Annotated in this window: 103 protein-coding genes and 2 pseudogenes (1 of these 105 cut by a window edge); 38 read left to right on the forward strand and 67 right to left on the reverse strand. The window is 74.0% G+C overall.

Translation table 11 applies throughout. The features are described 5' to 3' along the window. Positions 1 to 169: 169 nt before the first annotated feature. The 4 genes from ACZ6S5_RS03775 (at position 170) to ACZ6S5_RS03790 (ending at position 3,434) form a co-directional block, all read left to right on the forward strand. Positions 170 to 715, forward strand: coding sequence for an RNA polymerase sigma factor (locus tag ACZ6S5_RS03775; protein ID WP_465997423.1), 546 nt, complete (start codon positions 170 to 172; stop codon positions 713 to 715). 1 nt (position 716) lies between these two features. Further along, positions 717 to 1,586, forward strand: coding sequence for a hypothetical protein (locus tag ACZ6S5_RS03780; RefSeq protein ID WP_465997425.1), 870 nt, complete (start codon positions 717 to 719; stop codon positions 1,584 to 1,586). 116 nt (positions 1,587 to 1,702) lie between these two features. Next, the gene (locus ACZ6S5_RS03785) at positions 1,703 to 2,242 is read left to right on the forward strand and encodes a SigE family RNA polymerase sigma factor (RefSeq protein ID WP_465997427.1); all 540 of its coding nucleotides are present in this window, start codon (positions 1,703 to 1,705) and stop codon (positions 2,240 to 2,242) included. Beyond that, entirely contained in the window at positions 2,235 to 3,434 is a 1,200-nt protein-coding gene (locus ACZ6S5_RS03790) for a hypothetical protein (RefSeq protein WP_465997429.1), read from the forward strand. The genes ACZ6S5_RS03785 and ACZ6S5_RS03790 overlap by 8 nt, the downstream gene beginning before the upstream one ends. A gap of 32 nt (positions 3,435 to 3,466) precedes the next feature. On the opposite strand, the gene ACZ6S5_RS03795 is transcribed toward ACZ6S5_RS03790, so the two are convergent. From ACZ6S5_RS03795 to ACZ6S5_RS03805, 3 genes are all read right to left on the reverse strand, one after another. Then, the gene (locus ACZ6S5_RS03795; RefSeq protein ID WP_465997431.1) at positions 3,467 to 4,942 is read right to left on the reverse strand and encodes a pyridoxal phosphate-dependent decarboxylase family protein; all 1,476 of its coding nucleotides are present in this window, start codon (positions 4,940 to 4,942) and stop codon (positions 3,467 to 3,469) included. Positions 4,943 to 5,009: 67 nt separating this feature from the next. After that, entirely contained in the window at positions 5,010 to 6,377 is a 1,368-nt protein-coding gene (locus ACZ6S5_RS03800) for an MFS transporter (protein ID WP_465997433.1), read from the reverse strand. A 32-nt stretch (positions 6,378 to 6,409) separates the two neighbouring features. Beyond that, a complete protein-coding gene (locus ACZ6S5_RS03805) occupies positions 6,410 to 6,721 on the reverse strand; it encodes an MGMT family protein (RefSeq protein ID WP_465997435.1) in 312 nt (103 codons plus the stop codon). Between the two features lie 13 nt (positions 6,722 to 6,734). On the opposite strand from ACZ6S5_RS03805, the gene proB reads away from it, so the two are divergent. After that, complete coding sequence (gene proB / locus ACZ6S5_RS03810; RefSeq protein WP_465997833.1) at positions 6,735 to 7,892, forward strand: glutamate 5-kinase; 1,158 nt, start codon at positions 6,735 to 6,737, stop codon at positions 7,890 to 7,892. 10 nt (positions 7,893 to 7,902) lie between these two features. Continuing rightward, positions 7,903 to 9,144, forward strand: coding sequence for a glutamate-5-semialdehyde dehydrogenase (locus ACZ6S5_RS03815; RefSeq protein WP_465997437.1), 1,242 nt, complete (start codon positions 7,903 to 7,905; stop codon positions 9,142 to 9,144). A gap of 462 nt (positions 9,145 to 9,606) precedes the next feature. Here the strand turns inward: ACZ6S5_RS03815 and ACZ6S5_RS03820 are convergent. The 6 genes and pseudogenes from ACZ6S5_RS03820 to ACZ6S5_RS03845 form a co-directional block, all read right to left on the reverse strand. Beyond that, a pseudogene (locus ACZ6S5_RS03820) lies at positions 9,607 to 10,509 on the reverse strand (hypothetical protein); the annotation flags it as partial. Between the two features lie 125 nt (positions 10,510 to 10,634). Then, the gene (moeZ, locus tag ACZ6S5_RS03825; RefSeq protein WP_465997439.1) at positions 10,635 to 11,882 is read right to left on the reverse strand and encodes an adenylyltransferase/sulfurtransferase MoeZ; all 1,248 of its coding nucleotides are present in this window, start codon (positions 11,880 to 11,882) and stop codon (positions 10,635 to 10,637) included. Between the two features lie 41 nt (positions 11,883 to 11,923). Beyond that, entirely contained in the window at positions 11,924 to 12,685 is a 762-nt protein-coding gene (locus ACZ6S5_RS03830) for a DUF3152 domain-containing protein (protein ID WP_465997441.1), read from the reverse strand. A 218-nt stretch (positions 12,686 to 12,903) separates the two neighbouring features. After that, entirely contained in the window at positions 12,904 to 13,776 is an 873-nt protein-coding gene (locus tag ACZ6S5_RS03835) for a DUF3152 domain-containing protein (protein WP_465997443.1), read from the reverse strand. A gap of 5 nt (positions 13,777 to 13,781) precedes the next feature. Further along, on the reverse strand, positions 13,782 to 14,810 hold the full coding sequence (locus ACZ6S5_RS03840) for an alpha/beta fold hydrolase (protein WP_465997445.1): 1,029 nt from the start codon (positions 14,808 to 14,810) through the stop codon (positions 13,782 to 13,784). 46 nt (positions 14,811 to 14,856) lie between these two features. Continuing rightward, positions 14,857 to 17,841 carry a hypothetical protein gene (locus tag ACZ6S5_RS03845; RefSeq protein WP_465997447.1) on the reverse strand — a complete coding sequence of 995 codons (2,985 nt, stop codon included), beginning with the start codon at positions 17,839 to 17,841 and terminating at the stop codon, positions 14,857 to 14,859. A gap of 149 nt (positions 17,842 to 17,990) precedes the next feature. Between ACZ6S5_RS03845 and ACZ6S5_RS03850 the strand changes: the two genes are divergently transcribed. Beyond that, positions 17,991 to 18,629: a TetR/AcrR family transcriptional regulator gene (locus ACZ6S5_RS03850; protein ID WP_043965396.1), complete on the forward strand. Its 639-nt coding sequence runs from the start codon at positions 17,991 to 17,993 to the stop codon at positions 18,627 to 18,629. A 65-nt stretch (positions 18,630 to 18,694) separates the two neighbouring features. Continuing rightward, positions 18,695 to 18,922: a DUF3107 domain-containing protein gene (locus tag ACZ6S5_RS03855; protein WP_117665019.1), complete on the forward strand. Its 228-nt coding sequence runs from the start codon at positions 18,695 to 18,697 to the stop codon at positions 18,920 to 18,922. A gap of 49 nt (positions 18,923 to 18,971) precedes the next feature. Here the strand turns inward: ACZ6S5_RS03855 and ACZ6S5_RS03860 are convergent, their stop codons facing one another. Next, entirely contained in the window at positions 18,972 to 19,616 is a 645-nt protein-coding gene (locus ACZ6S5_RS03860; protein WP_465997449.1) for a ferritin-like fold-containing protein, read from the reverse strand. Positions 19,617 to 19,898: 282 nt separating this feature from the next. Between ACZ6S5_RS03860 and ACZ6S5_RS03865 the strand changes: the two genes are divergently transcribed. The 3 genes from ACZ6S5_RS03865 to ACZ6S5_RS03875 all read left to right on the forward strand — a co-directional run bounded on the left by ACZ6S5_RS03865 (position 19,899) and on the right by ACZ6S5_RS03875 (position 23,600). Further along, positions 19,899 to 21,563, forward strand: a complete 1,665-nt coding sequence (locus tag ACZ6S5_RS03865; RefSeq protein ID WP_465997451.1) for a DEAD/DEAH box helicase — start codon at positions 19,899 to 19,901, stop codon at positions 21,561 to 21,563. A 323-nt stretch (positions 21,564 to 21,886) separates the two neighbouring features. After that, positions 21,887 to 23,047 (forward strand): class I SAM-dependent methyltransferase, encoded by a 1,161-nt coding sequence (locus tag ACZ6S5_RS03870; RefSeq protein WP_465997453.1) that lies wholly within the window; start codon positions 21,887 to 21,889, stop codon positions 23,045 to 23,047. A 133-nt stretch (positions 23,048 to 23,180) separates the two neighbouring features. Then, entirely contained in the window at positions 23,181 to 23,600 is a 420-nt protein-coding gene (locus ACZ6S5_RS03875) for a helix-turn-helix domain-containing protein (protein ID WP_123243735.1), read from the forward strand. 4 nt (positions 23,601 to 23,604) lie between these two features. Here the strand turns inward: ACZ6S5_RS03875 and ACZ6S5_RS03880 are convergent, their stop codons facing one another. From ACZ6S5_RS03880 to ACZ6S5_RS03895, 4 genes are all read right to left on the reverse strand, one after another. Next, positions 23,605 to 24,582: a hypothetical protein gene (locus ACZ6S5_RS03880; RefSeq protein ID WP_465997455.1), complete on the reverse strand. Its 978-nt coding sequence runs from the start codon at positions 24,580 to 24,582 to the stop codon at positions 23,605 to 23,607. Between the two features lie 19 nt (positions 24,583 to 24,601). After that, a complete protein-coding gene (locus ACZ6S5_RS03885; protein WP_465997457.1) occupies positions 24,602 to 24,832 on the reverse strand; it encodes a heavy-metal-associated domain-containing protein in 231 nt (76 codons plus the stop codon). A gap of 107 nt (positions 24,833 to 24,939) precedes the next feature. Continuing rightward, positions 24,940 to 27,060, reverse strand: coding sequence for a RecQ family ATP-dependent DNA helicase (locus tag ACZ6S5_RS03890; RefSeq protein WP_465997459.1), 2,121 nt, complete (start codon positions 27,058 to 27,060; stop codon positions 24,940 to 24,942). Positions 27,061 to 27,097: 37 nt separating this feature from the next. Beyond that, complete coding sequence (locus tag ACZ6S5_RS03895) at positions 27,098 to 28,789, reverse strand: BTAD domain-containing putative transcriptional regulator (protein WP_465997461.1); 1,692 nt, start codon at positions 28,787 to 28,789, stop codon at positions 27,098 to 27,100. Between the two features lie 143 nt (positions 28,790 to 28,932). On the opposite strand from ACZ6S5_RS03895, the gene ACZ6S5_RS03900 reads away from it, so the two are divergent. Next, the gene (locus ACZ6S5_RS03900; protein WP_465997463.1) at positions 28,933 to 29,754 is read left to right on the forward strand and encodes a hypothetical protein; all 822 of its coding nucleotides are present in this window, start codon (positions 28,933 to 28,935) and stop codon (positions 29,752 to 29,754) included. Positions 29,755 to 29,823: 69 nt separating this feature from the next. On the opposite strand, the gene ACZ6S5_RS03905 is transcribed toward ACZ6S5_RS03900, so the two are convergent. From ACZ6S5_RS03905 to ACZ6S5_RS03940, 8 genes are all read right to left on the reverse strand, one after another. Beyond that, positions 29,824 to 30,573, reverse strand: a complete 750-nt coding sequence (locus tag ACZ6S5_RS03905; protein ID WP_465997465.1) for an SDR family NAD(P)-dependent oxidoreductase — start codon at positions 30,571 to 30,573, stop codon at positions 29,824 to 29,826. Positions 30,574 to 30,679: 106 nt separating this feature from the next. Then, on the reverse strand, positions 30,680 to 31,816 hold the full coding sequence (locus tag ACZ6S5_RS03910; RefSeq protein WP_465997466.1) for a branched-chain amino acid ABC transporter permease: 1,137 nt from the start codon (positions 31,814 to 31,816) through the stop codon (positions 30,680 to 30,682). Beyond that, positions 31,813 to 32,703, reverse strand: a complete 891-nt coding sequence (locus ACZ6S5_RS03915) for a branched-chain amino acid ABC transporter permease (RefSeq protein WP_465997468.1) — start codon at positions 32,701 to 32,703, stop codon at positions 31,813 to 31,815. Before ACZ6S5_RS03915 ends, ACZ6S5_RS03910 begins: the two co-directional genes overlap by 4 nt. Then, positions 32,700 to 33,428 carry an ABC transporter ATP-binding protein gene (locus ACZ6S5_RS03920; protein WP_465997470.1) on the reverse strand — a complete coding sequence of 243 codons (729 nt, stop codon included), beginning with the start codon at positions 33,426 to 33,428 and terminating at the stop codon, positions 32,700 to 32,702. The genes ACZ6S5_RS03915 and ACZ6S5_RS03920 overlap by 4 nt, the downstream gene beginning before the upstream one ends. Next, complete coding sequence (locus ACZ6S5_RS03925) at positions 33,425 to 34,168, reverse strand: ABC transporter ATP-binding protein (RefSeq protein ID WP_465997472.1); 744 nt, start codon at positions 34,166 to 34,168, stop codon at positions 33,425 to 33,427. The genes ACZ6S5_RS03920 and ACZ6S5_RS03925 overlap by 4 nt, the downstream gene beginning before the upstream one ends. Before the next feature lie 3 nt (positions 34,169 to 34,171). Continuing rightward, positions 34,172 to 35,374, reverse strand: a complete 1,203-nt coding sequence (locus ACZ6S5_RS03930) for a substrate-binding domain-containing protein (RefSeq protein WP_465997474.1) — start codon at positions 35,372 to 35,374, stop codon at positions 34,172 to 34,174. A gap of 247 nt (positions 35,375 to 35,621) precedes the next feature. Next, the gene (locus tag ACZ6S5_RS03935) at positions 35,622 to 35,789 is read right to left on the reverse strand and encodes a hypothetical protein (protein WP_465997476.1); all 168 of its coding nucleotides are present in this window, start codon (positions 35,787 to 35,789) and stop codon (positions 35,622 to 35,624) included. A 338-nt stretch (positions 35,790 to 36,127) separates the two neighbouring features. Continuing rightward, entirely contained in the window at positions 36,128 to 37,243 is a 1,116-nt protein-coding gene (locus ACZ6S5_RS03940; protein WP_465997478.1) for a glycerophosphodiester phosphodiesterase, read from the reverse strand. A 106-nt stretch (positions 37,244 to 37,349) separates the two neighbouring features. Between ACZ6S5_RS03940 and ACZ6S5_RS03945 the strand changes: the two genes are divergently transcribed. After that, positions 37,350 to 38,684, forward strand: coding sequence for a TrkH family potassium uptake protein (locus ACZ6S5_RS03945; RefSeq protein ID WP_465997480.1), 1,335 nt, complete (start codon positions 37,350 to 37,352; stop codon positions 38,682 to 38,684). Then, positions 38,674 to 39,342, forward strand: a complete 669-nt coding sequence (locus tag ACZ6S5_RS03950; RefSeq protein ID WP_465997482.1) for a potassium channel family protein — start codon at positions 38,674 to 38,676, stop codon at positions 39,340 to 39,342. The genes ACZ6S5_RS03945 and ACZ6S5_RS03950 overlap by 11 nt, the downstream gene beginning before the upstream one ends. 3 nt (positions 39,343 to 39,345) lie before the next feature. On the opposite strand, the gene ACZ6S5_RS03955 is transcribed toward ACZ6S5_RS03950, so the two are convergent. From ACZ6S5_RS03955 to ACZ6S5_RS03985, 7 genes are all read right to left on the reverse strand, one after another. Continuing rightward, a complete protein-coding gene (locus tag ACZ6S5_RS03955) occupies positions 39,346 to 40,935 on the reverse strand; it encodes a protein kinase domain-containing protein (protein ID WP_465997484.1) in 1,590 nt (529 codons plus the stop codon). Positions 40,936 to 41,006: 71 nt separating this feature from the next. Further along, positions 41,007 to 42,560, reverse strand: a complete 1,554-nt coding sequence (locus ACZ6S5_RS03960; RefSeq protein ID WP_465997486.1) for a fused MFS/spermidine synthase — start codon at positions 42,558 to 42,560, stop codon at positions 41,007 to 41,009. Between the two features lie 36 nt (positions 42,561 to 42,596). Further along, entirely contained in the window at positions 42,597 to 43,634 is a 1,038-nt protein-coding gene (locus tag ACZ6S5_RS03965) for a coiled-coil domain-containing protein (RefSeq protein ID WP_465997487.1), read from the reverse strand. A 248-nt stretch (positions 43,635 to 43,882) separates the two neighbouring features. Next, positions 43,883 to 44,692 (reverse strand): inositol monophosphatase family protein, encoded by an 810-nt coding sequence (locus tag ACZ6S5_RS03970; protein WP_465997489.1) that lies wholly within the window; start codon positions 44,690 to 44,692, stop codon positions 43,883 to 43,885. Then, the gene (locus tag ACZ6S5_RS03975) at positions 44,685 to 45,137 is read right to left on the reverse strand and encodes a response regulator (RefSeq protein WP_465997491.1); all 453 of its coding nucleotides are present in this window, start codon (positions 45,135 to 45,137) and stop codon (positions 44,685 to 44,687) included. The genes ACZ6S5_RS03970 and ACZ6S5_RS03975 overlap by 8 nt, the downstream gene beginning before the upstream one ends. After that, positions 45,134 to 46,882, reverse strand: a complete 1,749-nt coding sequence (locus ACZ6S5_RS03980; RefSeq protein WP_465997493.1) for a sensor histidine kinase — start codon at positions 46,880 to 46,882, stop codon at positions 45,134 to 45,136. The genes ACZ6S5_RS03975 and ACZ6S5_RS03980 overlap by 4 nt, the downstream gene beginning before the upstream one ends. Next, on the reverse strand, positions 46,879 to 48,072 hold the full coding sequence (locus ACZ6S5_RS03985; protein ID WP_465997495.1) for a PP2C family protein-serine/threonine phosphatase: 1,194 nt from the start codon (positions 48,070 to 48,072) through the stop codon (positions 46,879 to 46,881). Before ACZ6S5_RS03985 ends, ACZ6S5_RS03980 begins: the two co-directional genes overlap by 4 nt. Before the next feature lie 312 nt (positions 48,073 to 48,384). Between ACZ6S5_RS03985 and ACZ6S5_RS03990 the strand changes: the two genes are divergently transcribed. The 3 genes and pseudogenes from ACZ6S5_RS03990 to ACZ6S5_RS04000 all read left to right on the forward strand — a co-directional run bounded on the left by ACZ6S5_RS03990 (position 48,385) and on the right by ACZ6S5_RS04000 (position 51,921). Beyond that, positions 48,385 to 50,763 carry a M28 family peptidase gene (locus tag ACZ6S5_RS03990; protein WP_465997497.1) on the forward strand — a complete coding sequence of 793 codons (2,379 nt, stop codon included), beginning with the start codon at positions 48,385 to 48,387 and terminating at the stop codon, positions 50,761 to 50,763. Between the two features lie 217 nt (positions 50,764 to 50,980). Beyond that, positions 50,981 to 51,190 (forward strand): annotated as a pseudogene (locus ACZ6S5_RS03995) (dihydrofolate reductase family protein); the annotation flags it as partial. Positions 51,191 to 51,510: 320 nt separating this feature from the next. After that, entirely contained in the window at positions 51,511 to 51,921 is a 411-nt protein-coding gene (locus ACZ6S5_RS04000; RefSeq protein ID WP_465997499.1) for an FxLYD domain-containing protein, read from the forward strand. 68 nt (positions 51,922 to 51,989) lie between these two features. Here the strand turns inward: ACZ6S5_RS04000 and ACZ6S5_RS04005 are convergent, their stop codons facing one another. After that, complete coding sequence (locus ACZ6S5_RS04005) at positions 51,990 to 53,141, reverse strand: CapA family protein (RefSeq protein WP_465997500.1); 1,152 nt, start codon at positions 53,139 to 53,141, stop codon at positions 51,990 to 51,992. A gap of 192 nt (positions 53,142 to 53,333) precedes the next feature. Here ACZ6S5_RS04005 and ACZ6S5_RS04010 point away from each other — a divergent pair, with 192 nt between their 5' ends. Then, positions 53,334 to 53,870: a GNAT family N-acetyltransferase gene (locus ACZ6S5_RS04010; RefSeq protein ID WP_465997502.1), complete on the forward strand. Its 537-nt coding sequence runs from the start codon at positions 53,334 to 53,336 to the stop codon at positions 53,868 to 53,870. Between the two features lie 179 nt (positions 53,871 to 54,049). On the opposite strand, the gene ACZ6S5_RS04015 is transcribed toward ACZ6S5_RS04010, so the two are convergent. The 5 genes from ACZ6S5_RS04015 to ACZ6S5_RS04035 form a co-directional block, all read right to left on the reverse strand. Next, entirely contained in the window at positions 54,050 to 54,595 is a 546-nt protein-coding gene (locus tag ACZ6S5_RS04015; RefSeq protein ID WP_465997504.1) for a hypothetical protein, read from the reverse strand. Positions 54,596 to 54,721: 126 nt separating this feature from the next. Beyond that, the gene (locus tag ACZ6S5_RS04020; RefSeq protein ID WP_465997506.1) at positions 54,722 to 56,884 is read right to left on the reverse strand and encodes a multicopper oxidase family protein; all 2,163 of its coding nucleotides are present in this window, start codon (positions 56,882 to 56,884) and stop codon (positions 54,722 to 54,724) included. A 246-nt stretch (positions 56,885 to 57,130) separates the two neighbouring features. Further along, positions 57,131 to 57,385, reverse strand: a complete 255-nt coding sequence (locus ACZ6S5_RS04025; protein WP_123240206.1) for a Smr/MutS family protein — start codon at positions 57,383 to 57,385, stop codon at positions 57,131 to 57,133. Positions 57,386 to 57,443: 58 nt separating this feature from the next. Continuing rightward, positions 57,444 to 57,812 carry a tetratricopeptide repeat protein gene (locus ACZ6S5_RS04030; protein WP_465997508.1) on the reverse strand — a complete coding sequence of 123 codons (369 nt, stop codon included), beginning with the start codon at positions 57,810 to 57,812 and terminating at the stop codon, positions 57,444 to 57,446. A 90-nt stretch (positions 57,813 to 57,902) separates the two neighbouring features. Next, positions 57,903 to 58,673, reverse strand: coding sequence for an ROK family protein (locus tag ACZ6S5_RS04035; protein ID WP_465997510.1), 771 nt, complete (start codon positions 58,671 to 58,673; stop codon positions 57,903 to 57,905). 79 nt (positions 58,674 to 58,752) lie between these two features. Between ACZ6S5_RS04035 and ACZ6S5_RS04040 the strand changes: the two genes are divergently transcribed. From ACZ6S5_RS04040 to ACZ6S5_RS04050, 3 genes are all read left to right on the forward strand, one after another. Continuing rightward, positions 58,753 to 60,390: an ABC-F family ATP-binding cassette domain-containing protein gene (locus tag ACZ6S5_RS04040; protein ID WP_465997512.1), complete on the forward strand. Its 1,638-nt coding sequence runs from the start codon at positions 58,753 to 58,755 to the stop codon at positions 60,388 to 60,390. Between the two features lie 38 nt (positions 60,391 to 60,428). Next, positions 60,429 to 60,749: a hypothetical protein gene (locus ACZ6S5_RS04045; protein WP_465997514.1), complete on the forward strand. Its 321-nt coding sequence runs from the start codon at positions 60,429 to 60,431 to the stop codon at positions 60,747 to 60,749. Between the two features lie 97 nt (positions 60,750 to 60,846). Then, positions 60,847 to 61,572, forward strand: coding sequence for a methyltransferase domain-containing protein (locus ACZ6S5_RS04050; RefSeq protein ID WP_465997515.1), 726 nt, complete (start codon positions 60,847 to 60,849; stop codon positions 61,570 to 61,572). On the opposite strand, the gene ACZ6S5_RS04055 is transcribed toward ACZ6S5_RS04050, so the two are convergent. After that, on the reverse strand, positions 61,516 to 62,580 hold the full coding sequence (locus ACZ6S5_RS04055) for a LacI family DNA-binding transcriptional regulator (protein ID WP_465997517.1): 1,065 nt from the start codon (positions 62,578 to 62,580) through the stop codon (positions 61,516 to 61,518). The genes ACZ6S5_RS04050 and ACZ6S5_RS04055 overlap by 57 nt on opposite strands. Before the next feature lie 100 nt (positions 62,581 to 62,680). Next, entirely contained in the window at positions 62,681 to 64,186 is a 1,506-nt protein-coding gene (locus ACZ6S5_RS04060) for an amino acid permease (RefSeq protein WP_465997519.1), read from the reverse strand. 305 nt (positions 64,187 to 64,491) lie between these two features. Here ACZ6S5_RS04060 and ACZ6S5_RS04065 point away from each other — a divergent pair, with 305 nt between their 5' ends. After that, the gene (locus ACZ6S5_RS04065; protein WP_465997521.1) at positions 64,492 to 66,153 is read left to right on the forward strand and encodes a glycoside hydrolase family 10-like protein; all 1,662 of its coding nucleotides are present in this window, start codon (positions 64,492 to 64,494) and stop codon (positions 66,151 to 66,153) included. A gap of 171 nt (positions 66,154 to 66,324) precedes the next feature. Next, positions 66,325 to 66,864: a phospholipase gene (locus ACZ6S5_RS04070; protein WP_465997523.1), complete on the forward strand. Its 540-nt coding sequence runs from the start codon at positions 66,325 to 66,327 to the stop codon at positions 66,862 to 66,864. A gap of 86 nt (positions 66,865 to 66,950) precedes the next feature. On the opposite strand, the gene ACZ6S5_RS04075 is transcribed toward ACZ6S5_RS04070, so the two are convergent. Beyond that, on the reverse strand, positions 66,951 to 69,770 hold the full coding sequence (locus tag ACZ6S5_RS04075) for an ATP-binding protein (protein ID WP_465997525.1): 2,820 nt from the start codon (positions 69,768 to 69,770) through the stop codon (positions 66,951 to 66,953). 158 nt (positions 69,771 to 69,928) lie between these two features. Then, on the reverse strand, positions 69,929 to 70,150 hold the full coding sequence (locus ACZ6S5_RS04080) for an FmdB family zinc ribbon protein (RefSeq protein WP_465997526.1): 222 nt from the start codon (positions 70,148 to 70,150) through the stop codon (positions 69,929 to 69,931). Between the two features lie 56 nt (positions 70,151 to 70,206). On the opposite strand from ACZ6S5_RS04080, the gene ACZ6S5_RS04085 reads away from it, so the two are divergent. The 3 genes from ACZ6S5_RS04085 to ACZ6S5_RS04095 all read left to right on the forward strand — a co-directional run bounded on the left by ACZ6S5_RS04085 (position 70,207) and on the right by ACZ6S5_RS04095 (position 75,851). After that, entirely contained in the window at positions 70,207 to 71,391 is a 1,185-nt protein-coding gene (locus ACZ6S5_RS04085) for a lytic transglycosylase domain-containing protein (RefSeq protein WP_465997835.1), read from the forward strand. Positions 71,392 to 71,463: 72 nt separating this feature from the next. After that, complete coding sequence (locus ACZ6S5_RS04090) at positions 71,464 to 72,480, forward strand: GNAT family N-acetyltransferase (RefSeq protein WP_465997837.1); 1,017 nt, start codon at positions 71,464 to 71,466, stop codon at positions 72,478 to 72,480. A 95-nt stretch (positions 72,481 to 72,575) separates the two neighbouring features. Further along, entirely contained in the window at positions 72,576 to 75,851 is a 3,276-nt protein-coding gene (locus ACZ6S5_RS04095; protein ID WP_465997528.1) for a lamin tail domain-containing protein, read from the forward strand. A gap of 56 nt (positions 75,852 to 75,907) precedes the next feature. On the opposite strand, the gene ACZ6S5_RS04100 is transcribed toward ACZ6S5_RS04095, so the two are convergent. After that, positions 75,908 to 76,411: a helix-turn-helix domain-containing protein gene (locus tag ACZ6S5_RS04100; RefSeq protein WP_465997530.1), complete on the reverse strand. Its 504-nt coding sequence runs from the start codon at positions 76,409 to 76,411 to the stop codon at positions 75,908 to 75,910. 387 nt (positions 76,412 to 76,798) lie between these two features. Between ACZ6S5_RS04100 and ACZ6S5_RS04105 the strand changes: the two genes are divergently transcribed. Next, positions 76,799 to 77,272 carry an RNA polymerase sigma factor gene (locus ACZ6S5_RS04105; RefSeq protein WP_465997532.1) on the forward strand — a complete coding sequence of 158 codons (474 nt, stop codon included), beginning with the start codon at positions 76,799 to 76,801 and terminating at the stop codon, positions 77,270 to 77,272. A 2-nt stretch (positions 77,273 to 77,274) separates the two neighbouring features. Further along, on the forward strand, positions 77,275 to 78,411 hold the full coding sequence (locus tag ACZ6S5_RS04110; protein WP_465997534.1) for a hypothetical protein: 1,137 nt from the start codon (positions 77,275 to 77,277) through the stop codon (positions 78,409 to 78,411). Here ACZ6S5_RS04110 and hemB read toward each other — a convergent pair. The 5 genes from hemB to ACZ6S5_RS04135 are packed head-to-tail and all read right to left on the reverse strand — an operon-like array spanning position 78,405 to position 84,098. Beyond that, a complete protein-coding gene (hemB, locus tag ACZ6S5_RS04115) occupies positions 78,405 to 79,388 on the reverse strand; it encodes a porphobilinogen synthase (protein ID WP_465997536.1) in 984 nt (327 codons plus the stop codon). The genes ACZ6S5_RS04110 and hemB overlap by 7 nt on opposite strands. Positions 79,389 to 79,406: 18 nt before the next feature. Next, positions 79,407 to 80,987 (reverse strand): bifunctional uroporphyrinogen-III C-methyltransferase/uroporphyrinogen-III synthase, encoded by a 1,581-nt coding sequence (locus ACZ6S5_RS04120; RefSeq protein WP_465997538.1) that lies wholly within the window; start codon positions 80,985 to 80,987, stop codon positions 79,407 to 79,409. Further along, positions 80,984 to 81,952 carry a hydroxymethylbilane synthase gene (gene hemC / locus ACZ6S5_RS04125; RefSeq protein ID WP_465997540.1) on the reverse strand — a complete coding sequence of 323 codons (969 nt, stop codon included), beginning with the start codon at positions 81,950 to 81,952 and terminating at the stop codon, positions 80,984 to 80,986. Before hemC ends, ACZ6S5_RS04120 begins: the two co-directional genes overlap by 4 nt. Then, entirely contained in the window at positions 81,949 to 83,331 is a 1,383-nt protein-coding gene (locus tag ACZ6S5_RS04130) for a glutamyl-tRNA reductase (RefSeq protein WP_465997542.1), read from the reverse strand. Before ACZ6S5_RS04130 ends, hemC begins: the two co-directional genes overlap by 4 nt. After that, positions 83,328 to 84,098, reverse strand: a complete 771-nt coding sequence (locus ACZ6S5_RS04135) for a redox-sensing transcriptional repressor Rex (protein ID WP_465997544.1) — start codon at positions 84,096 to 84,098, stop codon at positions 83,328 to 83,330. Before ACZ6S5_RS04135 ends, ACZ6S5_RS04130 begins: the two co-directional genes overlap by 4 nt. Before the next feature lie 390 nt (positions 84,099 to 84,488). Between ACZ6S5_RS04135 and ACZ6S5_RS04140 the strand changes: the two genes are divergently transcribed. Continuing rightward, complete coding sequence (locus ACZ6S5_RS04140; RefSeq protein WP_465997546.1) at positions 84,489 to 85,793, forward strand: sensor histidine kinase; 1,305 nt, start codon at positions 84,489 to 84,491, stop codon at positions 85,791 to 85,793. Between the two features lie 77 nt (positions 85,794 to 85,870). Beyond that, positions 85,871 to 86,536 (forward strand): response regulator transcription factor, encoded by a 666-nt coding sequence (locus ACZ6S5_RS04145; protein ID WP_465997548.1) that lies wholly within the window; start codon positions 85,871 to 85,873, stop codon positions 86,534 to 86,536. A 106-nt stretch (positions 86,537 to 86,642) separates the two neighbouring features. On the opposite strand, the gene ACZ6S5_RS04150 is transcribed toward ACZ6S5_RS04145, so the two are convergent. From ACZ6S5_RS04150 to ACZ6S5_RS04165, 4 genes are read right to left on the reverse strand one after another with little or no spacing between them, the layout of a single operon-like run. Then, positions 86,643 to 87,293, reverse strand: coding sequence for an HAD family hydrolase (locus ACZ6S5_RS04150; RefSeq protein WP_465997550.1), 651 nt, complete (start codon positions 87,291 to 87,293; stop codon positions 86,643 to 86,645). 21 nt (positions 87,294 to 87,314) lie between these two features. After that, complete coding sequence (locus tag ACZ6S5_RS04155) at positions 87,315 to 87,572, reverse strand: glutaredoxin family protein (protein WP_452309856.1); 258 nt, start codon at positions 87,570 to 87,572, stop codon at positions 87,315 to 87,317. Continuing rightward, positions 87,559 to 87,972, reverse strand: a complete 414-nt coding sequence (locus tag ACZ6S5_RS04160) for a class I adenylate-forming enzyme family protein (RefSeq protein ID WP_465997552.1) — start codon at positions 87,970 to 87,972, stop codon at positions 87,559 to 87,561. Before ACZ6S5_RS04160 ends, ACZ6S5_RS04155 begins: the two co-directional genes overlap by 14 nt. Continuing rightward, positions 87,915 to 89,192, reverse strand: coding sequence for an AMP-binding protein (locus ACZ6S5_RS04165; RefSeq protein WP_465997554.1), 1,278 nt, complete (start codon positions 89,190 to 89,192; stop codon positions 87,915 to 87,917). Before ACZ6S5_RS04165 ends, ACZ6S5_RS04160 begins: the two co-directional genes overlap by 58 nt. 607 nt (positions 89,193 to 89,799) lie before the next feature. Here ACZ6S5_RS04165 and ACZ6S5_RS04170 point away from each other — a divergent pair. The 3 genes from ACZ6S5_RS04170 to ACZ6S5_RS04180 all read left to right on the forward strand — a co-directional run bounded on the left by ACZ6S5_RS04170 (position 89,800) and on the right by ACZ6S5_RS04180 (position 92,930). Then, complete coding sequence (locus ACZ6S5_RS04170; protein WP_465997556.1) at positions 89,800 to 90,777, forward strand: ECF subfamily RNA polymerase sigma factor, BldN family; 978 nt, start codon at positions 89,800 to 89,802, stop codon at positions 90,775 to 90,777. A 289-nt stretch (positions 90,778 to 91,066) separates the two neighbouring features. Continuing rightward, positions 91,067 to 91,936 (forward strand): DUF5667 domain-containing protein, encoded by an 870-nt coding sequence (locus ACZ6S5_RS04175; RefSeq protein ID WP_465997558.1) that lies wholly within the window; start codon positions 91,067 to 91,069, stop codon positions 91,934 to 91,936. 112 nt (positions 91,937 to 92,048) lie between these two features. Continuing rightward, entirely contained in the window at positions 92,049 to 92,930 is an 882-nt protein-coding gene (locus ACZ6S5_RS04180) for an HAD family hydrolase (RefSeq protein WP_465997560.1), read from the forward strand. Positions 92,931 to 92,969: 39 nt separating this feature from the next. Here ACZ6S5_RS04180 and ACZ6S5_RS04185 read toward each other — a convergent pair whose 3' ends face one another. The 11 genes from ACZ6S5_RS04185 to ACZ6S5_RS04235 form a co-directional block, all read right to left on the reverse strand. After that, the gene (locus tag ACZ6S5_RS04185) at positions 92,970 to 93,827 is read right to left on the reverse strand and encodes a lysophospholipid acyltransferase family protein (RefSeq protein WP_465997839.1); all 858 of its coding nucleotides are present in this window, start codon (positions 93,825 to 93,827) and stop codon (positions 92,970 to 92,972) included. Between the two features lie 451 nt (positions 93,828 to 94,278). Then, positions 94,279 to 95,352 carry an NAD-dependent epimerase/dehydratase family protein gene (locus tag ACZ6S5_RS04190; protein ID WP_465997562.1) on the reverse strand — a complete coding sequence of 358 codons (1,074 nt, stop codon included), beginning with the start codon at positions 95,350 to 95,352 and terminating at the stop codon, positions 94,279 to 94,281. A 120-nt stretch (positions 95,353 to 95,472) separates the two neighbouring features. After that, the gene (locus tag ACZ6S5_RS04195; RefSeq protein WP_007465623.1) at positions 95,473 to 95,574 is read right to left on the reverse strand and encodes a 30S ribosomal protein bS22; all 102 of its coding nucleotides are present in this window, start codon (positions 95,572 to 95,574) and stop codon (positions 95,473 to 95,475) included. Between the two features lie 221 nt (positions 95,575 to 95,795). Further along, on the reverse strand, positions 95,796 to 96,005 hold the full coding sequence (locus tag ACZ6S5_RS04200; protein WP_046564428.1) for a helix-turn-helix domain-containing protein: 210 nt from the start codon (positions 96,003 to 96,005) through the stop codon (positions 95,796 to 95,798). Between the two features lie 213 nt (positions 96,006 to 96,218). After that, positions 96,219 to 97,403, reverse strand: coding sequence for an ABC transporter permease (locus ACZ6S5_RS04205; RefSeq protein WP_465997564.1), 1,185 nt, complete (start codon positions 97,401 to 97,403; stop codon positions 96,219 to 96,221). Next, entirely contained in the window at positions 97,400 to 98,326 is a 927-nt protein-coding gene (locus ACZ6S5_RS04210) for an ABC transporter ATP-binding protein (RefSeq protein WP_465997840.1), read from the reverse strand. Before ACZ6S5_RS04210 ends, ACZ6S5_RS04205 begins: the two co-directional genes overlap by 4 nt. A gap of 14 nt (positions 98,327 to 98,340) precedes the next feature. Beyond that, on the reverse strand, positions 98,341 to 99,735 hold the full coding sequence (locus tag ACZ6S5_RS04215; RefSeq protein WP_465997842.1) for an efflux RND transporter periplasmic adaptor subunit: 1,395 nt from the start codon (positions 99,733 to 99,735) through the stop codon (positions 98,341 to 98,343). 51 nt (positions 99,736 to 99,786) lie between these two features. Continuing rightward, entirely contained in the window at positions 99,787 to 101,124 is a 1,338-nt protein-coding gene (locus ACZ6S5_RS04220; RefSeq protein WP_465997566.1) for a hypothetical protein, read from the reverse strand. A gap of 150 nt (positions 101,125 to 101,274) precedes the next feature. After that, on the reverse strand, positions 101,275 to 101,610 hold the full coding sequence (locus ACZ6S5_RS04225) for a YrdB family protein (protein ID WP_465997568.1): 336 nt from the start codon (positions 101,608 to 101,610) through the stop codon (positions 101,275 to 101,277). Then, complete coding sequence (locus tag ACZ6S5_RS04230; protein ID WP_465997570.1) at positions 101,610 to 102,176, reverse strand: TetR/AcrR family transcriptional regulator; 567 nt, start codon at positions 102,174 to 102,176, stop codon at positions 101,610 to 101,612. The genes ACZ6S5_RS04225 and ACZ6S5_RS04230 overlap by 1 nt, the downstream gene beginning before the upstream one ends. Beyond that, positions 102,169 to 102,963 (reverse strand): alpha/beta fold hydrolase, encoded by a 795-nt coding sequence (locus ACZ6S5_RS04235; RefSeq protein WP_465997572.1) that lies wholly within the window; start codon positions 102,961 to 102,963, stop codon positions 102,169 to 102,171. The genes ACZ6S5_RS04230 and ACZ6S5_RS04235 overlap by 8 nt, the downstream gene beginning before the upstream one ends. Positions 102,964 to 103,040: 77 nt before the next feature. On the opposite strand from ACZ6S5_RS04235, the gene ACZ6S5_RS04240 reads away from it, so the two are divergent. Beyond that, complete coding sequence (locus ACZ6S5_RS04240) at positions 103,041 to 103,445, forward strand: VOC family protein (protein ID WP_465997574.1); 405 nt, start codon at positions 103,041 to 103,043, stop codon at positions 103,443 to 103,445. 1 nt (position 103,446) lies between these two features. Here the strand turns inward: ACZ6S5_RS04240 and ACZ6S5_RS04245 are convergent, their stop codons facing one another. After that, positions 103,447 to 104,367, reverse strand: a complete 921-nt coding sequence (locus ACZ6S5_RS04245; protein ID WP_465997576.1) for a proline dehydrogenase family protein — start codon at positions 104,365 to 104,367, stop codon at positions 103,447 to 103,449. A gap of 107 nt (positions 104,368 to 104,474) precedes the next feature. Between ACZ6S5_RS04245 and ACZ6S5_RS04250 the strand changes: the two genes are divergently transcribed. From ACZ6S5_RS04250 to ACZ6S5_RS04260, 3 genes are read left to right on the forward strand one after another with little or no spacing between them, the layout of a single operon-like run. Next, entirely contained in the window at positions 104,475 to 104,747 is a 273-nt protein-coding gene (locus ACZ6S5_RS04250) for a hypothetical protein (RefSeq protein WP_465997578.1), read from the forward strand. 1 nt (position 104,748) lies between these two features. Then, complete coding sequence (locus ACZ6S5_RS04255) at positions 104,749 to 105,915, forward strand: glutathionylspermidine synthase family protein (protein ID WP_465997580.1); 1,167 nt, start codon at positions 104,749 to 104,751, stop codon at positions 105,913 to 105,915. 19 nt (positions 105,916 to 105,934) lie between these two features. Then, positions 105,935 to 106,510 carry a CGNR zinc finger domain-containing protein gene (locus ACZ6S5_RS04260; protein ID WP_465997582.1) on the forward strand — a complete coding sequence of 192 codons (576 nt, stop codon included), beginning with the start codon at positions 105,935 to 105,937 and terminating at the stop codon, positions 106,508 to 106,510. A 24-nt stretch (positions 106,511 to 106,534) separates the two neighbouring features. On the opposite strand, the gene ACZ6S5_RS04265 is transcribed toward ACZ6S5_RS04260, so the two are convergent. Then, on the reverse strand, positions 106,535 to 107,341 hold the full coding sequence (locus ACZ6S5_RS04265; protein ID WP_465997584.1) for a sugar phosphate isomerase/epimerase family protein: 807 nt from the start codon (positions 107,339 to 107,341) through the stop codon (positions 106,535 to 106,537). Positions 107,342 to 107,417: 76 nt separating this feature from the next. Then, positions 107,418 to 108,362: a Ppx/GppA phosphatase family protein gene (locus ACZ6S5_RS04270; RefSeq protein WP_465997586.1), complete on the reverse strand. Its 945-nt coding sequence runs from the start codon at positions 108,360 to 108,362 to the stop codon at positions 107,418 to 107,420. Between the two features lie 74 nt (positions 108,363 to 108,436). On the opposite strand from ACZ6S5_RS04270, the gene ACZ6S5_RS04275 reads away from it, so the two are divergent. Beyond that, positions 108,437 to 109,246, forward strand: a complete 810-nt coding sequence (locus ACZ6S5_RS04275) for a DUF3109 family protein (RefSeq protein ID WP_465997588.1) — start codon at positions 108,437 to 108,439, stop codon at positions 109,244 to 109,246. Here the strand turns inward: ACZ6S5_RS04275 and rraA are convergent. The 4 genes in view from rraA to ACZ6S5_RS04295 are tightly spaced (at most 17 nt apart) and all read right to left on the reverse strand, a layout consistent with a single transcriptional unit that may run on beyond the window. After that, the gene (gene rraA / locus ACZ6S5_RS04280) at positions 109,243 to 109,728 is read right to left on the reverse strand and encodes a ribonuclease E activity regulator RraA (protein WP_465997589.1); all 486 of its coding nucleotides are present in this window, start codon (positions 109,726 to 109,728) and stop codon (positions 109,243 to 109,245) included. The genes ACZ6S5_RS04275 and rraA overlap by 4 nt on opposite strands. Before the next feature lie 17 nt (positions 109,729 to 109,745). After that, on the reverse strand, positions 109,746 to 110,945 hold the full coding sequence (locus ACZ6S5_RS04285) for an MFS transporter (RefSeq protein WP_465997591.1): 1,200 nt from the start codon (positions 110,943 to 110,945) through the stop codon (positions 109,746 to 109,748). Continuing rightward, complete coding sequence (locus ACZ6S5_RS04290; protein WP_452310039.1) at positions 110,946 to 111,338, reverse strand: universal stress protein; 393 nt, start codon at positions 111,336 to 111,338, stop codon at positions 110,946 to 110,948. Continuing rightward, positions 111,335 to 111,859, reverse strand: the 3' end of a protein-coding gene (locus tag ACZ6S5_RS04295) for a tripartite tricarboxylate transporter permease (RefSeq protein WP_465997593.1). The gene runs 978 nt beyond the window's last position; only the last 525 of its 1,503 coding nucleotides appear in the window; its start codon lies off the right edge, out of view; its stop codon occupies positions 111,335 to 111,337. Before ACZ6S5_RS04295 ends, ACZ6S5_RS04290 begins: the two co-directional genes overlap by 4 nt.

Here is a 111,859-nt window from a genome sequence, read left to right on the forward strand (position 1 = left end):
CCCTCCCCCCACCCCCCCCCCCCCCCCCCCCCCCCCCCCCCCCCCCTCCCCCCCGACCCCCCCCACCCGCCCCCCCCCCCCCCCCCCCCCCCCCCCCCCCCCCCCCACGCCCACCGCTTCCGGCGCGGGGAGGCCGCCGGCCCGGCCGACGATCGAGGTGAGCGCCGCGGTGAAGGAGGACGTCGGGCCCGGCTTCGACGAGGTCTACCGCCACCACTTCCAGCCGCTGGTGGTGCAGCTCCACGCGTTCGTCGGTGACCTGGGCGAGGCGCAGGACCTGGTGCAGGAGGCGTTCAGCCGGGCCTGGCCCCGCTGGCACCGGATCGCCCGGTACGACGACCCGGTGTCCTGGGTCCGCCGGGTGGCCTGGAACGTCGCCGCCAGCCGCTGGCGCCGGCTGCGTACCGCTCGGCGCTTCGGCCAGCGGCAGCGACCGGAGGTGGTGGACGGGCCGGGCCCGGAGCGGGTGGCGCTGACCGCCGCCCTCGGGACGCTGCCGGCCAACCAGCGGCGCGCGGTGGTGCTCCACTACCTGGCCGAACTCACCGTCGCGGAGATCGCCGAGGACTGCGGGGTGGCCCCCGGCACGGTCAAGTCGTGGCTGCACCGGGCCCGGACGGCGCTGGCCACCCGCCTCACCGAACACGATCCCGAGCAGCCCACCGACGGCCGAACCTCGGCGGCCGGCGGCCCGACCCGAAGGGCGGCGGACTGAGATGGACCAGCGGAACCAGCACGCGGATCGGCTGGCGAGCGCCTTCGCCGAGCTGCGCGCCGCGAGCCTCCGGCAGGTCGCCGAGCCCGATCCGGACGAGCCGCGCCGCCGGGCGTACCGCCGGTTGCGCAACCGCGCCGTGGTGCCGGGCGTCGCCGCAGCGGTGATCGTGGCGGCCGGGGCGGCCGGTCTCGTCCGGCCGGTGGCCGCCCCACCCCCGGCGGTCGTCACCGGCACCTCCCCGGCCACCGACCTCCCCTCGGCCTGGCCGGACACCGGGTCGGCCACGCCGCCGTCCACCGGCTCGGTCACCCCGACGCCCGGCCGGTCGGCCACGCCGAGCGCCACCCCCGACACGTCGCCGAGCACCGCGCCGGCGACCGCCTCGCCCAGCCGGTCGAGCACCGGCCCGGGCAGATCACCGTCACCGTCCTCGACCCGGTACGTCGACCTGTCGATCAGCATGCCGCGCTCGGTCACCCTGGAACCCGCGGGCGGCGGCTACACCGGCTGGCTCGACGTCCGGATGGGCAACGCCGGCACCCGGGCGTACGACAGCGGCGACCTGATCGTGGTGCTGCCCGTCGAGGCGACGATCGACCTCGACGGCACCAACATCGGTGGCTGCTTCAACCAGGGCCAGACCGACGACACGAAGACGATGTTCTGCACCGGTGACGGGCCCGTCCCGGCCGGTGGCACGCGGTCGTACCGGATCGGGGTGCGGGTGAACATCGCGCCGGGCGGGCGGGCGCGCACCCTGACCGGCCTCGCGCTGACCCTCCGGGCGAACGTGGACGGCGCCTTCCCCACCGACCGCACCCCGGCCGACAACACCGCGCGCACCGATCTCGAACTGCCGGCCGGCTGAGTCGCCCGCGCTGTCGGGTCCCCGGCAGCGCGGGCTGCAACCCGATCCGGCGGAACGGAGTGTTACCGGCGCCGGACCACCCGGCGGCCGTACGGGGAGGGACAGTGACAGTGAGGATGAGGGCCCGCGCGAACGAACCGCCACCGGCCGAAGTCGTCCGGCCCGCGCCCAGCTTCGACGACTTCTACCACGCGCACTTCCGTAGCGTGACCACGCAGCTCTGCGCGTACACCGGGGACCTGGGCCAGGCGCAGGACCTCGCGCAGGAGGCGTTCACCCGGGCGCTCGCCCGGTGGGACCGGCTGGTCCGCTACGACGACCCGGTGGCCTGGGTACGCCAGGTCGCCTGGAACCTGGCCCGCAGCCGGTGGCGCCGGCTGCGCACCGCCCGCAGCCACCTGCTGCGCGAGCGGCGGGTGGAGCCGGAGGTGCCCGGTCCGACGCCGGACCGGGTCGCGATCGACCGGGCGCTGGCGGCGCTGCCGCCCAATCAGCGGCGGGTCGTCGTGCTGCACTACCTGGCCGACCTGCCCGTCGCGCAGATCGCCCTTCAGGAGGGAGTGCCGGAGGGAACCGTCAAGTCCTGGCTGCACCGGGGCCGGGCCGCTCTGGCCACGCTGCTCAACGAGAACACCGAGGGGGTCGGCAATGTCTGACCGGGACCCGCTGCGGGAGCGTTTCGCCGCGTACCGCGGGGAGCTGACCACGACCATCGACGGGCCTGGACCGGCGGCCGCCCGGCGCACCCTGCGGCGGCGTCGCCGGACCGCCGTCGCCGCCGGCGCGGCCCTGGCGGTCGCGCTGGTGGTGGCCCCGATCGCCGCCGGGGCGGCGCTGCGGCACGATCCGCCGCAGCCGCCGGCCGTCACCCCGACCCCCGAACCCACCCCGACGCCGTCGGCCAGCCCGTCCGCGAGCCCGACCCCGACGCCCTCGGCCAGTCGTACGGGGGACCCACCGGACGGCCGGATCAGCGAGAAGCAACTGCTCGCCGCCCGGGTCGACCTGCCCGCCTGGTGGCCCGGCAGGGTTTGCGCGGACACCACCGGGGTGCGGCTGCTACCCGGCACCACCATGGACCTCAACCGGCCGTACCTGATCGGGTTGGCCTACGGCGACGTGGACGCCGACGGCGCGCAGGAGACCGTGGCGACGCTCGGCTGCCGGGTGGGTGAGGCGTCGGCGAAGCAGGTGGTGGCGTTCGACCGGGACGGTCAAGGCCGGATCGTCACCGTGGGCCAGGTGGTCGGCACCGACGGGGAGGGTCCGGAGGCCGTCGAGGACCTGCTCGCCGTCGCGGTGCAGGAAGCGGCGATCCGGGTGCAGGTCGCCGACCTGCAACCCTGCTGCGCCACCCCGGCCTACTGGGCTCGCCAGCAGTGGCGGACGTACGGCTGGGACGGCACGCGGTTCACGCAGACCGGCGGGCCGACCGTGTGGGGCCCGGACCGGCGGCTGACCGATCTCCGGGTGACCGCCGGGGCGCTCACCCTCGGACCGCCGGACGGCACCGGCGCGCGGGAGGGCACCGTCAAGGTGACGGTGAGCAACCGTGGCCGGGTGGACGTGCCCCGGCTCGCCCTGTTCGAGCTGAACCTCGTCGGAAAACCGGACGGCGGCGACTGGGCCCGGTGCGAGCCGGCGCGCGGACGGTCCGACTGGCCGCCGTGCATGCTGCCCGGCCTGGCGGCCGGGAAGCAGGTCAGCTACACCTTCCGGTTCCGCTTCGGCCCGACCGTGTCGCCCGACGGCATGTCGGTCCGGGCGGTCCACTACAGCAGCGACCTCCGGTACTGGAAGGACCTGACGCCGGACGACACCTTCGCCCTGATCCGGCTCGCCAGGTGAGGCCAGCGGCGGGGGCCGCGCCCCCGCCGCTGTCACCAGGTCGGGCGTTGCAGCAGGCCGACGAACTTGGCCAGCAGCCGCTCCCGCAGCGCCGGCGGGGCGGCGTCGAGCAGGGTGTTCACCACCGCCATCCGCTCGGGTGCCGCCGCCGGGTCGAGCCCGAGGCCGGCGGCGAGCCCGCCCACCACCTCCGGGGTGAGCGCCTCCGGCGTCAGACTCCCGGCGAGCGCCCGCAGCTCGTTCGGCAGCTCGATCGGCCCCGCCGCGCGGGCGGCCGCGACCGCCTCGGCCAGCGCCGGGCCGAACTCGGCCACCCGGGGCGCGACCGCCGCGGTCACCGTGAGGTGCACGCTGGCCGGCAGGCCGGCGTACGAGAGCTGCGGCTGGGTGTGCCAACCCCGGGCGGTCAGCTCGTCGACCAGCACGAACAGGTCGAGCCCCGGGTCGTCGCTGGTGAAGCAGACCACGGTCGCCTCCGGTTCGGCCAGCAGCCGCAGCCCGTCGACCGCGCGGACCGCGTCGGCCAGCCCGGCGACCGCGTCCCGGGTCAGCGCCGCCAGCCGCAGGTAGCCGTCCTCGCCGAGGTGCCGGAGGGTGGCGTAGGCGGCGGCGATCGGCCCGCCGGAGCGGGTCGAGGCGATCACCGGGTTGATCATCGTGTACCCGGGCCAGTCGGCGTACGCGAAATACTGCGGGGCGCGCAGCGCCGGGTCCCGGTGCAGCAGCACCGACACCCCCTTCGGCGCGTACGCGTACTTGTGCAGGTCGACGGAGATCGAGGTGACCCCGTCGACGGCGAAGTCGAACGGCGGCACCGGCGCGCCGAGCCGGCGCAACCAGGGCAGCGTCCAGCCGCCGAAGCAGGCGTCCACGTGGCAGCGCACCCCGGCCGCCGCCGCGACCGCCGCGATCTCCGCCACCGGGTCCACCACGCCGTGCGCGTACGACGGGGCGGAGGCGGCGACCAGCACGGTCTCCGGCCGGATCGCGGCGGCCACGTCGGCGGGCGACGGGCGCAGGGTCACCGGGTCCACGGGCACCGAATCGAGGGTCACCCGCAGGTAGTGGGCGGCCTTGGCGAACGCGGCGTGCCCGCTGGCCGGTACCACGATCCGGGGCGCGGCGAGGTCGGGACGGGCGTCCCGGGCCGCCTTCACCGCCAGGATCAGCGACTCGGTGCCGCCGCTGGTGACGCTGCCCACCACGTCCGGGGCGGCCGTGTCCGGACCCCCGCCGAGCAGCCGGGCCGCCGCGGCGACGAGGGCGTTCTCCATCGCCAGCAGGGACGGGAAGGCGGTCGGGTCGAGCCCGTTGACGTGCGCGCTCTCGGCGTACGCGGCCTGCGCCAGCTCGTCCAGCCCGGCCACCCCCGGGTCGTACACGTACGCGAACAGCCGCCCGCCGTGGGTCGGCCGGTCGGCCGCCCGCAGGGCCCGGATCTCGTCGAGCACCCGTGGCGCGGGCACCCCCTCGACGGGCAGCGCGCCCGCCCCTGCCGTGTCGGTCATCAGCCTCGGGTTTCCCTCTCGTGACGCTCGGCCGCCCCGGCCGTTCAAGCGGGTGGGGGCGGGTGACTCATGCCCCCACCGTCGGCGCGACCGGGCCGGGGGCGGGCGCGGCCAGCTGGGCCGGGGTCAGGGTGTAGCCGCGCAGCAGGGCCACCGGCACCGCGACCAGCAGGGCCGGCAGCACGGTGAAGCCGAGCAGGACGCCGAGGCGGGCGGTCGCGGGCTGGTCGGCGGCGACGCCGGTGGACGACGACACGTAGCCGGAGAGCTGGAGGACCAGGCCGTAGAGACCGGGGCCGAGGGCGAGGCCGAGGGTCTCCCCGGCGGTCCAGAGCCCGGTGAACACCCCGGCCTGCCGCCGCCCGGTGCGCGCGGTGTCGTACGCGATGCAGTCCGGCAGCATGGCGAGGGCGAAGACCTGCTGGCCGGCGTACCCGACGCCGATCAGCGCGACCACGGCGTAGGTCGCGGCGGCCGGCAGGACCGGGGACGCGACCAGGGCCAGCGCGCCGGCGGCGAAGAGCAGCGACGCGACGACCAGCGCGGCCCGTTTGCCGGCCCGGGCGCCGACCCGGGTCCACAGCGGCATGACCAGCAGCGCCGGCCCGACGAAGCAGGCGAAGAGCAGCGTCGGGCCGGTCTCCGGGTCGCGCAGCACCTGGCCGGCGAAGTACTTCACCCCGGCCAGCACGGTGGCCACGCCGGCGGACTGCACCACGAAGCAGACCAGCAGCACCCGGAACGGTCGGTTGCGGCCGGCGACGGCGAGCTGGGCGCGCAGGCTGGGCTCGCTCTCCCCCACCGTGCCGCCGGGCGCCGCGCGGGTGCCGAGGAACGCGCCGATCGTGCCGGCCACGATCAGCGCGGCGACGAAGAGCCCCATCCAGCGGTGCCCCGGCAGACCCTCGCCGCCGGCGGTCACCACCGCCGGGGCCACCGCGCCGGAGACCAGGATGGCCAGTGCCAGCACCGCGATCCGCCAGCTCATCAGCCGGGTACGCTCCGCCGGGTCGTCGGTCAGCTCGGCCGGCATCGCCACGTAGGGCACCTGGAAGAAGGCGAACGCGGTGGCGGTGGCCAGGAAGGCGACCGCCACGTACGCCCCGGCGGCCGGGCCGGCGCCGAACGGTGCGGCGAAGATCGAGGCGAAGAGCACGGCCAGCGCGAGCCCGCCGCCGAGCAGGTACGGCCGGCGCGCGCCCCAGCGGGACCGGGTCCGGTCGGAGATCCGTCCGGCGACCGGGTTGACCAGCACATCCCAGGCCTTCGGCAGGAGCACCAGCAGGGCGGCGACGCCGGCCGCCACGCCCAGCGTGTCGGTGAGGTACGGCAGCAGAAGCAGCCCGGGCACGGTCCCGAACGCCCCGGTGACCAGGGAGCCCGTCGCATAGCCAACGTGCACCCGGCGGGGCAGGCCGCCGCCCGTTCCTGTCATGGAGCCGAATGCTACTCACGTTATGGTCGGGATCACATCCCCTCCTCCGGCGACCAGGCCGCCGCCATGTCCACCCGTTCGCCCAGCAACGGGCAACCCTCGGCTCGCAGCCGGGCCCGCGCCTCCCGCTCGTGCCCGGGCGGCAGCCGGCCGGCCGAGTTCACCACCCGGTGCCAGGGCACCCCGCCCCCGTGCCGGGCCATGATCGAGCCGACCAGCCGGGCCGAGGCCCGGCCCGACCGGTCCGCGAGGGCGTCCGCCACCGCGCCGTACGACATCACCCGGCCGGGCGGGATCCGCTCGACCAGGTCGAGCACCGCCTCGACGTACTCGTCAGGTGTCATGACCGGCCACCATATGGGAACGCGCCGAGGTCCCGCGGACCGCGGCGCGCAGAATGGTCGGGTGCGCGAAGCAGTCACCTCGGCCCGCCGGGTCGTCGTCAAGATCGGTTCGTCCTCGCTGACCACCGCGGCGGGCGGCCTGGACGACACCCGGGTCGACGCCCTGGTCGACACGCTCGGTGCGCTGGCCGCCGACGGGCGCGAGGTGGTGCTCGTCTCCTCCGGCGCGATCGCCGCCGGTCTCGCCCCGCTCGGGCTGCCCCGGCGCCCCCGCGACCTGGCCACCCAGCAGGCCGCCGCCAGCGTCGGGCAGGGTCTGCTCATCGGCCGGTACGCGGCCAGCTTCGCCCGGCACGGGCGCACCGTCGGGCAGGTGCTGCTCACCGTCGACGACGTGACCCGGCGGGCGCACTACCGCAACGCGTACCGGACCCTGCGCAAGCTGCTCGACCTGCGGGCGGTGCCGATCGTCAACGAGAACGACACGGTGGCCACCGAGGAGATCCGGTTCGGCGACAACGACCGGCTGGCCGCGCTGGTCGCCGCCCTGGTCGACGCCGACCTGCTGGTGCTCCTCTCCGACGTCGACGCGCTCTGGACCGGTGACCCGGCCCGGCCGGGCAGCACCCGGATCACCGAGGTGCACGGCGAGGGCGACCTGGCCGGTGTGGACGTCGGCGGCGCGGGCCGGGCCGGGGTGGGCACCGGCGGAATGGTGACCAAGGTGGAGGCGGCCCGGATCGCCACCGGCTTCGGTATCCCGGTCGTGCTCACCGCCGCGCCGCTGGCCGCCGGGGCGCTCGCCGGCGAGCCGGTGGGCACCTTCTTCCACCCGAGCAGCCGCCGCCCGGCCGCCCGGCTCTTCTGGCTGGCGCACGCCACCGCGCCCCGGGGTCGGCTGCACCTCGACCCCGGTGCCGTGCAGGCCGTGGTGGGCCGGCGCAAGTCCCTGCTCCCGGCCGGCATCACCGCCGTGGACGGCGCGTTCACCGCCGGCGACCCCGTCGACCTGGTCGACGCCGAGGGCGCGCCGGTGGCCCGGGGCCTGGTCAACTACGACGCGGTGGAGCTGCCCGGACTGCTCGGCCGCTCCACCTCGGAACTCGCCGCGGCCCTGGGCCCGGCCTACGAACGGGAGGTCGTCCACCGCGACGACCTCGTACTGCTGTGAGGAGTTCAGGATGAGCGTCGTCGAGCAGGCCCGGCGGGCCCGGGACGCGGCGGGGGCCCTCGCGGTCGCCACCCGTACGGTCAAGGACGCCGCGCTGGTCGCGATGGCCGACGCGCTGGTCGCGCGTACCCCGGAGATCCTGGCCGCGAACGCGACGGACCTGGCGGCCGGGCGCGCGGCCGGGCTGACCGCGGCCGTGCTGGACCGGCTGGCCCTCGACGCGGGGCGGGTGGTCGGCATCGCCGACGCGCTGCGGCAGATGGCCGCGCTGCCCGACCCGGTCGGCGAGGTGGTCCGCGGTTCGACCCTGCCCAACGGGCTGGAGCTGCGGCAGGTCCGGGTGCCGTTCGGGGTGGTCGGCATCATCTACGAGGCCCGGCCGAACGTGACCGTGGACGCGGCCGGGATCTGCCTGAAGTCCGGCAACGCGGCGCTGCTGCGCGGCTCCTCCTCGGCGGCGCACTCCAACGCCGCGCTGGTCGCGGTGCTCCGGGACGCCGTCGCCGGTGCCGGCCTGCCGGCCGACGCGGTGCAGCTGCTCGACGCCACCTCCCGCGACTCAGTCAAGGAGCTGATGCGAGCCCGGGGCCTGGTCGACGTGCTGATCCCCCGCGGCGGCGCGTCGCTGATCCGGACCGTGGTCGAGGAGTCCACCGTGCCGGTGATCGAGACCGGGGTGGGTAACTGCCACGTCTACGTCGACGCCGCCGCCGACGTCGCAAAGGCCGTGGCGATCACCCTGAACGCCAAGACCCAGCGCCTCTCCACCTGCAACACGGCCGAGTCGCTGCTGGTCCACGCGGACATCGCGGACGCCTTCCTGCCGGCGATGCTGGCCGCGTTCGCCGCCGCCGGCGTCACCGTGCACGGCTCCCCGGAGGTCGCGGCGCACTCCGACGCCGTGGTGCCGGCCACCGAGGAGGACTTCGCCACCGAATACCTCTCGGCCGACATCTCGGTCGCCGTGGTCGACTCGCTGGACGCGGCGGTCGCGCACATTCGCCGGTACGGCACCGGCCACACCGAGGCGATCGTCACCGACTCCCAGGCGGCGGCCCGGAAGTTCGTGGCCCGGGTCGACGCGGCCGCCGTGATGGTGAACGCCTCCACCCGGTTCACCGATGGCGGCGAGTTCGGCTTCGGCGCGGAGATCGGCATCTCCACCCAGAAGTTGCACGCCCGAGGCCCGATGGGCCTGCCCGAACTCACCAGCACCAAGTACGTCGTCACCGGTGACGGCCACCTCCGCTGACCACCGCCCCCGGCCGGCCGGGCCGGGCGGGTCGCCTCGCGGATTGCGGCGTGGCGGGACAGCCGCTCAGGCGGTGGGTGCGGCCGGCTCCGGCGGCGCGGACTCCGGCGGCGGACCGGCGGGCTTCGGCCGGGGCAGCGGCACGACCGGCGGCACCAGCGGCTCGACGTCCGCCGACGGCTCGACAACCCACGGGCTGAACGGGGACGCCGACGCGGCACCATCCGCCGGCGGCTCGTCGGCCGGCGACGGTTCGGCGACCCACTGGCTGAACGGGGACGCCGACGCGGCAGCATCCGCCGGCCGCACCGGCACGACGGGCGGCGGCAGGACCGACGCCGGAGGTGCGACCTCGGGCGGGGGGATCGGGCGCGGCGCCGGCACCACCGGCGGCGACGGCAGCGCGGCCGGCCGGGGCGACAGGAAGACCGTGCCGGCGGCCGGCGCCTCCGGCGCGGTCGAGCGGCAGGCGCGGATCGCGCGCAGCGTGGTGTGCACGTCGAACTGGTGGCCGTCGTCGCTGTCCCAGCCGCCGTCGCTGCGCTGGGTCTCGGCGAGCCGCTTGCGCGCCGAGACCAGCAGCCACTGCTCCTCGCCCACCTCGACCCGGCGCAGCGTGGCGGCGAGCCAGGCGACGTCGGCCGGCGACATCTCCGGGATCCGGTCGGCCAGCACCGCCTGGATCCGCGCCGACTCGTAGTACATCTGCTGGCGGTGCAGCACGGCCGCGCTCAGCCAGCCGGCGGGCAGGAAGGACGGCCAACTCCCGTCCGGCGCGAGCTGCGCGGCGAGCGCCTGCGCCACCGCCTGCACCACCCCGGCGTACGCGCCGCCGACCCGGTGGTCGAGCGGCCCGGCGGCGCGGGCGTCCAGCCCGGCCACGGTCAGCCAGAACCCGGCGTTGGCGGTCAGGTAGAGGCGGGCCTCCGGGTCTCCCGGGGTGGCCCACTCGGGGGCGAGACCGGCCAGCGACGGGTCCTCGTCCCAGCCGCCGTCGGGGAGCTGACGGGCGGCCAGCCAGTCCAGCGCGTGCCGGGCGGCCGGACGGCCCAGGCCCCCGAGGTCGTCCAGCTCGGACAGACGGAAGCAGGTCGCGTCGACCGAGGCGACCTCACCGTCGAGGACGGCGGGCCAGCCGCCGCCGGGTGCCTGCCCGGCCTCGGCCGCGTCGAGCAGGTCGTCCGGCACGGGAGCGCCGGTGCGCAGCCGGGAGAGGCGGGCGCGGTCCACCGCGTCGCCGTGCGCCACGACGAAGCCGATCGCCGCGTCCAAGTCCACCACGGCAGCCACGCTACCTGTGCAAACGCGGTTACGCCTCGGTAGCTCGGCCAGGGGTGGCCCGGCCCACCGGCGGGCCGCCGACAGCCCACCGGTGGGTTGCGGAAAGACCCGCCCGCCCACTCGACGGCGTTCGCGCCACTACGGACCGTGACGATGGCGCCGCTGCGAAAGGGCCCTCCCGATACCCGGGAGGACCCTTTCGTGCGCACTCAGTACGCGGGCAGCGACGGGTCGATCTGCTTGACCCAGGAGAGCACCCCGCCCTGGACGTGCACGGCGTCCTTGAAGCCGGCCGCCTTCAGCGCGGCGAGCGCCTCGGCGGACCGGACGCCGGACTTGCAGTGCAGCACGATCTGCTTGTCCTGCGGGAGCTTCGCCAGCGCCTCGCCGGAGATGATCTCGCCCTTGGGGATCAGGGTCGAGCCGGGGATCCGGACGATCTCGTACTCGGCGGGCTCGCGGACGTCGACCAGGAAGATGTCCTTGCCGGCGTCCTGCCATTCCTTCAGCTCCAGCGCGGTGATGGTCGAGTCGACCACCGCCTCCTGCGCCTCGACGGAGACGGCGCCGCAGAAGTCCTCGTAGTCCTCCAGCAGGTCGGTGACCGTCGGGTTCTCGCCGCAGAGCACGCAGTTCGGGTCCTTGCGAACCTTGATCTTGCGGTAGCTCATCTCCAGAGCGTCGTAGACCATCAGCCGGCCGACCAGCGGCTCGCCGATGCCGGCGAGCAGCTTGATCGCCTCGTTGACCTGGATCGACCCGATGGACGCGCAGAGCACGCCGAGCACGCCGCCCTCGGCGCAGGACGGCACCATGCCGGGCGGCGGCGGCTCCGGGTAGAGGCAGCGGTAGCAGGGGCCGTGCTCGGCCCAGAACACCGACGCCTGGCCGTCGAACCGGTAGATCGACCCCCAGACGTACGGCTTGCCGAGCAGCACCGCCGCGTCGTTGACCATGTAGCGGGTGGCGAAGTTGTCGGTGCCGTCGACGATCAGGTCGTACTGGGAGAAGATCTCCTTGACGTTCTCCCGGTCCAGCGCGGTGTTGTGGATCTCCACGTTGACCAGCGGGTTGATCTCGCGGATCGAGGCGGCGGCCGACTCGGCCTTGGACCGGCCCACGTCGGAGACGCCGTGGATGATCTGCCGCTGGAGGTTGGACTCGTCGACGGTGTCGAAGTCGATGATGCCGAGCGTGCCGACACCGGCGGCGGCGAGGTACATCAGGGCCGGCGAGCCGAGACCGCCGGCGCCGACGCAGAGCACCCGGGCGTTCTTCAGCCGCTTCTGCCCCTCGACCCCGACGTCGGGGATGATCAGGTGACGCGAGTAGCGACGGATCTCGTCTACGGTCAGCTCGGCGGCGGGCTCGACGAGCGGGGGCAACGACACGGTGGACTCCCCGGGATCGGCGGTGGGACCGCGCCATTGTCGCTCGCCCCGGTCGGGATTGGCCATGATGAGGGACACGTCGCCCGACATGCGGGAGCGGGAATAACTCAGAGCCCGTCGACGGGCTCCCCCTCGTAGCGCGACCCGTCGACGTAGGGCCAGGCGTTCGCCACGCAGCCGTCCAGCCCGTACGTCTGCTGCTGCATCACCGGGGCGGACGCGCCCGGCCCGGGGCAGGCCTGGTGCAGCTCGCCGAACTCGTGTCCCACCTCGTGGTTGATCACGTACGTCCGGTAGACCTCGAGCGGCGCCCCGTAGTCCGGCACCGCCTCCATCCACCGGGCCAGGTTGATGATCACCCGGCCGGGCAGCCGGCACGAGGTGTACCGCTCCGTGCTCAGGCCCCCCTCGGCGCACATCCGCTCGGAGGTGGCCGGGGTGGCCAGGTAGATGGTGAAGTCGGCGGCGGCCGCCTCGGCCACCCGCCGCACCCGCAGGTTCCCCGAGGCGATCCAGCTGCGATGGTCGCCGAGCACCGCGTCGACGGTGCCGGCGAACTCGTCGGCGTCCGGCGCGACGCCCTGCTCGACCTCGACCCGGTAGCGGCGCAGCGGTCCCCCGTACCCGCGCTCCGGTGAGCTGCCCTGGGCCGCGACGAACTGCCCGGAGCCCGCCGTCGGGTATGCCTGGGGTTGCGCCGCGGCGCCGGCACCGCCGTCGTTCGCCAGCCGCGCGTCCCGGGCTGCGGCGACCGGGGCGGGTGCCGGGCCCGCCGCCTGGCGGACCAGGCCGCTCAGGCCGACCGCGGCAGCGCCTGCGGCCAGCAGGGCAGCCAGGAGCAGGACGGTACGCCGTCGGCGGCGCCGCATCCGGCGCAGCGTGGGGCGGACCGGCGGGGCGGCCCCGGGGTGGGCCCGGGGGCGGTCGAAGTCGAGCCGGGCAGACCGGAGGTCGGAGGCCGATGGCGGGCCGGTCTCTGCAGGCGGGTCGGAAGGGGACGACGACGTCATGACACCAGCGTGCCATGCAATTCGGGCATTTAGCCGCTTTTACCGCTAGGTCCGCGAAATACTCCTCATCGCCACGATCAGGGCTTCCAGGTCGGAGGGCCGGTGTACCGCCGCCCGTTCACGAACGGCCACGGGTTCGGCCGGCACCCGCCGAGGAAGAGCGTCTGCTGCTGCATCACCGGTGCCGGCCGGCCGACGCCCGGGCAGCCCTCGTGGTGGTGCCCGAGCTGGTGCCCGACCTCGTGATTGATCACGTAGAGCCGGTACGTCTCCAGCGGCAGCCCGGCCGCCACCAGGTGCGGCGCCGAGGTCTGCCACCGGTCCAGGTTGATCACCACCTTGCCGGGCACCCGGCAGGAGGTGTACGGCACCCCGCCCCTGCGGATGTCGATGCCCGCGTTCCCGCACAGCCGGCCGGCGGTGCCCCGGGTGGCCAGGTAGATGGTGAAGTCGTACCGCGCGCCGGGCGCGACCCGCTGCAACCGCACCGAGCCGCCGTCCACCCAGCTTCCCGGCCCGGCGAGGGCCCGCTGCACGGCGTCGCCGAAGGCGCGCACGTCCTGCCCCGAGCCGTTCTCCACCGCCACCCGGAACCGGCGCAGCGCGCCCGCCCGACCCAGCAGCGGCCCCGGCCGGCTGTCGTACGCGAAGCTGCCCCGGCCCTGCGCGGGCACCGGGCCGGGCAGGGCCAGCACCGGCGCGGGCGTGGTCGGCTCCGAGGTCGGCGACGCGCTGGCCGACGGCGTCGGCGGGGTGGCCGACGGCACCGGCGGCCGGACCGCCGACCCGTCACTGACCAGTACCTCGGCCCCAATGGACGGTCGTTGCACCGCCACCCCGACGGCGACCGCGGCGGCGGCGAGGAACGCGAGCACCACGATCGCGGACCGGCGCCGACGGGCGGCCGGACGACCGGAGGCGGGGCGGCGGCGGGGGCGGGCGGAGGGCATCCGGCTCAGCCTGCCATGTCGCGCGGTCGCCCGCTGTCCTCCGTTCCGGTGAGCAGGTCACCGCCCCGCGGCTCGGCGACCGTCGGGGCGCCCCGCTCGTCAGCGAGCAGGGCCAGCACCGCCCGGGCCACCGTCCGGGGCACCTCCAGCTGCGCGACGTGCCCGACCCCGTCGAGCATCAGCAGCCGGCTGTCCGGGATCACCCGCGCGGCCTGCGGCGCCACCCGGACGTCGACCAGCCGGTCCGCCCGTCCCCCCACCACCAGGGTGGGCACCCGCAGGCCCGCGGCCATCCGCCACAGCGAGTTCGGTCCGGGCAGGTACGACCGCAGGAAGCTGGAGACCAGGCCGCGGAAGGTCCGGACGTACGCGGCCGCGTAGTGGGCCGCCTGGTAGCGGATCCGGATCTCCTCGACCGCCTCCTGCCGGCGCTGCGCGCTGATCCGGGTCAGGTCGGCGATGCACGCCTCCATCACCTGCTGGGCCATCATCTCGGGAGCGAGCTGGGTCAGGTGCCAGGCGGCCAACCGCTCCCCCCGGGGGATCGCCAGCAGCGGCAGCATCCGCCCCTGCAACGAGCGGCGGAAGTCGAGGAACGGCAGCGCCGGGGAGACCAGGGTCAGCGTGCGGACCAGGTCCGGCCGCAGCGCCGCCACCCGGACCGAGACCGCCCCACCCAGCGAGTTGCCGAACAGGTGCACCGGGCCCCGGTCGCTGTGCTCGATCCAGCGCACCACCCGGTCGGCGAAGGCCGGGATGGTGTACCGCCGGCCGGGCTCGCTGCGCCCGAAGCCGGGCAGGTCGATCGCCTGCCCGTCGAGCCACGGCGCGAGCAGGCCGGCCAGGTCGGTCCAGTTCTGCGCCGAGCCGCCGAGGCCGTGCACGTAGAGCGCCGGTTCGGCGTACGGGCCGGTGGCGGGGGTGTCCCGGACGTAGGTGGCCGTGCCGTCGAGGTGCACCGCCCGGCCGGGCCACGGCGGCGGGACGTGGTGTGCGGGCAGGTGCTCGTCCGGCCAGAGGGAGGCGGGCTTCATGGCCTCCAGTCTTCCCGGCCGGAGGCCGCCCGACACCCGTGCCCGGTCAGGCGAGCAGAGCCTCCAACCGGCGGTTCACCGCGGCCAGGGTCGCCCGGACCATCGCCTGCCGCGGATCGCCGGCGACCAGGGCCGAACCGGCCAGCTGCTCCACCCAGCCGTCGCAGACCAGCAGCACCACCACGGTGGCCACCTCGCAGTTGCCGAACGGCAGCACGGCGGCGTGCTCGACGAAGCACCGCCCCCGCTCCGCGGCCAGGACGGCCCGGCCGAGCAGCTCGTCCACCGCCGCCGCGGCGGCCACCGCGCAGAGCCGCAGCACGTACCCGTCGACGGCCGGCCCGGTGGCCTGCCCCTCCGCGGTCCGGTCGCCGGCGATCAGGCGGACCTCCACGGTGGCGTCGAGGCCGAAGGTGCTCACCTGGACGTGGTCGATCACCACCCGGGGCCCCGGCACGCCGCCGGTGTCCAGCGGCCGCGAGGGCGCGGTCTCCGTCGTGGTCATCTGGCCACCGGAGTACGACGTGCCGACCGTCGCCGGGCTGCCGGTGGGCCCGCCGGTCGGGGCGGTGGCCAGCGAGGACTCGTCCACCGCCGCCCGGCCCCGGTGGGTGGCGGGCGGCCGGCGGCGCCGGGGCGGCTCGGTGGCCGGGTCCGCGTCCTCGGTGGGTGCCTCGACCGGCCGGCCGGCCCGGGGCTCGAGCGCGACGGGCCGCCCCTCTCCGGCGCGTACCTCGGTCGGCCGGCTCGCGACCGGCCGGTCCTCGGCCGGCCGTGGCTCGGCGGCCCGGGTCGGGACCGACCGGCGGCGCACCGGCGGCGGGGTGGCCGGCGTGCCGGGCAGGTTCTGCGGGGCGGCGGCCAGGCCCATCCGTTCCTGGAGCAGGCGGGCGACCATCCGGCTCACGTCGGCCGGGTCGGCGCCGTCGGCCAGATCGAGCCGGAGGCTGTGCGCCCCGGCCGGGGTACGGCGCAGCGCCGCGTCCCGGACGCCGGCCACCTCGCGGACGGCGTCGAGGATGGCGTTGACGTCGAAGCCCTCGGGCCGCTCGCGCAGCGGCGCGGGCTCGTCGTCACGGCGCAGGTGGGTGGCGATGCGGGCGAGTTCCGGGGTTTCGGCGGACGGTTCCACGGCTGGCGGCTCCGGCACGACGGGCACGTCCGGCTCGGCGGGGACGCGCTGCGGCAGCACCGCCGGCGCGGGCTCGGCCGGCCGGGTGTCGGCGACCGGCTCGGCCGGCGGCAGCGGATCCGGGGCGGACCGGCGGGCCGCGTAGGCGGGCGCGCTCGGCGGAGCGGACGCGGGGGTGCGGTCGAAACCGGCCGCCCCGCTCGTGGCGGAGGCGGGGCCGGCAAGGGTGGGCGGCGCACCGGCCGGGCTGTCGCGCTCCTCGGCCCGCCGAGCGCCGGCCGGCGCCGGGGCGTAGCCGGCGGGCGGGGCGCTGTGCGGCGGCGCGCTGAACGGGGTCACCGGCACGGGTGGCGCGGCCCACCCGGGCCGTTCGGCGTTCTCCCGGTCGGCCGGCTCGGCCGCGCTCCTCGGCGGCTCGTACGGCTGGGCCGGCTCGTACGCCGGGGACCGCTCGGCCCGCACCGGCTCGTACGGCCGCGCCGACTCGGCCCGTGGCGGCTCGTACCCTGGGGACTGCTCGGCCCGCAGCGGCTCGTACGGCCGGACCGGCTCCGGCGGCCACTCGTCGGTCCGCTCGTCGCGGGCCCGGCGGCGGACCGGCCCGCTCTCCCCCGGGTCACGGCCCGCCGACTCCTCGGCCGCACGCCGGCCGACCGGCTCGGACCCGGCGGCCCGACGGGCGGCCAGCTCGTCCTCGACCCCTCGGCGGCCCACCGGCTCGGACTCGACGGCCCGACGCTCGGCCAGCTCGTCCTCGACGGCCGGGCGGCCCGCCAGCTCGTCCCCGGCGGCCCGGCGGCCGACGGCGTCGCCCTCTCGGCGGCCGGGCGGCTCCTCGTCGCGGGCCCACGGCGGCGCCCAGCCGCCGCCCCAGCTCGGCCGGTTCCAGCTCGGCCCGGACCACTCGGGCTCCTCGGCGGGCACGGCCCGGCGCGGATCCGCCGGCCCGGCGCCGCGGTCGTCGGCGCTCGCCGCCCGAGGTTCCTCGGCGCGGCCCGCTTCGCCGGCCGGCCCGGCCGGCGGCGCCGACGTCGGCCGACCGGGCCAGCCCTGGTCGGCCGGCGGCGCGGAGGCAGGACGCGCGGGCCAGCCCTGGTCAGCGGCCGGCGGCGCGGAGGCGGGCCAGTGCTGGTTGGCGGGCGGCGCGGAGGCCGGGCGGTCGGTCCAGTGCTGGTCGGCCGGCGGCGCGGAGGCCGGGCGGTCGGTCCAGCCCGAAGCGGGCGCGGGCGCTTCGGTGGGCGGCTCGGCCGGGTAGCGGTCGGCCCAGCCACGGGAGAGCGACGGCGGCTGCTCGGCGACCCGGTCGACGGTGGGGGCGTGGAATCCCGGCGGCACCTCGAAGCCGGAGGCGGCGGCACCGACCGGCGGCACCTGGAGGGCCGGGGGTGCGGACGACGGGACGCCACCCTCCGCCCAGCGCCCGGCGCCGCCCGCCGCGGGCTCGTCCGAGGCGTGCCGGGCCGGCCCGGACTCCGCGTCGGCGGTCGGCTGCTCCACTGCGGGCGCCGGCCGTTGGGCCGGCACGACCAGCCGGTCGCCGTCGGTCTCCCGGCGCGGCTCGTCGAGGGGCGGGGCAGTCACCGGCGCCTGGCGGCTCACGGGCGACTCCTCCCCGGCGTGCGGGACGCCGTTGACGTGGTGGCCGTTGACCCGGCCCGGCGGTTCCTCGGCGGGGCGGCCGGGCAGCGGGGCCGGGAGGTCGCCGTGCCGGGGGGACGAGGCGGCCCAGCCGCTGGCGAGCTCCGGCCGGGGCCAGCCGCCCGGTGCCCGCGCGCCGCGGGCCCAGCCGCTCGCCGGGGGCGCCCACCCGCTGCCGGTGCGGGCCAGGTCGTCCTGCTGACCCGTCCCGTCGCCGTGCTCTCCCGGGGTGGCGGCTCCGGGTTGCCCTGATTCACTCACCGCGCGCTCCTTGGTCGCCCCCGCTGAGGCTACCGTGTGGTGACAGTGGCGATAAGTTACAGCGGCGGGCCATTTCCGGGACGGGTTCACGGACCCCGACCGGTTCGGGTGATAAGTGCCGGCTCGTACGAAGAAACTCGGAGGTTCCCATGACCGCTGTGGGGAACGGTGCTCAGACCGCCGGCCGGCCCACCCGCCTGCCCCGCTCGGCGCGGCGCAAGCAGCTGCTCGCGGCCGCTCAGGAGGTGTTCGTCGCGCAGGGCTACCACGCCGCCGCGATGGACGACATCGCCGAGCGGGCGGGAGTCTCCAAGCCCGTGCTCTACCAGCACTTCCCGGGCAAGATGGAGCTCTACCTGGCCCTGCTGGACACGCACTGCGACGCCATCGTGGCCAAGGTGCACGACGCGATGCGCGGCACCAACGACAACAAGGAGCGGGTCAGCGCCTCGGTGCGCGCGTACTTCGACTTCGTCGACCACGAGAGCGAGGCCTTCCGGCTGGTCTTCGAGTCGGACCTGCGCAACGATCCGGCGGTCCGCCAGCGGGTGGAGCGGGTCGAGCAGGGCTGCATCGCCGCGATAACCGACACCATCATCTCGGACACCGGGGTCAGCCGGGCGCACGCCGAGCTGCTCGCCTCCGGCCTGGTCGGGGCGGCGGAGACGGCCGCCCAGTTCTGGCTGGCCGGGGGCCGGCAGGTGCCGAAGGCGGAGGCGGAGGCGCTGGTCGCCGCCCTCTCCTGGCGCGGCATCGCCAGCTTCCCGCTGCAAGGTGAGTCAGCCTGAACATCGGGCCGTCAGATCGGATAGCCTTCCCACGGCGGCTTTTTCGCCCCAGTTGAGGAGGCACAGTGGAGGTCAAGATCGGCGTGCAGTACGCGCCGCGGGAGCTGGTCCTGGAGAGCGCGCAGTCGCCGGCCGAGATCGAGCAGATCGTGACCGACGCCATCGCCAAGGGTGAGGGCACCCTCTCCCTGACCGACGAAAAGGGCCGGCGGGTCATCGTGCCGGTCAGCAAGGTCGCCTACGTCGAGATCGCGGAGGCCTCGCCCCGCGCGGTCGGGTTCACCGTCCGCTGATTCCGCACCGGGTCGCCGTGGCGGGCGCCTCGCCACGGCGATGCCGGGCTCAGTTGTTGAGCCCTGCGGCGGTCATCCGCGCGCTGTGCGCGTCGGTCAGCCGGCGGAACAGCGCCGGAACGTTCACGCCCTTCCGGCCGGCGATCAGCGCGGTGAGGGCGCCCCGGTCCGCGGCGGCGACCCGACCGGCCTGGGAGAGCGCCTCCCCGACGAGCCGGCGCGCCCACATGGAGAGCCGGTTGGCCACCCGCGGGTCGGCCGCGATGGCCGCCCGGATCTCGGCGGCGGCGAACTCGGCGTATTGGGAGTCGTGCAGCACGTCGAGGATGAGCCGGCGGTCGGGGCCGTCCAGCCCGTCGGCGATCTCCCGCAGGAAGTCGTCGGTGATCGCGTCCCCCACGTACGCCTTGGTCACCGCCTCCGGCCAGTCCTTCGGCTCGGTCGACTCGTGGTACGCCTCCAGCGCCTCGGCGTACGGGGCCATCGCCTCGTCGGGGGTCGCGCCGAGGGCCGTGATCCGGTCGGCGATCCACCGGTAGTGCGCGATCTCGGCGGCGGCCATCTCGCACAGCGCCGCCCGGCGCCGCAGGTCGGGGGCGAGGCGGGCGTCGGCGGCGAGCCGGTCGAAGGCGAGCAGTTCGCCGTAGGCGACCAGGCCGAGCAGGTCGACCACGGCGGGATCGGGGGCGGACACCTGGGCAGGCTACCGTCGAGATGATCTGTGGTCCAGCTCACATCGACTACCCCCGGCGGCCGGCCGGTCACCGGAATCAGGACCCCTCAGGGGTGGTTCAGGTAAGATGAGACAGTTGCCGTGGGCACCGATTCGGTCAGTTCACCTGATCAGCACCGGTCCCCGGCGCGCGTGCGGCCCGGTCCGGCTCGGCGTACCGCCCCCGACCGTGTGGCCCGCGCCATACCGATCGCGCCCTGAGGACATGAGGGGCGCACCACGAGAGGGCACCCCCAAATCCATATGAGCGAGCAGATTCAAGGCCAGCCGCTGGCCCCCACCGCTCCGGTCCGTCCGGAGGCTCCCACCTTCGCCGCGCTCGGCGCCCGTCAGGAGACCGTCGAGGCCCTGGCCGCCGCCGGCATCACCCGCGCGTTCGCCATCCAGGAGTACGCGCTGCCGATCGCGCTGCGCGGCGTCGACCTGATCGGCCAGGCGCCGACCGGCACCGGCAAGACCCTCGGCTTCGGCATCCCGCTGCTGGAGCGGGTCTTCGCCCCGGCCGAGGGCGGCGACGGCGTACCGCAGGCCCTGGTCGTCGTACCCACCCGCGAGCTGGGCATCCAGGTCGCCAAGGACCTGGACGCCGCCGGTCGTACCCGCGGCGTGCGCGTCCTGCCGATCTACGGCGGCGTCGCGTACGAGCCGCAGATCGAGGCGCTGCGCAAGGGCGTCGAGATCCTGGTCGGGACGCCCGGCCGCCTGATGGACCTGCAGAAGCAGAAGCATCTGCGGCTCGACCGCGTCCGCGCGCTGGTGCTCGACGAGGCCGACCGGATGCTCGACCTGGGCTTCCTGGACGACGTCGAGAAGATCCTGGCCATGCTGCCGGAGGACCGGCAGACGATGCTCTTCTCGGCCACCATGCCGGACCCGATCGTCGCGCTGTCCCGGCGCTTCCTGCGCCGGCCGGTGACGATCCACGCCGGGCACACCGCCGAGACCGGCCCGTCTCCGCAGACCACGCAGCTGGCCTACCGCACCCACTCGCTGAACAAGGTCGAGATCGTGGCGCGGATCCTCCAGGCGGAGGGGCGCGGGCTGACCATGATCTTCACCCGGACCAAGCGGGCCGCCGACCGGGTCGCCGAGGACCTCGACTTCCGCGGCTTCGCGGTCGCCGCGGTGCACGGTGACCTGGGTCAGGGCGCGCGGGAGCGGGCGCTGCGGGCGTTCCGCGCCGGCAAGATCGACACGCTGGTCGCCACGGACGTGGCCGCCCGCGGCATCGACGTCAGCGGGGTCACCCACGTCATCAACTACGACTGCCCCGAGGACCAGGACACCTACACCCACCGGATCGGCCGCACCGGCCGGGCCGGGGCGACCGGTGTCGCGGTGACCTTCGTCGACTGGGACGACATGCCCCGCTGGCGGATCATCGACAAGACCCTGGGCCTCGACATGCCCGAGCCGCCGGAGACGTACCACACCTCCGCGCACCTCTACGAGGACCTGGACATCTCCCGGGAGATCACCGGTACCCTGCCGACCGCCGAGCGCACCCGCGCCGGGCTGTCCGCGGAGGTCGAGGAGGACCTAGGCGGCGGCCGGTCCCGGCGGGGCGAGCGGGGCGCACGGCGCGGCGAGGGCCGGGGCCGGGAGCGCCGCCGGGGTCGCGGGGGCGACTCCGCCGCGACGCCCGCCGTCGAGGGCGGTGCCGCCGCCGAGACGTCCGGTGCGGAAGAGGGCACCGGGACCCCGCGTCGCCGTCGGCGCCGCCGGGCCGGCGAGGTGGTCGCGGGTGAGCAGCCGACCGCGGTGATCTCCGCCGAGGGCGGCGCCGAGCCGGCCGCCGCGTCCGCCGCCGGCGAGGGCGAGTCGGCGTCCAAGCCGCGCCGCCGCCGGCGCCGTCGTGGTGGCGGCGGTTCGGGCGCCGGTACGCCGGCCGAGGCGACCGCCGACTGATCCCACGAGACCCTGACGTCCCTCGTGCCGCAGGTCGGCACGGGGGACGTCTCTTCTGCGCCGCGCCGAGCGCGGGCGGGCGGGCACGACGCCACACACCCCCTGGGTCACGTGCTGACCACCTTTGCTCTGCTTGAGCCCATGCAACACTTTTCGGCCGTCACTGTTGCCTCCGCTGCAGCAGAGCAAAGGCGGTTCAGGTGTTGGGTGTCGTCCGCCGGGCGGCCGCCGTCGCCGCCGGTTGGGCGGGCCTCGAACCGGAAACGGAACGACCAGGATCGGCCGGTCACGGCACGCCGACGGCCGGGAAGGATGATGGAACGATGCTGGAACCGTTGGACGCCGCCCTGGCCGAGGTGCGGGCGCTGCTGCTCGACCCCGCCCTGACCCGGGCGGTCGCCGCCGGCCGGCGTCGCGGCCACCGCCCCTCGGTGGTTCGGGCCGAGCTGCGCCCGGTCACCCTCAAGGCCGGCCCCCGGCTGCAGATCTCCACCTCGGACGGCGCCCGGCCGTACACCCGGAACGTGGCGCCCGGCGCGGAGGCCGGCGCGGCGGTCGACGAACTGCTCGCCGAGCCCTTCGGCAACTGGCACGTGGAGACGGCCGACAGCACGCTCCAGCTCCGGGTGACCAAGTCGGGCGAGGCGCAGATGCACCGGGCGGCGGCGAGCCGTCCCGCCCCGGAACCGGGCGGTCACGACCGGGCGAAGGACTGGCTGCTCGACCCGGGTGACCCGCTCTTCGCCGAGATCGGCGGCTCGGCGGCGAAGCGCCGCCAGGTGGACGCCTTCCTGCGCGCGCTGGCGGCGACCCTGCCGGACGAGCTCACCGGGCCCCTGCGCGTGGTCGACCTGGGTTGCGGCAACGCGTACCTGACCTTCGCGGCATACCGGTATCTGGCACAGCGCGGGCTGAACGTCGAGCTGGTCGGCGTGGACGTCCGGGAGGACCAGCGCCGGCGCAACACCGAGCTGGCCGAGCGGCTGGGCTGGGCGGACCAGGTGCGCTTCGTGGCCGGCACCATCGCCGACGCGGTGGTCGAGCCGGCACCCGACCTGGTGCTGGCGCTGCACGCCTGCGACACCGCGACCGACGAGGCGCTGGCCCGCGCGGTCCGGTGGGGCGCCCGCTGGGTGCTGGCCGCCCCGTGCTGCCACCACGACGTGGCGGCCCAGTTGCGGTCCCGCCCGGCGCCCGCGCCGTACGAGCTGCTCACCCGGCAGGGCATCCTGCGGGAGCGGTTCGCGGACGTGCTGACCGACGCGCTCCGGGCGGGGCTGCTCCGGCTGCACGGGTACCGGGTCGAGGTGGTGGAGTTCGTCGACTCCGCGCACACCCCGCGTAACCTGCTGATCCGCGCCCGCCGGACCGGCGCAGCGCCGACCGGCGACCAGCGCGCCGAGTACCACGACCTGATCGGCCAGTGGGGCGTCACGCCCCGGCTGGAGACGCTGCTCGCGGAGGCTCCGCTCCCCCCACTGTAGTTGACGCCGGACAAGCAAACGGTGCTGGCCACGGGCCCTTCCGACCGATCAGTCAGTTACTTCCAGGCCCGGTGGTACTACCCTCTTAGGCGCACCGTCCGGTGCTCCGGTCGGGAAGGATGACCCCGCAGGGATGGGTTCGGCAGATGTTTCGCCACAGATGGCCTTCGCGCGCTTCGTCCGGCGCGCCATCGACGACGCCCGCGAGGAGCGCGGCTGGACGGTGACCGACCTGGCCACGCACACCGGCGTGGGGCGGTCCACCGTGTTCCGGTGGTTGGCCGGCGACTGGCAGGACTATCCCGAACTGGCCAAGGTTCGTGGCTTCTGCGCCGCCCTCGACCTGCCGGTCGCGGCCGCCTTCCGCGCCCTCGGCCTGCCCGACGCCGGTCCCGTCCCCCGCCGTCGCGGCGGTGAGGACGCCCCGGTGGAGGCGGACGTGCGGGTGATCCTGGAGCGGCTGGCCGACCCGACCGTGCCCGCGGAGGAGAAGCACCACATCCGCGACCTGCTCCGCTACCTGGCCCGCCGGCCGGTCCGCCGGGCGGGCTGACCGCTCAGTCGACGACCAGGGTGAACTCGGCGGTACGGACCGCTCCGCCCACCTGGAAGTCGAGGAACATCCGGTAGCGGCCCGGCCCGGGCACCGTGGTCCAGAACGTCACCGTGCCCGGCTCGGCCTGCGGCCCGGGGTGCACGTGCAGGTAGCCCAGGTCCCCCTCGCGCAACGCGACCAGGTGCCCGTACGCGCCGAGGTAGCGCTCCAGCGAAGCGGGCGCGTCGCCGCTCGTGACGGTGAACCGCACCGGCACCGTCTCCCCCGGCTTCGGGGTGCCCTGGTAGCCGACGGTGAACCCGTCGACCCCGGTCGAGGTGGCCGGGGCCGGCAGCGGCCGGGGCGCGTACGGGCCGGCGGCGGCCAGGTCGACGCCGAGGGTGGCGACGGTCTGCCGGCCGTCGTCACCGACCACGGTGAAGTCGGCGTACGCCCGCCAGACCCCCGCGGCGGGCAGGGTCAGCGGCACCGACCAGGTGCCGTCCGCCGCCATGGTCGGGTGCAGGTGCTGGTAGCCGGTGAGGTCGCGGCGCACCACGATCAGGTGCATCGGCTTGTCGTGCACGACGGCGAACCGGGTGGCCGGGCGGTGCCGCTCGTCCCGGATCTGGAACCGCAGCTCACCGGCCCGGCCGACGGGGAACTCCACGGTCGACGGAGTGATCGTCCAGCCGCCCGAGCTGATCGAGAGGCCGGCCGCGTCCGCGCCGCCGGCCTGGGTGACGTCGGCCGCGCCGTGCGCGTGGGCACCGGTGCCCGGGTCGTGGGTGTGCCCGGCGGCCGCCGCCGGTACGCCCCGGGCGGCGGCGTTCGACGAGGCGTTCAGCCGGCCGAGGCCGAAGCCGAGCAGCACGGCGAGCACCAGCCCGCCCACCACCAGGGCGAGCCGCAGCGTGCTCCGGTCCACCCCGAGGGGCGCGCCGGGATCACCGGGCGACGCCCCGCCGGCCGGCGCCGCCGAACCGACGGAAGGCGCCAACGACCCGGCGGACGGGGACTCAGGCAACGCCGCCGGCCAGTTCGTAGCCCGCATCGTCGACGGCGGCCCGGACGGACTCCACCGGCAGCGGCTCGGTGCTGGTGACCGTGGCCGTGCCGGCGGCCAGGTCGACCCGGACCTCCTCGACGCCGGGCAGGGCGGAGAGCTCGTCGGTCACCGCCCGCACGCAGTGCTCGCAGGTCATCCCGGTGACGGCGTACGTCTGGACGGCGGGTCGCTGCTCGGTCATGGGACCACGGTACCGGCGGGTGCGGTACCGGTCCGCGGACGGTCCGTGACGGTGGCGACGCTCGCAATCCCGCCGGCCCGGGAACTTTCCCCGCCCGCCGGACGACCTCAGCCGGCGACCGCGAGGGCCAGCGGCAGGACGTCGGGAGCTCCGGCCCGGCGCAACAGCCGGGCCACCATGGTCAGCGTCCAGCCGGAGTCGACCAGGTCGTCCACGAGCAGCACCGGCCCGTCCAGCCCGGCCAGGGCGTCGGCCAGCTCGTCGGGCAGGGCGAAGGCGTCGTGCAGCGCGCGTACCCGCTGGGCGCTGTTGCCGCGCGGCCCGCCACCGGCGGACGGCCCGGTCGGGACGACCCGGCCGAGCAGCGGCAGCCGGCCCACGGCCGCGATCCGTTCGGCGAGCGAGCCGACCAGCGCCGGGCGGGTGCGCGAGCCGACCGCGACCACCCCGACCGGGCGGCGCGGCCACGGGTCGTCGCCGTGCGCCCACGCCTTCAACACCTCGACGACGGCCGCCGCCACGTCGTCGGGCACCGGGCCGTCCGCCGCGTCCGGCCCGACCAGGCCGCGCAGCCGCCCACCCCAGCCCAGGTCGGAGAGGCGTCCCACGGCCCGCCCGGGCAGCGCCTGCTCCGCCGGGGGGATGCGCCCCTTCAGGGGTACGCCCACCGCCTCGAGGCCGGTCGGCCATAGCTTCTTCGGCGGGATCTCCACGCCGGGACGGCCGAGGAAGGTCTGCGCGGCGGCCAGCGCGGCGTCGGACACCTCGGCGGTGAAGAGCGGGCCGGCGCAGTTGTCGCAGCGACCGCAGTCACCCGCGCTGGCGTCGTCCAGGCATTCCCGCAGGTAGCGCAGCCGGCAGCCGGACGTGGCCGCGTACTCCCGCATGGCCTGCTGCTCGGCGGTGCGCGCCTGGGCGACGCGGCGCAACCGGGCCTCGTCGTAGTGCCAGGGCGTGCCGGTGGCGAGCCAGCCGCCGCGGACCCGGCGGACCGCGCCGTCCACGTCGAGCACCTTGAGCATCAGCTCCAGCCGGGCCCGGCGCAGGTCGACGATCGGTTCGAGGGCCTGGGTGGAGATCGGCCGCTCCGGGTGCAGCGCCGCGAGCACCGCCCGGACCTGCTCCTCGGGCGGGAAGGCGAGCGAGGCGAAGTAGCGCCAGATCGCCGCGTCCTCGACACCAGGCAGCAGCAGCACCTCGGCGTGTTCGACGGCCCGGCCGGCGCGGCCGACCTGCTGGTAGTAGGCGATCGGCGAGGGCGGGGCACCGAGGTGCACCACGAAGCCGAGGTCCGGCTTGTCGAAGCCCATGCCGAGGGCGCTGGTGGCGACCAGCGCCTTGATCTTGTTGTCGAGCAGGTCCTGCTCGGCCGCGCGCCGGTCCGCGTCCTCGGCCTGCCCGGTGTACGCGGCCACGGACCAACCGCGGGCGCGCAGGAACTCGGCGGTCTCGCCGGCCGCCGCCACGGTGAGGGTGTAGATGATGCCGGAGCCGGGGAGCCGGTCCAGGTGGTCGGCGAGCCAGGCCAGCCGGTGCGCCGGGCTGGGCAGGTCGACCACGCCGAGCCGCAGCGACTCCCGGTCCAGGGTGCCCCGCAGCACGAGGGCGTCGCCCAGCTGCTCGGCCACGTCCCGGGTGACCCGGGCGTTGGCGGTGGCCGTGGTGGCCAGCACCGGCGTCCGCTCGGGCAGTTCGGCCAGGAAGGTACGCAGCCGGCGGTAGTCGGGCCGGAAGTCGTGCCCCCAGTCGGAGACGCAGTGCGCCTCGTCCACCACCAGCAGTCCGGTGGTGGCCGCCAGCTTCGGCAGCACGCCGTCCCGGAAGTCCGGGTTGTTGAGCCGTTCCGGGCTGATCAGCAGCACGTCCACCGCACCGGCGTGGATCTCGGCGGTGATCTCGTCCCACTCGTCGAGGTTGGCCGAGTTGATGGTGCGGGCCCGGATGCCGGCCCGGGCCGCCGACTCGACCTGGTTGCGCATCAGCGCCAGCAGCGGCGAGACGATCACCGTCGGGCCGTGCTCGCCGCCCTCGCGCAGCAGCGCGGTGGCGACGAAGTAGACCGCCGACTTGCCCCAGCCGGTGCGCTGCACGCAGAGCACCCGACGCCGGTCCACGACGAGGGCCTCGATGGCCCGCCACTGGTCCTCGCGGAGCCGGGCGTGGTCACCCGCCAGCCGGCGCAGCACCGCCTCGGCCCGCTCCCGTACGGTCGCCCGATCCTGGCTCATCCGGCATTTCTACCAGGCGCCCCGGTCCCGGCCGGGATCACGAGGACGGCGGCGGCAGGAAGAGCAGCACCTCGCGGAGCGGATCGGTCACGGTGGGCGGCAGCAGGCACCGCCCGGCCAGCTCCTCCATCGAGGCGTACGGGCCACGCACGCGCCGATCCAGCATCAGGTGCTGCGCCTGCGTCGGGCTCAGCCCGGGCAGCCCGATGATCACCTGGTCCGTCACCGCGTTGATGTCGACCAGCCCGCCGTCGTCGTACGCCCGGGGCAGATCGGGGCGGCCGATGCCCAGCTCCCGACGCGCGGTCGGGTAGTGGTGGAGCAGGTAGCGGGCGTGCTCCCGGCGCACCCGGCGATCCGCCGCCGCCGGCCGGCGCGGCCAGTGGGCGCCGAGCCAGCCGAGGAGCCGGCCGTTGAGCAGCACGACGTGCACCACGCCCGCCAGCCAGGTGATCAGCCAGATGGTGATCAGGAAACCCTCGAGGTCGGACACCTCGTCCGTCTCGCTGTTGCCGACGATGCCCAGGCAGGTCACCGCCGTCGTCAGGTAGTAGGCCGCCGCGAGGGCGTTGCGCCAGCTCCGTCGCCAGATCGCGTACAGGAGCACCACCAGCCAGGTCAGGAAGCCGAAGGAGGCCAGGGCGGTGAGCGCGGCCACGACGGTGGTGCCGATGCTCAGCCAGCGGGGCACGCCGCGACGCGGGGCCGGGGGCACCGGCACCGGCCCCGGCGGTGGGGCGGCAGCGGGCCAGCCCTGCGCCGGCCCGCCGGTGGCGCCGGGCGGCAGCCAGCCGACCGGCGGTGGGCTCCCGGGCGCCGGCGGAACGGCGGCGACGACCGACTCGGCGGGGCGCGCCGACTGGACCGGCACGGCCGGGGTCGCGGCCGGTGCGGTGGGCGCGGGCAGCGGCGGCGCGGGCAGCAGCGTGGGGTCCGAGCGGAGCATCCGCCCGTGCAACGCCTGCAGCACCTCGCCCGGCTCGATGCCGTACTCCTCGCGGAGCAGCCCCGCGAACTCCCGATAGGCGGCGAGCGCCTCCGCCTGCCGCCCGCTGCGGTACAGCGCCAGCATGAGCTGCTGGCGCAGCCGTTCCCGGACCGGGAACTCCCGGACCAGCTCGACGAGTTCGCCGACCAGCTCGCCGTGCCGGCCGTCGGCCAGCTCCAGCTCGACGCGGGTCTCCAGGGCGACGGCGCGCAGCTCGACCAGCCGGTGCCGGGCGGTCTCGAAGAACGGCCCGCCGAAGCCGGTGAACGGGTCGCCCTGCCACAGCTCCAGGGCGGCGGTCAGCTCCGCCAGCGCCTCGGGCGTACGGCCCGCCGCGTGCCCCTGGCGGGCCCGGTGCACCCCGCGCTCGAACCGGGCCGCGTCCACCGCCTCCGGCGGGACCCGCAGCAGGTACCCGGCGTCGGTCAGGGTCAGCACCTGCCCCGGCGTACGCGGCGACCGCTCGGGTTCGAGCACCCGGCGCAGCCCGGCGACGTACTTCTGCACCACGTTGGGGCCGTTGGCGGGCGGTTCCTCCGGCCAGACCGCGTCCACGATCTGCCCGGTGGGTACCGGCCGGCCGGCGGAGAGCAGCAGCACGGCCAGCACCGCCCGCTGCTTGCCCGGCCCGAGGTCGAGCGGGCGGTCGGCGTACCAGGCGCGCTGGGGGCCGAGGAGGGCGAAGCGCAGCCGCGAGGGCTCCGACGGGCTCGGGCCCGGCGGCACCTGCGTTCCTGACATGCGAGTTTCCGCTCCTGACGCCCCCGACGTGGCCGGACGGCAGGGCCCGGCAGTCGGACCGCAGCATATCGGCAGCCGAACCGCCGTGGCGGCCCGCAGCATCGTCATCGGCAGTGGCCACGGAAGCGAGAAAGAGAACAACGATGACACAGGCAACGGGCAGCACCCGTACCGTCCGACGGACGATGGGCACGGTCGCGGCCGTGCTGGCCGCCACCACCCTGCTCGCGGGTTGCGGGCCGAAGAGCGAGCCGGCCGCCGCGCCGGGGGCCGGCTCGGCCGCCAGCCCGAGCGCCGACCCGAAGCAGGCGCTCCTCGCCGCGGTCCCGGACGAGAGCGCGGGCGTCTTCCGGTTCACCGGCAAGGACTCGTCGGGCGCCATGAGCGGGCGGATCGACCCGGCGTCGAAGGCCATGGAGATGAACATGGCCATGCCGCCGGACAAGGACGGCATCACCACGAAGATGTCGTTCCTGATCGTCGAGGACAAGGTCTGGATGAAGGCGAAGTTCAGCGGCCACCCGGGCCTGCCGAAGTTCCCGGACAAGTGGATGGCGCTGGACAAGGCGAGGCTCACCGACGGCGACGGCGTGCCGAGCTACGACGGCGCGGACCAGGGCAACGCGGGCCCGCTGCTGGACGCGGCGACCAGCGTCGAGCAGCAGGGGCCCGGGAGGTACGCCGGGTTCATCGACGTGACCGGCGGCGAGGCGGCCAAGGCGCTGGACGACGGCGAGGCGGCGGGGCTCGGTGCGGCCGGCAAGCACGTGCCGTTCACCGCGCAGGTGGGGCCGGACGGGCACCTCACCTCGCTGGTGCTGAAGATGCCGGCGGCCGGCAAGCGGACGGCGTACGAGTACGTGATCGGCTACACCGGCTTCGGCAGCACGCCGAAGATCACCGTGCCGACCGGGAGCGCGGTGACGAAGGCGCCGTCACTGGCGTACGAGCTGCTCAACAGCTGAGCCACGACGAGGCCGGGAACGGCGGCCGTTCGGGGGGTCGCCGCTCCCGGCCTCGTCACGTCGCACACCTCAGCGGCCGAGGACCGAGCCGCCGTTCACGCCGAGGACCTGGCCGGTGACGTAGCCGGCGTCGGGGCCGGCCAGGTAACGGACGGCCGCCGCGATGTCGTCCGGTACGCCGGCCCGGCCCACCAGGGTGGCCGCGACCCGCTTGGCGTGCCCCTCCGGCGTCATCCGGTCGCCGAAGAACTCGGTCTCGGCGACGTACCCGGGGCTGACCACGTTGGCCGTGATCCCGTCCGGGCCGAGCTGGGCGGCCAGGTCGTACGCCCAGCCGTGCAGCGCCGCCTTGGCCGCCGAGTACGGCCCGGCCCCGCCCCGCTGGGCGGCGATCGAGCTGAGCAGGAGCACCCGGCCGCCGGGCCGGCGCAGGGCGGGCAGCAGCGCCTCGGTGAGCAGGACGGCGGTGAGCACGTTGGCGTCCAGGTTGGCCCGCCACCAGGCGGCGACGTCGGGCAGCGTGTCGGTCGGTCCGGCCAGGTAGCCGCCGGCGTTGTTCACCACCGCGTCGACGGTCCGCTCCCCCACCGCCGACACGACCCCGGCGAGCTGCGCCGGATCCGTCAGGTCGGCGGTCACCGCGCTGACCGCAGAGGGACGGTCACACTCGGCGGAGATCCGCGCAGCGGTGTCCAGCAGCACGTCCGCCCGCCGCCCCACGATCAACACCTCGAACCCGTCGAGGACGAGCCCCCTCGCGACGGCGGCCCCGATCCCGGTCCCGCCCCCACTGACCACCGCGAGCCTGTTCTCCCCCACGCCCCCGCCCCTTCCACGTTGATCAAGGAGTTTGCGTCATCCTACGGCGGAATCCCGACGCAAACTCCTTGATCAACCGACCGGTAACCGAGCGGCCACCGAGCGGTCAGCGGCGGCGGGGCAGGACGGACAGGAGGGGGTGCAGGCGGGTACGGAGGCTGGCCAGGCCGCCGGGGAAGAAGTACACCGCCAGGATGAAGACCGTGCCCAGCACGAAGAGGGGCTGGCTCAGGGGGTGGCTGAGGAACGCCGGGAGGCTGTCGACCGTGTCGCTGGTGCCGAACGCGGTCAGCCGGTGGTCCAGGTACATGTAGAGGATGCCGCCCAGCACCGGGCCCCAGCGGGTGCCCGGACCGCCGAGCACCACCATGACCAGCAGCGACAGGGTCAACTCGGACGAGGTGACGTGCGGGCTGGCCCCGCCCACGATCAGGCAGTAGACCACCCCACCGGCGCTCGCCAGCCCGCCGGCCAGGGTGAACGCGACCAGCTTGAACCGGTACGGGTCGAGCCCGAGCACCCCGATCCGCCGCTCGTCGTCGCGCAGCCCCGCCAGCACCCGCCCGGTCGGCGAGCTGCTCACCCGGTGCACCACGAAGACCACCAGGGCGAGGTACGCCAGCGCCAGCCAGTAGAGGTTGACCGTGTTGGCGACGCCGACCAGGGCCGACGGCAGTCCGGACACGTCCAGCGGCAGCCCCTCCTCCCCGCCGGTGAGCCCCACCTCGCCGAATCCCCACCTGAAGTCCCGGGCCACCACGATCGCCCCGACCTGGGCGAAGGCCAGCGTCACCATGGCGAAGGCGATGCCGACGGTACGCAGGGCGATCGCGCCGAGCAGCGCGGCGAGGATCGTCCCACCGACGACGGTGAACAGCGCCGCCTGCCACAACGGCAGGCCGAACCGGGTGACCAGGATGTCGGTGCCGTACACGCCGACGGCGAAGTAGAGGGCGTGCCCGAAGGAGAGCATCCCGGTCCGCCCGAAGAGCAGGTCGTAGCCGGCGGCCAGGCCGCCGAAGACCAGGCAGATGGCGAGCAGTTGCAGGGTGCCCGGCGAGTTCAGCGGCCCCTCGAAGAGGCCCGGCAGGTTGACCGTCGAGTACGGCAGGATCGCCGCCACCACCAGGGCGACCAGCGGGGCGTACGGGCGCAGCCCGTGCCAGCGGGGGTGCCCGGGGGTCAGCTCGTCGGGGACCGCGGCGGGCGGCGCCGCGACCTCGGGACTCTTCACCTCGGTCATGCGTGAGCCACCTTTCCGGCCAGGCCCTGCGGACGCAGCAGCAGCACCACGGCGAGCAGCCCGACGACGCAGATGTCGCCCAGCCCGGACGTGCCGTAGTAGTTGACGAACTGTTGCAGCAGCCCCACCGCGACCGCCGCGTACGCGGACCCGACCACCGAGCCCATCCCGCCGATCACCACCACGATGAACGCGAAGATCAGCAGGGAGCCGCCCTGCCCGGGCGAGACGGTGCCGAAGTAGACGCTGCCGAGCGCGCCGGCCAGCGCGGCGGCCGCCCCGCCGATCGCGAAGACCAGGGTGAACGCCTTGCGCACGTCGATGCCGAGCGCGGTCACCATCTCCCGGTTCTCCACCCCGGCCCGGATGATCAGGCCGTACCGGGTGAACCGGAGGAAGGCGAGCAGCGCGCCGAGGACCAGCGCTGCGGCGACGATCAACAGCAGTCCGCCGTTCGGCACGTTCGCGCCGAGCACCGAGGTCACGTCCCGGGTCCACGCCGGGCGCGGGAACGGCCGGGCGTCCGCGCCCCAGGTGGCCTGCAGCAGCGCCACCCCGGCCAGCGAGAGGCCGACGGTGACCAGCACCTGCTCGATGGTGCGGGAGTAGAGCGGCCGGATCAGCACCAGCTCGACCAGCACCGCGACCAGCGACCCGGCGAGCACGCCGAAGGCGACCGCCAGCACGAACCCGAACCCGTCGGGGCCGGCGCCGGGCAGGTTGCCCGCCGCCCACCAGGTCGCGTACGCGCCGACGCCGAGGAACAGGCCGTGCGCGAAGTTGAGCACGTCGGCCAGGCCGAAGACCAGGGAGAGGCCGGAGGCCACCAGGAAGTAGAGCGCCGCCAGGCCGAGCCCCGTCAGGGTCAGCAGGATCACCGTGCTCATGCGTGCACCTCTCCCGAACCCACCCCGAGCAGCGACTTGGTGAGCGCGGTCTCCAGCAGCAGTTCCTGGGCGTTGCCCGTCCAGGCGACCTGGCCGGCGGAGAGCACCACCGCGTCCCGGGCCAGCCGGCGCACCACGGCCAGGTTCTGCTCGACCAGCAGCACCGGCACGGATTCGGCCACCCGTTCCAGCACCTCGGCCACCTCGGTCACCACCTTCGGCGCCAACCCCTTGGTCGGCTCGTCGACCAGCAGCAGCCGGTTGTCGTTGAGCAGCACCCGGCCGATCGCGAGCATCTGCTGCTGCCCGCCGGAGAGCGAACCGGCCCGTTGCCGTCCGCGCCGGTCCAGCTCCGGGAAGAGCGCGAAGACCTTGTCGTACGCCGGGGCCGTGCCGCGCCGCTCGGCGAGCCGCAGGTTCTCGGCGACGGTGAGCCCGGCGAAGACGCAGCGGTCCTCCGGCACGTAGCCGAGGCCGCTGCGGACCAGCCGGTGGGTGGGGCGGGCCAGCAGGCTCTGCGCGCCCATTCGGACCGTGCCGTGCACCTCGCCGTTGCGGGGGGTGAGGCCGACGATCGCCCGCAGCGTGGTGGTCTTGCCGACGCCGTTGCGGCCGAGCAGCACGGTCACCCCGGTCGGCGCGACGTCGAACGACACCCCCTGGAGGATGTGCAACCCGGCGATCCGCACCGACAGGTTCTCCACCGACAGGATCGGTTCGGTCATAGCGACTCCCCCAGGTACGCCTCCTGCACGGTGGCGTTGGCCATCACCGTGTCGGGTGTGTCGCAGGCCAGCAGCGCGCCGTGGTGCATCACGGCGATCCGGTCGGCCAACTCCAGGATCACGTCCATGTGGTGCTCCACCATGAGCACCGACCGCCCGCTGTCGCCGGTCAGCGACTTGATCACGCTGACCAGCTCGGGCACGTCCTCGGCGCTGACCCCGGCCATCGGCTCGTCGAGCAGCATCACCCGGGGCTCCCCGGCGAGCAGCAGGGCGATCTCCAGCTTCCGCTTCTCGCCGTGGGCGAGGGTGCCGGCCAGCGCCGTACCCCGGTGGTGCAGGCCGACCCGGTCCAGCGCCGCGTCGGCGGCGGCGGCCACCTCCCGGTCGGCCGCCGCCCGCCGCCACAGCTTCATCGAGCCACCCCGGTGCGCCTGTACGGCGAGCCGGACGTTCTCCCGCACCGTCAACGAGCCGAAGACCGAGGACGCCTGGAAGGTACGTCCCAGGCCGAGCCGGGCCCGCTTGTGCGGGGGGAGGGCGGTGATGTCCTCCCCGTCCAGCAGGACCCGCCCGTCGGTGGGCCGGCGCAGCCCGGTGATCAGGTTGAACAGCGAGGTCTTGCCGGCGCCGTTCGGCCCGATCACGCCGAGGAACTCCCCGGGCGCCAGGTCGAGGTAGACGGAGTCGACGATGGCGACCTCACCGATCCGCCAGGTCAGACCGCGGGTGGCGAGCACGGGTCAGCCCTTCATCTGGGTGACCGGCGGCGCGGTCTCGTCACCGGTCAGGGTCTTCTCGGCGGTGGCCGTGTACGCGGTGCCGCTGCCGGAGAGCTTGGCCTGGTACATCGGCTGGAGCAGCGCGTGGTCCTCGGCGCGGATGGTCATCTGGCCCTTGATGCTGTCGAACTGCCAGCCCTCCAGCGCCTTGATCATCTTGTCCACGTCGTCGCCGCCCTCCTGCGCGGCGCGGACGACCATCTGGGCGGCGGCGAAGCCGTCCGGGTGGAACAGGTCGAGCGTGCCGCCCGGGATCTTGGCCTTGGCGGCCTTGGCCGCGTCGGTGTCGCTGGCCCCGTCGAAGTAGTGCGACAGGAAGGAGATCTTGCTGCCGGCCGCGCCGAAGGTGGGCCAGGAGGCGCGGATGTCCAGGCCGGTGACGACGGTGGTGGAGGCGAGGACGCCCTGCTGGTCGAGGGTCTGCCACATGGCCGGGGCGGTGGTGCCGGCCCAGGCGACGAAGAGCAGGTCCGGCTTGGCGGCCTTGATCTGGCTGGCGAACGGGGTGAACTCGGTGGCGCTGGCCGGGGCCCGGACGCTGCTCACGGTCGCGCCGGCACCGCCGATGACGTTCTTGACGGCGGCCTCGTTCGCGTCGCCGAACGCGCCGTCCTGGGCGAACACGACGACCTTCTTGCCCTTGGCGTCGCCGATGAAGGACTTGGCGGTCACCACGTCCTGGTACGACTGCCGGCCCGAGCGGAAGGTGTACTTGTTCGCTCCGGTCACCGCGTCGGTGGCGGCCGGCCCGGAGATGAACAGGACCTTGTTCTGCGCGGCGATCGGGGCGACCTGGAGGGCCACGCCGGAGGAGGTGGAGCCAGCGATGATCTTCGCGCCCTTGCCGATCAGGTCCTTGGCCGCGGAGACCGCCTTGGCCGGGTCACCCGCGTCGTCGACCTCGGTCAGCTCGATCTTCCGGTCGCCGACCTTGCCGGTGCCCTTGGTGGCGTAGTCGAGGCCGGCCTTGAAGCCCTCGATGTACTGCTTGCCGTAGCTGGCCAGCGGCCCGGACTGGGAATACACCAGACCGACCTTGACCGGTGCGGCGTCGCCGCCGCCGGAGGCGGTGTCCTGCGGGCTGCCACAGGCGGTGGCCGCGAGCGCGGCCGCCATCACCGTGGCGGCGGAAAGGAACACCCGTCGCGTGTGCCGGATCGTCATTGCGACTCCAGGTGGGGACAGGGGGATTGTCAGTTGTCGGCTCACGCTAGAAGTGACGTCACCCACGGGCTATGTGGCCGAAACACACAAGTAATCGACGTAGGGTGGCCCGCTGTTACAACCACCCACCAGTGGTGGCGGGGTCCCCCACCTCCGGTGGCCGCCGGCACCACCCACGGGCACGCGGCTGTGTCGCACCGCGCCACCGGCGCAGATGGTGACGGTGGCCCATGGTGGACCAACCGGGTCAGCGGCGCCGGTGCGGACCGCAGGCGCCCTCGTGGTCGGCCGGCAGCGGGCAGCCTCGCCCGCCGTCGAGCAGCCGGTCGCACCAGACCCAGTGGCGTACGGACTGCGAGTCCTCGGTGGACACGGTCGCCCCGGCGCTGATCACCGGCCAGCCCGGACGCGGCACCTACGTGGCCGAGCGTCCCGGGCAGTAAGGTCCTCGCCGCCTACAAACCTGATGACGTAAACGACTCAACGAGACCGGCGAGCCCCGCCGACGCTGCCTGAGTCGTCTGCGATGTCAGCTCGAAAGGCGGCGAGAAGCACACCGCCCGCCGCCCACCCGGCCCGATCCGTTCACGTCATCAAGTTCGTAGCGACCCACAAGCACCCGGCCCCCCCGAAGCTGGCCAGGCAGCACCGCCCAGGTCCGGGAGAGGCGCGTGGGGTGCCCGGACGGATCCGGACACCCCACGTCACCCGCGCGCCGCGCCGGGGCCCCGAGCCGCCCGGCGCGGACGCCGGTCAGCGGCCCGCGCGGGCCGCCACGGCGGTGTCCGGCTGGTCGGTGAAGACGCCGTCCAGGCCGAGGCCGAAGAAGAGCTCGTACTCGGCCGTGATGTCACCCCGGGCGTTCGGGTCGGCGCCGATCCGGAAGTCGACCGGCAGGAACTGGTTCTCGGCGCGGAACGTCCAGGAGTGCACGAGCAGCTTCTCGCGGTGCGCGTCCCGGATCACGGTGGTCGGCGCGAGCAGCTTGCCGGCCGCGTCCCGGGGCACGATCAGGTTCTTGTTCAGGCCGACGCCGTCGGCGTATCCGGCCACCCAGTGCAGGCCCGCCGCGGAGGCCAGGTCGGCGTAGCTCCGCGCGTCCCCGGCGGCGGTGAAGTCGTACGGCTGCCCGGTGGCGTCCATCAGTTGGATCAGCCGTACGTCGATCATGCGGTCGAGCGTGCGCAGGTTGGCCGTCTCGAAGCTCTGAATGAAGACCGGGTCGCCGCGGTGGGTGAGCTTGTTGGCCTTCAGCACCGCGACCAGCGGCTCCTCCAGCGCCAGCCCGATCGAGGCGAAGTAGCTGGGGTGCTTGGTCTCCGGGTAGACGCCGATGGTCCGGCCCCGGGCCTTCGACTCGGCCCGCGCCAGGTCGAGGACCTCCTGGAAGGTCGGGATCTCGAACCTGCCATCGAACGCGGTGTTCGCCACCCGTACCAGCGGCAGCCGCTCCTTGGCCCGCAGCGTCTTCAGCTCGGCCAGCGTGAAGTCCTCGGTGAACCAGCCGGTGACCTTGACCCCGTCGATCGTCTTCGTCGCCTTCCGGCCGGCGAACTCCGGATGGGCGGCCACGTCGGTCGTCCCGGAGATCTCGTTCTCGTGCCGGGCGACCAGCACGCCGTCCTTCGTCGAGACCAGATCCGGCTCGATGAAATCGGCGCCCTGGCGGATAGCCAGCCGGTAGGACTCCAGGGTGTGCTCCGGGCGGTAGCCGCTGGCGCCCCGGTGGCCGATCACCAGCGGCCGGTGGGCCGGCTGGGACCGCTCGGCACCGGTCTCCGGGTCGGCCTGAGCGGCCACGGTCGGCACCACCACGGCCGCCGCGAGCAGGGCGCCGGCCAGGCCGAGGGCGGAAAGGGTACGTCGCAACGCCGTCTCCTGTCGTCGATGGGTACGCCCAGCAGACCGGGTGCGGTTGACCGGCAGTTGGTCGGTTCCTGACCTGCGGGTGAATCTCCGGACGGAAGATGACCTGGTGCGCCGCCTGCTCCGTCACCCCGTACGGCTGGTGCCGTTCGGGTTCCTGGCGTTGATCCTGCTCGGCACCGGCGTGCTGATGCTGCCCTGGGCCACCAGCGAGGAGCGGTACACCCCGTTCGTCACGGCGCTCTTCACCGCGACCTCGGCCGTCTCGGTCACCGGCATGGCGGTCAACGACACCCCGAACTACTGGAACACCTTCGGGCTCGCCATGATCACCGTGCTGACCCAGATCGGTGGCCTGGGCATCCTGACCGGCGCGGCGCTGGTGATCCTGGTGGTGTCCCGACAGCTCGGCCTGCGCAACCGGCTGCTGGTGCAGGCGGAGACCGCCGAGTTCGGCATCGGCGACGTTCGCTGGCTGCTGACGCGGATCGCCGGGACGGTCTTCATCACCGAGGCGGTGATGACGCTCGTGATCGCCGGCCGGCTCTGGCTGGTCTACAACTACGATCCGGGGCGGGCGCTCTGGTCCGCCGTCTTCCACTCCATCCAGGCTTTCAACAACGGCGGCTTCACCCTATACACCGACGGCCTGGTCGCCTTCTCCCGGGACCCCTGGGTGGCGTTGCCGCTGGGGCTCGGCGCGATCATCGGCGGACTCGGCTTCCCGGCGCTCTTCGAGGCGGTCCGGGAGTGGCGGCAGCCGGCCCGCTGGGCGGTGGCCACCAAGCTGACCATCTGGGGCAGCCTGGTGCTGATCGGGCTCGGCTTCGGCTACCTGCTGGTCGCCGAGTGGACCAACCCGTACACCATCGGCACCTACGACGCGCCGGGCAAGGTGCTGGCCGCGTTCACCCAGATCGCGCTGAGCCGCACGGGTGGCTTCGACGTGATCAACGTCGCCGCCCTCACCCCGGAGAGCTATCCGCTGCTGACCGTGCTGATGTTCGTCGGCGGAGGCAGCGCGAGCACCGCAGGCGGCATCAAGGTCTCCACGTTCTTCCTGCTCGGCTTCGCCATCTGGGCGGAGCTGCGGGGCGAGCCGGACACCATCGTCGGGCACCGCAGGGTGGCGTGGGCCAGCCAGCGGCAGGCGCTCACCGTGGCGCTGATCAGCGTGGCCCTGGTGGTGGCCGGCACGGTCATCATCATCATCCTCACCGCGGGGGTGCGGTTCTACGCCGCGCTCTTCGAGGTGACATCCGCGTTCAGCACCACCGGCCTCTCGGTGGGCGTCACCCCCACGCTGCCGGAGCCCGGGCAGTACCTGCTGACCGCGCTGATGTACATCGGCCGGGTCGGCCCGCTCACCCTCGGGTCCGCGATCGCGTTGAACACCCGGCGACGTTTGTACCGCTACCCGGAGGAGCATCCCATTGTCGGCTAGGAACGCGGACGAGAGCGGCATCGTGGTGATCGGCCTGGGCCGGTTCGGCTCCCACCTGGCCGGTTCGCTGGCGCAGCTCGACCACGACGTGCTGGCCATCGACCGCAGTCCGGAGCGGGTCCAGCGGTGGTCGGCCGAGCTGGACCGGGTGGTCCAGGCGGACACCACGGAGGAGAGCGCGCTGCGCCAGCTCGGCGTGGCCGAGTTCCGGCGGGCGGTGGTGGCCATCGGGGCCTCGGTCGAAGCGAGCGTGCTCACCGTGCTGGCCCTGACGGAGCTGGGCGTTCCGCAGATCTGGGCCCGGGCCACCTCGGAGAAACACGCGAAGATCCTCAACTCGGTGGGCGCGCACCACGTGATCTTCCCGGAGGCGGAGACCGGCGAGCGGGTCGCGCACCTGATCGTCAGCAAGATGCTGGACTTCATCGAGTTCGACGACGAGTTCGCCATCGCCAAGGTGCGCGTACCCGGGTCGATGGTGGGACGGTCGCTCCGCGACCTGTCCCCGGCGGACCGGTACGGGGTGATGGTGGTCGGCGCGAAGCTTCCCGGCGAGCCGTTCCGCTACGCGGGCCCCGACACGGTCCTGCGGCCCGGCAGCGTGCTGATCGTGGAGGGCAGCCTCACGCAGGTGCAGCGCTTCGCGTCGCTCGGCTGAGCGTCACCTCCCTTTTCCCTTGCCGTCCTCCTTGCCCTTGCGGGGCTTCTCCGCCTTGGGCTTGCTGTTGTGTGAGCTGCTCTTCGCGGTGGTGGGCTTCGCCGGCGGCCTGGTCGGCGGGGCGGTCGTCGGGACCGACCCGGCGACCCCGGCGACCTGCACGCCGCAGGTGCTGTCGCCGAGCTTGAACTCCACCGGCAGCGGGTTCACCCCGGTGTAGCTGCCGGTCAGCGAGACCTTCTTCGACGCGCCGGGGGCCAGCGCCGCGTCCGCGGCGGGCGGCTGGAGCAGCACGGTACGCCCCTGCTGGTGCACCGCCGGCTGGGCTTTCGTGATCGTCTGCTTGCCGGGCAGGGTGAAGCTCATCGTCCAGTCCCGCAGCTCCCGGCCCCCGGTGTTGGTGAGGGTCAGCTCGGCGGTGAAATCCTTGCCGGTGTCCCGGCGCAGCATGTAGTCGACGGCGCACGGGATCGGCTCCGGCAGGCCCATCCGGGCCTCGGTCGGTTCGACCCCTCCGCTGGCCGAACTCTTCGAGGTCACCCCCCACAGGGTGGCGGTGACCGCGACCAGGCCGACAGCGGCCACCCCGGCCTCCACCTTGCGCCGCCGCGCCACGGCCTTGCGGGTACGGGTGCGGATGGCGGAGAAGGGCAGCGCGTCGGTCGCGGTCGACCAGGGCAGGATCGTCGTGCCCGCGTTCTCCAGCAGCGCCGGGTCGAACTGGCCGAGCGCCGGGGAGACCGGCACGATCGACGCGATCCCCGCCGCCTCGGCGAGCGTACGCGCCACCTCGGCGGTCGCCGGGCGGTCCTCGGGGCGCTTGGCGAGGCAACGGTGGACCAGCTCCTCGACCTCGTCGGGCAGCCCGACGACCGGGGGCATCGGGTCCGGGTCGTTGTACATGTGCGCCCGGAGCATCTGGGTGGTGGTGCTGGCCCGCCAGGGCAGCCGGCCGGTCAGCATCCGGTACAGCAGCAGGCCGACCGCGTACACGTCGGTGGCCGGGGAGACCTGGCCGTTGTCCAGCCGCTCCGGCGCCAGGTACGCGGGCGTGCCGAGCAGCGCGCCGTCCGGGCCCTTCTCGCTCTCCCCCACCAGCGCCGAGATGCCGAAGTCGACGACCTTCACCCCGGTCGAGGTGAGCATGACGTTGCCCGGGGTGACGTCCCGGTGCACCACGCCCCGGGCGTGCGCGGTGGCCAGCGCCGAGGCCACCTCCGCGCCGATGGTCACCGCCTCCCGCCAGGGCAGCTGCCCGCCGCGGCCGAGCCGGGTGCTCAGCGGGGCCCCGTCGACCAGCTCCATGACGACGTACGGCACGGTCAGCCCGACCTGCTCGGACTCGCCGTAGTCGTACACGTTGGTGATGTTGGGGTGGCACAGCCGCGCGGCGGCCTGCGCCTCGATCCGGATCCGATGTCGGAACGCCTTGTCGCTGGCGAGCCGGGAGGCGAGCACCTTGATCGCCACCTGCCGGCCGAGCACCTCGTCGTAGCCGCGCCAGACCACCGACATGCCACCCGCACCGAGCTGCTCGACCAACCGGTACCGCTCACCCAGCAGCTGTGCGCCGCTCCTGATCGCTGCACCCATGGTCGGTCCTGTTGCCCGAGCTGGGGCTCCGTACACCTGTGGGGTCGGAATCGGTCACAAATGTCACCCGTTCAGGCGGCCGCGAGGAGCTGGTCCACCGGGGCGTAGTCGTCGGTCAGCACCAGCGCGTCGCCGACGAACCCGGCCAGCTCGTCATCGTGCAGCAGGGCCGCCGGTTCCGGCAGCATCCGCAGCCCGGTCCGGATCCGGGCCAGCGGCAGCAGCGCGTCGGCGGCCACGATCAGGAAGTTCGCGCCGTGCTGCCCGGCGATCGCCGCGGGCGGGGCGATCAGCGCGACGTACCGGAACTCGGCGGCGACGGTGGCCAGCTCGGCCCGGATGAAGCGGTCCGGCGGCAGGTCGATGACGTTCTGCACGTAGATGCCGCCGGGCCGGAGCACCCGGCGGACCTCGGCGGCCATCTCCCGGGTGGCCAGGTGCCAGGGCACCACGAGATGCCCGAAGGCGTCCCCGACGATCAGGTCCCGGCTGTCGGTCGGCTCCGCGCCGAGCAGGATCCGCGCGTCCCCGACCCGGGCGCGCAACTGCGGCCCGGTGCGCAGGCCCAGCTCACGACGGTCCAGGTCGACCAGGCCACCGTCGATCTCGAAGACCAGGTTGTCGCTGCCCGGCCGGGTGGCGGCGACGTAGCGGGGGATGGTGAACCCACCGCCGCCCAGGTGCAGCGCGTCCAGCGGCCGGCCCGGCGGCGCGGCGAGGTCGGCGACCACGCCGATCCACTGGGTGTACGCGTACTTCAGGTGCATCGGGTCGGCCAGGTCGACGTACGAGTGCTGGGCGGAGTTGAGGTAGAGGTAGCGGCCCTGGGTCCACTGCTCGTCCACCTCGACCCGGGCGCAGTGATACGCCGTCTCCACGTCGCACGGGTTCGGCGCGACCGCGGCGAGCCCCGCCCCGGCCAGGCCGAGCACCGCCAGGGCGGCCCTGGCCCGGCCCGGTCCGGGCAGCCCGGTCCCCGCCCGCCGCCGCAGGTACGCCCCGAGCACCAGCCCGGTCACCCCGAGCACGGCGGCCAGCCCGAGCACGATCACCGTGCTGGGCAGCGCCGCCACCAGCACGAAGCCGGTGACCAGGGTGGCGGTGATGCCGCCCAGGGTGCCGATGCCGGAGAGCCGCCCCACCACCTGCCCGGTCCGGCGCAGGTCGGCGAGCTGGAGCTTGACCACCAGCGGGGTCACCCCGGCGAGCAGGGCCGCCGGCAGCAGCACCGCCAGCGCGGTCAGCAGAAGCACCGCGCCGGCCGCGCCGCCGCGCAGCGCCTCACCGGCGTACCGGACGACGGGCAGGGTCACCGCGGTGGCGATGCCGGCCAGCACCAGGGCCGGGGCGAGCAGGGTGCGCGGGTCCCGGCGGTCGGCGAGCCACCCGCCCACCCACGCCCCGTACGCGATGGCGCCCAGGGCCATGCCGATCACCGAGCTGGTCACCTGGAGGGTCACCCCGACGTACGGGCCGACCAGGCGGAGCGAGACGGTCTCCAGGACCAGCACGGCCCCGCTGGAGAGGAAGACCAGGAACGCGGCGAGCCCGTTCGGCAGGGCCCGGGGCGGGGCCGGCGCGGTCGGCGCGGACCCCGCCACGACGTCGGACGATGTGCTGCTCACCGTCGCGATGCTACGCAGCGTTCCCGGCCACCCGGGTCAGTACATCGAAATATGAACATGGTTTGTGTGGTCGGCGGCGGGACTGCCGCCGCCGCTGTACGCCCGCCAGCCGGTGTTCGGCATCCAGATCTGCCGGTACCAGATCACGTACATGATGCCCAGGCGGCTGGCGTTGTTCTTGGCCCAGCTCGCCAGGCTGTCCCCGTACGCCTTGTCCCCGCCGGTGGCCGAGACGTCCTCGAAGCCGCCGCTGGCGGCGGAGAAGTCGCAGGCCCGGCCCTTGGGGTGCTCGCCGTCGCCGCCGCTGCGGTAGCAGGAGACGTAGCGCTTGTAGCCGGCCGCCTGGGCCTGCTGGAGCATGTGCAGGGTGCGCGGCGTGATGCAGCCGGAGGTGGTCGGGTCGTTCACCGAGCAGGACTCCGACGGCCACGAGCCGTCCGGGTTGCGCGGCGCCGGCTTGGCCGACGAGGAGCCGCCGCTGAACCCGGAACCCGCCCCGGAACTCACCTTGGCAAGGGCGATCTCGGCGTCCCGCTTCTTCTTGGCCAGGATCGCGAGCTGCTTCTGCTGCTCCCGGACCTCGGTGTCGATGGCCAGCTTGGCCTGGGCCGCCTTGGTCTTGGCCTCGGTCAGGTCGTGCAGCCGCTTGCTGTCCCGCTGGGCCATCACGTCCAACTCGGCGGCACGCTTGAGGAAGTCGTTCGGGTCGGCACTGGCCAGCAGCACCGACACCGGGGTGAGCCGGCCCACCCGGTACGACTGCGCGGCCACCTCGCCCACCTGTGCGGTCAGCTCAACCAGGCGTACCTCGAGCTGCTTGTACTCCACCGCGAGCGCGGCCTGCCGGCGCTTGGAGTTGTCGAGCTTGGCCTTGGCCTCGATGTGTCCCTTGGCCGCCGCGGCGAGGGCAGCCCGGAGCTGCTTGCTGCCGCCCTCGTTGGGGGCGCTCGGGCTGGGCGCCGCGGTGGCCGGCCCGGCCGGCGCGAGGCCCGCGCCGAGCAGCAGGGCCGTCGCGGTGAGCAGCGCGAGCAACGGCCGGCGGACGCGCCGCCGGATGAGCCTGGTCCTGGGCACGAAAGCGTCCTTCCGTCGACCGCCGGGCCCCCGGTCGTACTCGGCGCGGCGGCGGCTCCGCCGGCGCCGGACGGCGGCCTGCTGGCGGAAACCGCCGGTCACGATACCGGACCGCGCACCCCGCGCCAGGCCGGCGACCTGCGGTGGCGGCCGATATCGACGCAGCGTGCCGGCATGATCGCGCCGGCGTGACGATCATGGGCGGCCGGTTGCGGGAAGGCGCAACGGCGGGCGGGCAAACAGACCGGTCAGGCGTCGAGCAGGGCGGAGCGGACCTCGTCCCAGATCTCCGCGCTGGCCGCCACCAGCAGGCCCCGGCCGTCGTCGGCCGGGTGGTAGTCGGTGCCGTCGAACCGCCGGGCCACCCCGCCGGCCTCGCGCACCAGCAGCGTGCCGGGGGCGTGGTCCCAGGGCAGGGTGCGCCAGAAGAGGACGAACTGCTGCGCGCCGGTGAGCATGTCCAGGTACTCCCGGCCGGCGCAGTGCTGGCCGGGCAGCAGCTCACCGAGGCGCTGGCCGCCGCCCTCCACCCGGCGGCGGACGTCGGGCGGGAGGAACCGGGTCATCGCGGTGCCGCGCAACGCGCCGACCTCCGGGGTCGGTCCGGTGGTCCGCACGGTCGCGCCGTCCAGCCGGGTGCCCGCACCGTGGCGGCACGCGGCCAGCGTCCCGTCCAGCGGGTCGTACACCCAGGAGGCGGCCGGCACTCCGCCGGTCAGCAGGGCCACCATCAGCGCGAACGGCCGCCGGCCGGCGGCGAAGTTGGAGGTGCCGTCGACCGGGTCGACCAGCCAGACGTCACCCGTGCCGTGCAGGTGCCGCAGCAGGTCCGGGTCCTCGGCGACCGCCTCCTCACCGACCACCACCGAGCCGGGGCGCAGCGTACGCAGCCGGGCGGAGATGAACTCCTCGGCGCGGCGGTCGGCGACCGTGACCAGCTCGCCGGGCGCCTTCTCGGCGATGTCCGCGTCGTCGAGCCGCCGGAACATCGGCACCACGACCTTCGCCGCGGCCTCCCGCAGCAGCTCGCCGACGTCGTCCAGCAGCCGGTCAGCCACGCGGCGGCAGCTTGACCACGCTGACGAAGAACTCGTCGATCTGGCGGACCACCGAGATGAAGCGCTCGAAGTCCACCGGCTTGGTCACGTAGGCGTTGGCGTGCAGCTGGTAGCTGCGCAGGATGTCCTCGTCGGCCTGGGAGGTGGTCAGCACCACGACCGGGATCCGGCAGAGCTGCTCGTCCTTCTTGATCTCCTCCAGCACCTCCCGGCCGTCCCGGCGGGGCAGGTTCAGGTCGAGCAGGATCAGGTCGGGGGTGATCGCGTCCGCGTACTGGCCCTCGCGGCGCAGGTAGGCCAGCGCCTCGGCGCCGTCGGAGACGACCGTGAGGCGGTTGCGGAGCTTGTGCTCCTCGAACGCCTCCTGGGTCATCAGCACGTCGCCCGGGTCGTCCTCGACGAGGAGCACCTCGATCGGGCTCTTGCCGTCTGCCGGCGCGGTCATCCCACCGTCTCCTTCATGCCACCCGTTGTACCGTCTCCGGCCGCCCCCTCGGGCGCGTCCTGGCGTGCCGCCGCGTCCGGCTGCCGACCGACGGGCGCTGACGCAAGGGTGCCATCCGCACCGTCATCGGTCGCCGCCGGCTCCCCGGTCGACTCCTCACCGGCCGCCGGCTCGGCCTCCGCCCGCGCCGCCTCGACGTCCTCGGGAAGCGCCGGCAGGGTGAACCGGATCGCGGTGCCCTCCTCGGTGTCGGTGTCCACCCAGACCCGGCCGCCGTGGTACTCCACGATCTTCTTGACGATGGCCAGGCCGATGCCGGTGCCCGGGTACGCGTCCTTGGAGTGCAGCCGCTGGAAGATGACGAAGATCTTGTCGGCGAACTCCGGCTCGATCCCGATGCCGTTGTCCTGGCAGGTGATCTCCCACTCGTCATCGACCAGCCGGGCCGACACGTGCACCCGGGGCGGCAGGTCCGGGCGGCGGAACTTGATCGAGTTGCTGACCAGGTTGGCCAGCAGGTTGGTCAGCAGCGGCTCCTCGCCCCGGATGACCGGCAGGCCCTCCCAGGTCAGCTCGGCGTCGGCGTACTGCCGGGCCGCGTCCGTCTGGACCGCCACGTCGCCCATCACCTTGTTCAGGTCGACCTCGGTGAAGCCCGTGGTGAGGCGGCCGATCCGGGAGAAGGCGAGCAGGTCGTTGATCAGCCGCTGCATCCGCTGCGCGCCATCGACGGCGAACGCGATGTACTGGTCCGCGCGCTCGTCGAGCTGGCCCGCGTACCGCCGCTGCAGAAGCTGACAGAAGCTGGCCACCTTGCGCAGCGGCTCCTGGAGGTCGTGCGAGGCGACGTACGCGAACTGCTCCAGGTCACGGTTGGACCGGGTGAGCTCCTCGGCCTGCTTCTGGAGCTGGCTGTTGACCCACTCGATCCGCTCCCGGGCTTCGCGTACCTCGTCCAGCTCGCGGGCGATCTTCTGCCGCATCAGGTCGATGTCGTCGGCGAGCCGGCGGAACTCCGGCGGGCCGGAGCCCTCGATGTGGTGCCGGTAGTCGCCGGCGGCGACCTCCCGCACCTGCCCGACCAGGCCGGCCAGCGGCCGGATCAGCGTCCGGTCCAGCGAGACCAGGGTGACCAGGCCGGCCACCGCCACCACCAGGGCCGCGATGATCAGCAGCGCGACCAGCACGTTGCTGGTGGCGTTCACCTCCGCGGCGGTCTGCTGCCGAACGACGAGGATCTCGCCCTGGAGGCGGTCGATCGCGGACCGGATGCCGTCGAACTGCTGCCGGGTCTGGTCGGTGATCAGCGCCTGGCCGGCGGCCGGGCCGCTGCGCTCGGTCGTGGTGATCACCGGCTGGGCGACGGCGCTGCGCCACTCCTCCGCCCGCTGCTCGACGGCCGTCACCGCACGCAGCACGTCCGGGTAGTCGGCGGCCAGCTTCCGCATCTCGGTGACGGTGTCGCGCTCCCGCTTCAGGCCGTCCGCGTACGGGGCCAGGTCGTTGCGGTCGGCGTTCACCGCGTACCCGCGGACGGCGGTCTCCTGGTCGAGCAGCGCGCTCATCAGCTCCTGCGCCTGGACCCGCAGCGGACCGGTCCTGAGCAGCACCGCGTCGATGTTCTGGCGGTTCTTCGCCGCGATGGCCGCCTCCGCCGCGGCCAGCCCGAGCAGCAGGACCAGCACCACGCCGAGCAGCGCGAGCACCCGGCGGCGCAGGGTCCAGCCGCTCTGGTACGCCTTCACCGGCCACCGCCCCGGGTGAGCAGCAGCATGGCCACGTCGTCGGCGAGCGGGCCGCCGTTGAGCTGCTCGGCCCGGCCGACCAGCCAGGCGGGCAGCTCGGCCAGGGACACCGACCGGTTGGCGGGGTCGGCGAGCAGGCCGGTGAGCCCCGCCACGTCCATCCGGTCGTCACCGGCGCCCACCCGGCCCTCGATGAGGCCGTCGGTGTACATCAGCAGGGACCAGTCATCAGTGTCGAACTCCAGGTCGAAGGCAACGGGCCGGCGGGGTCGTACGCCGAGCAGCAGGCCGCCCTTGGCCGGCACCGGGGCGACCCGACCCGCGCGGAGCAGCAGCGGCGGCGGGTGACCGGCGAGTCGCACCGTGGCACGGTTGGCCGCCAGGTCGAGCCGGGCGGTGGCGACGGTGGCGAAGATCTCCTGGAGCCGCCGCTCGCTCATCAGCACCTGCTCCAGGGCGGGCAGCACCTCCTCGTCCGGCACCCCGGCCAGGATCAGCGCCCGCCAGGCCACCCGGAGCTCGACGCCGAGCGCCGCCTCGTCCACGCCGTGCCCGCAGACGTCCCCGACGATCAGGTCGATCCGGTCCGGCCGGGTCTGCACCACGTCGTAGAAGTCCCCGCCGATCAGGGCGGCGTGCCGGCCCGGGCGGTAGAAGGTGTGCACCGACACCTGGTCGGTGGTCATCAGCGGCTGCGGCAGCAGGCCCCGCTCCAGGCGGGCCGACTCGGCCTGGCGCAACTCGACCTCGCGCAGCCGGCGGGCGTTCTCGTCGGCCCGCTTGCGCTCCACCGCGTAGCGCAGGGCGCGGGTCAGCAGCACCCCGTCGACCTGCCCCTTGACCAGGTAGTCCTGGGCACCCTCGGCGACCGCGACGATGCCCAGGTGCTCGTCGGAGCGGCCGGTGAGCACGCAGACCGCGGCGCCGCTGGACATCTCCAGCACCTGACGCAGCCCGTCCAGGCCCTGGGCGTCGGGGAGGCCGAGGTCGAGTAAGACGCAGTCGACCCCCATCACCCGCTGCCGGGCCTCGCTGAGGCTGGTGGCGACCAGCAGGTCGATCATGGAGTTGGTCTCGGCGAGCAGTTCGCCGACCAGGAAGGCGTCGCCCTCGTCGTCCTCGACCAGCAGGACCCGGAGCCGCTCGCCGGGTGGCAGGCCCGCGTGGAGCCCGGCACCGGCCTGCGGCACGACGGAGGAACCGGGCAGACCGGTCCCCCGGTGCGGCCGGGTCACCGCCGCGAGACGCGGGAGTTCGCTGGTGATGTCGGGCTCCTTCCGAGTGCCCTGCTGATCCTGTATCAGACAACGGTCGCACACAACACGACCGGCGTCGGCGCGGGCAGGGCGAGCGGACCCGCCCTTGAAACAGCGATCGGGCGGACGACCGATGTTACGCCGTGACCAGGGGTCGGCACGGCGTGCACCGGCCGGGCGGGGAGTGCCGTCGCCGGGCCCGGGGGTGCAGGATGATGCCACCCCCGACCACCCCGAGGAGTTCCCGTGGGCGCACCCCCCACCCGCCCCGCCGACCGGGCGCTGGCCCGACCGCGCCGCCGACCGCTCGCCGCGGTCGTCGCGCTCGCCGCGCTGCTCGCCGTCGGCGCGGGCGTCCTGGTCGACCTGGCCACCCCGGCGCCGCGCCCGGCGGACGCGCCGGCGACCGACTTCAGCGCCCAGCGGGCGTACGAGAACGTCAAGGTCGTCGCGGCCCGGCCGCATGTGGCCGGCAGCGCCGCCAACGACCAGGTCCGGGAGCACCTCGTGGGCGTGCTGCGCGGGCTGGGCCTGGAGACCGAGGTGCAGGACATGGTCGCGCCGGAGGCCGGCCAGCTCAGCGGGGCGGCCGGCGGGAGGACCCTGGCCCGGGTGCGCAACGTGGTGGCCCGGCTGCCCGGCACCGACTCGACCGGGCGGGTCTTCCTGGTGGCCCACTACGACTCGGTGCAGTCCGGCCCGGGCGGCAACGACGACGCCGCCGGCACGTCCAGCATCCTGGAGGTGGCCCGCGCGCTGACCGCCGGCCCACGCCCCCGCAACGACATCGTCTTCGTGCTCACCGAGGCCGAGGAGGCCTGCCTCTGCGGCGCCTCCGGGTTCGCCGCCGACCACCCGCTGGCCCGCGACCGCGGGGTGGTGCTCAACCTGGAGGCGCGCGGCTCCACCGGGCCGGTGATCATGTTCGAGACGTCCCGGAACAACGCGAAGCTGGTGGACGTCTTCGGCCGCGCCGCCCCGCACCCGGTGGGCACGTCGTTCGCGGTGGAGATCTACCGGGCGCTGCCCAACGACACCGACTTCACCGCTTTCCTGGACCACGGCTTCGTCGGGCTCAACTCGGCGTACATCGACGGAGGCGCGGTCTACCACACGCCGCTGGACACGCCGGCCGCGATGGACCGGGCCAGCCTCCAGATGCACGGGGACAACGCGCTCGGGCTGGCCCGCGAGTTCGGCCGGACCGACCTGCGCGACCTGCGCTCCGACCACGACGCCACCTACTTCCCGGTGCCGGGCGGGCTGGTCCGCTACCCCGGCTGGCTCACCCTGCCGCTGGCCCTGCTCGCGCTCGTCGCCGTCGGGGCGCTCGGCTGGCTGCTGCGCCGGCGCGGCCGGGCCACCGCCGGCAAGCTCGCCGCGGGCACCGGGCTGGCCCTGGTGCCGATCGTGGTCGCCCCGCTGGGCGCGTGGCTGCTCTGGACCGCGATCACCGCGATCCGCCCCGGGTACGCCGAGCTGCTCGACCCGTACCGGCCGGTCTGGTACCGGCTCGCCGTGGTGGCGCTCGCCGCCGCGGTCCTGTTCACCTGGTACGCGCTGGCCCGCCGCCGGGTCGGCCCGGCCGCGCTGGCGTTCGGCGGGCTGGCCTGGCTGGCCCTGTTCGGGGTGCTGCTCGCCGCGCTGGTGCCGGGTGGGGCGTACCTGGCCACCCTCCCCGCGCTGGCCGGCGCCCTCGCCGGGCTGGTGGCGCTGCGTACCCGCCTGGACGGCCCCTGGCCGGTGGTCGCGGTGACCCTGGCCGGCGCGGTGGCCATGATCATCCTGCTGCCCACCGTGGTGCTGCTCTTCCCGGCGCTCGGCATGGCGATGGGCGGGGTGGCCGCGCTCTTCGCGGTGCTGCTCGGGCTGGCCGCGCTCCCGGTGGTCGACCTGCTGCACCCGCAGGCCGGCGGCCAGCGCGGCCTGGTGGCGCTGCGGGCCCGCCGGCTCGGCGCGGTGCCGGCACTCGCCGCCGCGCTCGCGGCCGGAGTGCTCGCCGGGGTCGGCCTGGCCGTGGACCGCTTCGACGGTGCCCACCCGGTGCCGACCCACCTGATGTACGCGCTGGACGCCGACACGGGCAAGGCGCAGTGGCTCAGCCACGAGGACGACCCGCAGCCCTGGACCGACGGCTACGTCGACGGCGAGACCGACGTGAGTGGGAGCTTCCCCGGGCTCGGCGACGGCGAGTTGCGCGCCGGTTTGGCGCCGGCGGCGAACCTGCCCGCCCCGAAGGTGGAACTGCTCTCGGACACCCGGACCGCCGATCAGCGGGTGCTGCGGGTACGGGTGGTTCCCCAGCGGGCGGTCCGCATGCTCTCTCTGCACGTGGACACCTCCACCGCCACCGTGCGGTCGGCAACGGTGGCCGGCCGGCCCGTACCGGCGAAGGCGCGGGAGGGCCGCTGGGGCTTCGGCATCGTCTTCCACGCCCCGCCACCGGAGGGGATCGAGGTGACGCTGACCCTGACTCCGAAGGCCGGACAGGTGGCCCTGCGGGCGATGGACGCCAGCGACGGCCTGACCAGCCTGCCCGGCTTTCGCCCCCGCCCGTCCGACGTCGGCGTCGTCGGCTCCCACTCCTCCGAGATGCTCGCCGTCGCCCGCACGTACTCCTTCTGACCCCCGCCTCCCGGCGATCTTGCACGTTTGGTGGCGACGAAAGGGACGTACACCCGCAGAGCGGCAACCACAAGTGCAAGATCGCGGGAATCTTGGGGACGGATGTCGAGGAGGGGGCGGCAGCTTCTACCCACGGGTGAAAGGACAGGCACGAACCCGAGGAGTAGATCGATGACCAAGGCACCTCGGCGGCGAGCTCGCGGGCGGCAAGGAGGTCGGCGTCAACGGGGGCACCATCGCCACCCAGGTCATCAAGGCCGGCCTGCTCGACGAGGTCCACGTCGACCTCGTCCCGGTCGTGCTCGGCGACGGCGTCCCGCTGTTCGCCGGCCTGAAGATCGCTCCCGTCCAGCTGGACGGGCCCACGAAGGTGGTCCAGGGCAACGGGGTCACCCACCTCGCCTACCGGGTGCGCAAGGCAGCCTGACGACGCTGGGCCGGCGCGGTGCCGCGCCGGCCCAGCCCCGCCGAGTCCGAACAGGACGGATTTCCTGGTCAGACCCACCGGCGGAAGATCATCAACCTTTTGTTGATCAGAGGAACTTATTGTCGTTCGACAACTAGCTGCCTGGTTGATCAAGAAGGTGCGGCCGCCGTGTCAACCTCTGCCGGGTCGCTCTCGTCACGGGGGAGCGTCACGTATGAGTCGAAAGGCACAACCACATGTCGCAGCAGGACCAGGCCCCTCAGCCGGGCACCCCGACCCCTCCGCCGGGGTTCGCTCCCGCGCCCCCGCCGAAGAAGGGGATGTCGACGGGCTTGAAGGTCTTCCTCATCATCGCCGGCCTGGCCGTCCTGCTCTGCGGCGGTGGCTTCGTGGCGTGCAGCGCCCTGGTCGGCAAGGCGGCCAGCGACGTCAGCAAGGAGCAGGACGCGAAGGCCGGACACGTCAAGCTGACGTCGTGTGAAGGGGAAGCGGCGGGCAACGACCTCCTGGCGAACGTGAAGTTCGACGTCGAGGTGAACAACGCCAGCAAGAACCAGAACACCTACTTCATCGACGTGTTCGTCGTCGACGCCAAGGGCACCCGGGTCGGCAACACCACCACCGTCGTCTCCGACGTGCGGCCGGGCCAGAAGGCCGTCGAGGAGGGCATGGTCGTGCTGAGCCAGAAGGTGACCGGCAAGATCACCTGCAAGGTCGACAAGGTCTCCTGACCTCGACGGCACGCGAGGCCCCGGTTGGTCATATCCAGCCGGGGCCGGCTCACTCCCCCAGGCGAGGGTCAGCGCCGCATTCTCAGCCCGGCGGACAGGGCTCCCCGCATGTCGACGTACCGGGTGATCTGCTGCTGGACGCGGGCCAGTTCGGCCCGGCGCTCCTCCGGCGCTCGGACGTCGTTCACCGCGCTGGCCAGATCGACCACCCGGGCCGCCGGCTGGTACTGCATCCAGGTGGCGTGCACCTCGACGCCGCTCACCTCCCATCGGCCGGACGCCTTGCGGGTGAAGGTGAACTCCGGCACCACCGCCTGCTGGGTGCTCTCCTCAGAGCCGTAGGTGGTCAGGTTGCCGAGCCCGTACGCCACCCATTTCGTGCCGATCTTCTCGAACGGCTGTACCACGTGTACGTGGTGGCCCACGATGAGGTCGATGTCGGGTGAGCCGAGGAGATCCCGGGCGAGCTGGAGCTGGTCGTCGTTCGGCTTGTTCTGGTACTCCGTGCCCCAGTGCATCGACAGGATGACGATCTCCGCACCCAGATCGCGGGCCCGCCGCGCCTCGGCCAGGATGGCGTTGCGGTCGGCGAGGTTCGCGACCCAGTCCTGGCCAGCAGGCCGAGGGATGCCGTTGAAACCGAAGGTGTACGACAACTGGGCCACCTTCACCCCGGCCACGTCGAGAATGGTGGGCCGCGCTGCCTCCGGCGCGCTGCGCGCGGTCCCGGCATGGCGTAATCCGACCTGGTCCAGCCTGTCCAAGGTGCGGCGGATACCCGGTAGACCCGTGTCGAGGGAGTGGTTGGACGCTGTCGAGCAGGTGTCGAAACCAGCCCATGCTGCGGCATCAGCCAGTTCCGGGGGCACGCTGAAGACCGGGTAACCGGTGAACGGGCCGGACGGCTCCGCCAGTGGGGTCTCCATGTGGCAGATGGCCAGGTCGGCCCGGCTCACCACCGGCCGTACCGCGGCCAGCACCTGGGTGAAGTCGTGGCCGTCGCGTCCAGCGGCGCGGGCGTCGGTCGCGGCCTGGGCCGTCAACTCGGGATGCACCAGGAGGTCACCGGCGGCGACGACGGTGAGCTGGGATTTCGGCGCGGGCGACTGGCTGGCGGTCGCAGCTCGCCCGGGCCGCTTGGTGTCCCCACGGACGAGTGGGCCGCCGCAGCCGGACACGAGCACGACCGACAGAAGCAGGCCAGACGCCAATCTCCTCATACGAATATTTTTCGCATGGACGCTCGCCGCCGGGGCGGGAATCGAAGGCGACCCCTACTTCCAGCGGTATTGATCCAGTTCGTGGAAGTACTCGATCGAATCGGACGAGACGGCCCGTGAGCCGCACCCGCACCAGGCATCAGTGGTCAGCGATGGTCGCTGTTGGTTCGCGTTGGACGGCCTGGAGACGGCATGATCTTGGCTCTGTCCGATCTTGTGTGCGAGGCTTCGGCGGTGACTGACCTCGGCATCCGCGCAGCCACCTCAGCTGATTCCGAATTCCTGGTTGACATGCTCATGGAAGCGGTGAACTGGCTGCCTGAGCGCAACTGGTCCCGCGAGCAGATCATGGCGAACCCTGCGCTGGCTCACTATGTGACCGGTTGGATGCAGCCGAACGACTTCGGCCTGGTTGCGGTGGACGCGGCTGATCGGCCAGTCGGCGCGGCCTGGTTCCGATACCTGACCGCCGCTGATCCGGGCTACGGGTACGTGGGTGACGACGTGCCAGAGCTGACTATCGGCGTGGTGGAAACCTGGCGAGGCCGCGGTGTGGGCCGGGCGCTCCTGCGCGCCGTTCTGGTCGTTGCACGAGAACGTGGCATCCGCACGGTGTCGCTGAGCGTGGAGCGGGCGAACTTCGCTGCGAGGCTGTACGCCGCTGAAGGCTTCCGCACGGTTGAGTCGTTCGAGGACGCGGACACGATGGTCGCTGAGATCGGGGCCTGACGCGGGTGGCGCACACCGTGGAGTGGGTGGGCCTGCCCGCTCGGCTCTAGATTCACAGCCCGTAAACCAGAGCCCCCGCGACCGGCAGCGGACGTACCGGATCCGTTGCCGGCGCTAGCCCGGATGCGGTGAGCCGCCGCACCCAGGTCGCGACCTCCGCGTACGAGACTGCTCGCCTTTCAGGAGCTGAAATGCACGATCGCCGGGGCGCAGCCGACGCCCTGAATCCAGACGTTCTGGATCCCGTCGATGTCGGGTGCGATGTCGTCGGCGGAGACGATCATCTGCGCGGTGAAGGATTCGTCGTTGCCGTCACCGGCGCGGTAGAAGTCGGCGACGAGCACGATCGTGTCCTCATCGGTCGTCGCGGTCTTGAGGGGCTCCGTCGCTGCCCCGGTGCACTTGAAGGTCGTGCTCGGGAGCAGAACCTGATCCACATCGGCTGTGTCCCAGCGAACGCCCTGGCCGGCGAGACACCCGGTCAGTGGGCCCTGGCCGACGTCGCGGGTGCACCGGAAGCCGCCAGCGGACTTGACGAAACCTGTCCCCGGGTTGTAAGCACCGCCGCCGGTGAGCCTGGCGGCACCGCTTGGGAAACCGCTGATGTCGGTCGCGTTGAAGCCGAAGCCGGTGTTGCCGGGCGCGGCGGACGCGGGCGCCGCAAACAGCAGAACGGCCGCTGCCAGCACCGCCGGCACGAGTGCAATGATCTTTATCTTCTTCATCTTCCATCCCCCTGTCCGTTATATGCCAGGAAGACCGTAGCATTCTGATTGCGCTGTTTCGTGGCAACGGCCAGAGCGAGGCTTGCCGCAGTCAAGGCGGCCTGGCGGGCGGGACGGGCCGCCGCCTCACCGGGTCGGGCCACGGCCAGCCGCTGGCGCCTCCCGCTGCCGCTCCCGCGCCGTTGAGGGACGGTACTGGCTCGGGTTCGTCGCCCCCGTCTTGCGGGAGGTCGCTGCTAGTGCGGCGGCGCCGAGGACGGCGGCGGAGAGCATGGCCGTCCCGGCGATCTCGCCCGCCACGTCGGGTCCACGCCCGCGACCACCGTCCCCAGCGGCCGGAGCTCCCTCTGGCGGCCGCGGTCCGATGAAGTATGGGCGCATCATCTCGTTGTCCTCGTGCTCGAGGATGTGGCAGTGCCACGGGTACCGGCCGGGCAGGTCGAAGTGCGCCTTGATCCGGGTGATCTCACCTGGCAGGGCGATCACGGTGTCGAGGAAGCCGCTCTCCTGCGGGCCTGGCGGCTGGTTGCCGTCGGGTCCGCGGCCGACGACCTGGAACTGGATTTCGTGGATGTGGATCGGGTGCGCGTCCATCGTCCGGTTGTCGAGTTCCCAGACTTCGGTGGAGTTGAGGGCCGGGTTCTCGGTGATCGGATCGTTCCACCTGAGCGGTACGGCGGTGCCGCCGGCCGTGACGGTGCCGAGCAGGGCTGCAATCGGGCCGCAGTCTGTTGCGGAGACCTGCTCGTTGAGCGACAGCCGGCGGGTGTTGGTGGCCGAGCCGAGGGGCGTGAACGTGGGTAGGCGGAGTTGGTCCGGAGGGACGCTCTTGTCCACGCCGATCCGGGGGCCGACGACGAACTGCATCACCTGTCCGGTGGTGTTGACGTCGGCCGGCGTGAAGTCGGTGCCAGGCGCGCCGCCGCCGAAGGGCCCGTCTGGGCCCTCGTTGATGAGGAACAGTTCGGTGCCCTCGGGCACGTCGGTGAAGTCCACGATCACATCCGCCCGTTGGGCGTTGCCGAGCAGGATCTGATCGAGTCGGACCGGCTCGGGCAGGAAGCCACCGTCGGTGCCGATCAGCCACATCGGCAGGGCCGGGGCGGCGGGTCGCGAGGCGGTCGGCTTGGCGGCGATCTTCAGGATCAGGAAGCGAGCGTTGCAGCCGTTGAGCAGGCGAAGTCGGTACCGCCGCTGCTCGACCTTGAGCCGGGGCCAGGTATGGCCGTTGGCCAGCATGGTGTTCGCGAAGAACTCGGGGTTCCAGATCGGCGGCACGTCGCCGTTCGGGATGTAGTCGGCGGGGTTGGTGCAGTCGCCGAAGAACGCCCGGCTGTCCGGGTAGAACAGCGAGCCGTCCGGGTTGAACGACCGGTCCTGGATGGCGATGGGGATCTCGTGATAGAGGATGCCAGGCTTGTCGCCCAGCGCCGGAGCGGGACCGGGCAGGACCCCTGGCGGCAGATCGGACGAGCCGCCACGGAGCAGGTAGAAACCGGCCGGGCCGGCGTAGACGTTCTGCCGGGTCATGCCCAATGTGTGGTCGTGGAACCACTCAGTGGCGGCCCGCTGGTCGTTCTCGTACTGGAAGGTGGCGGTCCCGGGCTTCCACTCGATCCCGTGCCGTTGCTCGAATTTCGCGCGGAACTCGTTGTAGAAGCTGCCCACCTCGGCGAAGCCGACGGGGATGTTCCGCGCCACTGGCAGGTACCACGCCTCCGGGTAGCCGTCGCTCTCTTCCCGGTTGTGCCCGCCGTGCAAGTGCACGACCATCGGCACCGGCCCCTTGGACGGGCCGGGCGTCGTGGTGAACGTGGGCGTGGAGTCGCGGCCGGCGGTCCCGCCGGGCGGGTTGGCCCAGTGCAGCGTCGGGTCGACCGGCAGCAGGTGCGGCAAGAACCGGCCGTACTTGTCGACGAGCTGGTTGATCCAGGTCACCCGCACCGGCCGGTCAACCCGGGCATTGATCGAGAAGGCCGGGAAGTTGAAGGTCCCCTTGTGCACGGCCGAGCCGTAACCCCAGACCGTCGTCCTGGGCAGCCCCGGTGGTAGGACCTGTTGGGAGAACTGCCGCACCCCGATCAGATACTCGTCGATCCCATGCTTGCCATGGTTGCGTGCTGGCGGCATGGCTGGCGGGATCACCAGGTCCGTGACGTACTTCGGGATGGTCGTGGGATCGAGCAGCGGCTGCGCCGGCCGCATCGAATCCGCCCACGCCCCACGCGGAGAGAGCAGCACCGCCCCGCCGGCGGCGCCCGCAATCAGCAACTGCCTTCGCGAGATCACCATGTCTCCTTCACGCCCGTCCTGTCCGGAGGTGGGCATGAACGTGAGCTTAACTACGAAAAGACCGCATCTCGGACAGAAACCGGAGTATCGCCGGCACCATCACCTTCAGGGCGCGCTGGGCGCCCTGAAGGTCTTAGCCGCGTTGTGGGGCCCTGCTGGTCAGGGGCCGTCTTCGCACCTGGCGCTTTCCGCAGCTCAGGAGCCACCTCGGCGGTAGCGCGCGAGGTCGGGAAGCCGGGGCTCTTACTTCCAGCGGAAGTGCACGAAGAGGCGGCCGAAGTTCTTCGAATCCTTCTCGACCCGGTGGTAGAGCTGCTTCACGTCCTTCTGGTCGAGAAACCGCAGCACCTTCTTCTTGAGCTGGCCGGAGCCCTTACCGGGGATGATCTCCACCAGGGTGGCCTTCTTCGCCACCGCCTCGTTCATGATGTCGCGCAGGGCGCGGTCGATCTCGTAGCCCCTGTTGTAGATGTCGTGGAGATCGAGCTTGAGCTTCACCAGGCCATCCTAGGTACGGCGAAGGGCAGCCCGCCCGGGCTGCCCGTCGTCACGATCGTCACCGGGTGCCGGCGACCTTGCCTTCCACCCGGCGCAGCGCCGCCGTGTAGTCGGCGTTGGTCGAGTACATGGCCGCCGCGATGCGCAGGTGCCGCAGCGCGTCGGCGGGCCGGTTCATCCGCTCCAGGGTGCGGCCCAGCACGTGGTGCGCGTAGTGGTCGCTCGGGTCCCGGTCGACCAGCTCCCGCAGCTGCTCCTCGGCCCGGTTGAGCTGGGCCGACTGGAAGTACGCGCGGGCCAGCAACTGCCGCACCGAGGAGTTGCCGGGCTCCGCCTCGACGATCGGCTCGAGCAGCCGCGCCGCTCCGGTCGGGTCACCCGCTTCGAAGAACATGGTCGCCCGCCGGTACTCCGCCAGAAGATCCACTCGACCCACCCCCTCGTGTCGCGCCGCCCTTTGTCCGACGCTGACACAACACCAGCCGTACCGCGAGTGTTCCTCGGGCGGAAATCGGGCTCACGGGGTCGGGTCGTACCGGTCGCCCACGAGGTCCCAGGCCCGGACGCCGCCCACGATTCCGGCCGTGTTCGGGACGACCACGACATCGTCGCCCATCCGGGCCAGTTGTTCCGGCCGGATCAGCCGGGAGTTGCCGCCACCGAGGTAGAGCCGGTCCCAGCGGAACACCGGGCGCAGCCCGTCCACCACCTGCCGGATCCGCCGCGACCAGAAGGCGTCCCCCAGGCGCCGCCGTTCCGGCTCGCCGACGTACGTGTCGTAGGTGGTGTTCCAGCGCACCGGCGCGTGGGACAGCTCGAGGTGCGGGGCGAGCACCCCGCCGTCGAAGAGCGCGCTGCCCAGCCCGGTCCCGAGGGTCAGCACCAGCTCGCAGCCGGTCCCGGCGACCACCCCGGCGCCGTGCACCTCGGCGTCGTTGAGCACCAGCGCCGGGATGCCGAACGCCTCCGCGAGGGCGCTACGCGCGTCGTACCCGGACCACTCGGCGACCAGCGCCGGGTCGGCCTTGCTGCGCGGGCCGGAGCGGGTCACGTAGTGCGGGGTGGCCACCACCACGCCGTGCCGGATCATGCCGGGCAGCCCGACGGTGAGCCGGTCCGCGGCCGGGAGCCGGCCGCCCAGTTCGAGCAGCGTCTTGACGAAGAGCGCGGGCGGCAGCGGGTACGGGGTGGGCACGCGCAGCGGTTTGGCCCGCATCGTCCCCGCGACATCCAGCACGGAGGCCTTGATCCCGCCGCCGCCGCAGTCGATCGCCAGAGTGGTCACCACGGGAGTGAGTCTCCCTCACCTCCGTCCCGCGGCGAGGCCCGGTCGATCCGATCGGCGGCTCGGTAGGCTCGGTCTCCTCATGAGCGCCACGTTGATCGCCAAGGATCTCACCGCCGGACACGGTGACCGCCTGCTCTTCGCCGGTCTGGACCTCGTCGTCGCCCCGGGCGACGTGATCGGGCTGGTCGGGGTGAACGGCGCCGGCAAGTCCACGCTGCTGCGTACCCTCGCCGGGCTCCAGCCCCGGGAGGAGGGCTCGCTGTCGTTGAGCCCGCCCACCGCCACGGTCGGCTACCTGCCGCAGGAACCGGAGCGCCGGCCGGGCGAGACGGTCCGCGACTTCCTGGCCCGGCGGACCGGGGTGGCCGCGGCGCAGGCCGCGCTGGACGCCGCGACCGAGGCGCTCACCGCCGGGGCCGAGGGCGCCGACGACGCGTACGCCGGGGCGCTGGAGCGCTGGCTCGACCTGGGCGGCGCGGACCTGGACGAACGCGCCGAGCAGGTCGCCGCGGAGCTGGGCCTGACGGTCGACCTCGACCACCCGATGACCGCCCTCTCCGGCGGCCAGGCGGCCCGCGCCGGGCTGGCCTCCCTGCTGCTCAGCCGCTACGACGTCTTCCTGCTCGACGAGCCCACCAACGACCTGGACCTGGCCGGCCTGGACCGGCTGGAACGGTTCGTCACCGGGCTGCGGGCCGGGACGGTGCTGGTCAGCCACGACCGGGAGTTCCTGACCCGGACGGTGACCCGGGTGCTTGAGCTGGACCTGCACCAGCGGCAGGTCCGGCACTACGGCGGCGGCTACGCGGCGTACCTGGAGGAGCGGGAGGTGGCCCGCCGGCACGCCCGCGACGAGTACGAGGAGTACGCCGACACCCGGGCCGAGCTGGAGGCGCGGGCGCGGACGCAGCGCGCCTGGATGGAGAAGGGCGTCAAGAACGCCCGGCGCAAGGCCACCGACAACGACAAGATCGGCCGCAAGTTCCGCGCCGAGTCCACCGAGAAGCAGGCGGCGAAGGCCAAGCAGACCGCACGGCTGATCGAGCGGCTGGAGGTGGTCGAGGAGCCGCGCAAGGAGTGGGAACTGCGGATGGAGATCGCCGCCGCGCCCCGCGCCGGCGCCGTCGTGGCCTCGCTCCGGGGTGCCGTCGTACGCCGGGGCGGCTTCACCCTCGGCCCGGCGGACCTCCAGATCGACTGGGCCGACCGGGTGGCGATCACCGGGGCGAACGGCTCCGGCAAGAGCACCCTGCTCGCGGCCCTGCTGGGCCGGCTGCCCCTCGACGAGGGGTACGCGGCGCTCGGCCCCGGCGTGGTGGTGGGCGAGGTCGACCAGGCCCGCGGGCTCTTCCTCGGCGACCAGCCCCTGGTGGACGCCTTCGGCGCCGCCGTGCCGGAGCTGGCCCCGGCCGACGTGCGCACGCTGCTGGCCAAGTTCGGGCTGCGCGCGGACCACGTGCTGCGGCCGGCGGCGACCCTCTCCCCGGGCGAGCGGACCCGGGCCGCGCTGGCGTTGCTCCAGGGGCGCGGGGTGAACCTGCTGGTGCTGGACGAGCCGACCAACCACCTGGACCTGCCGGCGATCGAGCAGCTGGAGGCGGCCCTGGCCACGTACCCGGGGACGCTGCTGCTGGTGACCCACGACCGGCGGATGCTGGACGCGGTGAGCGTCAACCGGCGGCTCCGGGTGACGGCCGGACGGATCGCCGAGGATTGATCCGTGCCGACCCGGTCGCGCCGGGTGAGAATGACCCCATGCTCAAGTGGGAGTACGCGCTGCTGGTCCGCCGCCGCCAGGCCGCCTCCACCGACATCGGGTGGGAGGTCGTCTTCATCTGGTATGGCCCGGACGGCTCCATGATCGACGTCACGCCGTACGGCGACACCGCGCTGGCCCACCTGAACCGGGCCGGTGACCAGGGCTGGGAACTGGTCGCGATGAGTGAGGACCCCTCCCTGCCCGGCAACAACGAGCTGCACCGCTATCACCTCAAGCGGCCCAGGGCCGCCGCGCCGCAGCCCCGCCAGCGGATGCGCGGCGCCGGTCGGACCGCCCGCCGCACCATCGCCGGCTGAGGCGGCGACGGGAGGCCGGCACTCCCGCACACGATGTGGCCCCGGATCCAGGCATACCGGGCGGGGATGCGGGTATCGCGCCGCGCGGAGGTGGCGCATGGTGGCGATGGGGCATTCCGCACCCTCGGCCGAGCGGCTGACCGTGGTCGACGGGTTCCTCGCCGAGGCGTGGGCCGACCTGGCCGCGCACGACGACCGGCTGCGCGGGCTCGCCGTCGAGGTGCGCTTCGACCGGGGGGTGGCGCACCTGAACGGCGAGGTCGCCGACCCGGCCCAGCTCCGGCTGGTCCGGGAGTTGGTGGGCCGCCTCGCCGGGGTGCTCGGCGTGTGGTGCCGGGTGGCCGTCGCCGGCCGTACGCCGGTGGTGGTGGACCTGGGCTGCGGGGCGACCAAGCAGTGGCCGGGCAACCTGGGGCTGGACATCTACCCGGCGGCCGGGGTGGACGCGGTCGCCGACCTGTCCGGTTCGCTGCCGCTCGCCGACGACTCGGTCGACGTGTTCTTCGCGGTGCACATCCTGGAGCACCTGATCGACTTCCTGCCCCTGCTGGACGAGTGCCACCGGGCGCTCCGGCCGGGCGGCGTGCTGCACGTGATGAGCCCGTGGTGGCGGCACGTGAACGCGGTGGCCGACCCCACCCACGTACGACTGCTGGACGTGCAGACGTTCAAGGGGATCTGCGGTCAGCGTCCGCCGGGCAGCCCGCGCTGGTACCCGCTGCACGTCGGCTGCGACGGCGCCTCAGTCTTCGCCGACCTCACCCCGCTAGCCGCCGACGCGCCGCCCCCGGCCAGGTCCCACCTCGCCCGCTTCTTCGACTGACCAGGGAGCGGGGGCGCTCTCGCGGAGAACCAGGCGGTGGGGAGCGATCAGCTCCCTCGGTGGGGCATCGGGGTCGGCGGTGCGGCGGGTGGCGAGCAGGTCGACCGCCAGGCGGGCGATGCCCTCCTTGTCCGGGGAGACCGCGCTGAGGGTGGGGACCGAGAAGCGGCCGTCCTCGATGTCGTCGAACCCGGCCACCGCCACGTCCTCGGGCGCCCGCAGCCCGGCCTCGTGCAGGGCGCGCAGCGCGCCGAGGGCGAGGGTGTCGTTGAAGCAGAAGACGGCGTCGGGGCGTACCCCGGAGGAGAGCAGGCGCCGCATGGCGGCCGCGCCGTCCGCGCGGTGCCAGGCCGGCGCGGACGCCACCAGGCGCTCGTCGTAGTCGATGCCGGCCTCGGCCAACGCGGCGGCGTAGCCGGCCAGCCGGAGCCGGGAGCCGGCGCCCTCGGGGGTGCGCTGCGCGCCGATCGCGGCGATCCGGCGGCGACCCAGCCCGACCAGGTGGGCGGTGATCTCCCGGGCGGCGGCGACGTTGTCGACCACCACGTGGTCGGCGGTGCCGTGCTCGACCCGCTCGCCGAGCAGCACGATGGGCAGTCCGGCGAGGCCGGCGAGGTCTTCGCCGCCGAGCGCCAGCGGGCTGAGGATCAGACCGTCGATCATGTGGTCGACGATCCCGCTGGCGGCCTCGCGTTCCTGCTCGCGACCGCCGCCGGTCTGGTCGATCAGCACCGTCCAGCCGTGCCCGGCGGCGGCGTCGACCACGTGCCGGGCCAGCTCGGCGAAGTACGGCAGGTCCAGCCCCGGCACGGCCAGGGCGATCACCCCGGTCCGCCCCTTGCGCAGGTTGCGGGCGGAGAGGTTGGGCCGGTAGTGCAGCGCGGCGATGGCCTGCTCGACCCGGGCCCGGGTGTCCGGGCGGACGTGCAGATAGCCGTTGACCACGTTGGACACCGTCTTGACCGACACGCCGGCCCGTTCCGCGACGTCCTTGAGCCTCGGTCGCACCGGCGGTCCTCCCCCTGTCGGTGGCTGCCGGCACTGTACCGTCGCGGCGCTTCCCGCCACCGTCGCCTCGGATCGGTGAAGAGAAGCGCCGCGCGGCGGGTCAGCTCGCGTCGACGGGCTGCCTCGATCCGGGGACCTGGCCGGCCCGCTCCCGCCGGGCCAGGCGGTTGCGCCGGTGGCCGTAGCCGAAGTAGATGAGGCTGCCGAGCAGCATCCAGGCGAGGAACCGGATCCAGGTCTCCACCGACAGGTTGAGCATCAGGTAGAGGCAGGCCAGCGCCGACACGATCGGCAGCACCGGGGAGAACGGCACCTTGAACGGCCGGTCCAGGTCCGGACGGCGCCGCCGCAGGATCGGCACCGCGACGGACACCAGCACGAACGCGCAGAGCGCGCCGATGCTGACCAGGTCGGCCAGCGCGGAGAGCGGCAGGAAGCCGGCGAGCAGCGCGACGACGATGGTCATGGTGGCCGCGATCCGGTACGGGGTGCCCCAGCGCGGGTGCACCTTCGCGATCGACGGCGGGATCAGCCCGTCCCGGGAAATGGCGAACCCGATCCGGCCCATCGCCACCAGCCCGACCAGGATCACGCTGGTCAGCCCGGCGATGGCCGCCATCGACACCAGGATCGCGGCCCAGCCGGCTCCGGCCGCTTTGAACGCCGAGGCGATCGGCGCGCCCTCGTTGATCTGGCGGTAGGGCACCATGCCGACCACGACCAGCGAGACGCCGATGTACAGCACGGTGGAGATCACCAGCGTGCCGAGCAGGCCGAGCGGCAGGTCGCGGCGGGGCTTGCGGGTCTCCTCACCGAGGTTCGCCACGGCCTCGAAGCCGGTGTACGCGAAGAACACCACCGCGGCGGCGGTGAGCACTCCGGCGAAGCCGAAGACGGAGGGTTCCAGCCCGAAGATGGCCTGGGTGACCGGCTGCCGGATGCCGTCCTCGCCACTGCTCGCCGGCTCGGCGGAAGGGATGAACGGGCTGAGGTTGGCCGCCTTCACGAAGAACAGCCCGGCGACCACGATGAAGACGCAGATGGCCACCTTGACCAGCACCAGCAGGTTGGTCACCCGGGCCGACTGGCGGATGCCGACGATGGCCACCACCCCGAGGATCAGGACGATGGCGATGGCGCCGAGGTTGACGACGCTGCCCTCCTCGCCGAACCACGCGCTGGGCAGGTTCAACAGTTCGGCCAGGTAGCCGGACCAGCCGCGGGCCACCACCGCCGAGCCGAGCGCGAACTCCAGCAGCAGGTCCCAGCCGATGATCCAGGCGACGATCTCGCCCATCGTCGCGTACGCGTAGGTGTAGGCGCTGCCGGCGGTCGGCACGCTGGACGCCAGCTCGGCGTAGCAGAGCGCGGCGAGCAGGGCGACCACGCCCGCGATGGCGAACGAGATCACCACGCCGGGGCCCGCGTGGTTCTTCGCCTCGATGCCGGTCAGCGTGAAGATGCCGGTGCCGATCACCATGCCGATGCCGAAGCCCATGAGGTCGAGTGCGCCGAGCCGGCGGCGCAGACCGGGACGTCCGTCGCTGCCGTCGGCCTCCCCCTGAGCGATCACGTCCCTGATCGGTTTGGTCCGCAGGACGGACACGGATCACCTCCTCAGCGTGCGACCACCACGGTGGCGGTCCGGTGACCGGCCAAGGTACCCAGCCGACCCTCGGCCGACCCCGCACCCGCCGTGTTGGAAAGGTCACGGAACCCGCTGTGGCCTGGCTCACCCTCGGACGTTCGGCCCCACCTGCGCATCGATCCGCCCGGAGGTCTTGCGCACCATCGGGATTGATGAAAGTTTTCTACCGGTGGCAGATGTTCTGCGGCGAATCTTGCCGGATGCGTCGGGCGTCCGCCGCCACCCGACACTGCCCGGGAGCCCCAACGAAGGGACCGCACCGCATGAAGGCAACTCGGCTCAGAGCCGCCGGGCTGGCCGTGGCGCTGCTCGGCGCGCTCGTCGCCGGCACCCCCGCGGCCGCCGCCGAAAACGACACCACGTCCGATACCACCACGACCACCTGCGTCACCGACCCGGCCACGCCCAAGCGGCAGTTCCGGGCCATGTGGATCGCCTCGGTGACGAACATCGACTGGCCCAGCAAGGCCTCGTGGACCGATCCGGACCAGGTCGCCAAGCAGAAGGCCGAGTACCTGGGCTGGCTCGACCTGGCGCAGAAGCTGCACCACAACGCCGTCGTCGTGCAGGTGCGCCCGACCGCTGACGCGTTCTGGCCGTCGCCGTACGAGCCGTGGTCGGAGTACCTCACCGGGGTGCGCGGCCAGAACCCGGGCTGGGACCCGCTGGCCTTCCTGGTCGAGGAGTCGCACAAGCGGAACCTGGAGTTCCACGCCTGGATGAACCCGTACCGGGTCTCCATGCCGGCCCCGGGCGGCGCCGGCGCGGACCTGTCGAAGCTCGCCCCGGACGCCCCGGCCCGGCAGCACCCGGACTGGGTCTTCGCGTACCCGCCGGCCGGGGCGGCCGGCAGCCGGCTCTACTACAACCCGGGCATCCCCGAGGTCCGCGAGTTCGTGCAGACCGCGATGATGGACGCGGTCAACCGGTACGACATCGACGGTGTGCACTTCGACGACTACTTCTACCCGTACCCGAGCGGCACGTACCAGGTGCCGGACGACGCCACCTTCGCCCAGTACAACCGGGGCTTCACCAACAAGGCCGACTGGCGGCGGGACAACATCAACCTGCTGGTCCAGGAGATGAACGCCAAGATCAAGGCGGCCAAGCCGTGGGTGAAGTTCGGGGTCAGCCCGTTCGGCATCTGGCGCAACAAGAGCGTGGACCCGAACGGCTCGGACACCACCGGCAGCCAGTCGTACGACATCATCTCCGCCGACACCCGTAAGTGGATCAAGGAGGAGTGGATCGACTACGTGGTGCCGCAGCTCTACTGGTACATCGGCCAGTACCCGGCCGCCGACTACGCCCGGCTGGTGCCGTGGTGGGCCGAGCAGGTCCGCGGCACGAACGTCCAGCTCTACATCGGCCAGGCCGACTACAAGAGCGGCGAGCCGGCGTACGGCTCGTACTGGATGAACCCGTACGAGCTGTCCAACCACCTGACGCTCAACCGGTCGTACCCGGAGGTGCTCGGCAACGTGCACTTCTCCGCGGTGCAGGTGAAGGCGAACCGGCTCGGCGCCACCGACATCTACGCGGCCGAGCACTACTCCCGCCCGGCGCTGGTGCCGACCATGTCCCAGCTCCCGTCGCGGCCGCTGCTCGCCCCGGTGCTCACCGACGCCGAGCGGCAGTCCGACGGCGTACGCCTGAGCTGGCGGCAGCCGGCGAACGGCGAGGGCCCGCTCGGCGCCGCCACCTCGTACGCGATCTACCGGTTCGACGGCGCCGGCCTCGCCGACCGGTGCGACTTCGCCGACGCGGCCCACCTGGTCGGCACCGTTCGGGGCACCGACGGTGACGTGCAGTCCTGGGTGGACACGACGGCGGCGGCCGACGGGCACTACACCTACTACGTGAGCGCCCTGGACCGGTCCTGGAACGAGGGCCCGGTCAGCCCGCCGCGCTTCATACGCTGACCCGGCGCGAATGCCCCGGACCCGTTCGCGGTCCGGGGCATTCGTCTGTTTGGACGCATGTCACCAACCGGTCGCCCCGGGCATCGCCGCGCGTCGCCCAGTTGATCGAGAATGATCGACACCCGGCTATCCCCGGAGGCCCTGCCCTCGCCCATCCCCGCGGAGGTTCCCGTGTCCCGACGTCTCGCCACCGTACTCGCCGCCGGCACGTTCTCCCTGCTCACCGCCCTCGGCGTAGCCTCGCCCGCCGCCGCCGCGGTGAGCACCGAACAGAAGCTCTCCGTCCTCTACAGCTGGACCCAGACCAGCGCGACGAGCTACAACGCCTGGAACGCCGGCCGGCTCAACAAGGCCGCCTGGGCCGACTACAACTTCGACTGGTCGACCGACTACTGCTCGTCGAGCCCGGACAACCCGCTCGGCTTCAACTTCAGCCTCTCCTGCTACCGGCACGACTTCGGCTACCGCAACTACAAGGCGATGGGCCAGTTCTCCGCCAACAAGTCCCGCCTGGACAGCGCCTTCTACGCCGACCTGAAGCGGGTCTGCGCCACGTACAACATCGTGGTCCGGCCCGCCTGCTACAGCCTGGCCTGGACGTACTACGAGGCGGTCAGCGTCTTCGGCTCGGTCGCCGCGGTGAAGCAGGCCGACATCGACCGCGCCGCCCGGATCAAGGCCGACGCCGAGCGCCGCGCCGCCCGGCGCTGAACTCCCGCGCCCGCACCCGCTCCTGCGCCTCGTCGATCAAGAAGTTTGCGTCGCCGTCCGCCCGGATGGCGACGCAACCTTCTTGATCAACCCGTGGTGGAGCGGGGGAAGCGGGGGGAGGTGGGGCGGCGCGGGGTGGGGGTGGTGAAGCGGGGGGAGTCGGTGGCGAGGTCGGGGTGCTCGACCTCGAGGGCCAGTGCCGCCGCCTCCTCCAGGGCCAGCTCGCCGCCCGCCGCGTACGCGGCGTCGAACGCCCCGTCGTCGAGCACCCGGCGCAGCTCCGCCTGCCGTTCCAGCCAGTACGGCCCGTAGATGCCCGGGGTGGCGCGCAGGCTCGCCCGGGTGGCCTGGGCCGCGCCGAAGAGCCGGGCCGCGGTGAGCGGGTCGCCGCCCAGCGCGCAGCGCACCGCGATCGCATTCACCGTGTCGCAGGCCTGGCCCAGGTAGCCGTGGCTCATCCGGGAGCGGAGCGCCACCAGCAGGTGCTCGTGCGCGGCGACCAGGTCGCCCCGGTCCAGCGCCACCAGGCCGAGCAGCATGTCCACCGAGCGCCGGCCCCGCTCGACCGGGCGGGCCGCCTCCACCGGGCGGGCCCCGCCGAGCAGCTCGGCCGCCTCGTCCAGCGCGCCCCGGCGCCAGAGCAGCTCGGCGAGGTTGTAGACGGCCAGCAGCGCGTCCGAGACCACGTCCTGCGCGTACGCCCAGTCGATGACCTCACGGCAGACCCGCTCCGCCTCGGCGAACTGTCCCATGTCGACCAGCGGTGCAGCACGCCCCGCCAGGACCCGGGCCAGCAGCCCCAGGTCACCGGCCTGCCGGGCGGCCGCCTCGGCCCGCTGCGAGTAGCGCAGCTCCTCGGCGAACTCCCCGTCCGCGCCGGCGTGCAGCGAGTGCATGTGGTACGCCGCCGCCAGCTCCGCCTCCGGGATCGGCTCGCCGGTCTCGGCGATCCGGCCGTAGAGGCGGAACAGCCAGAGCCGGCCCTCCCGGGCCAGTCCCCGCTCCCGCCACCACTGGTCCAGCCCGCCAGCCAGCCGCAGGCCCGCACGGGCACTGCCGCCGGTGGCGCACCAGCGCAGCGCGGCGCGCAACTCCCCGGCGAGCGGGTCGAGCGCGTACAGGGAGAGGGTGACGGGGCGGCCGTCCGGGCCGAGGTGGGCGCGCTCCAGGGCGTGCCGGGACCAGGCGACGTGCCGGTCCCGGGCGGTCTGCTCCTCACCGGCCTCGACCAGCCGGCGGGCCGCGTACGCCCGGATCGGGTCGAGCATCCGGTAGGTGCTGCCCGAGGCGTGCGGCTCGGCCAGCACCATCGACTTGTCCACCAGCACCGAGAGCGGGTCGAGCGGGTCGTCGTCGAGCAGCCACTGCACCGTCGGCAGGTCCACCGGCCCGGCGAAGACCGCCAGCCAGCGCAGCAGCCGGGCCGAGCGCGCGCCCAACGTCCGGTACGACCAGGTCACCGTGGCCTGCATGGTCAGGTGACGTTCGCTGGCCGAGCGCTGCACGGCCCGGGTCGCCGGGGTCGGTGGGGCGGCCCCGGTCGCGGCGGCCACCAGATCCACGGTGTCCTGCTGGTTGCCGCTCCAACCGGCCTCCACCGGGGGCGGCTCGGGCTCCTCCCGCCCCGCGTCCAGGGTGCCCAGCATGTCGTCGAGGCGTTCGGCGAGCTGCCCGGCCGAGAGCACCCGGAGCCGGGCGGCGGCCAGCTCGATGGCGAGCGGCAGCCCGTCCAGCCGGCGGACCACCCGGCGCAGATCGGCCTGCTCGGCAGGGTCCGGCGGCCGGCCGCCCCGGGCCGCCGCCGTCCGGTCCAGCAGCAGGGCCACCCCGTCGCTCGCCCCGCCGTCCGGACCGGGGTCCACCGAGAGCGGGGGGATCCGCCAGACCACCTCGCCGGGCAGCCCGAACGACTCCCGGCTGGTGGCGACCACCCGCACGCCCCGACCGCCGGCCAGTAGCCGGGAGATCGCCTCGGCCGAGGACGCCGGTTGGGCGTCGCAGGTGTCCAGCACGATCAGCATCCGGCGGGCGGCCGCGTACTCGACCAGGGTGTCCACCACCGGGCGGCCGGGCTCCGGGCGGAGCCCGAGCACGGCGGCGATCTCGAACGCCACCAGGCCCGGGTCGGTCACCGCGGCGACGTCGACGAACCACACCCCGTCCGGGTACGCCTCGACGATCCCCGAGGCCAGCTCCACCGCCAGCCGCGTCTTGCCGGCGCCGCCCGCCCCCACCACGGTCACCAGGCGGTACGTGTCGACCAGCCGGCGCAGCTCGGCCCGTTCCACCTCCCGGCCGACGAACGAGGTGACCTGGGTGGGCAGGTTGTGCGGTACCGCCTCGGCGGTCCGCGGCCGGGGGAAGCTCCGCTCCAGACCGGGTGCCACCAGCTGGAACAGCCGCTCCCGGTCGTCGAAGCCGCGCAGCCGGTGCAGCCCGAGGTCCAACAGGGACGCCCCGTCCGGCAGCGGCTCGGCGTGCCGGGCCGTGGCGGCCGAGCAGAGCACCTGTCCACCGTGGGCGGCGGCGGCCACCCGGGCCGCCCGGTGCACCTCGGGGCTGGCGTACTCACCGTCGCGAGGTTCGGCGTACCCGGTGTGCAGGCCCATCCGCACCCGGGGCGCGGCCTCCGGGGTGGGCCAGTCGTGGCTGGCCAGCGCGCGTTGCGCGGTGAGGCAGGCGGTCAACGCGACGGCCGCGTCGCCGAACGCGAGAAAGAACGAGTCCCCCTCGGTCAGCAGCTCCGCCCCGTCGGTGCCGGCCAACGTGTCGCGCAGCAGTCGACGGTGTTCCCGCAGCACCGGGCGGTAGCCCGGACCGAGCAGCTGGGCCAGCCGGGTCGAGCCCTCGATGTCGGTGAACACGAAGGTCACCCATCCGCTCGGGAGGTGGATCCGTGGCGACATGCGTGGAACCTCCGCCCCCTGACGTCGGGTTCATGCTGCCCTATGATCACGCCGTCACGCATCGTGAGAACGGTCGGGCAGATTCCGACCCAAGGTGCCAAAGGATCACACCGCCGGCAAGGAACACCTCGACCGGCGAGACGAGGTGAAGGGGCGGCTCAGCAGCCGCAGGCGCCGCCACAGCAGCCGCCACCGGCCGGCGCGCCACCACCGCCGACCGGCCCGGCCCCGCCCCGGCCGGTGACCGCGACGGTGGACAGCAACTTCACCGTGTCGGCGTGCCCGTGCGGGCAGGAGGCCGGCTGGCCGGCCTCGGCCATCGGGCGGTTGACCTCGAAGGTGTCGCCGCAGGAGCGGCAGCGGAACTCGTACCGGGGCATGTTCCCAGCGTACGACCGGGCCTGACGACGGGGCGGGCATGGGTGATACTCGACGGGTGGTGGACGGCGAGGAGCGCATGACGGTTCGACCCCTGCGACCGGCCGCGCCGCCCGACGGCGACGCCGGCCACCGGCCCGTCCCGCAACCCCGCCGCACCACGGACCCGCAGCCGGCGACCGCCGACGCGAAGCCAGCCGACGCCAGCGCGAAGCCGGCGACCGCCGACGCGAAGCCGGCCGACGCCACCGCCGAGCCAGACCCGGACGCGCCCGGGAAGGACGCACCGGCCGGCGGCCGGCGGCGGCGTGTCCCGTTCGCGCACGCGATCCGGGTGCCACCGCCCCGGCAGCTCGCCGTGGGCGCGGCCCGGGCCACCCGCGCCTGGTCCGGTCGCCCGAGCGGGCGGACCACGCTGCCCGGCCTCTTCCTGCTCGTCCTCGTCGCGGCCACCGCGACGGCGGGCGCGCTGCTGGTGCCGGCCACCATCCGCAAGCCGGCCCCGGTGGCGGTGGACGCCTCCGCGAACGCCCCGACGCAGGGCGTGCCCGAGGGCGGCGCGGTGCCCGGCGCGCCCGCGCTGACCCCGCCGCCCCTCGGCGGCACCGGCGACCCGCTGGGGACCCTCACCCCGATGCCGACCGGGCCGGTCGTCGGGCCGGTGACCGGCCGTCCGTCGGACGCCCTGGCCGGGTGGGCCCAGCAGGTGAGCCAGCGGACCGGCATCCCGGTGGTGGCCCTCCAGGCGTACGGCTACACCGAGCGGGTGCTGGAGCAGACGCACCGGAGCTGCCAGCTCAGCTGGACCACGCTGGCCGCGATCGGTTACGTGGAGTCCCGGCACGGTTCGGCCAACGGCGCCACGCTCCGGCCGGACGGCGTCTCCACACCGGAGATCATCGGTCCCCCGCTCAACGGGCAGGGCGGCACGTCCCGGATTCCCGACAGCGACCAGGGCCAGCTCGACCGGGACACGGTCTGGGACCACGCGATCGGGCCGATGCAGTTCATCCCGGGCACCTGGCAGTCGGTCGGCGCGGACGGCGACAACGACGGCACGCGGAACCCGCACGACCTCGACGACGCCGCCCTGGCCGCCGGCAACTACCTGTGCCAGGGCGGCCGGAACATGAGCATCCCGGGCGACTGGTGGGGCGCCATCCTCTCGTACAACGACGTGCGCCGGTACGCCCAGGATGTCTTCGACAAGGCCAACGAGTACGGCCGGCTGAGCCGTACGTGACGTGACCGGTTGAATACATTCGAGAACTGGGCCCTTCCCCCGGGCACCGGTTGCCGGCAAGCTAGACGGGTGATGGTGCGCGAGTGGGACCCCCGGACCGCGTCCTCCGCCGAGATCGCGTCGCTGCTGGACACGCTGAACGCGGTTCTGGCGGCCGACCTGCCACAGGATCCACCGTGGCGGGAGAGTTCCATGCGGGAATATCTCTTCGAGGTGATGCCGGGTGAGCGGCGGATCGCCTGGGTCGCCCAGGCCGAACCCGCCTCCGACGGCAGCGCGGGCGCGGTCCTGGGCCATGTGAACGTGCTGCTCCTCGGCGGGATCGGAGTGCTGGAGGTGCTGGTCCACCCGGCGGCCCGGCGCACCGGGCTGGGCCGCGAGCTGGTCCGGGTGGCCGCCCGCCGGGTCTGGGACGAGGGCTTCCAGTCGATCGGCGTCGAGGTGGTCGGCGACACCCCGGCCGTGGCGTTCTACGAGTCGCTCGGCTTCACCCGGGAGTACGTCGAGACCCGCAGCGTGCTCGACCTAGGCGCGGTCGACTGGCCGGCGCTGACCGAGATGGCCGGTGGCGTCGGCGCCGGCTACCACCTGGACTTCTGCCCGGGCGGCCTGCCGGACGACCTGCTCGATGCGTACGCGCGGGCCAAGGCCGAGGTGCGCGACGTCGACGACGGCGAGCTGCGCCCCAGCTCGTACGATCCGCAGCGGCTCCGGGACAGCCTCGACACGCTGCACCGGCGGGGCATGAAGCCGTACATCGTGCTCGCCCTGCACGAGCAGACCGGCGAGGTGGCCGGGTTGACGGAGGTGGTGGTGCCGGCGCAGCACCCGACCCGGGCCGACCAGTACGACACCATCGTCGTCCGCGACCACCGGGGCTACGGCATCGACCGGGCCCTCAAGGCACGGATGCTGCTGGAGCTGCGCTCGGCCGAGCCGCAGCTGACCGAGGTGCAGACCTGGAACGCGCAGGCCAACGAGGCGATGCTGAAGGTCAACGCGGAGCTGGGCTACCGCCCCGACCGCGACTGGTGCGAATACGGCGTGGACGTCGCCGAGCTGGTGCACCGGCTCGACCCTCACCGCTGAAGGGCGTTCACCAAACGGCTGCCCGGGGGATGGACGCCGGACCGGAACGGCCCTTAACGTGCGTTTGTTCCCTGTCCACCCATCGTGGAGGCTCCATGCGCCCGCGCCGCTCCATTGCCGCGCTCGCGACCACCGCCGCCGTATCCCTGACGGCGGTCGGCTTCGCACCCCCCGCGGCCAGCGCCGCGTCCACCGACCTGTTCATCTCGGAGTACGTCGAGGGCTCGTCCAACAACAAGGCGATCGAGCTCTACAACGGAACCGGCGCCCCGGTCGACCTGACCGCCAGCGGTTACCAGCTCCAGTTCTTCTTCAACGGCGCCACCACGTCGACGAACGTGGCCCTGAGCGGCACCGTCGCGGCCGGCGACGTCTTCGTCTTCGCCGCCTCCTCGGCCGCGCCCGCCATCCTCGCGCAGGCCGACCAGACGTACGGCTCGTCCCTGTACAACGGCGACGACGCGGTCGTGCTGCGCAAGGGCACGACCGTGGTCGACTCGATCGGGCAGGTCGGCTTCGACCCGGGCACCGAGTGGGGCAGCGGGCTCACCAGCACCGCCGACAACACCCTGCGCCGGCTCCCCTCGGTGACCTCCGGCGACACCGACCCGTCGGACGTCTTCGACCCGGCCGTGCAGTGGGCCGGCTTCGCCACCGACACCTTCGACGGGCTGGGCAGCCACACCGTCGACCCCGGTGGCGGCCCGGTCGACCAGCCGGCGACCGTCACCTGCGGCGGCACGCTGATCGTCGAGGCCGGGGGCACCGCCACCCGCCAGGTCACCGCCACCGACGCCGACGACACGGTCACCGACCTGGCGGTCACCGCGGTCAGCCCGGCGCCGGCCGCCGGCTCGATCAGCCGTACCGCGCTCACCCCGGCCGCCGCGGCCGGCGGCACGGCCACCGCGACGGTGACCGCTACCGGCCTCCCGGCCGGGTCGTACGCGGTCACCGTGACCTCGACGGACGCCGACGGCGGCACCGCGACCTGCACGTTCACCGTGCAGGCGACCGCCGTGCTGTCGGTGGGCGAGGTGCAGGGCCGCACCGGCGACGACGAGAACGGCCGCACCGACCGGTCGCCGCTCGCCCCGGCCAGCGGCAACGGCACCAGCTCCACCCTGTACGACGTGCGCGGCGTGATCACCCAGAAGTCGCTCACCCGCAGCTCCGCCGGGGCCGACCAGTACGGCTTCTACCTGCAGAGCCGCACGGGCGCCGAGGACGGCGACCCGCTCACCGCGGACGGCATCTTCGTCTTCATGGGCTCGTTCACCACGCTGATCGGCGGCTACGCCCCGACCGTCGGCGACGAGGTGGTGCTGCGCGGGCGGGTCTCCGAGTACTTCAACCAGACCCAGCTCTCCAGCACCTCGCTGGTCCGCAAGCTCGACTCCGGGCTGGACGTGGACAGCGCCGTCCGGGTGTACGACGCGATCCCGCCGGCCGACGGGGCCGCGGCCGACCTGTTCTGGGAGCGGCACGAGGGCGAGCGGATGCGGGTCCGGTCCGGCAGCGGCGTGTCCGCCCCACGGCACATCTACGCCTCCACCGCCGACTCCGAGATCTACGTGGTGGACCGCGAGGACCCGATCATGCAGCGGACCGACCCGTACGCCCGCCGGGTGTTCCGGGACGCGCACCCGCTGGACGACATCCCGGGCATCCTCTTCGACAATGGCAACAACCAGCGCATCCTGTTGGGTGCCGGGGGCGTCAAGGCGACCGCCGGCGACTCCGCCGCGCTGCTGCCGGAGGCCCGGACGTACGACACCCTGACCGAGGACGCCTACGGCGCCATCTCGTACGCGTTCAGCAAGTACAGCGTGCAGCCGGAGCAGCTCACCCTGACCGGTGGCGTGGACCCGTCGGAGAACCACCCGCCGCAGCCGGCGGACCGGAACGCCGAGGTCGCGGTCGCCACGTACAACCTGGAGAACCTGTACGACTACCGGGACGACCCGTTCGACGGCTGCGATTTTGCCGGCAACTCGGGCTGCACCGGGGTCACCCCGCCGTTCGACTACGTGCCGGCCAGCGAGGCGGCGTACACCGACCGGCTGAACGTGGAGGCGCGGCAGATCGTCAACGCGCTGCGCAGTCCCGACCTGGTGCTGGTGCAGGAGGCCGAGGACCAGGACATCTGCTCGGTCACCGGGGGCGCGCTGGTCTGCGGCGACACGAACAACGCCGACGGCGCGCCGGACACCGTGCAGGAGCTGGCGCTCGCCATCGCGGCCAACGGCGGCCCCGCGTACGCGGCGGCGTACGACCGGACCGGCGCGGATGCCCGGGGCATCACCTCGGCGTTCCTCTACCGCACGGACCGGCTGACCCTGGCCGAGGCGACCGCCACCGACCCGCTGCTGGGCACCGCCCCGACGGTGCAGTACCGCTCGGCGGGTCTGCCGTCCAACGCGGACGTGCAGAACCCGAAGGCGTTCAACGCGGTGCTGCCGTCCGACGTGGACCGCTCCACCGGGGTGGACGGCTCGAACGTCTACACCCGCGCCGCGCAGCTGGCCAAGTTCACCGTGGCGGCCGCCCCCGGTTCGAGCGAGCACTACACGCTCTGGGCGGTCAGCAACCACTACTCGTCGGGCCCGGACACCCGGGTCGGGCAGCGGCGGGAGCAGGCCGCGTACGGCGCCGCACTGACCCAGGCGATCGAGGCGGCCGACCCGGACGCCCGGGTCATCTACGGCGGTGACCTCAACGTGTTCCCGCGACCGGACGACCCGATCGCCACGGCGGAGAACCCGACGCCGTCGGACCAGCTCGGCCCGCTGTACCAGGCCGGCATGCACAACCTCTGGGACGACCTGGCGGCGGAGGTGCCGGCGGCGGCCTACTCGTACACCTTCAGCGGGCAGGCGCAGACGCTGGACAACCTCTTCGTCAACGGCAAGCTCCACGACGACCTGGTGCAGGTCCGGGCGGCGCACATCAACGCCGACTACCCCACCGACGCCGAGGGCCTCGGCGACCGGGGGGCCAGCGACCACGACCCGCAGGTGGCCCGGTTCCGCTCCCGCGCGTCGCTGAGCGTGGCCGACACCTCGGTGGCCGAGGGCGACAAGGGTGACACCACCATGACCTTCACGGTGGCCGTCTCCCGGCCCCTCTCCGAGGCGGCGCTGATCTGCGCCACCACCTACGGCACCACGGCGTCGGCCGGGTCGGACTACGACGCGTACGTCGGCTGCCGGACGCTGGCCGCCGGCCAGACGTCGCTGACCTTCCCGGTGACCATCCGCGGTGACAAGAAGGTGGAGGCCGACGAGCAGCTCAAGCTGTACGTGGCCGGCGTGCCGGGGCTCCGGCTCGCCGACCCGGTCGCCGTCGGGACCATCCTGAACGACGACTGACGGCCTGTTCGCACGGCGGCCCGCCGTCCGGCTCACCAGCCGGGCGGCGGGCCGTTTCAGTAGCTCCACCGGCGGGGGTCCGGCGGGCGTGGCGTGGCACGGTACTTCGCCACCCGCACTTCCCACTGGCTCCGTCGCCGGCGCTCCTCGACGTCGACCGGGCAGCGGTGGAACGTCTCGGGCGGCCGGGCCAGACCGTAGATGTCGGCCCACGACTCCCCCGGCTTCGGATCGATGATCAGGTTGAGGTGCGACGGGTATCGGCGGCCGGCGCCATCGCGGATGCCCTCCCAGTCGGCCATCGGCTGGATGACCCGGCCGTCCTGGTCGACCACGGCCAGGTAGAGACCGGCCGCACCCAGGAGCCGTTCGAGGACGCGCAGGCTGGGGGTCATGGCGCCGGTCTCCACCCGGCCGACGGTGGACGGCGCCACGCCGGCGAAGCGGGCCATCTGTCGTTGACCGAGCCCGGCGATACGCCGGGCCTGTCGGACCAGCCCGGCGATCGGGAACGGGCCGATGCTCGGGCCGGTCGGCGGCGGATCGAGTGCACTGGCCATGTCCGGGAGCCTGCCCGGCACCGCACTTCCCGACAACCCCCTGTGGACAGACCTGTGGACAGCCCCCGACGCGCGGACACAGGCGCTGAGCGCAATCCAACATCGCACCCCACACCCCACACCCCCCCCTCTCGCCGCCTTTGCTCTGCTGCAGCGAAGGCAACACTGGGAGCGCTCCACTGTTGCGCGGACTGCAGCAGAGCAAAGGCGCTGCGGCATATGGGCCGGGGTGGACGGGCCCGAGGGCGACCGAACGGGAACATCAGGAAACCTGATGGGGTGACGGAACATTGGCGGGTGGTGGGGCGTGTATCTGGCATGGGAAGTCGCCCCGCCCCGGCCCAGTCGCCCCACGTGCTACCACGTGAACACCGTGGCCCGGCACGCGTGCGGGCGGAGCTGCCGTTCGAGCAGTTCTATCGGGACCATGTCGACCGGGTGCACCGCGCGCTCGCCCTGGCCGTCGGGGACACCGCGCTGGCCCGGGAGGCGACCGACGAGGCGATGGCCCGGGCGTACGCCCGCTGGGACCACGTCCGCCGGCTGGACAATCCGGGCGGCTGGGTGTTCCGGGTCGGATTGAACTGGGCCACCTCCTGGTGGCGCAAAGTGCGCCGGGAGCGGCCGCCGGCCGAACACCGGCAGCCGGCCACGGCCGCTCCGGACCCGGCCGGGCTGGCCGCCCGGTCCGCCCTGGAGAAGCTACCCAGCGGCCAGCGCACGGTGATCGTCTGCCGGGTGCTGCTGGACCTCTCCACCGCCGAGACCGCCACCGTGCTGGACCTGACCGAGGGCACCGTCCGCAGCCGCCTCTCCCGGGGGCTGGCCGAGCTGCGCGCCGCCCTCGCCGACAAGGAGTGATCGTGGACGCCGTACCCGAGGACCTGGTCGAACTGGTCCACCGCGCCGCCGGCACGACCGCGCCGCACACGGCGGACCTGGCGACGGTACGCCGCCGGGCCGACGCCCGGCGGCGCCGGCGGGCGGCAGCGGCCACGGGCGGCCTGGCAGTGCTGGTCGCCCTGGCCGGCGGTGCGCTACCGCTGCTCACCCGCGGCGACCGGATGGACTCCCCGGTGACCGCGACACCCGCTCCGTCGGGTGGTTCCCCCACGCCGACGGCACTGCCCACAATGGCGCAGCGGCTGATGGTGGGCACGAACGGCGGCCCGGGCGATCCGCCACGCGTCGGCCCCGACGTCGGTCTGGTGGGCCAGCCGGCGGACGAGCTGACCGCGGACGGATCGGTGGTGCGGCACCGGGTCCCCGACGGCTGGTCGGAGTCCGTCGCGCTGCCCGACGGTCGACTGGTCGGCCTGGTCTACACCGGTGCGAACGCCGACGGGTCGTGGACAGCCGGCCGGCCCGTCGAACTCACCGTGCTGGGCGCGGACGACCGGGTCACACTCCGTCGGGAGGTCCAGGTGAAGGGGCAGGCCGTCAGGCTGACCGGCGCCGACGCGCGGTACGCCTACCTCGTCCGGCAGCGGGTGGGTCTGGTGGCGCACGAGCTGGCCACCGGGCGGGAGAAGGTCCTGTTCCCGGTCCCCGCGGGCACCGACAGCACGATGCCGTTCCGGGGTGCGGACGTCGCGGCGGGCCGGGTGGTGTCGCAGTCCGGCGACCTCGACCGATCCGGCTGCCGGCTCGAGGTACGCCGGTTGACCGGGGGCAACGAGGTGTCGCACCTCAGCGTGGACGGTTCCTGTGCCCGGTCGATCCGGCTCTCCCCCGACGGCCGTCTCGTCGCGGTCCCCTACGCCGTGCCGCTGGAGCAGCAGCACGCCGAGTACCGGGTGGCGATCCTGGACACCCGGACCGGGCAGCGCCGGGCCGACGCGGTGATCGGCACGGCCGCCACAGCGGCGGGCGGAACCTGGGGTGCCGCCTGGGTCGACGACACCACCGTCCGGGTGGTCTGGGCGCAGCTACCGGACCCGGCCACCCGGCTCTACACCATCAGCGAGCTGGCCCGGGTGGTCACCGTGACCGCTCAGTAGCGCTCGCGGAGCAGCTGGGCGGCCTCGACCCCCCAGTAGGTGAGGATGATCTGCGCGCCGGCCCGCCGGATCGAGGTGAGCGTCTCCAGCATCACCCGCTCGCGGTCGATCCAGCCGTTCGCGGCGGCCGCCTCGACCATCGCGTACTCGCCGGAGACCTGGTAGGCGGCGACCGGCACGTCCACCGCGGCCCGGACCGCCGACACCACGTCGAGGTACGGCAGGGCCGGCTTGACCATCACCAGGTCGGCGCCCTCGGCGACGTCCAGCTCCACCTCGCGCAGCGACTCGCGCAGGTTCGCCGGGTCCTGCTGGTAGGTGCGCCGGTCGCCCTCCAGCGCCGACTCCACGGCGTCGCGGAACGGGCCGTAGAAGGCGGAGGCGTACTTGACCGCGTACGCGAGCACCGAGACGTCCTGGTGGCCGGCGGCGTCCAGGGCCCGGCGGGCGACGCCCACCTGGCCGTCCATCATCCCGGACGGTCCGACCATGTGGACCCCGGCGTCGGCCTGGGCGACCGCCATCCGGGCGTACGCCTCCAGCGTGGCGTCGTTGTCCACCCCGCCGTCGGGGGTGAGCAGGCCGCAGTGCCCGTGCGAGGTGAACTCGTCCAGGCAGAGGTCGCTCATCACCACGGTGGCGTCGCCCACCTCGGAGATCACGTCCCGGATGGCGACGTTGAGGATGCCGTCCGGGTCGAGGCCGCCGGAGCCGGTCTCGTCCCGCTGCGCCGGCACCCCGAAGAGCATGATGCCGCCCACGCCGGCCTGTACCGCCTCGACGGCGGCCTTGCGCAGCGAGTCCCGGGAGTGCTGAAGCACCCCCGGGAGCGACGCCACGGCCCGCGGCGCGGTCAGCCCCTCCCGGACGAACATCGGCACGACCAGCTCGGCCGGGTCGACGCGGGTCTCGGAAACCAGCCGCCGCACGGCCGCGTTACGGCGCAGCCGGCGGGGCCGGATCTCGGGGTACGGCATGACGAGCCTCCTTGGCGACTACCGGAACCGCAGGGCGGTCGGCCCCTGCACCTTCGAGCCACGGCGCTGCTTGGCCGGCATGGCGGCGAGCTTCTCGCGCAGCTCGACGGCGTAGGCGGCGAGCGCCTCCACCAGGTCGGGCACCGAGGCGTGCTGAGGCTGCACGTCGACCCGCAGGCCGAACTCCGTCGCGGTCTCCGCCGTCTTGGGCCCGATGACAGCAACAACGGTACGCGCGTGCGGCTTCCCGGCGATGCCGACCAGGTTCCGGACGGTGGAGGACGAGGTGAAGAGCACCGCGTCGAACCCGCCCGACTTGATCGCGTCGCGGATCTCGGCCGGCGGCGGGGCCGCCCGGACGGTCCGGTACGCGGTCACGTCGTCGACCTCCCAGCCGCGCTCGGTGAGCCCGGCGGCGAGGGTCTCGGTGGCGATGTCGGCGCGCGGCAGCAGCACCCGGCCGACCGGGTCGAGGATCTCGTCGTGCGGCGAGAACTCGGCCAGCAGGCCCTCGGAGGACTGCTCGCCCGAGGGGACCAGCTCCGGCTGGATGCCGAAGGCGCGGACCGCGTCGGCGGTCGCCTCGCCGATGCAGGCGATCTTGACGCCGCCGAAGTGACGGGCGTCCAGGCCGTGCTCGGCGAACTTCTCCCAGACCGCGCGGACCGCGTTCACCGAGGTGAAGATCACCCAGGCGTACCGGCCGTCGACCAGACCCTTGACCGCCCGCTCCATCTGGGCCGGGGTACGCGGCGGCTCGACCGCGATGGTCGGCACCTCGCACGGGATGGCCCCGTACGCGCGCAGCCGCGCACTCATCGCGCCGGCCTGCTCCTTGGTCCGGGGGACGAGCACCTTCCAGCCGTACAGCGGGCGGTTCTCCCACCAGCTCAGCTTGTCCCGCTGACCGACGCCCCCGCCGACGGTGAGCACGACCCGGCCGGTGAAACCGAGCGCCGCCGCGACGAAGGAGTCCACGGTCGACGTGGTGGTGTACTGCGTCTCGCCGGTGCCGTCGCCGGTCACCCCGACGCCCGTGGTGCCGTCCACCCCGGCGGCCAGCAGGCCGTCCCGGACGGCGGCCAGGTCGCCGGCGTCCACGGCCAGGGCCAGCGAGCCCCGGGCGACGGCGGCGGCCAGCGCGTCGAAGTCCAGCGTGCTGACGTCCTCGACGTCGGCGGCGGTCCGCACTCCCGGCAGCGGCACGCCCGCGTAGGTGGCCACGCCCTCGGCCTGCCCGATGCCCGGGACCACCTCGAAGTGCGCGGCGGTACGCGCCACCGCCTGCACCTCCTTGACCACCGAGTCGTGGCCGAACGGGTCCCCGGCGACCAGGTGCACCGCGTTCTGCCCGGCGCGGGCCGCGGAGATCAGCACCTTCGCCACGTCCCCCGGTACGCCCTCGGCGGGGCTGAACTCGGCGTCGGACCTGGCCTGGGCGCGGACGTGTTCGAGCAGCGACTCGGGGACTCCCCGGTCGTACACCACCTGGTCGGCGTCGACCAGGGCGTCCAGCGCCCGGCGGGTCAGCAGGCCCGGGTCGCCGGGACCGGCCCCGACGAACGCGATCCGGCCTACGGGCTTACGGGTGCGGGTCATTCTGTGCTCCCAAATTGCTGGGTCCCCGGGCCGGCGTGTCCTTCTTGGCCGAGGATCGAGTCGGCGCCGAGTTCGAGGAGTTCGGCGGCGAGTGCCTTGCCGATCTCCGCCGCGTCGGCGGGCGTTCCGGTGCGGGACAGCCGGAGGTCACGGGTACCGTCCGGGCTGATCACCGCCCCGCGCAGGTAGATCTCCTCACCGGCGTCACCCTCGGCGAGTTCGCCGTAGGCGGCGACGGGCGCGCTGCACCCGGCCTCCAGGGTGGCCAGCAGTGCCCGCTCCGCGATGACCGCGGCGCGGGACGGTGCGTGGTCGAGCACCGCGAGCAGCTCGACCAGATCCTGATCGTCGATCCGGCACTCCACCGCCAGCGCGCCCTGGGCGGGCGCGGGCAGCATCAGCATCGGATCGAGGGTCTCGGTGATGACGTCGGCCCGGCCGAGCCGGTTGAGCCCGGCCCGGGCCAGCACGACGGCGTCGAGGTCGGCGTCCGGGCCGAGGACCCGGCCGAGCCGGGTGTCGACGTTGCCCCGGATCGGGGTGACCTCCAGCTGCATGCCCAGCGCGTGCAGCTGGGCGATGCGGCGCAGCGCGCCGGTGCCGACCCGCGCGCCGGGCGGCAGCTCGGCGAGGGTACGGCCGTCCCGGGCGACCAGCGCGTCCCGCGGGTCCTGCCGCTGCGGCACCGCCGCGATGTGCAGGCCGGGGGCCGCCGCGGTGGGCAGGTCCTTGTACGAGTGGACGGCGAAGTCGATGGTGCCGGCGGTCAGCGCGTCCCGCAGCGCGGAGACGAAGACGCCGACGCCGAGCCGGTGCACCGGGGCCGTGGAGCGGTCGCCGGCGGTCACCACCTCGACCAGCTCGACCGGGCGGCCGGTGGCCGCGCTGAGGGCCTCGGCGACGTGGCCGGACTGGGCCATCGCCAGGGCGCTGCCTCGGGTGCCGAGGCGCAGGGGGGCGGTCATCGCGCACCTCCGGTGGGCGGGACGTCTGCGGCGTCGAACGACGGACGGCCCTCGACGGTGACGCCGTCGGGCTCGACCACGTCGGGCACGGTGTCGACCGGGGAGGTCTGCGGTACCTCCAGGTCGAACAGCTCGCGCAGCAGGGCGGCGTACTGGTCGCCGCCCGGCTCGGCGGCGAGCTGGCGGACCCGGACGGTGGGCTGGTGCAGCAGGCGCTGCACCACCCGGTGCACGGTGCGGGCGACCTCGGCGCGCTGGTCGTCGCTGAGGTCGGGGCGGCGCTGGGCGAGCCGCCGCAGCTCGGCGGTCACCACGTCGTCGGCGCGCCCGCGCAGGGCGGCCACGGTGGGCGCCACGTCGGCGCCGCGCAGCCAGCTGAGGAACGCCTCGACCTCGCCGGTCACGATCCGGGTCACCTCGGCGGCGTCGGCGGCGGCCGGGCCGTCGGCGAGGATCGCGGCCATCCGGTCGATGTCGATCACCTCCACGCCGGGCAGCGCGGCCACGCCCTCCTCGACGTCGCGCGGGACGGCCAGGTCGAGCAGGACCAGCGGGCCGCGGTCGGCGTCCCGCCGGGCCAGCGCCCGGGTCACCACGTCGTGGGTGAGGACCGGCTCGGTAGCGGCGGTGGCGGCCACCACGATGTCCACCGTGGAGAGCGCGTCGACCAGCTCGGCCATCGGCACGGCGCTCGCGCCGTACGACTCGGCCAGCCGGACGGCCCGGTCGGCCCCCCGGTTGGTGACGGTGAGCGGTCCGGCGCCCAGCCGGGAGAGGGTGGCCACGCCCAGCGATCCCATCGCGCCGGCGCCGACCACCATGGCGGGCCGGCCGGCCAGGTCGCCGTCGAGCAGCCCCGCGGCCAGGTCGAGGGCGGCGGTGACCACGCTCTGGCCGGCCCGGTCGATGTTGGTCTCGGCATGGGCCCGCTTGCCCACCCGCAGCGCCTGCTGCATCAGCTCGTGCAGCAGCCGGCCGGCGGAGTCGGCCCCGGCGGCCGAGTGGTACGCGTCCCGCAGCTGGCCGAGGATCTGCGCCTCGCCGACCACCATCGAGTCCAGCCCGGCGGCGACGCGGAACACGTGGTCCACGGCCGCGGCGTCGTAGTGCACGTAGAGGTGGTTGGCGAGCGCCGCCGGCGGGCAGGCGGCCTGCTCGGCCAGGACGCCGCAGATGTCCCCGAGGCCGCCGTGGAACCCGGACACGGCCGCGTACACCTCCACCCGGTTGCAGGTGGAGACGAGCACGGCCTCGGCGACGTACGGCTGGGCGACCAGGCGGTCCAGGGTGCGGGTGAGGTCCGCGGGCGGGACCGCCAGCTGCTCCAGCGTCGCGACCGGGGCGGTGCGGTAGGACGCGCCGACGACGAGCAGTTTCACGTGCCGATCGCCTCCTGGGTGTCGGTGGCCGCGAGCCCGCCCGGCAGTGCGGTGAGGGCGGACCCGCCGGTGGCGGGGAGCGCGGTCAGCGACGCCTTGCGGTGCTCGTGGAAGGACAGGATCTGCAGCTCGATCGCGAGGTCGACCTTGCGCACGTCGACCCCCTCCGGAACCGAGAGTACGCACGGAGCGAAGTTGAGGATGCTCGTCACGCCGACCGCGACGAGCTGATCCGCCACTGCCTGGGCGGCCGGCGCCGGGGTGGCGATCACGCCGATCGAGATCGACTCCTCGACGGCGACCCGGGGCAGCTCGTCGATGTGCCGGACGACCAGGCCGTTGATCTGTTCACCGACCCGGGACGGGTCGGCGTCCAGCAGCGCGGCGATCCGGAAGCCGCGGCTGGCGAAGCCGTCGTAGCCGGCCAGAGCGTGACCGAGATTACCCACCCCGACCAGCGCGACGGCCCGCCGCTGGGTGAGCCCGAGCACGAACTCGATCTGGTCGATCAGCAGCCCGACGTCGTAGCCGACGCCGCGGGTGCCGTACGAGCCGAGATGGGAGAGGTCCTTGCGCAGCTTCGCCGAGTTGACCCCGGCGACGTTGGCCAGCCCCTCGCTGGAGACCGTCTCGTGGCCGGCCTCGGCGAGCGCGTGCAGGGCACGGAGGTATTCCGGCAGCCGTGCCACGGTCGCCTCGGGCAGGTCCGGGAGCGCCGGTACGGCACCGGCGCGGCCGGGCGCGCCAGGGTGACGGTGCTGACTCATGAGACTCCGTGCGGTGCGATCCTCGACCAGCGACGGTGGCCGGCCGTTTCGGGACTCCCGCTGGCGACCGATGGTGCCGGCTGTGCTAGCAGGGCGCGTCGGAACTACAGAGTAGGCGCTTGTGAAGGGGTGCACAAATCGCGATCTTGCTAGCCCGCGACGCGCCTCCACCTGCACCTCCATCCCGACAAGATCGATAGACCGCGCTCCCTCGGCGCCGCTCGGCGATTATTGCTCAATCCCGACTTCTCTGACCAATCGCGCGCGCTCGGTTGCGGTGTGTCACGACATGGGGAGGCGTGGATCACGTCCGGGGTAGGGACAACCCCACCCCGGAGAGACCCGCGTGCGGGATGGGGCCGGACAGGTGCGGGCCCATAGCCTCGAGGCATGACCGCCGTACCGCTGGCCACCCGCCCCACTCCCACCACACCCGCATCCGGACTCGTCCGGCAGCTCCTCCGCGACTCCGGGTACGTGCTCTTCGGCCTGCCGCTGGCGCTGGTCGGCTTCGTGGTGGCGGTGGCCGGCATCTCGCTCACCGCCGGGCTGCTGGTCACCACGCTCGGCCTGCCCATCCTCGCCGGCACCCTGTACACGGCCCGCGCGCTGGCCGACATCGAGCGGCTCCGGCTGCCCGCCGTGCTCCGCCAGCCCCGGGTCCGGCCGGTCTACCTGGCACCCGGGCCCGGGTCGGGCTACTGGCGCCGGATCCTGACCCCGATGCGGGACCCGCAGTCCTGGCTCGACCTGTTGCACGCCTTCGTGAAGCTGCTGGTGACGCTCCCCACCTTCGCCCTGGTGCTGATCTGGTGGGCGGGCGGCGTCGCCGGCAGCCTCTACTTCGCGTACGACTGGGCGATCCCGCGTGGGCCCGGCGACCAGGACCTCAGCGAGCTGCTCGGGATGGGCGAGGGGGCCGGCCCACGCGTCGCGCTGAACACCGCGATCGGGATCTTCTTCCTGCTCACCCTGCCGCTACTGGCCCGGGGCTGCGCCCGGGCCCAGGCCGGCCTGGCCCGCTCCCTGCTGACCGGGGTGGCCGAGATGCGCAACCGGATCAGCACCCTGGAGGACCAGAAGCGGGCCGCCGTCTCCGCCGAGGCGTCCGCCCTGCGCCGGCTGGAGCGGGACATCCACGACGGGCCGCAGCAGCGGCTGGTCCGGCTCGCCATGGACCTCGGCCGGGCCCGCCAGCAGCTCGCCGCCGACCCGGAGGCGGCCCGGCGCACCCTGGACGAGGCGGTCGCCCAGACCCGGGAGACCCTCGACGAACTGCGCGCCCTGTCCCGGGGCATCGCGCCGCCGATCCTGGTCGACCGGGGCCTGCCCAGTGCCCTGGCCGCCCTCGCCGCCCGCGCCCTGGTCCCCACCGAACTGGTGGTCGACGACGACCTGGGTACGCCCGGCGGCCGGCTGGACCCGGCGGTGGAGAGCACCGCGTACTTCGTGGTGGCCGAGGCGCTGACCAACGTGTCCAAGCACAGCGCGGCCACCGCCTGCCGGGTCGAGGTGGCCCGGAAGGTCGGCCGGCTGGAGATCGCCGTCCGGGACGACGGGGTGGGCGGCGCCCACCTGGCCAAGGGACACGGGCTGAGCGGCATCGCCGACCGGGTCCGGGCCGCCGGCGGCACCCTGCAGGTGGCCAGCCCGGCCGGCGGCCCGACGGTGGTCCGGGCCGAGCTGCCGCGGTGAACCCGGGCGCCCGACCGGCCCCGCCCGGCCCGCCGTGGCCCGCCACGGACGACGGGGACGTGATAGACACCGGACCCATGCGGGTGGTGATCGCGGACGATGCCGTACTGCTCCGGGAGGGGCTGGTCCGGCTGCTGACCGAGTCGGGGCACGAGGTGGTGGCGGCCGTCGGCGACGGGGATGCCCTGGTGGAGGCGGTGGTGACGCACCGGCCGGACGTCTCGGTGGTGGACGTCCGGATGCCGCCGTCGCACACCGACGAGGGATTGCGGGCCGCCGTCGAGGCCCGCCGGCGGGTGCCGCGTACGCCGGTCCTGGTGCTCTCCCAGTACGTCGAGGTGTCGTACGCGGACGACCTGCTCGCCACCACCGGCGGGATCGGCGGGGGCGGGGGCGGGATCGGCTACCTGCTCAAGGACCGGGTGGCCGCGATCGACGAGTTCCTCGACGCGCTGAACCGGGTGGCCGCGGGCGGCACGGTGCTCGACCCGGAGGTGATCGGCCAGTTGCTGGTCCGGCGCCGGCGCGACGATCCGCTGGCCAGCCTGACCCCGCGCGAGCGGGAGGTGCTCGCCCTGATGGCCGAGGGCCGCTCGAACACCGCCATCGCGCGGGCCCTGGTCGTCAGCGACGGCGCGGTCGAGAAGCACGTCCGTAACATCTTCACCAAGCTCGACCTCCCCCCGGACGCCACCCACCACCACCGCCGCGTCCTCGCCGTCCTCGCCCACCTCCGCGCCTGAACCCGTCCGTCTTCGTGCGTCGATCATGAAGTTTGCGGCGCGACACGCCGCCACGGCCGCCGCTAACTTCATGATCGACGGGGCAGACCGGGGGGGTGGTGGTGGGTCAGGGGAGGGTGCGGGCCAGGGTGACCGCCTCGGTGAGGGTGTCGGCGACGGGGTGGCCGGAGGTGCGGAGGCGGGCGGGGTCGGAGAGGCCGCCGGTGTAGAGGACGCAGGCACCGCCGACCGAGAGTGCCGCGTCGGCGTCGTCGAGGGAGTCGCCGATCAGCACCACCTCGCGACCGTCGAGGCCCAGCTCGGCCAGGTGCTTCTCCAGCCACTCGGCCTTCGGCCCGCCGCCCACCGCGGCCCGCAGCCCGTCGACCCTGGCGAAGTGCGGGGTCAGCCCGTACGTGTGGACCGTCGGGACCAGCTCGTCGTGGAACCACATGGACAGCAGCGACTGGCTGCCCGGCCAGGCTCCGATCGCGGCGGTGGCGTCGGCGGCCAGCGCGCAGCTGGTCAGCCCCGCCCGGTACGCGTCGTGGAAGATCCGGTCCAGCGCGCCGAACGCCTCGTCGTCGATCGCCCGGCCGAGCATCTCCGCGTAGTAGTCGGCGATCGGCCGGCGGAACCGGACCCGGTGCTCGTCGGCGCTGACCACGGGGCCGCCGGCGCTGGCGAAGGCGACGTTGGTGGCCCGTACCACCAGGTCGAGGTCGTCGAGGAGGGTGCCGTTCCAGTCCCACACCAGGTGGCGCCGCGCAGTGGTCATCGCTGCACCATAGAGGGCAGCTCAGAGCTGCGGCGTGGTCAGGTCCCGCAGCAGGCGATCCTCCTCGACCCGCCAGTAGCCGTGCTCCTTGCCGTCGAGCAGCACCACCGGCAGCCGGTCGCCGTAGTCGCGTTCCAGCTCGATGTCGCCGGTCACGTCCTTCTCGATCCAGCGGTCCCCGGTGACCGCCACCACCCGGTCGAGCGCCGCCTTCGCGTCCTCGCACAGGTGGCAGCCGGGCCGGGTGATCAGGGTGAGCCGGGCGTCACTGCTGGACATCGGGTACCTCCGTGCGGTTCTCGGTCGGCGGCGCGGGTGCCGGCACCGGGGGCGTCGCCGGGCGGAGCTCGGTCTTGCGTACCTTGCCGATCGCCGAGTACGGCAGGCTGTCGACGAACTCGACGTCGGTCGGGCACTTGAACCGGGCCAGGTTACGCACGCAGTGGCCGAGCAGCTCCCCCGCCGTCACCGGCGGGCCGGCCGCCCGCACCACGTACGCCCCGACAGTCTCGCCGGTCCGCGGGTGCGGCACCCCCAGGACGGCCGACTCGGCCACCCCGGGATGCGCCTCGAGCACCAGTTCCACCTCGTGCGGGTAGACGTTGAAGCCGTTCACCAGGATCAGCTCGCCGAGCCGGTCGACCAGGTACAGGTTCCCGTCCTCGTCGGCGTAGGCCACGTCCCCGGTGGCCCACCAGCCGTCCGGGTCCGGCCCGCCCCGCCCGTCCGGCCAGTAGCCGTCGAAGAGGTTGGCGCCGCGGACCATGATCTGCCCCGGGTCGGTGCCCGACGGGTCGTCGGAGAGGTCCAGTTCGTCGGCGTCCTCCTCGGCCGCCGGCACCCCGTCCCGCCACAGGTCCGCGCCGTCCGTCCGACCAGGCGCAGCTCGACGCCGGGGAGCGGGCGGCCGATCGAGCCCGGCCGGGGCTCCCCGTCGACCAGGGTGGAGGTGAGCACCGGCGCGGTCTCGGTGAGTCCGTACCCGACGTGCACCGGGTGCCCGGTGAGTTCGGTGAAGCGCGCCGCGACCGCCGGCGGCAGCGGGGCCGCCCCGCACACCGCGACCCGGACCGAGGCCAGCGCCGCCGCGACGTCACCCTCCGTGTCGGCCCAGCCCAGGAACATCGACGGTACGCCGACCAGCACGCTGACCCGGTGCCGGGCGATCTCGGCCAGTCCCCCGGTGGGCCCCGGCTCGTCGACCAGCACCCCGGTCGCGCCGTGGTGCACCACCGCCCCCAGCCCGGAGTTCAGCCCGTACGCGTGGAAGAGCGGCAGGGCGAGCAGCACGGTGTCGTCGGGACCGACCACCGGCGGGGCGATCCGGCCGATCTGCTCGTGGTTGGCGGCCAGGGCGCGGTGCGACAGCATCGCGCCCTTGGGCCGGCCCTCGGTGCCGGAGGTGTAGAGCAGCACGGCGAGGTCGTCCCCGCCGCGCGCGGGCAGCTCGGCCGGACCGTCGCCGTCGGTGACCGGCGGCGTGATGTGTACGGCGGTCAGCGCCGGGAGCTCGTCGACGGCGACCCGGTCGCGGACCTCGGCGGTGCAGACCAGCGCGGCGGCCCCCGAGTCGGCCAGCACGTGCCGCAGCTCCCGGGCGGTGAAGCCCGGGTTGACCGGCACCGCCACCAGGCCGGCCCGCAGCACGGCGAGGTACGTGACCACGAAGTCCGGGGTGTTGCCGAAGGCGATCGCGACCCGGAGCGGCTGGGCGTCCCCGGCCGCCGGGGGCGCCGCGACGGCCAGCGCGCGGGCGGTGGCGGTGACCGCGGCATCCAGTTCGGACCAGGTCAGAGTCCGGTCGCGCCAGTGCAGCGCGGGGCGGTCGCCGTGGGCGACGGCCGCCCGGCGGAGCCGGTCGGCGAGGTTCGGCGCGGAGCTGTCGGCTGCGTCCTGCACGGTGGCTGAGTCTGGCACAGCCGCGTCCGCCGGGCCACGGCCCGGCACACCGCGCTCCGCCGGTCTCGGCGGGGCGCGACGCCGGGACCGCAGTCCCGTCGGCGGGACCGAGCGGACCGCGTGCCGGCATGCCCAGACGTGAGAGTCTGGTCGCGAAGGTCCGCCCTGCGGGGTACACGGGCAGCCGGAAGCGGCCCCACCGGGCGGTCGCCGCGACACGCCGAGGGCGGCACGCAAATCGCTCCGACCTGGACTTTCCACTCCCGACCAGGATCCGGCGCGAAAGTCAACCGCACGCGACGGACAACGGGTCCGCCGGCTGTGCGACGGGGCGGTAAATACTTCCGCTCTGTGTAACGGACTTGCCACACGCGGGTGACGTTGGCCCTATCATCACTCGGGTCGGCTCACCCCATTTGCCGTGAGTCGACACCCCTCAGCCCGAGGAGGCCCCCGTGCCATTGAGCGCATTGGACCAGCACCTCAAGCGGACCTGCCGCCGGTCGGCACGTCCCGTGACGGCCCTGCCCGGCCGGGTCGTACCCGGTCCCGTCGCGACCCTGCGGCGTCCGGCGCGGCCGTACCCCGCGTGGACCGGGGAGGCGCGGTGACCACCTTCGGCTACGCCGAACGGCCGGCCGGGTTGACCGGCCCCACCCAGCGGACCCCGGTCAACGAGCGGTCGGACGGCTCCCGCGGCTCGGCGGAGGGCATGTGGAGCCTCGCGGCGGTACGGGGTGAGGGGACGCGGCGGGGCCGCAACCGCACGCACCACAACGAGGCGCCGGCACGCCCGGCGGTGCCCGGAGGCAACGCGAAATCGGCCACCAGCCGGCTCGACTCGCCGTCCCGGCCGACCATGCCGGCCCAGGGCCGCCGCGGCGACGCCCAGGCCGACCCGGAGCCGTCGGCCGCCGAGACCGCGGTGCTGCCGGCGGTGCCGGCCGCCGACACGGCCGTCCTGCCGGCGGTGCCGGCCGCCCCGGCCACCGGCTACCCGAGCCGCCCCGACCCGTCCGACCCGGCGACCGAGGTCTGGGCGCTGGTCGAGCGGGCGCAGGCCGGCGAGGCCGAGGCGTTCGGCCTGATCTACGACCGGTACGTGGACACCGTGTTCCGGTTCGTCTACTTCCGGGTCGGCAACCGGCAGCTCGCCGAGGACCTCACCTCGGACACCTTCCTCCGGGCGCTCAAGCGGATCGGCAGCTTCACCTGGCAGGGCCGCGACCTCGGCGCCTGGCTGGTCACCATCGCCCGCAACCTGGTCGCCGACCACTTCAAGTCGGGGCGCTACCGGCTCGAGGTCACCACCGGCGACGTGCTCGACGCCGACCGGGAGGACCGGGGGCCGGAGGGCAGCCCGGAGGCGGCGGTGGTCGAGCACATCACCAACGTCGCGCTGCTCAGCGCGGTCAAGCAGCTCAACCCGGAGCAGCAGGAGTGCATCGTGCTCCGCTTCCTTCAGGGCTTCTCGGTGGCCGAGACGGCCCGCGCCATGGGTAAGAACGAAGGCGCGATCAAGGCTTTGCAGTACCGGGCGGTCCGGGCCCTGGCCCGACTCCTGCCCGACGGCTTCCAGCCCTGATCCCAAACCCGTTTCCAGCGCGCGGCGGCGACCGGGCGCGGGGTACGCGTACCTCGGCGGCACGTGACGGCGATCACGCTTCGTGATTTCGCCGCCCGCCGGCCCGTAACCCGCACCCGGCGCGGTCCGTTTTTCCGGGTGCGACCAGTGGTTGTCCGGCGTCCCCGGGCCACCCGGTCCGGCGGGCACGGTCTGCCTCCTCGGTCGGCCGTCGGCGTCACGCTGCCACCGGTCGCTGGTGACGACGACGGCCAACCCGGGCCGTGACCAGCGAGAGGGGGTGCCTGCGGTGGACAGCGACCTCTTCTCCCGTCGGCGTGCCGAGCGCTTCGCGCAACTCCTCGACGAGGCCAACGGCGGCCGGCGGCACCACGCCCGTTCCCGGGCCGACGACGAACTCGCCGCACTCGTCGCGGTGAGTCAGCGGCTCATCGTCGACCGGCCGACCGTCGAGGTCGACGCGAAGTTCCGCACCGGGCTGCGGGCGATGCTCGTCGCCACCGCCGAGCGGGAGGGCATGGGCGCGCCGGCGAAGACCGAGACCGGCGCGGCGGCCAGCGGCGTCCGCGGATCGCTGCTGCCGGCGATGACCGGCCGGCGGGCCCGGGCCCGGGGCGCGATCCTGGTCGGCATCGCCGCCGGGGCGGTCGCCCTTTCCGGCATCTCCGCCGCCAGCGAGAACGCGCTGCCCGGCGACGCCCTCTACGGCATGAAGCGCTCCACGGAGCGCGCCCAGCTCGCACTGACCAGTTCGGACATCAGCCGCGGACAGCTCTTCCTCGACTTCGCCCGGACCCGGCTCGACGAGGCGGCCACCGTCCGCGGCGACCGGCTCGGGTTCGGCGCCGTCCTGGACGACATGGACTCCGACACCCGGCAGGGCGTACGCCTGCTGACCACGGCGGCGGCCCAGCGCTCCGACCCGGCCGGCCTGGACACGATCGACACGTTCCTCACCGGCCAACGGCGGGCGGTCAGCGGGCTGCTGGACCGGGCCGACCACGTCGAGCGGGACCGCACCCGCCAGTCGCTGGCCCTGCTCGACGCGGCGGGTAGGCGGGCCGACGGCCTCCGCGAGGCGATCGCCTGCGGGCTGCCGGCCCCGGCCGCCAGCGACGCCCTCGGCCCGACCCCGGGCACCTGCCCCACCGACCGCTGACCCGCGGCGGGACAGCCGCCACACTTCTCCCGCCGGACATCCGGCTGTCACAGCCAGCCGGATACGCTCGGGGCGGAGAGTGTACGCGGTCGTCGAGGGGAGGGAGGTCGCCATGTCCGGGCCCCGCAAGGTGACGGTCAGCAGCGACGTCCACGGGCACACCGCCGGCTGGTCGGAGACCCCGGAGGCACCCCCGGCCACCCTCACGCCCGACCCCTCCGCAGCGGCCTTCTTCGACGTGGACAACACGATGATGCAGGGCGCCTCGATCTACTGGTTCGCCCGCGGGCTGGCCGCCCGGAACTACTTCACCACCGGTGACCTCGCCCGCTTCGCCTGGCAGCAGGCGAAGTTCCGGCTGCTCGCCACCGAGCACGCCGGGGACATGTCCCAGGCGAAGGAGGCGGCGCTCGCCTTCATCGAGGGCTGGCGGGTCGACGACGTGGAACGCCTCGCGGAGGAGATCTTCGACGAGCTGATGGCCCCGCGCATCTGGATCGGCACCCGAAAGCTCGCCCAGCGGCACCTGGCCGACGGCCAGCGGGTCTGGCTGGTCAGCGCCGCCCCCGTGGAGATCGGCCGGGTGATCGCGGCCCGGCTCGGGCTGACCGGCGCGATCGGCACGGTCGCCGAGGTGGTCGACGGCGCGTACACCGGCCGGCTGGTCGGCGACCTCATGCACGGGGCGGCCAAGGCCGAGGCGATCACCCAGCTCGCCACGGTCGAGGGGCTGGACCTGAGCCGCTGCGCCGCCTACAGCGACTCCGCCAACGACCTGCCGATGCTCTCCACCGTGGGTCACCCGGTGGCGGTCAACCCGGATCCGGCGCTGCTGCGCCAGGCCCGCGAACACGGCTGGGACGTCCGCGACTTCCGCACCGGACGTCGGGCGGTCAAGATCGCCGTACCGTCGACGGCCGCCGCGGGCCTGCTCGCCGGAGCGGTCACCGCCGGCCTGGCCCTGCACCGCCGCCGCCACCACCGCACCGACTGACCGCCACACCCGCTCCCCGTTCAGAGCGCGGACGAGCCGTCAGGGGCCGAAGGGGTCGGGGCGGCGTTCCAGGAGCTTGTGCAGGGTCTGCTGGATGGTCTCCCGGACCTGGTCGGCGAGGTTGAACACGACCAGCGGGTCGTCCGCCGAGTCGCGCAGGTGCGCGGTGGGGATCGGCGGGCAGAACTCGATCAGCCACTTGCTCGGCAGCGGCACCATGCCCAGCGGGCCCAGCCAGGGGAAGGTCGGCGTCACCGGGAAGTACGGCAGCTTGAGCAGCCGGGCGAGCGGCTTGATGTCGGCGAGCATCGGATAGATCTCCTCGCCGCCGACGATGGCCACCGGGACGATCGGCGTGCCGGTCCGCAGCGCCGCCGAGACGAAACCGCCCCGGCCGAACCGCTGGAGCCTGTACCGGTCGGAGTAGAGCTTGCCGACGCCCTTGAAGCCCTCCGGGAAGACCCCGACCAGCTCGCCGTTGCCGAGCAGCCGTTCGGCGTCCGGGTTGCAGGCGACCGTGCCGCCGGTCTTGCGGGCGAGCTCGGAGACCACCGGCATCCGGAAGACCAGGTCGGCGCCGAGCAGCCGCAGGTAGCGGCGGGCCGGGTGCCGGTCGTGCAGCGCGGTGGCCAGGACCAGCGCGTCCAGCGCCACCGTGCCGGAGTGGTTGCCGACCACCAGGCCCGCCCCGGCATCCGGCACGTGCTCCACCCCGCTGACCTCGGTGCGGAACCAGTCCCGGTAGAGCAGCCGGACCAGCGGGTGGAAGACGGCGTCGGTCAGGTCCGGGTCGAAGCCGAACTCGTCGACCTCGTAGTCGCCGGAGAGCCGCCGCCGCAGGAAGGCCAGCCCCTTGGCGACCTTCCGGTCCCAATGGTCCCCCGGCCGGTCCGCCACCGCCGGCCCGGGCGCCGTGCCGGCCCCGGCGTCGCCTCCCGACCGCTCGCCGGCCGGCGCGTCCGCCGCCGCGCCTGGCACCTTCTTCGCGACAGCCTTCTTGGCCACGGCCTTCTTGGCGACCGTCTTCTTCGCGACCGCCTTCCGCGTGGCGGCGTCGCCCGTGCCGTCCGCCCCGGCCCGCGCGGGCTCGCCGATGGGACCCGGCTCGTCGGCCGAGGTGTCCGGCTCGTCGGAGGTTCCGTGGCCGCCGGTCGGCACGGCTTCGGCGGCGGCCATCGTCGCCCGCCGGTGCCCGTTGCGCCGCGCCGGCTCCGCGTCCGGCGCGGGCACCGCCAGCGGTACGTCGTAGCGCGCCTCGCCGCGCTCCTCGGCCCCGCTCACGCCGCCGCCTCGCTTCGCTCCGCGGCGGCGCTAGGCGACGCGCTACTGAGTCTGATGGTCCGCTCGCTCACGGGCGCTCCCGCACGACGGCCCGGACCTGCCGGATGCTCTCCAGGACGAGCTGCTCGGCGACGGCGAGCTGGTCCCGGGTCACCACCACCCCGCCGTGGTGCGCGCGGATGAAGTCCTCGAAGGCGGCGGCGGTCGAGCGGGGCGTGAAGCCGTACTCGCGCTCCAGTCTGCTGGTGTCCACCACCCGACCGTGCACGAAGAGGTCGACCTGGTCCAACCCGTACCGGCCGAAGCCCAGGTTGCGGGCGACGGAGGCCACCCCGGCGAGGCCCGGTTCGAGCACCGGCAGGGCCACCCGGCCGGCCCGCCGGATCGCCTGGGACAGCGAGAGCACCCCCGGTCCGGCCACGTTGTACGTCCCCGAGTGGTCCTCGGCGACCGACCGGTGCAGCACCTCCAAGGCGTCGTCGAAGTGGACGAACTGGAGTCGCGGGTCCCGGCCGAAGACGGTGGGCACGACCGGTTGGGAGAAGTACCGGGTGAGCGTGGTGTCGGCGGTGGAGCCGATGAACGGCGCGAAGCGCAGCACGGTCGCGGTGACGTCGGGGCGCCGGCGGCGGAACCCGCGGACGTACCCCTCGATGTCGAGGATGTCGCGGCCGAAACCGCCGCGCGGCACCTCGCGCGGCTCGGTCTCCTCGGTGAAGACGGCGGGGTCGCGGAACGACACCCCGTACGCGGCGGTGGAGGAGCGCACCACGAGCTTGCGCAGCCGGGGCGCCCGTTGGCAGGCGGCGAGCAGCTGCATGGTGCCGATGACGTTCTGTTCCTTCATCGCCGCCCGCCCGCCGTGCTGCGGGTCCGGGGCGGTGACCAGGGCCAGGTGCACCACCGCGTCGACGTCGAGGTCGACCAGCAGGCCGCCGAGCGAGTCGAGGTCGAGGCGGACGCGTTCGACCCCGGCCAGCAGGTCGGCGAATTCGGGGTTCGGGGTGGCCGGGTCGACCCCGATGACGCGTTCGATGCGCGGGTCGGCGGCGAGGCGGGCGGCGACGTGCGCGCCCAGGTAGCGGCCGACCCCGGTCACGACGACGACCCCCGGAGCACCTGGGGTGCCACCGGGGGTCATGTCGTGCGCCTTGCCCGGCAGGCGGGATCGAGCCGGGACGTCCACGGCCTGATCACCTGAGCCTCCGAGGGTCGACTGTTGGCAAGTGGTGCCGGATGCCGGGCGGGGGCCCGGCTCCGGTCACTTGCCGAGACGGCGACGCTGGACGCGGGTCTTGCGCAGCAGCTTGCGGTGCTTCTTCTTAGCCATGCGCTTGCGGCGCTTCTTGACCACCGAGCCCATACGACAGCCTTTCGATGCAACGTGCGGGGCGGACCGGGAGACACCACCGCGGGTGGCGTCGGTGACCGCTTGCGGACAACGGACCGGACCAGCGTGGTGGGCAGGGCGCACCGGGGTGCGGTCACGATCGGGGTCCAGGGTAGCCGGAGTGCGTCAGCAGGACCAACGCGCCCCCGGTCGATGCCCCTTTCGTCGCACTCGACGGTGCGGCGGCCGAGGCGTCAGGCGGTCTCCTGGAAGGCGCCCCGCAGGTATTCGTGCACGGCGTGCTCGGGCACCCGGAACGACCTGCCCACCCGCACCGCGGTCAGCTCACCGCTGTGCACGAGGCGGTAGACCGTCATCTTGGAGACCCGCATGACCGTCGCCACCTCGGCGACGGTCAGGAACCTGACATCCGACAGCCGTGCGTCGGACTGCGACCCGGCCATGGCTCACCGACCCATTCCCATGCCCGGCGCGTGCCACCGGGGCAGGTTGGCCCGGCCACGACGGGCAACGCGCGTGTTACCAGTACGGTAGCGGGACGGCTGTGACCGGCGCGATCCCTTCCTTCTAATGATCATGGAATGTCCCCGGCTTACGCCGCGTTGACCTGGCGTTTTCCACCCGGACGGGCGGCTCGTCCCGTTCATGGGAGGGGGTCACTCGGCGCGCAGCGCCACCACCGGGTCGAGCCGGCCGGCCCGCTGGGCGGGGACCACGCCGAAGACGATGCCCACCGCCGCCGAGACGCCGAACGCGAGCGCCAGCGACCACCAGGTGATCGCCGCGGGGATCGGCGAGACCGCGTCGACCAGCAGCGCGGTGCCGATGCCGAGGGCCATCCCAGTCAGCCCGCCGATCGAGGTGAGCAGCACCGCCTCCAGCAGGAACTGCACCCCGATGTCCCGGGGCCGGGCGCCGACCGCCTTGCGCAGGCCGATCTCCCGGGTCCGCTCGCGTACCGAGACCAGCATGATGTTGGATACGCCGACCCCGCCGACCAGCAACGAGATGCCGGCGATGGCAGCCAGCACCCCGGTCAGCACCCCGAGGATGTCGCCGAGCACGCCGAGGATCTGCTGCTGGGTGACGGCGCTGAACTCGGTGTCGGGGTGCCGTCGGGACAGCTCGGCCACGATCCGATCGCCCAGCTCGCCGATCCGCTCCCGGTCCGGGGCCTTCACCGCGATGCCGTCGATCCGCTGGGTTCCCCAGAGCCGCTGGGCCGCGGTGACCGGGATGTGCACCTCGTCGTCGCGGTCCACGCCCAGGCTCTGGCCGAGCGGGGCGAAGACGCCGATCACCCGGAACCGGACGCCGGCCAGCGCGACCTGCTGGCCGAGCGGGTCCCGGTCGGGGAAGAGCGTGCGCGCCACGGACGCGCCGAGCACCGCGACCCGACGGCTGGTGTCCACGTCGGCACCGGTGAGGTAGCGGCCCCGGGCGAGCGAGCGGGTGAAGACCGCCGGGGTGGTCTCCAGCACCCCCTGCACGGTGGTGAAGTCGGACCGGTTGCCGGCCCGCGCGGTCGCCCCGGAGGCGACGGTGACGGCCACCCGTCCCGGGTCGCCGACCACCCGGGAGACCGCGTCCACATCCTTCAGGTCGAGCGGCGACACCACCGGGGCGTTGCCCACGTCGATCCGGCCGGGCACCACCAGGAGCAGGTTCGAGCCGAGCCCTTCCACCTGCTGCTCGACCTTCTGCTTGGTGCCGGTGCCGATGGCCACCAGAATCACCACCGACGCGACCCCGATGATCACCCCGAGCATGGTCAGCACGCTGCGCATCCGGTTGGCGCGCAGCGCGTCCAGCGCCACCCGCCAGGCCTCCGCGACCCTCACCCGGCACCTCCGGGCGCGACCTCCGCGTCCGGTCCCGACCGGTCGGACGACGGCTCCAGGTCGTTGCGCGGCGTCAGACGGGCCGAACTGGAGTCGTCGGAAAGGCGTCCGGTGGCTCCGGCGGCGCCACCGGAGCCACCGGACGGGTGCCCCGGGCCGCGTCCGGACGCGAACCGGGGCTCCGCGCTGGGAGCGTCGTCCAGTGTCGCAGGTCGACCACCGACGCCGGACAGCGGTCGATCATGAAGCGTGTCCGACCTGATCAGGCCGTCGCGGACGGCGATCCGGCGGCGGGCCCGGGCGGCCACCTCCTGGTCGTGGGTCACCATCACCAGGGCCACCGCCGACTCGGCGTTCAACCGTTCGAGCAGCTCCAGCACCGCCTCTCCGGTGGCGGTGTCCAGATTGCCGGTAGGCTCGTCGGCGAGCAGCACCGCCGGGTCGGTGACCAGCGCCCGGGCGATCGCCACCCGCTGCTGCTCGCCGCCGGAGAGCTGGTTCGGCCGGTGGTCCAGCCGGTGCCCGAGCCCGACCCGGCCGAGCATCGCCGCCGCCCGTTCCCGTCGCTGCCGCGCGCCGATCCCCCGGTAGACCAGCGGCAGCGCCACGTTGTCCACGGCGGAGGTCCGGGGCAGCAGGTGGAACGCCTGGAAGACGAAGCCGATGGTCCGGTTGCGCAACGTGGCCAACTCGGGCGCGGTGAGGCTGGCCACGTCGCGGCCCCCGATCACCAGCCGGCCGCCGGTCGGCCGGTCCAGCCCGCCGAGCAGGTGCATCAGGGTGGACTTGCCGGAGCCGGACGGCCCGATCACCGCCACGTACTCGCCCGGCTCGATGGTGAGCGAGACCCCGCGCAGCGCCGGCACCGACACCCCGTCCAACTCGTACGTCCGGGACACATCGACGGCCTCGATGGCCGGCACCCCGGCGGGGAGGGTCACTTCAGTTCCTGGCCGTCGTGGACCTGGTCGGCGCCGCGCACCACGATCCGGTCGCCGGCCTGCACGCCGCTGACGATCTGCACCAGGTCCTGCCCCTGCACGCCGACGGTGACCGGCACCCGGTCGGCCCGGCCGTCCCGAAGCACCCAGACCGCGTCCCGGCCGTCCACGGAGAAGACCGCCGACGCCGGTACGGTCACCGCGTCGGCGGCCTCGCGGACCCGGAGGTGGACCACCGCGTTCATGCCCGGGCGGGGCGCCGGCGCGACCTCCCCCTCGCCGAGCCGCCCGGCGCCGAGGCCGAGCCGGACCCGGTAGGTGACCCCGCCGCGGGCGGAGGTGGTGGGCAGCACGTCCACCGAGCGGACCGTCGCGTCGTAGCTCGCACCGGTCACCGCGTCCAGCTCCACCGAGGCGGTCAGGCCGGCCCGGACCAGCAGCACGTCGGTCTCGTCGACCTCGGCGAGCAGGCCGAGCTGGCCGGTGTCCACCACGGTCAGCACGGGCGTGCCGGCGGTCACCCGGCCACCCGGCGGCACCGCGTCGTCCACCCCCGGCGGCGGACCGGCCTGGCCGGCGGACCCGAGCGCCGACGGGTCGAGCCCGGGCACGCCGCCCCCGGCCGCGCCGAGCAGGCTGCCCAGATCCGTCCCCGCGGCCGCCCGGGTGCCACCCGGCTGCACCACCCCCGCGATCGGGGCCCGCAGGGTCAACGCGTCGACGGTCGCCTTCGCCAGGTCGTACGCCTGCTGGGCCTGGAGGCGCTGCGCGGCCGACAGCGCGCCGAGGGCGCTGTTCAGGCCGGCCACGCCGCGCTGCACGGCGCCGACCGCGCGGTCGGCGGCCCGGGCGGCCGACTCGTACTGCTGCTGCGCCGACTCGACCTGGAGCAGCAGCGCGGACCGCAGTTGCGGGTCGCCGATCTTCCCGGCGGCCTGGCGCGCCGCGTCGAACGCCTCCTTGGCGGCCCGGTCGGTGCCGCGCCGGCTCCCGCCCAGGTCGCCGACGCCGAAGCCCCGGCCGGCCCGCTTCGCCGCGCGCAGCGCCTCCCGGGCCTGCTTCAGGCGGTCCTGCGCCGACGGGGAGCTGATCACCGCGAGGACCTGCCCCTTGCTGACCCGCTGTCCAGGTTGGACGCGCAGGCTGGCCAGGGTGCCGTCGGCCGGCGCGGTGAGGGTGGCGGCGGCCCGGGCGGTCACCGTCGCCGGGGCGTCGATCACCTCCGTCACCGGGCTCCGACCGACCTGCGCGACGGTGACCGGGGACTTCTCGTCCCCGCAGGAGGCGGCCGTGGTGCCGGTCAGGGCGACGACGGCGAACAGGGCGAGGAACAGGCGAGGGCGGGTGGCCGCGGGCAGCCGCGGCGGGTGGGTGCGGACCACCCGGCCCATGCTACGGCCCGTCGCCAACGGGTCGACCCGCCGTGTCCGGCGCTCCGGACGTCAGCCGGCCACCGCGCGGACGTACCCGACGCAGTCGTCGTGCAGGGTGGACCAGCGCTCGCCGAACGCCTCGTCGGCGGCGTCGTCCACCGACCGCCGCTCGTCCACGACGGCCCGGAAGAAGTCGAGCACCCGCTGCTCGCCGTACCGGTCGACCAGGTGGCGGACGGCCAGGTAGCCGACGCCGTAGGCGCCTCCGACCCGGTCGTCGGCCGCGTCGTCGGCGGGGGCCAGCGAGTTCAGCCGACCGTTCCAGCCGCCACGGACGAGCCGGCGCACCTCGGCCAGGCCCTCGTAGCGGTCGACCGGCTGGCCGTCCGCACCCGCGTACTCCGCAAGCCCTTCCACCAGCCACCAGCTCGACCGGTCCGAGTAGCCCCGGTCGGGCAGCGAGGCGGCGTGGGTCAGCTCGTGCCGGAGCAGGTCGTCGACCCCGGCGGGCGAGAGGCTCTGCGCGTTCAGCACCACGTCGTGGTGGCCGCCGCCGACGCCGACCGCGTACCCGGCCGTCCACTTCGGGCGGCCGCCGCCGTACCAGCGCTGCCACTCGGCCCGGCCGGCGTAGAACACCAGGTAGCGGTCCGGCGGGGTGCCGCCGACGGCGTACCGGTCGGCGACCTGCGCGGCCGCCTCGGCCTGGGCGAGCAGGCCGCGCAGCTCGGCCCGCCGGCCGGGAGTGGTGGCGACGACCGTCCGCCGGCCGACCGCCACCGCGAGGTCGCTGACCTCCCACGGCCGGGCGCCGGCCGGCTTCGCCCGGGACTCCTCGACCGCGACCAGCCGGGGTTCGTCCCCCACCAGCCGCCACCGGGTGCCGAAGTCGACCGTGCTCGGCGTGCAGCGCGGCACCACGAAGCAGTAGCCGACGTCCACCGACAGCCGCCACTCACCCGGCCGCCCGTCCACCGCCACCGGCAGGTCCGCGGCGGCCGGTCGCCACACGGTCACCCGCAGCGCCCGCAGGGCGGCGTACCGGCGGGTCAGGGCGGGCCGGGCGGCCGGCTCGGCGACCGCGAGGAAGCCGGCCCGGTCGCCGTCGAGCAGCGCGGTGGCCTGCCGGCCCAGCTGGGCGATCATCCGCTGGCCGAGCCGGCGGGCGGCCGCCGTGGCCGGGTCGTCGGCGCGATCGGCCGGCCGGCCGGCCGCGTTCCCCACCAGCCCGACCAGGAGTACGCCGGGCACTCCGCACGCCGCGAGGACCAGCACCAGGGCGAGCACGACCCACAGCGGCGGCCGCCGCAGCTTCCGCGACACCGGCGGCGGGGCGGGCGGTGCCGGCGCGAGGGGCGCGGGGCTCGCCGTGGTCGGGCCGGAGGGCCACTCGTCACCGTCGGTCACCGGCGAAGGGTACGACCAATCGGGGCGATCCGGCCAGAGCCTGCCGCGCGCCGGCGAGCTCCGGTCTCGCTCCCGCGCCCCTGACCCCGGAAGGGCCACTTGCCGCCCAGGTCCGCGCGGGTCGGGGCACGCAGAGCTGGACAAGTGGGCTCAGACCGGGTCGCCGAGGTGGGTGAGCAGCGCCTTGTCGATCGCCCAGAGGGCCACCAGCGCGGCTGCGGGCACCGGCCGGCCGGCCAGCGCGAGCAGCAGCCCGCCGGTGACGAAGCAGGCGGCTTGGACGGTGAGCTTGGCCGGGGCGGGCAGCGCCACGTTCGCCCTCGGCGAGCAGAACACGCCCCACACGACGGCGATCAGCAGTGGCGCCCCGAGGCCGGCGAGCAGGCGTACCGACCAGCCGGCGTCGAGGGTGAAGCCCCACCATCCGGCAGCCACGAGCATCGCCAGTTCCAGCAGGAAGGCGAGCGCCAGCAGAACGGCCTTCATCAGGACCTCCAGTCCCGGTACGCGGTGTCCAGCGCGGCCACCAACTGGTCGAAGGAGCGGTCGAGGTCGCGCGGGATGCCGAAGCCGCCGACCGCCTCCAGGGTCACGAAGCCGTGCACGGCGCTGCGGAAGATCCGGGCCGCGTCCACGGCGTCGTCGCCGGTCAGGCCGTACCCGCGCAGGATCGCGTAGACCGCGTCCAGCGCCCGCCGCCCGGCCACGACGTGCTCGGGATCGTCCGCGGCGGGCACCTGCTGGGCCGCGGCGTACCGGCCCGGGTGCCGGCGGCCGTAGTCGCGCCAGGCGACGGCGACCGCGTGCAACGCGTCCCGGCCGGCCCGGCCGGCGACCGCCCGGGTCATCTCCTCGGCCAACTCGCCGACGGCCAGCGCGGCGAGCTTCTGGTGCAGCGCGTCGACGCCCTTGACGTGCTTGTAGAGGCTGGGCAGCGCGACGCCGAGCCGGCCGGCGACCGCCGCCAGGGTGAGCCGGTCGTGGCCGACCTCGTCGGCGAGCGCGGCCGCCTCGCGGACCACCGCCTGCGGGCTCAGGCCGGCCCTAGGCACGGGAGGTCACCGCCAGGAACTCGGCGAGGTCGGCGACGGTGGCGGCGGGCTGGTCGGCGTGCGGGTAGTGGCCGGAGTCGGCGATCATGCGGGCCTCGGCCGTGGCGAAGAGCCGGCGGGCGGCCCGCGCCTCGGCGCCGGGGTCCTTGAAGTCCGGGTCCTTCGTGCCCATCAGCACCAGGACCGGCTGCCGTACCTCGCGGGCGCGCGCGGTCCAGTGCGGCTCGACCGGCTCGACCACGCCGCGCACCGCGGCCATCCGGCCGCGCAGCCTGGCGACCATCTCCTTCCGGTACGCGGCGTCGTCCGCCGGCCGCCCGCACGGGAAGAGCGTGCGGTGGAACATCCCGAACAGCCGGGGGCTGCGCAGCACGACCGCCTGGGCCAGCCGCATCACCGGGTTCGGCTGCGCCTGGGACACGAACGGGCTGACCTGCACGATGCCGTTGACCAGCTCGGGTGCGTCGGCGGCGGCGAAGACGACGGCCGCCGCGCTGGACGAGCTGCCGACCAGGGTGGCGGGTCCACCGCCGAGCGCCCGGACCACGGCGAGCAGATCGCCGCCGACCTCCGACGGCGCGTACGTGGGCCAGTGGGCGCTGGAGTCGCCGTGGCCGCGCACGTCGACCGAGGCCACCCGGTAGCCGGCGGCCACCAACCGGGGCACCAGGTGCCGGAAGGCCGCCCGGTTCTCCCCCATGCCGTGCGAGAGGACCACCAGCGGGCCCTCCCCGTGCACCTCGTACGCGATCGTCCCGCCGTCCCGCGACACCTGGCTAATCGTCATAGCCAAAAAGCTAATGCCATTAGCTTCTCTCGTCAAGGGTTGACCTCAAGTCGGGTGGAGATCGCAGGATCCTGCGCATGCCGATTTCCGCAGACACCCACGTACGCCTCGCCCGCCCCAGCCGCGACCTGGCCGCCGCCGAACGCTTCTGGGCGGAGGGCCTGGGCCTGGCGGTGCTGTACCGGGGCGCGGCCGAGGGGCCGGGCGAGCACGACCTGGTGATGCTGGGCCTCCCGGGCGCCGGCTGGCACCTGGAACTCGTCGGCGGCACACACCTCGCCGTCGCGCCGCGCCCGACCGAGGAGGACCTGTTCGTGCTCTACCTGGACGGCCCGGTCGACGACGACCTGACGGACCGACTGGAACGGGCCGGCGGGACGAGGGTCTCCGCCGGCCCGTACTGGGACCGCTTCGGGGTGACGTTCGCCGACCCGGACGGCTACCGGCTGGTGCTGTGCACCCGGGCCTGGTCGAACGAGTGAGTCACTTCTTCGAGACCAGCGCGCGGCCGAAGAACATCAGGTTGGCGGGGCGCTCGGCCAGCCGGCGCATCAGGTAGCCGTACCACTGGTCGCCGTAGGGGACGTAGGTGCGCACGGTGTAGCCCTCGCCGACCAGGCGCCGCTGCTCCTCGGGGCGGATGCCGTACAGCATCTGGAACTCGAACCGGTCCGGGCCGCGGTCGAACCAGCGGGCCCGGTCCTCGCCGATGGCGATCAGCCGCGGGTCGTGGGTGGCCAGCATCGGGTACCCGTCCCCGGACATCAGCACGTTCAGGCAGCGCACGTACGACTTGTCCACCTCGCGGGCGGACTGGTAGGCCACCGACTCGGGCTCCTTGTACGCGCCCTTGCAGAGCCGCACCCGGGACCCGGCGCCGGACAGCTCCCGGCAGTCCGACTCGGTCCGCCGCAGGTACGCCTGGAGCACCGCGCCGGTCGACGGGTGGTCCTTGCGCAGCTTGGCGAGGATGTCCAGGGTCGAGTCGGTGGTGGTGTGGTCCTCCATGTCGAGGGTGACCGTGGTGCCCGCCGCGTCGGCCGCCGCGCAGATCGCCCGCGCGTTGTCGTACGCGAGCTGCTCGTCGAACATCTGGCCGAGCGCGGAGAGCTTCACGCTCACCTCGGCGGCCGGGGTGAGCTCGCCGGCGGAGAGCAGCCGCAGCAGCTTGAGGTACTCGTCCCGGGTGGCGTTCGCCTGCTCGGGGGTGGTGGTGTCCTCGCCCAGATAGTCGAGGGTCACGGCCTGGCCGTCGGTGACGAGTGCGCGGGTCGCGCGCAGCGCGTCGTCGGTGCCGGCGCCGGCGACGAACCGGCGGACGACGTCCCGGGTGAACGGGGCCGTCGCGACGAGCCGCTCGACCTGGGATGACCGGGAGGCGGCGAGGATGACGGAACGGAGCATGAGCCGAGCGTAACGCCCGGGTGCGGGCCCGCGCCGGGGGGCGGCGGGCAACGTCACGCAGCGTTCCCGGGGCTGCCGGGCTGGCGGGGATCGGCTACAACGATCACGTGGAACGCACCCCCCGACGCCGGCTCCGGTCGGCCACCGTCCAGCTCGGCACGCTGACCGTCCTGGCGCTCGCCCTCTCCGGCTGCAACGGCGGCTACGACGACGACGATGACGACTGCGCCCTCGGCCCGGCCGGGGGCGGCGGCGACACCGTCGCGCTGGCCCTGCGCGTCCCCGCGCCGGCCGCCGGCCGGGACACTCCCGTCCCGGTGGCCGCCGCGCTGCCCGACCGGGGCGGCTTCGGCACCCACCTCGCCTCCTGCGGAGGCTGAGGTGCGGCGCGAGGCGAGTGATCCGCGCCCCGACTGGGACGCCACCATCCGCTCGCAGGGCCTGGTGTACGTCGACACCGAGCTGCCCGACGGCGAGATCATGTCGTACTGGGACGAGACCGCCGCGTACGCCTTCGACCTGGACGAGGTGCTCCGGCTGGAGGAGGCGACCGAGGAGCTGCACCGGATGTCGGTGGCCGCCGCCGAGCACATCGTCGCCCGCAACCGGTACGCCGAGTTCGGCATCCCGGCCTGGGCGGCGGAGGCGGTGGCCCGGTCGCTGCGCGAGCGGCCGCCCACCCTCTACGGCCGCTTCGACCTGTGGTACGACGGGAGCTGGCCGCCCAAGCTGCTGGAGTACAACGCCGACACCCCAACCTCGCTGGTCGAGGCGAGCATCGTGCAGTGGTACTGGCTGGAGCACACCCGCCCCGAGGCGGACCAGTGGAACAGCCTGCACGAGCGACTGGTCGGGGCGTGGGCGAAGATCGGCGCGGGGCTGCACGACCCCGGGCTGCACGTGGTCTGGTCCGAGGAGGAGGAGTCCGGCGAGGACCAGATCACCGCCGGCTACCTGGCCGAGACGGCCCGCCAGGCCGGGCTGGACGTGACCCTCATGCCGATCCAGCGGATCGGCTGGGACGGGCGGCGCTTCGTGGACGCGGACGACCGGCCGATCACCACCTGCTTCAAGCTCTACCCCTGGGAGTGGATGCTGGCCGAGCCCTACGGGTCGCCGGCGCTGGAGCCGGGCACCCCGACCACCTGGATCGAGCCGGCCTGGAAGCTGCTCCTGTCGAACAAGGCGCTGCTGGCGGTGCTCTGGGAGCTGTACCCGGGCCACGAGTACCTGCTGCCGGCGTACCTGGACTCACCGCGCGGGATGACCGAGTACGTGGCCAAGCCGCTGCTCGGCCGGGAGGGTGGCTCGGTGCGCATCGTGACCGCCGGCACCGAGATCACCAATCCGGGCAGCTACGGCGACGAGGGGTTCTGCTACCAGGAGTTCCGGGCGCTGCCCGACTTCGCCGGCAACCGGATGGTGCTGGGGAGCTGGATCGTCGACGGTGAATCGGCCGGCGCCGGCGTACGGGAGAGCGAGAGCCTCATCACAGACGGTTACGCGCGGTTCCTGCCCCACTACATCGACGCGCCACGTACCCCGTGAGTCGTCTACCGTTGGTGTCGTGAACTTCGACGCGTACGCCCGGACCGGCGTTGATCTCGTCAACGCCCGTCTGGACGACCTCGACGACCTGCGGGCCCTCTTCCCGGACGACAACGCGTGGATGCGCGACGAGGTCGCGGAGCGGGACCTGACGATCTTCCGGCGGGCGCAGAAGCGCCTGCGCGACGTCTTCGAGTACGGCACCTCGGGCCGGGACGCCGCGGCGGTGACGGAGCTGAACGCGCTGCTGGAGGCTTTCCCGGTGCAGCCGCGCATCTCCGGCCACGACTCCAGCGACTGGCACATGCACGTGACCAGCCGGGGCGCCTCGGTCTCGTCGGAATACCTGGCCGGCGCCGTCTGGGGCCTGTCGGTCTGGCTGTGCGAGTACGGCAGCGCCCGGTTCGGTGTCTGCGCGGACGAGCGCTGCGGCAACGTCTACCTGGACACCTCGTCGAACTGCTGCCGGCGGTTCTGCTCGGAGCGCTGTGCGACCCGCTCCCACGTGGCCGCGCACCGGGCCCGCAAACGGGCCGCCGTCGGCGAGCAGGTCACCGTCCCCGCCCAGGCGGAGACCCTCACCCCGGTCTCCTGACCGCCGGCCCGCCGGCGCGGGCGGTCAGGCGTCGACCGGGGAGGGGGCGGTGAGGTTGGCGCGGGCGAACTCGAGGGCCTCGCGCAGGTCGGCCTCCCGGACCGCGCGGCTCTTCGCGCCCCGGGTGGTGACCTCCACCGCGACCGAGCCGGTGAAGCCCCGACCGGCCAGCGAGCGGAGCAGCTCTGCGCAGGGCTGGCCGCCGCGCCCGGGCACCAGGTGCTCGTCGCGCCCCTCGCCGGTGCCGTCACCCAGGTGCACGTGCGCCAAGCCGGCGCCCATCCGGTCGGCCATCGCGAGGGCGTCGGTGTGCGAGGCGGCGCAGTGCGACAGGTCCAGGGTGTACGAGGTGTAGCCGGTGTCGGTCGGATCCCAGCCCGGGACGTACGGGACGAACTGGCGGCCGGCCATCCGCACCGGGTACATGTTCTCCACCGCGAAGCGCAGGCCGCCGAACTGCTCCTCGATCGTCGCCAGGCCCTCGGTGAAGTTCCGAGCGTAGTCGCGCTGCCAGGTGAACGGCGGGTGCACCACGACGGTGGGCGCTTCCAGGGTCTCGGCCAGCCGGGCGGCCCGGCGCAGCCGCTCCCACGGGTCCGGGCTCCACACCCGCTGGGTGACCAGCAGGCAGGGCGCGTGCACCGACAGGACCGGTACGTCGTAGTGGTCGGCCAGGCCGCGCAGCGCGCCCGGGTCCTGGCTCACCACATCGGTCCAGACCATCACCTCGACGCCGTCGTACCCGAGCGCCGCGGCGAGCTGGAACGCCGCCGCGGTGCGCTCAGGGAACACCGAGGAAGTGGACAGGAGCACCGGGACGTGGGAAGTCACACCCCTCAGGGTAGCCGTCCCCGGCTCGGCGCATCGGGACGAGCAGCCGCAAAGCGCCCAGCTTGCCCGGCCGGGATCACATCGGCACCAGCTGATCCAGCCGGCGCAGGATGACCCCCTCGCGCAGCGCCCAGGGGCAGATGTCCAGGCGGTCCACGTCGAGGCGGCGCAGCACCGCCTCGGCCACCACCGCCCCGGCGAGGAGCTGGTGGGCCCGGGCCGCGCTCACCCCCTCCAGCTCGGGCAGCTGGGCGGGCGGGATGTGCCGGATGAAGCCGAGCACCTGACGCAGCCCGGTCCGGGTCAGGCTGCGTGGGGCCCAGAGCCCGGCGGCGGAGGGCGCGGCCCCGGCCAGGCGGGCCAGCGTCCGGAACGTCTTCGAGCTGGCCACCGGCCGCTCCCAGCCCACCTCGGTGAGCTGGTCCCGCACCGGATCGAGCTGGGCGTCCACGTACTCCCGCAGCTCCTCGACGGCCTCGGCGGACGGCGGCACGGTGCCGGACGGGTCCACCCGCAGCCGCTCCCGGCTCAGCCGCCCGGCGCCCAGCGGCAGCGAGATCGCCACGTCCGGGTCCTCGTCGATGCCGGCGGCCAGTTCGAGCGAACCGCCGCCGATGTCCATCCCGAGCAGCCGCCCGGCCGACCAGCCGAACCACCGCCGCACCGCGAGGAAGGTCATCCGCGCCTCGTCCGCGCCGGAGAGCACCTCCAGGCGTACGCCGGTCTCGTCGCGGACCCGGGCCAGCACCTCGCCGGCGTTGGTGGCGTCCCGGACCGCGCTGGTGGCGAAGGCCAGCAGGTCGTCGGCCTCCAGCCCGGCGGCGGCCGCGCGGGCCATTCCGACGGCCTTGACCAGCCCGTCCGCGCCCGCATCGGTCAGCGCGCCGTCCGGGCCGATCTGCTCGGCCAGCCGCAGCACCACCTTCTCGGAGTGGGCCGGCCAGGGGTGGGCCCCGTGGTGGGCGTCGACCACCAGCAGGTGCACCGTGTTGGAACCGACGTCGAGGACACCCAGTCGCATGCTCCCGACCCTATGGCCCGACACGTTTCCCGGCTCGCCAGCCGGCCTGGGTGACCGCGCGTACGCTGGGCCGGGTGACAGGGCAGATCGAGCTTCACGTGCTGGTGGACGGCCCCGACGACCCGCGCAGCCGGGAGGTCGGGCTGGACTTCCCCCGGGAGTGGATCGAGTTCGTCGACCCGGGCGACGAGAAGCACGTGGTCCGGGCGGACCTGACCTGGCTGCTCTCCCGCTGGACGTGCATCTTCGGCAAGGGCTGCCACGGCATCATCGCCGGCCGCGCCGCCGACGGCTGCTGCTCGCACGGCGCGTTCTTCACCGACTCCGACGACGAGAAGCGGGTCCGGGCGGCGGTCAAGCGGCTCACCCCGGAGACCTGGCAGCACTTCCGCAAGGGCTCCAAGAACTGGACGGAAAACGACACGATCGACGGGAAGAACCCGGCCCGGCGTACCGCCACCCGGGACGTCGACGCGCCGTGCGTCTTCCTCAACGACGCCGACTTCCCGGGTGGCGGTGGTTGCGCGTTGCACGCCCAGGCGCTGCGGGACGGGGTCCACCCGCTGGAGTACAAGCCGGACGTCTGCTGGCAGCTGCCGATCCGCCGCGACCAGGAGTGGCACAAGCGGCCGGACAACACCAAGGTGCTGATCTCCACGCTCGGCGAGTTCGACCGGCGGGGCTGGGGCGCGGGCGGGCACGACCTGGACTGGTGGTGCACCTCCTCGACCGACGCGCACGTCGGCGCCGAGCCGATGTACCTCTCGTACGCCCCGGAGCTGACCGCGCTGATCGGCGCCCCCGCGTACGCCCGGCTGGCCGAGCTCTGCGCGGTCCGGCTGCGTCAGGGGCAGGTCGCCCCGCACCCGGCCACCGAGGGCTAGTCCCGCCCGGCGACGGGCAGCACGACGACGCCGTCGTCGTCGCTGTGCACCTCGGCGCCGGGCGTGAAGACGCAGTTGCCGAACGACACCGGCACGTCCCGTTCGCCGGCGCCGGTCTTGGCGCTCTTGCGCGGGTTGGTGCCCAGCGCCTTGATGCCGATCGGCAGGGCGGCCAGGGCGGCGACGTCGCGCACCGCGCCGTTGATCACCACACCGGCCCAGCCGTTCTCCGCCGCGGCGCCGGCGATGAGGTCGCCCATCAGGGCGGTGTGCAGCGAGCCGTCGCCGTCCACCACCAGCACCCGGCCCTCCCCCGGCTCGGCGACGATCGACTTCACCAGGGCGTTGTCCTGGAAGCAGCGCACCGTGACGGCCGGGCCGGCGAAGGCCCGGACCCCGCCGAACTGGCGCAACTGGGTGTCGCACGAGCCGAGGGCGTCGCCGTGCCGGTCGTAGAGGTCGGCGGTCGTGGGGATCTCCATGGTCGTCCTTCTCTCACTCAGGGGTTCGGATCCGTGGGCGGCGACCGGTGCAGGCGGGTGGCGGCGACGGCCGCGCCGGCCAGACCGGCCGCGGTGCAGGCGAGGACCCCGGCCGCGCCGGTGCCGGCCGCGAGCGCGCCGGCCGCGCTCGGGATGAGCACCTGACCGAGCCGGTTGCCGGTGAGCCGCAGCGACATCGCCCGGCCGCGCAGCCCGGGCGGCGCCACCTCGGCCAGGAACGACATGGTCAGCGGCTGGCCCGCGCCCAGCCCCAACCCGGCCACGGTGACCACGCCGACCAGGACCGGGAACGGCAGTGGCGGCAGCAGCAGGGCCAGCCCGACGGCGGAGAGCGCCACCGTGCCGACCAGCACGACCCGCCGCCCGAGGGCCGCCACCAGCCGGCCGAGCAGCAGCCGGGACGCCATCGAGGCGACCGCCCGGACGCCGAGCAGGATGCCGATCGATCCGGCGGCGATGCCGCGTTCCGTGCCGAGCGCGGGCAGGTAGACCAGGCTGATGTCGACCGCCGCCAGGACGACGCAGCTCACCGTGAGGGCGCGGACCAGGCCCGGCTGGCGGAGCAGGTCGCGCAGCCCGCCGGCGGCGGCACCGCCGGCGGCCCGCCGGTGGTGTCCGGACGGGCGCAGGAACAGCGTCACGACCAGCAGCGGGAACGCCACCACCGTGGCGCCGAGGAAGATGGCCCGGGTGTCCGGGATCGGGCGGTCCCCGCCGAAGAGCACGATCAGGCCGGGGCCGAGCGCCTGCCCCAGCGAGGCGGCGAAGGTGTAGTAGCCGAAGGCCGCGTCGTACCGGTCGGCCGGGGTGCGGTTGGCGACCAGCGCCTGCTGGGCGACCACCGCGCAGAGGTGTGCGGTGCCGAGCGCCATGCTGGCCAGGACCAGGCCGACCACCGAGCCGGCGAGCAGCGCGAAGCCGAGGCCGGCGGCGACCAGCAGGACCGACCCGGGGAGCGCCACGCGGCGCTCGCCGAGCCGGTCCACGGCGTGCCCGGAAGGGACGGCCAGCACCAGGGGTACGACGGCGAAGCTGGCCCCGAGCACGCCCAGCCAGGCCCCCGGCACATCGAGCTCCAGCGCCCGGTACGCGGACGCCGGCCGGAGCATGAAGGTCACCGCCTGCACCGCGACGGTGTGCGTGAGCAGCAGGCCGGTCTGAACGCGCCCGGGGCCGGTGGAGTCCCCGGGCGCCACTCAGTCGGCCTTCACCGCGAGGACGGGGCAGGGCACCCGGAGCAGGATCTCCTGCGCGTTCGAGCCCATGATCAGCTTGCCGACCGGGGTACGGTGCCGGATGCCGATCACCACCAGCGACACGTCCTCGGCCTCGACGATCTCGACGATCTCCTCGGCGACGTCCCGCCCCCGCATGAGCTGGCGGACGTTGTGCGGCACCCCGGCCGCGACCAGTTCCCGGACCACCCGGTCCAGGTCCGGCTCCTGGGCGAAGCGCGGGTCGACGTACGCGTCGCCACGCGACGTGTTCACCACCAGCACCGGCTCGTCGCGGAACCGGGCCTGCTCGATCGCGGCCTGCAGGGCCGCCTCGCCGAGCGGCGAGGGCACGTATCCCACCAGCACGGTCATGCCGTCACCAACCTTCCGCGCAGCGGACGGACCACGTACCGGCCGATCAACGGCCAGAGGAGCACCACGGCGATCGTGGCGTAGATGAGCCAGGACATCCAACCGCCGATCAGCCCGTGCAGCTCACCGCCGGAGAGCTGCAACGCCCGCCGGCCCTGCAGCTCGGCGCGCGGGCCGAGGATGATGCCGACGATCAGCGGCAGGATCGGCAGCCCGAAGCGGCGCATGCCGAAGCCGAGCAGGCCCAGGGCGAGCAGCAGGAACAGGTCGAACGGCTGGGCGTTGACCGCGTACGCGCCCATCGAGGCGAAGAAGAGGATCCCGGCGTAGAGGTAGGGGCGCGGGATCCGCAGCAGCCGCGCCCAGGCCGGGGCGAGCGGCAGGTTGAGCACCAGCAGCAGCAGGTTGCCGATGAAGAGGCTGGCGATCAGCGTCCAGACCAGGCTGGACTCCCGCGTGAAGAGCAGCGGGCCGGGCTGGATGCCGTACCCCTCGAAGGCGGCCAGCATCACCGCGGCGGT

It is taken from the genome of Micromonospora sp. NPDC051924, assembly GCF_055586005.1.

What these genes read in the sequence shown, in the direction of transcription:
- ACZ6S5_RS04135 (WP_465997544.1), bottom strand. Translation starts at nt 84,098, where the DNA reads ATGAGTCAGCACCGTCACCCTGGCGCGCCCGGCCGCGCCGGTGCCGTA.
- ACZ6S5_RS03830 (WP_465997441.1), bottom strand. Translation starts at nt 12,685, where the DNA reads ATGCGGCGCCGCCGACGGCGTACCGTCCTGCTCCTGGCTGCCCTGCTG.
- ACZ6S5_RS04145 (WP_465997548.1), top strand. Translation starts at nt 85,871, where the DNA reads ATGCGGGTGGTGATCGCGGACGATGCCGTACTGCTCCGGGAGGGGCTG.
- ACZ6S5_RS03915 (WP_465997468.1), bottom strand. Translation starts at nt 32,703, where the DNA reads ATGAGCACGGTGATCCTGCTGACCCTGACGGGGCTCGGCCTGGCGGCG.
- ACZ6S5_RS03815 (WP_465997437.1), top strand. Translation starts at nt 7,903, where the DNA reads ATGAGCGTCGTCGAGCAGGCCCGGCGGGCCCGGGACGCGGCGGGGGCC.
- ACZ6S5_RS04180 (WP_465997560.1), top strand. Translation starts at nt 92,049, where the DNA reads ATGTCCGGGCCCCGCAAGGTGACGGTCAGCAGCGACGTCCACGGGCAC.
- ACZ6S5_RS03930 (WP_465997474.1), bottom strand. Translation starts at nt 35,374, where the DNA reads ATGACGATCCGGCACACGCGACGGGTGTTCCTTTCCGCCGCCACGGTG.
- rraA (WP_465997589.1), bottom strand. Translation starts at nt 109,728, where the DNA reads ATGGAGATCCCCACGACCGCCGACCTCTACGACCGGCACGGCGACGCC.
- ACZ6S5_RS03850 (WP_043965396.1), top strand. Translation starts at nt 17,991, where the DNA reads ATGACCGCTGTGGGGAACGGTGCTCAGACCGCCGGCCGGCCCACCCGC.
- ACZ6S5_RS03780 (WP_465997425.1), top strand. Translation starts at nt 717, where the DNA reads ATGGACCAGCGGAACCAGCACGCGGATCGGCTGGCGAGCGCCTTCGCC.
- ACZ6S5_RS04270 (WP_465997586.1), bottom strand. Translation starts at nt 108,362, where the DNA reads ATGCGACTGGGTGTCCTCGACGTCGGTTCCAACACGGTGCACCTGCTG.
- ACZ6S5_RS03790 (WP_465997429.1), top strand. Translation starts at nt 2,235, where the DNA reads ATGTCTGACCGGGACCCGCTGCGGGAGCGTTTCGCCGCGTACCGCGGG.
- ACZ6S5_RS04040 (WP_465997512.1), top strand. Translation starts at nt 58,753, where the DNA reads ATGAGCGCCACGTTGATCGCCAAGGATCTCACCGCCGGACACGGTGAC.
- moeZ (WP_465997439.1), bottom strand. Translation starts at nt 11,882, where the DNA reads ATGGCCAATCCCGACCGGGGCGAGCGACAATGGCGCGGTCCCACCGCC.
- ACZ6S5_RS04140 (WP_465997546.1), top strand. Translation starts at nt 84,489, where the DNA reads ATGACCGCCGTACCGCTGGCCACCCGCCCCACTCCCACCACACCCGCA.
- ACZ6S5_RS04090 (WP_465997837.1), top strand. Translation starts at nt 71,464, where the DNA reads ATGGTGCGCGAGTGGGACCCCCGGACCGCGTCCTCCGCCGAGATCGCG.
- ACZ6S5_RS04075 (WP_465997525.1), bottom strand. Translation starts at nt 69,770, where the DNA reads ATGTCGCCACGGATCCACCTCCCGAGCGGATGGGTGACCTTCGTGTTC.
- ACZ6S5_RS04065 (WP_465997521.1), top strand. Translation starts at nt 64,492, where the DNA reads ATGAAGGCAACTCGGCTCAGAGCCGCCGGGCTGGCCGTGGCGCTGCTC.
- ACZ6S5_RS03840 (WP_465997445.1), bottom strand. Translation starts at nt 14,810, where the DNA reads ATGAAGCCCGCCTCCCTCTGGCCGGACGAGCACCTGCCCGCACACCAC.
- proB (WP_465997833.1), top strand. Translation starts at nt 6,735, where the DNA reads ATGGGAACGCGCCGAGGTCCCGCGGACCGCGGCGCGCAGAATGGTCGG.
- ACZ6S5_RS03900 (WP_465997463.1), top strand. Translation starts at nt 28,933, where the DNA reads ATGACACAGGCAACGGGCAGCACCCGTACCGTCCGACGGACGATGGGC.
- ACZ6S5_RS04215 (WP_465997842.1), bottom strand. Translation starts at nt 99,735, where the DNA reads ATGGGCCGGGTGGTCCGCACCCACCCGCCGCGGCTGCCCGCGGCCACC.
- ACZ6S5_RS04000 (WP_465997499.1), top strand. Translation starts at nt 51,511, where the DNA reads ATGTCGACGGGCTTGAAGGTCTTCCTCATCATCGCCGGCCTGGCCGTC.
- ACZ6S5_RS04240 (WP_465997574.1), top strand. Translation starts at nt 103,041, where the DNA reads ATGCCGATTTCCGCAGACACCCACGTACGCCTCGCCCGCCCCAGCCGC.
- ACZ6S5_RS03805 (WP_465997435.1), bottom strand. Translation starts at nt 6,721, where the DNA reads ATGACACCTGACGAGTACGTCGAGGCGGTGCTCGACCTGGTCGAGCGG.
- ACZ6S5_RS03785 (WP_465997427.1), top strand. Translation starts at nt 1,703, where the DNA reads ATGAGGGCCCGCGCGAACGAACCGCCACCGGCCGAAGTCGTCCGGCCC.
- ACZ6S5_RS03895 (WP_465997461.1), bottom strand. Translation starts at nt 28,789, where the DNA reads ATGTCAGGAACGCAGGTGCCGCCGGGCCCGAGCCCGTCGGAGCCCTCG.
- ACZ6S5_RS04235 (WP_465997572.1), bottom strand. Translation starts at nt 102,963, where the DNA reads ATGACGATTAGCCAGGTGTCGCGGGACGGCGGGACGATCGCGTACGAG.
- ACZ6S5_RS03800 (WP_465997433.1), bottom strand. Translation starts at nt 6,377, where the DNA reads ATGACAGGAACGGGCGGCGGCCTGCCCCGCCGGGTGCACGTTGGCTAT.
- hemC (WP_465997540.1), bottom strand. Translation starts at nt 81,952, where the DNA reads ATGACCGCCCCCCTGCGCCTCGGCACCCGAGGCAGCGCCCTGGCGATG.
- ACZ6S5_RS04155 (WP_452309856.1), bottom strand. Translation starts at nt 87,572, where the DNA reads ATGTCCAGCAGTGACGCCCGGCTCACCCTGATCACCCGGCCCGGCTGC.
- ACZ6S5_RS03795 (WP_465997431.1), bottom strand. Translation starts at nt 4,942, where the DNA reads ATGACCGACACGGCAGGGGCGGGCGCGCTGCCCGTCGAGGGGGTGCCC.
- ACZ6S5_RS03975 (WP_465997491.1), bottom strand. Translation starts at nt 45,137, where the DNA reads ATGACCGCGCCGGCAGACGGCAAGAGCCCGATCGAGGTGCTCCTCGTC.
- ACZ6S5_RS03910 (WP_465997466.1), bottom strand. Translation starts at nt 31,816, where the DNA reads ATGACCGAGGTGAAGAGTCCCGAGGTCGCGGCGCCGCCCGCCGCGGTC.
- ACZ6S5_RS04190 (WP_465997562.1), bottom strand. Translation starts at nt 95,352, where the DNA reads ATGACCCCCGGTGGCACCCCAGGTGCTCCGGGGGTCGTCGTCGTGACC.
- ACZ6S5_RS03885 (WP_465997457.1), bottom strand. Translation starts at nt 24,832, where the DNA reads ATGACCGAGCAGCGACCCGCCGTCCAGACGTACGCCGTCACCGGGATG.
- ACZ6S5_RS03865 (WP_465997451.1), top strand. Translation starts at nt 19,899, where the DNA reads ATGAGCGAGCAGATTCAAGGCCAGCCGCTGGCCCCCACCGCTCCGGTC.
- ACZ6S5_RS04200 (WP_046564428.1), bottom strand. Translation starts at nt 96,005, where the DNA reads ATGGCCGGGTCGCAGTCCGACGCACGGCTGTCGGATGTCAGGTTCCTG.
- ACZ6S5_RS04225 (WP_465997568.1), bottom strand. Translation starts at nt 101,610, where the DNA reads ATGAAGGCCGTTCTGCTGGCGCTCGCCTTCCTGCTGGAACTGGCGATG.
- ACZ6S5_RS04195 (WP_007465623.1), bottom strand. Translation starts at nt 95,574, where the DNA reads ATGGGCTCGGTGGTCAAGAAGCGCCGCAAGCGCATGGCTAAGAAGAAG.
- ACZ6S5_RS03875 (WP_123243735.1), top strand. Translation starts at nt 23,181, where the DNA reads ATGGGTTCGGCAGATGTTTCGCCACAGATGGCCTTCGCGCGCTTCGTC.
- ACZ6S5_RS03890 (WP_465997459.1), bottom strand. Translation starts at nt 27,060, where the DNA reads ATGAGCCAGGATCGGGCGACCGTACGGGAGCGGGCCGAGGCGGTGCTG.
- ACZ6S5_RS04010 (WP_465997502.1), top strand. Translation starts at nt 53,334, where the DNA reads ATGATCTTGGCTCTGTCCGATCTTGTGTGCGAGGCTTCGGCGGTGACT.
- ACZ6S5_RS04150 (WP_465997550.1), bottom strand. Translation starts at nt 87,293, where the DNA reads ATGACCACTGCGCGGCGCCACCTGGTGTGGGACTGGAACGGCACCCTC.
- ACZ6S5_RS03955 (WP_465997484.1), bottom strand. Translation starts at nt 40,935, where the DNA reads ATGGGTGCAGCGATCAGGAGCGGCGCACAGCTGCTGGGTGAGCGGTAC.
- ACZ6S5_RS04005 (WP_465997500.1), bottom strand. Translation starts at nt 53,141, where the DNA reads ATGAGGAGATTGGCGTCTGGCCTGCTTCTGTCGGTCGTGCTCGTGTCC.
- ACZ6S5_RS04050 (WP_465997515.1), top strand. Translation starts at nt 60,847, where the DNA reads ATGGTGGCGATGGGGCATTCCGCACCCTCGGCCGAGCGGCTGACCGTG.
- ACZ6S5_RS04045 (WP_465997514.1), top strand. Translation starts at nt 60,429, where the DNA reads ATGCTCAAGTGGGAGTACGCGCTGCTGGTCCGCCGCCGCCAGGCCGCC.
- ACZ6S5_RS04080 (WP_465997526.1), bottom strand. Translation starts at nt 70,150, where the DNA reads ATGCCCCGGTACGAGTTCCGCTGCCGCTCCTGCGGCGACACCTTCGAG.
- ACZ6S5_RS04290 (WP_452310039.1), bottom strand. Translation starts at nt 111,338, where the DNA reads ATGACCGTGCTGGTGGGATACGTGCCCTCGCCGCTCGGCGAGGCGGCC.
- ACZ6S5_RS03920 (WP_465997470.1), bottom strand. Translation starts at nt 33,428, where the DNA reads ATGACCGAACCGATCCTGTCGGTGGAGAACCTGTCGGTGCGGATCGCC.
- ACZ6S5_RS04100 (WP_465997530.1), bottom strand. Translation starts at nt 76,411, where the DNA reads ATGGCCAGTGCACTCGATCCGCCGCCGACCGGCCCGAGCATCGGCCCG.
- ACZ6S5_RS04095 (WP_465997528.1), top strand. Translation starts at nt 72,576, where the DNA reads ATGCGCCCGCGCCGCTCCATTGCCGCGCTCGCGACCACCGCCGCCGTA.
- ACZ6S5_RS03835 (WP_465997443.1), bottom strand. Translation starts at nt 13,776, where the DNA reads ATGCCCTCCGCCCGCCCCCGCCGCCGCCCCGCCTCCGGTCGTCCGGCC.
- ACZ6S5_RS04120 (WP_465997538.1), bottom strand. Translation starts at nt 80,987, where the DNA reads ATGACCCGCACCCGTAAGCCCGTAGGCCGGATCGCGTTCGTCGGGGCC.
- hemB (WP_465997536.1), bottom strand. Translation starts at nt 79,388, where the DNA reads ATGCCGTACCCCGAGATCCGGCCCCGCCGGCTGCGCCGTAACGCGGCC.
- ACZ6S5_RS04015 (WP_465997504.1), bottom strand. Translation starts at nt 54,595, where the DNA reads ATGAAGAAGATAAAGATCATTGCACTCGTGCCGGCGGTGCTGGCAGCG.
- ACZ6S5_RS04245 (WP_465997576.1), bottom strand. Translation starts at nt 104,367, where the DNA reads ATGCTCCGTTCCGTCATCCTCGCCGCCTCCCGGTCATCCCAGGTCGAG.
- ACZ6S5_RS03870 (WP_465997453.1), top strand. Translation starts at nt 21,887, where the DNA reads ATGCTGGAACCGTTGGACGCCGCCCTGGCCGAGGTGCGGGCGCTGCTG.